The sequence below is a fragment of the Wolbachia endosymbiont of Aedes albopictus genome (assembly GCF_024804185.1).
GTDB classification, from domain to species: Bacteria; Pseudomonadota; Alphaproteobacteria; order Rickettsiales; family Anaplasmataceae; genus Wolbachia; species Wolbachia pipientis_B.
The window spans coordinates 576,714-692,056 of record NZ_CP101657.1 but is presented as its reverse complement, the minus strand read 5'-3'; the positions used below and the strand labels follow the sequence as shown (position 1 = coordinate 692,056).

At 35.9% G+C, this 115,343-nt stretch carries 114 protein-coding genes, 2 tRNA genes, 1 rRNA gene and 7 pseudogenes (2 of these 124 cut by a window edge); 65 read left to right on the top strand and 59 right to left on the bottom strand.

Translation table 11 applies throughout. The features are described 5' to 3' along the window. Positions 1–583: ribosomal RNA gene (locus NHG98_RS03565) — 16S ribosomal RNA — on the bottom strand (it extends 921 nt beyond the left edge of the window). Positions 584–736: 153 nt separating this feature from the next. On the opposite strand from NHG98_RS03565, the gene NHG98_RS03560 reads away from it, so the two are divergent. Continuing rightward, entirely contained in the window at positions 737–1,351 is a 615-nt protein-coding gene (locus NHG98_RS03560) for a hypothetical protein (RefSeq protein WP_096676707.1), read from the top strand. Positions 1,352–1,951: 600 nt separating this feature from the next. Here NHG98_RS03560 and NHG98_RS03555 read toward each other — a convergent pair. Then, entirely contained in the window at positions 1,952–2,080 is a 129-nt protein-coding gene (locus NHG98_RS03555; protein ID WP_259245282.1) for a hypothetical protein, read from the bottom strand. 83 nt (positions 2,081–2,163) lie between these two features. Between NHG98_RS03555 and NHG98_RS03550 the strand changes: the two genes are divergently transcribed. The 11 genes and pseudogenes from NHG98_RS03550 to dapA all read left to right on the top strand — a co-directional run bounded on the left by NHG98_RS03550 (position 2,164) and on the right by dapA (position 11,823). Further along, positions 2,164–2,901, top strand: a complete 738-nt coding sequence (locus tag NHG98_RS03550; protein ID WP_259245281.1) for a WD_0702 family putative metalloprotease — start codon at positions 2,164–2,166, stop codon at positions 2,899–2,901. A gap of 191 nt (positions 2,902–3,092) precedes the next feature. Beyond that, positions 3,093–3,383, top strand: a complete 291-nt coding sequence (locus NHG98_RS03545) for a GIY-YIG nuclease family protein (protein ID WP_259245280.1) — start codon at positions 3,093–3,095, stop codon at positions 3,381–3,383. A gap of 234 nt (positions 3,384–3,617) precedes the next feature. Then, positions 3,618–4,625, top strand: a complete 1,008-nt coding sequence (tsaD, locus tag NHG98_RS03540; protein WP_096641542.1) for a tRNA (adenosine(37)-N6)-threonylcarbamoyltransferase complex transferase subunit TsaD — start codon at positions 3,618–3,620, stop codon at positions 4,623–4,625. Between the two features lie 111 nt (positions 4,626–4,736). Next, positions 4,737–5,051: a GIY-YIG nuclease family protein gene (locus tag NHG98_RS03535; RefSeq protein WP_096641543.1), complete on the top strand. Its 315-nt coding sequence runs from the start codon at positions 4,737–4,739 to the stop codon at positions 5,049–5,051. Positions 5,052–5,326: 275 nt separating this feature from the next. Continuing rightward, a complete protein-coding gene (locus NHG98_RS03530; protein ID WP_259245279.1) occupies positions 5,327–7,072 on the top strand; it encodes a type I secretion system permease/ATPase in 1,746 nt (581 codons plus the stop codon). A gap of 223 nt (positions 7,073–7,295) precedes the next feature. Then, positions 7,296–8,733 (top strand): annotated as a pseudogene (locus tag NHG98_RS06410) (hypothetical protein). Between the two features lie 219 nt (positions 8,734–8,952). Further along, positions 8,953–9,345 carry a hypothetical protein gene (locus NHG98_RS03515; RefSeq protein WP_259245276.1) on the top strand — a complete coding sequence of 131 codons (393 nt, stop codon included), beginning with the start codon at positions 8,953–8,955 and terminating at the stop codon, positions 9,343–9,345. Between the two features lie 4 nt (positions 9,346–9,349). Further along, entirely contained in the window at positions 9,350–10,165 is an 816-nt protein-coding gene (locus NHG98_RS03510; protein WP_096616005.1) for a hypothetical protein, read from the top strand. 101 nt (positions 10,166–10,266) lie between these two features. After that, positions 10,267–10,340: transfer RNA gene (locus NHG98_RS03505), tRNA-Arg, on the top strand. A gap of 67 nt (positions 10,341–10,407) precedes the next feature. Next, positions 10,408–10,881 (top strand): single-stranded DNA-binding protein, encoded by a 474-nt coding sequence (gene ssb, locus NHG98_RS03500; protein WP_096616007.1) that lies wholly within the window; start codon positions 10,408–10,410, stop codon positions 10,879–10,881. Positions 10,882–10,890: 9 nt separating this feature from the next. Then, positions 10,891–11,823 (top strand): 4-hydroxy-tetrahydrodipicolinate synthase, encoded by a 933-nt coding sequence (gene dapA / locus NHG98_RS03495; protein WP_096616009.1) that lies wholly within the window; start codon positions 10,891–10,893, stop codon positions 11,821–11,823. Positions 11,824–11,861: 38 nt separating this feature from the next. Here dapA and ligA read toward each other — a convergent pair whose 3' ends face one another. Continuing rightward, complete coding sequence (ligA, locus tag NHG98_RS03490; protein ID WP_096676720.1) at positions 11,862–13,859, bottom strand: NAD-dependent DNA ligase LigA; 1,998 nt, start codon at positions 13,857–13,859, stop codon at positions 11,862–11,864. A gap of 4 nt (positions 13,860–13,863) precedes the next feature. After that, positions 13,864–14,010 carry a hypothetical protein gene (locus NHG98_RS03485; RefSeq protein WP_259245275.1) on the bottom strand — a complete coding sequence of 49 codons (147 nt, stop codon included), beginning with the start codon at positions 14,008–14,010 and terminating at the stop codon, positions 13,864–13,866. 78 nt (positions 14,011–14,088) lie between these two features. Between NHG98_RS03485 and gltX the strand changes: the two genes are divergently transcribed. Both gltX and NHG98_RS03475 read left to right on the top strand, forming a co-directional pair. After that, complete coding sequence (gltX, locus tag NHG98_RS03480; RefSeq protein WP_259245274.1) at positions 14,089–15,411, top strand: glutamate--tRNA ligase; 1,323 nt, start codon at positions 14,089–14,091, stop codon at positions 15,409–15,411. Between the two features lie 163 nt (positions 15,412–15,574). Further along, complete coding sequence (locus tag NHG98_RS03475; protein WP_259245273.1) at positions 15,575–16,453, top strand: Rpn family recombination-promoting nuclease/putative transposase; 879 nt, start codon at positions 15,575–15,577, stop codon at positions 16,451–16,453. Here the strand turns inward: NHG98_RS03475 and NHG98_RS03470 are convergent. The 4 genes from NHG98_RS03470 to NHG98_RS03455 are packed head-to-tail and all read right to left on the bottom strand — an operon-like array spanning position 16,446 to position 18,481. After that, positions 16,446–16,841: a cytochrome c-type biogenesis protein gene (locus NHG98_RS03470; RefSeq protein WP_096617999.1), complete on the bottom strand. Its 396-nt coding sequence runs from the start codon at positions 16,839–16,841 to the stop codon at positions 16,446–16,448. The two genes, NHG98_RS03475 and NHG98_RS03470, sit on opposite strands and share 8 nt — an antisense overlap. Further along, the gene (locus NHG98_RS03465; protein WP_096617997.1) at positions 16,825–17,865 is read right to left on the bottom strand and encodes a hypothetical protein; all 1,041 of its coding nucleotides are present in this window, start codon (positions 17,863–17,865) and stop codon (positions 16,825–16,827) included. The genes NHG98_RS03470 and NHG98_RS03465 overlap by 17 nt, the downstream gene beginning before the upstream one ends. A 2-nt stretch (positions 17,866–17,867) precedes the next feature. Then, complete coding sequence (locus tag NHG98_RS03460) at positions 17,868–18,227, bottom strand: ferredoxin family 2Fe-2S iron-sulfur cluster binding protein (protein ID WP_064125547.1); 360 nt, start codon at positions 18,225–18,227, stop codon at positions 17,868–17,870. A gap of 38 nt (positions 18,228–18,265) precedes the next feature. Beyond that, positions 18,266–18,481, bottom strand: coding sequence for a hypothetical protein (locus NHG98_RS03455; protein ID WP_259245272.1), 216 nt, complete (start codon positions 18,479–18,481; stop codon positions 18,266–18,268). Between the two features lie 426 nt (positions 18,482–18,907). Here NHG98_RS03455 and NHG98_RS03450 point away from each other — a divergent pair, with 426 nt between their 5' ends. The 3 genes and pseudogenes from NHG98_RS03450 (at position 18,908) to NHG98_RS03435 (ending at position 22,487) form a co-directional block, all read left to right on the top strand. Further along, the gene (locus NHG98_RS03450; protein ID WP_096617092.1) at positions 18,908–20,461 is read left to right on the top strand and encodes a Mur ligase family protein; all 1,554 of its coding nucleotides are present in this window, start codon (positions 18,908–18,910) and stop codon (positions 20,459–20,461) included. Positions 20,462–20,467: 6 nt separating this feature from the next. Further along, positions 20,468–21,058: a COQ9 family protein gene (locus NHG98_RS03445; RefSeq protein WP_096617094.1), complete on the top strand. Its 591-nt coding sequence runs from the start codon at positions 20,468–20,470 to the stop codon at positions 21,056–21,058. Positions 21,059–21,147: 89 nt separating this feature from the next. Beyond that, positions 21,148–22,487 (top strand): annotated as a pseudogene (locus NHG98_RS03435) (alpha/beta hydrolase family protein). On the opposite strand, the gene rsmD reads toward NHG98_RS03435, so the two are convergent. From rsmD to NHG98_RS03395, 8 genes are all read right to left on the bottom strand, one after another. Next, complete coding sequence (gene rsmD / locus NHG98_RS03430) at positions 22,484–23,032, bottom strand: 16S rRNA (guanine(966)-N(2))-methyltransferase RsmD (RefSeq protein ID WP_096617098.1); 549 nt, start codon at positions 23,030–23,032, stop codon at positions 22,484–22,486. The pseudogene NHG98_RS03435 and the gene rsmD overlap by 4 nt on opposite strands. A gap of 106 nt (positions 23,033–23,138) precedes the next feature. After that, positions 23,139–23,810, bottom strand: a complete 672-nt coding sequence (locus tag NHG98_RS03425; protein WP_410543653.1) for a WD_0853 family protein — start codon at positions 23,808–23,810, stop codon at positions 23,139–23,141. After that, complete coding sequence (locus NHG98_RS03420) at positions 23,764–27,042, bottom strand: TrbL/VirB6 family protein (RefSeq protein ID WP_096617100.1); 3,279 nt, start codon at positions 27,040–27,042, stop codon at positions 23,764–23,766. Before NHG98_RS03420 ends, NHG98_RS03425 begins: the two co-directional genes overlap by 47 nt. A gap of 90 nt (positions 27,043–27,132) precedes the next feature. Beyond that, positions 27,133–30,084 carry a TrbL/VirB6 family protein gene (locus tag NHG98_RS03415; protein WP_096617102.1) on the bottom strand — a complete coding sequence of 984 codons (2,952 nt, stop codon included), beginning with the start codon at positions 30,082–30,084 and terminating at the stop codon, positions 27,133–27,135. Beyond that, positions 30,081–32,465 carry a TrbL/VirB6 family protein gene (locus tag NHG98_RS03410; RefSeq protein WP_096617104.1) on the bottom strand — a complete coding sequence of 795 codons (2,385 nt, stop codon included), beginning with the start codon at positions 32,463–32,465 and terminating at the stop codon, positions 30,081–30,083. Before NHG98_RS03410 ends, NHG98_RS03415 begins: the two co-directional genes overlap by 4 nt. Positions 32,466–32,498: 33 nt before the next feature. Further along, entirely contained in the window at positions 32,499–34,976 is a 2,478-nt protein-coding gene (locus NHG98_RS03405; RefSeq protein WP_096617106.1) for a TrbL/VirB6 family protein, read from the bottom strand. Further along, the gene (locus NHG98_RS03400) at positions 34,969–37,374 is read right to left on the bottom strand and encodes a VirB4 family type IV secretion/conjugal transfer ATPase (protein ID WP_096617108.1); all 2,406 of its coding nucleotides are present in this window, start codon (positions 37,372–37,374) and stop codon (positions 34,969–34,971) included. Before NHG98_RS03400 ends, NHG98_RS03405 begins: the two co-directional genes overlap by 8 nt. Positions 37,375–37,383: 9 nt before the next feature. Continuing rightward, positions 37,384–37,680, bottom strand: coding sequence for a type IV secretion system protein VirB3 (locus NHG98_RS03395; protein ID WP_007548615.1), 297 nt, complete (start codon positions 37,678–37,680; stop codon positions 37,384–37,386). A 107-nt stretch (positions 37,681–37,787) separates the two neighbouring features. On the opposite strand from NHG98_RS03395, the gene lysS reads away from it, so the two are divergent. Continuing rightward, the gene (lysS, locus tag NHG98_RS03390; RefSeq protein ID WP_096617110.1) at positions 37,788–39,452 is read left to right on the top strand and encodes a lysine--tRNA ligase; all 1,665 of its coding nucleotides are present in this window, start codon (positions 37,788–37,790) and stop codon (positions 39,450–39,452) included. A 33-nt stretch (positions 39,453–39,485) separates the two neighbouring features. Here the strand turns inward: lysS and NHG98_RS03385 are convergent, their stop codons facing one another. Then, on the bottom strand, positions 39,486–40,082 hold the full coding sequence (locus tag NHG98_RS03385; RefSeq protein ID WP_096617112.1) for an RDD family protein: 597 nt from the start codon (positions 40,080–40,082) through the stop codon (positions 39,486–39,488). A 22-nt stretch (positions 40,083–40,104) separates the two neighbouring features. Then, positions 40,105–40,187, bottom strand: a tRNA-Leu gene (locus tag NHG98_RS03380). A 114-nt stretch (positions 40,188–40,301) separates the two neighbouring features. Here NHG98_RS03380 and NHG98_RS03375 point away from each other — a divergent pair. The 5 genes from NHG98_RS03375 (at position 40,302) to NHG98_RS03355 (ending at position 43,070) form a co-directional block, all read left to right on the top strand. Further along, a complete protein-coding gene (locus NHG98_RS03375; RefSeq protein ID WP_096617114.1) occupies positions 40,302–41,753 on the top strand; it encodes a replicative DNA helicase in 1,452 nt (483 codons plus the stop codon). 121 nt (positions 41,754–41,874) lie between these two features. Beyond that, on the top strand, positions 41,875–42,105 hold the full coding sequence (locus NHG98_RS03370; protein WP_096617116.1) for a hypothetical protein: 231 nt from the start codon (positions 41,875–41,877) through the stop codon (positions 42,103–42,105). 60 nt (positions 42,106–42,165) lie between these two features. Beyond that, on the top strand, positions 42,166–42,690 hold the full coding sequence (locus tag NHG98_RS03365) for a hypothetical protein (RefSeq protein ID WP_096617118.1): 525 nt from the start codon (positions 42,166–42,168) through the stop codon (positions 42,688–42,690). Then, on the top strand, positions 42,671–42,856 hold the full coding sequence (locus NHG98_RS03360; protein ID WP_259245270.1) for a hypothetical protein: 186 nt from the start codon (positions 42,671–42,673) through the stop codon (positions 42,854–42,856). The genes NHG98_RS03365 and NHG98_RS03360 overlap by 20 nt, the downstream gene beginning before the upstream one ends. Positions 42,857–42,914: 58 nt before the next feature. Next, positions 42,915–43,070, top strand: coding sequence for a hypothetical protein (locus tag NHG98_RS03355; RefSeq protein WP_259245269.1), 156 nt, complete (start codon positions 42,915–42,917; stop codon positions 43,068–43,070). On the opposite strand, the gene metG is transcribed toward NHG98_RS03355, so the two are convergent. From metG to NHG98_RS03335, 4 genes are all read right to left on the bottom strand, one after another. Beyond that, positions 43,044–44,636, bottom strand: a complete 1,593-nt coding sequence (gene metG, locus NHG98_RS03350; RefSeq protein WP_096617120.1) for a methionine--tRNA ligase — start codon at positions 44,634–44,636, stop codon at positions 43,044–43,046. The two genes, NHG98_RS03355 and metG, sit on opposite strands and share 27 nt — an antisense overlap. Positions 44,637–45,093: 457 nt before the next feature. After that, entirely contained in the window at positions 45,094–45,222 is a 129-nt protein-coding gene (locus NHG98_RS03345; RefSeq protein ID WP_259245268.1) for a hypothetical protein, read from the bottom strand. A gap of 120 nt (positions 45,223–45,342) precedes the next feature. Beyond that, complete coding sequence (locus tag NHG98_RS03340; RefSeq protein WP_096617925.1) at positions 45,343–45,801, bottom strand: transposase; 459 nt, start codon at positions 45,799–45,801, stop codon at positions 45,343–45,345. A 75-nt stretch (positions 45,802–45,876) separates the two neighbouring features. Further along, positions 45,877–46,767 (bottom strand): IS4 family transposase, encoded by an 891-nt coding sequence (locus NHG98_RS03335; protein WP_096617923.1) that lies wholly within the window; start codon positions 46,765–46,767, stop codon positions 45,877–45,879. 178 nt (positions 46,768–46,945) lie between these two features. Here NHG98_RS03335 and NHG98_RS03330 point away from each other — a divergent pair. From NHG98_RS03330 to NHG98_RS03320, 3 genes and pseudogenes are all read left to right on the top strand, one after another. Continuing rightward, a pseudogene (locus NHG98_RS03330) lies at positions 46,946–48,075 on the top strand (IS4 family transposase); the annotation flags it as partial. Between the two features lie 25 nt (positions 48,076–48,100). Next, positions 48,101–48,991 carry an IS4 family transposase gene (locus NHG98_RS03325; RefSeq protein ID WP_096617923.1) on the top strand — a complete coding sequence of 297 codons (891 nt, stop codon included), beginning with the start codon at positions 48,101–48,103 and terminating at the stop codon, positions 48,989–48,991. A gap of 75 nt (positions 48,992–49,066) precedes the next feature. Then, positions 49,067–49,525 carry a transposase gene (locus NHG98_RS03320; protein ID WP_096617925.1) on the top strand — a complete coding sequence of 153 codons (459 nt, stop codon included), beginning with the start codon at positions 49,067–49,069 and terminating at the stop codon, positions 49,523–49,525. Here NHG98_RS03320 and NHG98_RS03315 read toward each other — a convergent pair. Next, on the bottom strand, positions 49,451–50,368 hold the full coding sequence (locus tag NHG98_RS03315; protein WP_259245267.1) for a hypothetical protein: 918 nt from the start codon (positions 50,366–50,368) through the stop codon (positions 49,451–49,453). The two genes, NHG98_RS03320 and NHG98_RS03315, sit on opposite strands and share 75 nt — an antisense overlap. Positions 50,369–50,448: 80 nt before the next feature. After that, positions 50,449–51,852 (bottom strand): NAD(P)H-dependent flavin oxidoreductase, encoded by a 1,404-nt coding sequence (locus NHG98_RS03310; protein ID WP_096617129.1) that lies wholly within the window; start codon positions 51,850–51,852, stop codon positions 50,449–50,451. 166 nt (positions 51,853–52,018) lie between these two features. On the opposite strand from NHG98_RS03310, the gene coaE reads away from it, so the two are divergent. Beyond that, positions 52,019–52,606: a dephospho-CoA kinase gene (coaE, locus tag NHG98_RS03305; protein WP_096617125.1), complete on the top strand. Its 588-nt coding sequence runs from the start codon at positions 52,019–52,021 to the stop codon at positions 52,604–52,606. Positions 52,607–52,686: 80 nt separating this feature from the next. Here coaE and NHG98_RS06465 read toward each other — a convergent pair whose 3' ends face one another. The 8 genes and pseudogenes from NHG98_RS06465 to NHG98_RS03265 all read right to left on the bottom strand — a co-directional run bounded on the left by NHG98_RS06465 (position 52,687) and on the right by NHG98_RS03265 (position 58,500). Further along, a complete protein-coding gene (locus NHG98_RS06465; protein WP_410543652.1) occupies positions 52,687–52,893 on the bottom strand; it encodes a hypothetical protein in 207 nt (68 codons plus the stop codon). Positions 52,894–53,205: 312 nt separating this feature from the next. Then, entirely contained in the window at positions 53,206–54,882 is a 1,677-nt protein-coding gene (locus NHG98_RS03295; RefSeq protein ID WP_259245266.1) for a recombinase family protein, read from the bottom strand. Further along, positions 54,797–55,021, bottom strand: a complete 225-nt coding sequence (locus tag NHG98_RS03290) for a hypothetical protein (protein ID WP_096618011.1) — start codon at positions 55,019–55,021, stop codon at positions 54,797–54,799. Before NHG98_RS03290 ends, NHG98_RS03295 begins: the two co-directional genes overlap by 86 nt. Positions 55,022–55,184: 163 nt before the next feature. After that, on the bottom strand, positions 55,185–55,748 hold the full coding sequence (locus NHG98_RS03285; RefSeq protein ID WP_259245265.1) for an ankyrin repeat domain-containing protein: 564 nt from the start codon (positions 55,746–55,748) through the stop codon (positions 55,185–55,187). A gap of 186 nt (positions 55,749–55,934) precedes the next feature. Further along, positions 55,935–57,095 (bottom strand): phage tail protein, encoded by a 1,161-nt coding sequence (locus tag NHG98_RS03280; RefSeq protein ID WP_096617983.1) that lies wholly within the window; start codon positions 57,093–57,095, stop codon positions 55,935–55,937. After that, positions 57,095–57,850, bottom strand: coding sequence for a baseplate assembly protein (locus NHG98_RS03275; RefSeq protein WP_096617985.1), 756 nt, complete (start codon positions 57,848–57,850; stop codon positions 57,095–57,097). The genes NHG98_RS03280 and NHG98_RS03275 overlap by 1 nt, the downstream gene beginning before the upstream one ends. A 26-nt stretch (positions 57,851–57,876) precedes the next feature. Further along, a pseudogene (locus NHG98_RS03270) lies at positions 57,877–58,278 on the bottom strand (patatin-like phospholipase family protein); the annotation flags it as partial. A gap of 27 nt (positions 58,279–58,305) precedes the next feature. Next, complete coding sequence (locus tag NHG98_RS03265; protein ID WP_259245264.1) at positions 58,306–58,500, bottom strand: hypothetical protein; 195 nt, start codon at positions 58,498–58,500, stop codon at positions 58,306–58,308. 11 nt (positions 58,501–58,511) lie between these two features. Here NHG98_RS03265 and NHG98_RS03260 point away from each other — a divergent pair. Both NHG98_RS03260 and NHG98_RS03255 read left to right on the top strand, forming a co-directional pair. Continuing rightward, positions 58,512–58,739: pseudogene (locus NHG98_RS03260) on the top strand (head decoration protein); the annotation flags it as partial. Positions 58,740–58,798: 59 nt separating this feature from the next. Beyond that, positions 58,799–59,158: pseudogene (locus NHG98_RS03255) on the top strand (major capsid protein); the annotation flags it as partial. Between the two features lie 137 nt (positions 59,159–59,295). Here the strand turns inward: NHG98_RS03255 and NHG98_RS03250 are convergent. The 17 genes from NHG98_RS03250 to NHG98_RS03170 all read right to left on the bottom strand — a co-directional run bounded on the left by NHG98_RS03250 (position 59,296) and on the right by NHG98_RS03170 (position 72,941). Next, entirely contained in the window at positions 59,296–60,363 is a 1,068-nt protein-coding gene (locus NHG98_RS03250) for an ankyrin repeat domain-containing protein (protein WP_259245263.1), read from the bottom strand. A gap of 53 nt (positions 60,364–60,416) precedes the next feature. Beyond that, positions 60,417–61,172, bottom strand: a complete 756-nt coding sequence (locus NHG98_RS03245) for a phage late control D family protein (RefSeq protein WP_259245262.1) — start codon at positions 61,170–61,172, stop codon at positions 60,417–60,419. Positions 61,173–61,198: 26 nt separating this feature from the next. After that, a complete protein-coding gene (locus NHG98_RS03240) occupies positions 61,199–61,369 on the bottom strand; it encodes a hypothetical protein (protein ID WP_259245261.1) in 171 nt (56 codons plus the stop codon). Then, positions 61,369–61,545 (bottom strand): tail protein X, encoded by a 177-nt coding sequence (locus tag NHG98_RS03235; RefSeq protein ID WP_096617484.1) that lies wholly within the window; start codon positions 61,543–61,545, stop codon positions 61,369–61,371. Before NHG98_RS03235 ends, NHG98_RS03240 begins: the two co-directional genes overlap by 1 nt. A gap of 26 nt (positions 61,546–61,571) precedes the next feature. Beyond that, entirely contained in the window at positions 61,572–61,910 is a 339-nt protein-coding gene (locus tag NHG98_RS03230; RefSeq protein WP_096617474.1) for a phage tail protein, read from the bottom strand. Then, positions 61,911–64,298 carry a phage tail tape measure protein gene (locus NHG98_RS03225; protein WP_096617472.1) on the bottom strand — a complete coding sequence of 796 codons (2,388 nt, stop codon included), beginning with the start codon at positions 64,296–64,298 and terminating at the stop codon, positions 61,911–61,913. It abuts the gene before it with no gap. Between the two features lie 109 nt (positions 64,299–64,407). Then, positions 64,408–64,665 (bottom strand): phage tail assembly protein, encoded by a 258-nt coding sequence (locus NHG98_RS03220; RefSeq protein ID WP_096617470.1) that lies wholly within the window; start codon positions 64,663–64,665, stop codon positions 64,408–64,410. Between the two features lie 143 nt (positions 64,666–64,808). Then, on the bottom strand, positions 64,809–65,039 hold the full coding sequence (locus tag NHG98_RS03215) for a type II toxin-antitoxin system RelE family toxin (protein WP_369010942.1): 231 nt from the start codon (positions 65,037–65,039) through the stop codon (positions 64,809–64,811). A gap of 63 nt (positions 65,040–65,102) precedes the next feature. After that, complete coding sequence (locus tag NHG98_RS03210; RefSeq protein ID WP_096617466.1) at positions 65,103–65,324, bottom strand: hypothetical protein; 222 nt, start codon at positions 65,322–65,324, stop codon at positions 65,103–65,105. Between the two features lie 77 nt (positions 65,325–65,401). Then, complete coding sequence (locus NHG98_RS03205) at positions 65,402–65,908, bottom strand: phage major tail tube protein (protein WP_096617464.1); 507 nt, start codon at positions 65,906–65,908, stop codon at positions 65,402–65,404. A 30-nt stretch (positions 65,909–65,938) separates the two neighbouring features. Further along, positions 65,939–67,114, bottom strand: a complete 1,176-nt coding sequence (locus NHG98_RS03200; protein WP_096617463.1) for a phage tail sheath subtilisin-like domain-containing protein — start codon at positions 67,112–67,114, stop codon at positions 65,939–65,941. Positions 67,115–67,161: 47 nt separating this feature from the next. After that, positions 67,162–67,731: a hypothetical protein gene (locus NHG98_RS03195; RefSeq protein WP_096617482.1), complete on the bottom strand. Its 570-nt coding sequence runs from the start codon at positions 67,729–67,731 to the stop codon at positions 67,162–67,164. Between the two features lie 19 nt (positions 67,732–67,750). Further along, positions 67,751–68,971 (bottom strand): hypothetical protein, encoded by a 1,221-nt coding sequence (locus NHG98_RS03190; protein ID WP_259245260.1) that lies wholly within the window; start codon positions 68,969–68,971, stop codon positions 67,751–67,753. Beyond that, complete coding sequence (locus NHG98_RS03185; protein ID WP_096617461.1) at positions 68,968–69,159, bottom strand: hypothetical protein; 192 nt, start codon at positions 69,157–69,159, stop codon at positions 68,968–68,970. Before NHG98_RS03185 ends, NHG98_RS03190 begins: the two co-directional genes overlap by 4 nt. 2 nt (positions 69,160–69,161) lie before the next feature. Beyond that, positions 69,162–70,343 (bottom strand): hypothetical protein, encoded by a 1,182-nt coding sequence (locus tag NHG98_RS03180; protein WP_096617459.1) that lies wholly within the window; start codon positions 70,341–70,343, stop codon positions 69,162–69,164. A 10-nt stretch (positions 70,344–70,353) separates the two neighbouring features. Continuing rightward, complete coding sequence (locus NHG98_RS03175) at positions 70,354–72,258, bottom strand: DUF4815 domain-containing protein (protein WP_096617457.1); 1,905 nt, start codon at positions 72,256–72,258, stop codon at positions 70,354–70,356. A gap of 14 nt (positions 72,259–72,272) precedes the next feature. Further along, positions 72,273–72,941, bottom strand: a complete 669-nt coding sequence (locus NHG98_RS03170; protein WP_096617455.1) for a hypothetical protein — start codon at positions 72,939–72,941, stop codon at positions 72,273–72,275. A gap of 309 nt (positions 72,942–73,250) precedes the next feature. Here NHG98_RS03170 and NHG98_RS03165 point away from each other — a divergent pair, with 309 nt between their 5' ends. Together NHG98_RS03165 and NHG98_RS03160 are read left to right on the top strand one after the other, a co-directional pair. Continuing rightward, complete coding sequence (locus tag NHG98_RS03165) at positions 73,251–74,462, top strand: hypothetical protein (protein ID WP_259245259.1); 1,212 nt, start codon at positions 73,251–73,253, stop codon at positions 74,460–74,462. Then, positions 74,407–75,516: a hypothetical protein gene (locus NHG98_RS03160; RefSeq protein ID WP_096617451.1), complete on the top strand. Its 1,110-nt coding sequence runs from the start codon at positions 74,407–74,409 to the stop codon at positions 75,514–75,516. The genes NHG98_RS03165 and NHG98_RS03160 overlap by 56 nt, the downstream gene beginning before the upstream one ends. An 80-nt stretch (positions 75,517–75,596) precedes the next feature. Here NHG98_RS03160 and NHG98_RS03155 read toward each other — a convergent pair whose 3' ends face one another. From NHG98_RS03155 to NHG98_RS03135, 5 genes are read right to left on the bottom strand one after another with little or no spacing between them, the layout of a single operon-like run. Beyond that, the gene (locus NHG98_RS03155; protein ID WP_096617449.1) at positions 75,597–77,180 is read right to left on the bottom strand and encodes an AAA family ATPase; all 1,584 of its coding nucleotides are present in this window, start codon (positions 77,178–77,180) and stop codon (positions 75,597–75,599) included. A 47-nt stretch (positions 77,181–77,227) separates the two neighbouring features. Next, positions 77,228–77,743, bottom strand: coding sequence for a hypothetical protein (locus NHG98_RS03150; RefSeq protein WP_096617480.1), 516 nt, complete (start codon positions 77,741–77,743; stop codon positions 77,228–77,230). A 38-nt stretch (positions 77,744–77,781) separates the two neighbouring features. Further along, positions 77,782–78,579, bottom strand: a complete 798-nt coding sequence (locus tag NHG98_RS03145) for an AAA family ATPase (protein ID WP_096617447.1) — start codon at positions 78,577–78,579, stop codon at positions 77,782–77,784. 16 nt (positions 78,580–78,595) lie between these two features. Continuing rightward, a complete protein-coding gene (locus NHG98_RS03140) occupies positions 78,596–79,414 on the bottom strand; it encodes an ATP-binding protein (protein ID WP_096617445.1) in 819 nt (272 codons plus the stop codon). A 37-nt stretch (positions 79,415–79,451) separates the two neighbouring features. Further along, entirely contained in the window at positions 79,452–79,985 is a 534-nt protein-coding gene (locus NHG98_RS03135) for a sigma-70 family RNA polymerase sigma factor (RefSeq protein WP_096617443.1), read from the bottom strand. A 223-nt stretch (positions 79,986–80,208) separates the two neighbouring features. Between NHG98_RS03135 and NHG98_RS03130 the strand changes: the two genes are divergently transcribed. The 23 genes from NHG98_RS03130 (at position 80,209) to NHG98_RS03020 (ending at position 100,794) form a co-directional block, all read left to right on the top strand. Next, positions 80,209–82,329, top strand: a complete 2,121-nt coding sequence (locus NHG98_RS03130) for an AAA family ATPase (protein WP_096617441.1) — start codon at positions 80,209–80,211, stop codon at positions 82,327–82,329. A gap of 1,421 nt (positions 82,330–83,750) precedes the next feature. Then, positions 83,751–84,212 carry a crossover junction endodeoxyribonuclease RuvC gene (locus NHG98_RS03125; protein WP_096617439.1) on the top strand — a complete coding sequence of 154 codons (462 nt, stop codon included), beginning with the start codon at positions 83,751–83,753 and terminating at the stop codon, positions 84,210–84,212. Positions 84,213–84,328: 116 nt separating this feature from the next. Next, positions 84,329–85,561, top strand: a complete 1,233-nt coding sequence (locus NHG98_RS03120) for a DNA modification methylase (protein ID WP_096617437.1) — start codon at positions 84,329–84,331, stop codon at positions 85,559–85,561. Positions 85,562–85,596: 35 nt separating this feature from the next. Then, positions 85,597–86,076 carry a hypothetical protein gene (locus NHG98_RS03115; protein ID WP_096617435.1) on the top strand — a complete coding sequence of 160 codons (480 nt, stop codon included), beginning with the start codon at positions 85,597–85,599 and terminating at the stop codon, positions 86,074–86,076. A 164-nt stretch (positions 86,077–86,240) separates the two neighbouring features. Then, positions 86,241–88,079 carry a phage terminase large subunit family protein gene (locus NHG98_RS03110; RefSeq protein WP_096617433.1) on the top strand — a complete coding sequence of 613 codons (1,839 nt, stop codon included), beginning with the start codon at positions 86,241–86,243 and terminating at the stop codon, positions 88,077–88,079. Further along, entirely contained in the window at positions 88,079–88,297 is a 219-nt protein-coding gene (locus tag NHG98_RS03105; protein WP_096617431.1) for a gpW family head-tail joining protein, read from the top strand. Before NHG98_RS03110 ends, NHG98_RS03105 begins: the two co-directional genes overlap by 1 nt. Before the next feature lie 26 nt (positions 88,298–88,323). Next, positions 88,324–89,355, top strand: a complete 1,032-nt coding sequence (locus tag NHG98_RS03100; protein WP_096617478.1) for a PDDEXK nuclease domain-containing protein — start codon at positions 88,324–88,326, stop codon at positions 89,353–89,355. Continuing rightward, positions 89,355–90,770: a phage portal protein gene (locus NHG98_RS03095; RefSeq protein ID WP_096617429.1), complete on the top strand. Its 1,416-nt coding sequence runs from the start codon at positions 89,355–89,357 to the stop codon at positions 90,768–90,770. Before NHG98_RS03100 ends, NHG98_RS03095 begins: the two co-directional genes overlap by 1 nt. Next, complete coding sequence (locus NHG98_RS03090; protein WP_096617427.1) at positions 90,767–91,843, top strand: S49 family peptidase; 1,077 nt, start codon at positions 90,767–90,769, stop codon at positions 91,841–91,843. Before NHG98_RS03095 ends, NHG98_RS03090 begins: the two co-directional genes overlap by 4 nt. 133 nt (positions 91,844–91,976) lie before the next feature. Next, on the top strand, positions 91,977–92,345 hold the full coding sequence (locus NHG98_RS03085) for a head decoration protein (protein ID WP_259245258.1): 369 nt from the start codon (positions 91,977–91,979) through the stop codon (positions 92,343–92,345). A 59-nt stretch (positions 92,346–92,404) separates the two neighbouring features. Beyond that, complete coding sequence (locus tag NHG98_RS03080) at positions 92,405–93,409, top strand: major capsid protein (RefSeq protein ID WP_259245257.1); 1,005 nt, start codon at positions 92,405–92,407, stop codon at positions 93,407–93,409. 77 nt (positions 93,410–93,486) lie between these two features. Next, complete coding sequence (locus NHG98_RS03075) at positions 93,487–93,795, top strand: head-tail joining protein (RefSeq protein WP_096676785.1); 309 nt, start codon at positions 93,487–93,489, stop codon at positions 93,793–93,795. Continuing rightward, a complete protein-coding gene (locus tag NHG98_RS03070) occupies positions 93,786–94,286 on the top strand; it encodes a phage tail protein (RefSeq protein WP_096617973.1) in 501 nt (166 codons plus the stop codon). The genes NHG98_RS03075 and NHG98_RS03070 overlap by 10 nt, the downstream gene beginning before the upstream one ends. Beyond that, complete coding sequence (locus NHG98_RS03065; RefSeq protein WP_096617975.1) at positions 94,286–94,756, top strand: hypothetical protein; 471 nt, start codon at positions 94,286–94,288, stop codon at positions 94,754–94,756. The genes NHG98_RS03070 and NHG98_RS03065 overlap by 1 nt, the downstream gene beginning before the upstream one ends. After that, positions 94,743–95,207, top strand: a complete 465-nt coding sequence (locus tag NHG98_RS03060) for a phage baseplate assembly protein V (protein WP_096617977.1) — start codon at positions 94,743–94,745, stop codon at positions 95,205–95,207. Before NHG98_RS03065 ends, NHG98_RS03060 begins: the two co-directional genes overlap by 14 nt. A gap of 5 nt (positions 95,208–95,212) precedes the next feature. Further along, positions 95,213–95,467 carry a PAAR domain-containing protein gene (locus NHG98_RS03055; protein ID WP_096617979.1) on the top strand — a complete coding sequence of 85 codons (255 nt, stop codon included), beginning with the start codon at positions 95,213–95,215 and terminating at the stop codon, positions 95,465–95,467. A 2-nt stretch (positions 95,468–95,469) separates the two neighbouring features. Next, complete coding sequence (locus NHG98_RS03050; RefSeq protein ID WP_096617981.1) at positions 95,470–95,805, top strand: GPW/gp25 family protein; 336 nt, start codon at positions 95,470–95,472, stop codon at positions 95,803–95,805. A gap of 2 nt (positions 95,806–95,807) precedes the next feature. After that, entirely contained in the window at positions 95,808–96,617 is an 810-nt protein-coding gene (locus tag NHG98_RS03045; protein ID WP_259245565.1) for a baseplate assembly protein, read from the top strand. Further along, on the top strand, positions 96,617–97,777 hold the full coding sequence (locus NHG98_RS03040; RefSeq protein WP_096617983.1) for a phage tail protein: 1,161 nt from the start codon (positions 96,617–96,619) through the stop codon (positions 97,775–97,777). Before NHG98_RS03045 ends, NHG98_RS03040 begins: the two co-directional genes overlap by 1 nt. A 186-nt stretch (positions 97,778–97,963) precedes the next feature. Then, complete coding sequence (locus tag NHG98_RS03035) at positions 97,964–98,746, top strand: ankyrin repeat domain-containing protein (RefSeq protein ID WP_259245562.1); 783 nt, start codon at positions 97,964–97,966, stop codon at positions 98,744–98,746. Between the two features lie 185 nt (positions 98,747–98,931). Next, on the top strand, positions 98,932–99,150 hold the full coding sequence (locus NHG98_RS03030; protein ID WP_096641409.1) for a hypothetical protein: 219 nt from the start codon (positions 98,932–98,934) through the stop codon (positions 99,148–99,150). Beyond that, a complete protein-coding gene (locus NHG98_RS03025; protein WP_096641410.1) occupies positions 99,065–100,222 on the top strand; it encodes a recombinase family protein in 1,158 nt (385 codons plus the stop codon). The genes NHG98_RS03030 and NHG98_RS03025 overlap by 86 nt, the downstream gene beginning before the upstream one ends. After that, positions 100,219–100,794 carry a hypothetical protein gene (locus tag NHG98_RS03020; RefSeq protein ID WP_259245558.1) on the top strand — a complete coding sequence of 192 codons (576 nt, stop codon included), beginning with the start codon at positions 100,219–100,221 and terminating at the stop codon, positions 100,792–100,794. The genes NHG98_RS03025 and NHG98_RS03020 overlap by 4 nt, the downstream gene beginning before the upstream one ends. On the opposite strand, the gene ubiG is transcribed toward NHG98_RS03020, so the two are convergent. Beyond that, on the bottom strand, positions 100,741–101,910 hold the full coding sequence (gene ubiG / locus NHG98_RS03015; RefSeq protein ID WP_096641411.1) for a bifunctional 2-polyprenyl-6-hydroxyphenol methylase/3-demethylubiquinol 3-O-methyltransferase UbiG: 1,170 nt from the start codon (positions 101,908–101,910) through the stop codon (positions 100,741–100,743). The genes NHG98_RS03020 and ubiG overlap by 54 nt on opposite strands. A gap of 175 nt (positions 101,911–102,085) precedes the next feature. Here ubiG and dnaG point away from each other — a divergent pair, with 175 nt between their 5' ends. Both dnaG and NHG98_RS03005 read left to right on the top strand, forming a co-directional pair. Further along, entirely contained in the window at positions 102,086–103,834 is a 1,749-nt protein-coding gene (dnaG, locus tag NHG98_RS03010) for a DNA primase (protein ID WP_096641412.1), read from the top strand. A gap of 399 nt (positions 103,835–104,233) precedes the next feature. Beyond that, positions 104,234–105,316 (top strand): efflux RND transporter periplasmic adaptor subunit, encoded by a 1,083-nt coding sequence (locus NHG98_RS03005; RefSeq protein WP_096641413.1) that lies wholly within the window; start codon positions 104,234–104,236, stop codon positions 105,314–105,316. Between the two features lie 64 nt (positions 105,317–105,380). Here NHG98_RS03005 and grxD read toward each other — a convergent pair whose 3' ends face one another. The 3 genes from grxD to NHG98_RS02990 form a co-directional block, all read right to left on the bottom strand. Continuing rightward, positions 105,381–105,704, bottom strand: coding sequence for a Grx4 family monothiol glutaredoxin (gene grxD, locus NHG98_RS03000; protein ID WP_096641414.1), 324 nt, complete (start codon positions 105,702–105,704; stop codon positions 105,381–105,383). A 15-nt stretch (positions 105,705–105,719) separates the two neighbouring features. After that, on the bottom strand, positions 105,720–105,938 hold the full coding sequence (locus tag NHG98_RS02995; protein WP_096641415.1) for a BolA/IbaG family iron-sulfur metabolism protein: 219 nt from the start codon (positions 105,936–105,938) through the stop codon (positions 105,720–105,722). A gap of 78 nt (positions 105,939–106,016) precedes the next feature. Continuing rightward, the gene (locus tag NHG98_RS02990) at positions 106,017–107,339 is read right to left on the bottom strand and encodes a malic enzyme-like NAD(P)-binding protein (RefSeq protein WP_096641416.1); all 1,323 of its coding nucleotides are present in this window, start codon (positions 107,337–107,339) and stop codon (positions 106,017–106,019) included. 126 nt (positions 107,340–107,465) lie between these two features. On the opposite strand from NHG98_RS02990, the gene pgsA reads away from it, so the two are divergent. From pgsA to NHG98_RS02960, 6 genes are all read left to right on the top strand, one after another. Then, entirely contained in the window at positions 107,466–108,008 is a 543-nt protein-coding gene (pgsA, locus tag NHG98_RS02985; protein ID WP_096641417.1) for a CDP-diacylglycerol--glycerol-3-phosphate 3-phosphatidyltransferase, read from the top strand. A 108-nt stretch (positions 108,009–108,116) separates the two neighbouring features. After that, positions 108,117–109,151 carry a hypothetical protein gene (locus NHG98_RS02980; protein ID WP_259245556.1) on the top strand — a complete coding sequence of 345 codons (1,035 nt, stop codon included), beginning with the start codon at positions 108,117–108,119 and terminating at the stop codon, positions 109,149–109,151. A gap of 62 nt (positions 109,152–109,213) precedes the next feature. Then, positions 109,214–109,900, top strand: a complete 687-nt coding sequence (locus tag NHG98_RS02975) for an outer membrane protein assembly factor BamD (RefSeq protein ID WP_096641418.1) — start codon at positions 109,214–109,216, stop codon at positions 109,898–109,900. Between the two features lie 80 nt (positions 109,901–109,980). Then, positions 109,981–110,721 carry a YebC/PmpR family DNA-binding transcriptional regulator gene (locus tag NHG98_RS02970; protein WP_096641419.1) on the top strand — a complete coding sequence of 247 codons (741 nt, stop codon included), beginning with the start codon at positions 109,981–109,983 and terminating at the stop codon, positions 110,719–110,721. Positions 110,722–110,724: 3 nt separating this feature from the next. Then, a complete protein-coding gene (locus NHG98_RS02965; RefSeq protein ID WP_096641422.1) occupies positions 110,725–111,837 on the top strand; it encodes a peptidoglycan DD-metalloendopeptidase family protein in 1,113 nt (370 codons plus the stop codon). 7 nt (positions 111,838–111,844) lie between these two features. Beyond that, complete coding sequence (locus tag NHG98_RS02960) at positions 111,845–112,690, top strand: SPFH domain-containing protein (RefSeq protein ID WP_096641421.1); 846 nt, start codon at positions 111,845–111,847, stop codon at positions 112,688–112,690. Positions 112,691–112,812: 122 nt separating this feature from the next. On the opposite strand, the gene NHG98_RS02955 is transcribed toward NHG98_RS02960, so the two are convergent. Then, the gene (locus NHG98_RS02955; protein ID WP_259245555.1) at positions 112,813–112,980 is read right to left on the bottom strand and encodes a hypothetical protein; all 168 of its coding nucleotides are present in this window, start codon (positions 112,978–112,980) and stop codon (positions 112,813–112,815) included. 245 nt (positions 112,981–113,225) lie between these two features. Here NHG98_RS02955 and NHG98_RS02950 point away from each other — a divergent pair. The 3 genes and pseudogenes from NHG98_RS02950 to ltrA form a co-directional block, all read left to right on the top strand. Beyond that, positions 113,226–114,022, top strand: a pseudogene (locus NHG98_RS02950) (IS5 family transposase). Further along, positions 114,019–114,798 carry a hypothetical protein gene (locus tag NHG98_RS02945; protein WP_096617945.1) on the top strand — a complete coding sequence of 260 codons (780 nt, stop codon included), beginning with the start codon at positions 114,019–114,021 and terminating at the stop codon, positions 114,796–114,798. Before NHG98_RS02950 ends, NHG98_RS02945 begins: the two are co-directional and overlap by 4 nt. Before the next feature lie 455 nt (positions 114,799–115,253). Continuing rightward, a protein-coding gene (ltrA, locus tag NHG98_RS02940) for a group II intron reverse transcriptase/maturase (protein ID WP_096617943.1) crosses the window boundary here: on the top strand, positions 115,254–115,343 show its start. The gene runs 1,254 nt beyond the window's last position; only the first 90 of its 1,344 coding nucleotides appear in the window; its start codon is at positions 115,254–115,256; its stop codon lies off the right edge, out of view.

Genomic DNA, 115,343 nt, shown 5'->3' with positions numbered 1-115,343 from the left:
TTAAGCCTCGGGATTTCACTTTTAACTTACTAACCAGCCTACGCGCCCTTTACGCCCAATAATTCCGAATAACGCTAGCCCTCTCCGTATTACCGCGGCTGCTGGCACGGAGTTAGCCAGGACTTCTTCTGTGAGTACCGTCATTATCTTCCTCACTAAAAGAGCTTTACAACCCAAAGGCCTTCTTCACTCATGCGGCATGGCTGGATCAGGCTTTCGCCCATTGTCCAATATTCCCCACTGCTGCCTCCCGTAGGAGTCTGGACCGTATCTCAGTTCCAGTGTGGCTGATCATCCTCTCAGATCAGCTATAGATCATTGCCTTGGTAGGCTATTACTCCACCAACTAGCTAATCTAATATAGGCTCATCTAATAGCAATAAATTTTTCCCCCGTAGGGCGTATACGGTATTAGTTGCCGTTTCCAACAATTATTCCGTACTACTAGGTAGATTCCTATACATTACTCACCCGTCTGCCACTAAGTTATACCATAGCAAGCTACAATATAACTCCGTTCGACTTGCATGTGTTAGGCCTGCCGCCAGCGTTCATTCTGAGCCAGGATCAAACTCTCAAATTTAGACTTCAACCTATAAAAGGTTGAGGGTACATCGGATAAATACGACAAAAAATAATTTAGCTTAATACTGCTGTCTTTATTTCTACTTTAGAAATATTTTAATCTCCAACTATTCAAACAACTTTGAGAATATTATTATGTGATATAATCACTATGTCAATATGTTTTTGCAAATCAAAAGCATTAATGTATAAATATATAACTATTTGGAATATTACCATGAAAAAATACATCTTTCTGCTTGCACTCGCACCAATGTTAGTTGGCATCACATTATATTTATTGCGCAACATTGATAATACAAAACAATCTATAACTGCAGGTGACAAATTTTACGAAGTATTATTCTTAAAAAAAGATAGTAAGCTGCTGCTAGAAGAAATAGATTCAAATTGGGGGTATTTAGCAAATTTTGAACACGCATTCAATCATATCTCAGATTCAATGCCAACAGACACAGCATCTATTTATAATGATTTGGCAGATGATAAAGATGCTCCTGATATTTTGCGTGAGTTAGCACAATACTTAGAAGTAATGAGCTTACTTCACTCTAACGGTGAAAAAATAAATAAAGATAAAATTGATAATTTAGAATCAAGTGCAGTGTATCCTTATTCAAGCCAAGAAGCTATCGCTGTAGTAAAGATACATAATAACGACATTAAAGGTGCAACTGAAATATTGCGTTCCCTATTAAATGATAGAAAATGCCCTATTCTAATCAAAGCTAATGCACAAGAACTACTTAGGATATATGGAAGTTAACTCATTAGACTTTTTGTATAGTTTTTGGCAACAACCGTGAGAAACGAAAAAACTTACTTGACAAACTCTACCAGCCCCCTTATTATGACAATAAGGGTATTTATGACTCAAAACTTGTTTTTGATCTGCGCAGGTTCAACAACAAAAATTCAGTAAAAAACTCAGAGTATTTATTGGCAGATTACATAAAATTATAGCGGCTGCATGTCTTTTTTATTTTTTCTACATTCAGCCAAATCGCGCTTATTTTAAGCGTTAGCACATTATTACAGCGCCACTTACAGTAATATAGAGTCAAAACTCGCACCACGGGGCTTCTTTTGCCTTTTTTTTTCGTTTGGTAAATTTCTTAAACATTTATAGTTAAACGACAACCGTCATCCCGCAGCGGGATCTCTTGTTAGCGGATGAGATACCGCGAATGAATTGCGGTATGACGGTCTGCTGCTTGTTAGCGGCTAAGAGATACTGCAGCGGAATGACGGTTCGTGGTGGTATGAAGGTTAAGCAATTCGTCATCCCGCTACGTGTTAGCGGCTAAGAGATACCGCGGTGGTATGACGGTTAAGTAGGGTGTCATTCCAGTCTGGAATCTAGTTCTTATTGTACATTTACTTGGTAAGTTTCCTGGATCCCAGTGTCTGGGCACTGGGATGACATCATAGAGGCGCTGGCCTGACAATCGTCATCCCGCTGCTTGCTAGCGTTATGACGGTTATCAGTAAACATGAATTACTTTAGCCATGCAATCAGGCTCCCTAAAAACACTTTATAGCTCTTGAGTATAAAAAAAATTCCTTTAATAATAAGGTATGCTAATCAGGAATTTAATAAAACAAGCGACTAAAGTAGGAAGCAGTGAAAATGTAATACGATATATTGAGTATCTCTATCAATTTGAGAAGTTTAGAAACACATTAAACCTCACTTTATCACTAATAAAGCAAAACAGGCTCTCATTTGAAATATACCAAGAGGGATTAGTGGATATGGAAGAGGGGATGTGTAAGACAATTCAATCTTCCAGTGTAAATAGATATGTTATTGTACTGAGGAAGTCAAACCCATACATTATAGTACACGAACTTTCACATATGGTTGAAAATGAACTGAACTTAAGTTTGGAACAGGAATTTCTCCATAAAGTTTATCAAGATGTCGAGCAGAACCTAAAGCAAGCAAATATTCTTGTGCAGAAAATTATCGGCCAAGTTATATTTAAGGAGATACAGGCTTATCAAACTGCAAAATCACGTGCATCTGAATTATTTGCACGCTATTTTGAGCTATTTGCTTGGGCACAAGAGGTTTATCCTAAGGATAAAGAATACTTAATTCGCACTCAAGATTTAAACAAAGTGTTCCTTGCTACTGATCAATGGAAAAAGAGCTGCCTGGATCCACAAATGATGGATAGAATAGATAAGGAAATCAAGGAATACAGCAATAAAACCACCACTAAAGACGTAACCAAAGTGCAAAGCAATTGGACTAATAAATTTTCTCCTGGGGGCAAAAAAATTAGCTCCATATTTGGAGATGATGATTAGCTTATAGTGCAGGTTTTCCTACGTCATACCGCAATTCATTCCACAGCTGTACGAACGTCTAGTTTAGTGATAAAATGTATATAACTATTGATGTCATTCGAGCATTTACATTTGTTACATCAGCACTCACATTTGTCATCTCAGTCTCCTCTTCCTGTCATCCCAGTGCGTGACACTGGGATCTAAATTTTATGAAAAACTATTATATTTATATACTTGCAAGTAGACACAATAAGGCTCTATATGTAAGTGTTACGTCGAATTTAATTAAACGAATTTGGGAGCATAAGAACAAGGTTATTCCCGGTTTTACGTCGAAATATAATGTACAAAAATTAGTTTATTTTGAAGAATTTCAAGACGTAGATTCGGCTCTTAATAGAGAAAAACTTCTAAAAAGTTGGAGAAGGGAATGGAAAATCAATTTAGTTGCAAGAAAAAACCCAAATTGGTGTGATTTATATTACGAAATTACTAAGTGAGATCCCAGTGTCACGCACCGGGATGACGAGAGAGGAGACCTGGAATAACAAGAAAGTGCTCCATCTCAATGGCGCAATGTTCATACGATTGTAGATTCATTTGCGATATCTCATCAGCTAACAAGCAGCGGAATGACGGTTGTCGGTAAATCTTTTAGCTGTAGAAGTTAACTGCAAAGTTAACTTCTACAGCGTTTCAAGATATAGTTTTTATAATAAAGTGTTCGAATATACATGAAAACCATTTTAGCTGTTGAAACAAGCTGCGACGAAACTGCAGTAGCGATTGTAAATAGTGAAAAGCAGGTCCTTGCTCACGAGATTCTTTCTCAAACAGAACACAAAAAACGCGGTGGGGTGATCCCTGAAATAGCTTCACGTGCTCATATGAAGCATTTAAGTGGTCTAATAAAAAGCGCCGTGGAAAAATCTAACCTTAACTTTTGTGACCTCAATGCAATTGCAGCAACATCAGGACCAGGACTCATAGGTGGACTAATAGTTGGTACAATGATGGCTAAAGCAATTGCGCATGTAGCACAAAAACCGTTCATTGCAGTGAATCACTTAGAAGCGCATGCATTGGTTATTAGGTTGCTGCATGAGGTAACATTTCCATTTTTAGTCCTACTAATATCAGGTGGTCACTGTCAATTTTTAATTGCACAAGATGTAGGTAAATATATTAAACTTGGAGAAACACTTGATGATTCGTTAGGGGAAGCATTTGATAAAGTTGCTAAGATGCTGGGTTTAAGCTATCCCGGAGGGCCATTAATTGAAAAGTTAGCTAAAAAAGGCAATGGTGCAAGATTTAAATTGCCAAGGGCAATGATAAAACGTTCTGGATGTAACTTTTCGTTTTCTGGAATCAAGACAGCAGTAAAAAACTTAGTGCAGAAACTCGAAATGAGCGAACAAGATGTGTGTGATATGTGTGCTTCGTTTCAAGAGTGTATTAGTGACATACTGCTGGACAGGGTTAGTAATGCGATTATTATGGCCAAATCTTTAAATATCAAAATCAATGACTTTGTGATTACCGGCGGAGTTGCAGCAAATAATTTCTTGAGAGAGAAATTGAAAAAACACATAAACTTAAATATATTTTTTCCCCCTAATAACCTATGTACAGATAATGCAGTAATGGTTGGATGGGCAGGAATTGAAAGGTTACAGAAGAATTATATAGATCCACTTAATTTTGCACCAAGGCCAAAGTGGGAGTTGGAAAGTTATTAAAAACTCTTAATTCGTATCCGTTCAGGATAGCGGCAAGACCATAGAGTAAAAGTGAGTTTACAACAAATGGTGTCATCCCAGTGCTTGACACTGGGATCCAGGTTACTATATATGAAAAGTTATTATGTTTATATACTTGCAAGTGAACGAAATGGAACCCTGTATATAGGTATAACATCAAATTTAATTAAACGAATTTGGGAGCATAAAAGCAAAGCCATTTCCGGTTTCACGTCAAAGTACAATGTTAGTAAATTAGTCTACTTTGAGGAGTTTCAAGACATAAATTTAGCAATTAGTAAAGAAAAGCTTCTAAAAAGCTGGCAGAGAAAATCGAAAATAAACTTAATTGAAAAAACAAATCAAGAATGGAAAGATTTATATGATGAAATCGTATCTGGATTCCAGTGTCAAGCACTGGAATGACACCATTTATTGTGCAAATTGCCTTTGCACAACAAATGTTCGTACAGCTGTGTGTCACGCACTTTGCTTTAATATTTGCACATTAGCCACTCCCCTGAACAGATACCTCAATTTTGAATTAGGCAATGAAGGAAATATTAACTATACTTCTTTGTTTATATTTCCTATTCACATATATTAATATTTTACTTACTTAAAGCAGGCTAACTACCGTTATTAATATTTTTGTAATAAAAATTGTATATGGTGCATATAATCAAATTAAGAGGAAGATTGTGGAAATTACGCCATCAATAAAAAAAGAATTGAAGCAAAGTACTCTATATATTTGTCTAGAAAAATGCAAAAGTGCATTTTGGTTCATCTTTTGGTTTAGTGCGGGAATCAATTTATTAATGTTATTCCTACCACTTTATACCTCTCAAGTGCTTGATCGGGTGATATCAAGCGAAAGTGTGTCAACACTAACTATGCTGACAATTATCACTTTATCTGCATTTGCATGTTCTGCAATGCTTGAAACTTGTCGATATTTAGCCATGGCAAAAATAGGTGATTGGATCGATAAAACTGCAACACCAGATCTGATAGTAAGGTCAATTAGATTAACATCAGTGCAGAGCTCAACTTCAAGTGGTGAAGCAATACGAGATCTCGGGGTAATAAAAAATTTCATTACAGGAAATGGTATATTCTCACTGTTTGATACTCCATGGTCGTTAATTTACCTTGTTGTGATTTTCATGATACACACCTCCACGGGGTTTATAGCTATTGCTGGAATTATTATATTAGTCTCTATGGCAATATGGAATGAACTTGCCACTAAACGAATATTACAAGAAACCAACGAAGAAACTATACGGAATATCAATGCTATAGATGTTGCAACAAGAAATGCAGAAGTAGTTGAAGCTATGGGCATGTCAGAATTCATAGTCTCTGATTGGTGTAAACGAAATGATCAGAATCGAGCAATGCAAATTAAAGCACAAAATCGCTCTAATGTAATTACTGGAATCACTAAATTTTTGCGCTCAACTCTGCAAATATCAGTGATTGGAACAGGTGCATTACTTGCAATTACAGCTCATAAAACTGCTGGTAGCATTATCGCTGCTTCAATTTTAATGGGTAGAGTATTAGCACCATTTGACGCTGCGGTTCATACTTGGAAGTTTTTAAATCAGACTAGAATGTCATATGGAAGGCTACAAAGACTTATATTAACATCGCCAAAAAGGGAGCAAACAATGGCTCTACCAGAACCTGAAGGAAAATTGGAATTTGATAGAGTATTTTTTACTCCTTATGGAAGCAATAAGCCAACAGTAAAAGGAATATCATTTATTATAGAACCAGGGGACGTAGTAGGTGTGATTGGTGCAAGTGCTTCTGGTAAATCCACTATCGCAAAATTAACTGTTGGTGTATGGAAGCCAATATCTGGTGTAGTCAGACTAGATGGCGCTGATGTATATACTTGGAATCGAGAAAATTTTGGTAATTATGTTGGCTACTTACCTCAAGATATTGAGTTATTTAACACTAGTATCAAAGCTAATATTGCTCGCATGAGACCAGATCCAAATCCTGAAGAAATAATCAAAGCAGCAAAAATTGCAGGAATACATGAACTAATACTAAGCTTACCAAATGGATATGATACAACAATAGGAGGTCTTGGAGGAGTAACCCTCTCTGGCGGCCAAAAACAGCTTCTTGGACTTGCCAGAGCTTTTTATGGTCACACAAAACTTTTAGTACTTGATGAACCAAACGCTAACTTAGATAGCAATGGAGAGGCATGCTTAATTAATGCAATTGGCATTGCAAGAAAGCAAAATACTACTACTGTTATCATCACTCACAAGCTACCGTTATTGTCCGTAGTTGATAAGGTGATCCTCATGTCAGATGGTGTTATTTACGCTATGGGCCCAAAAGATGAGATTTTGAGCAAATTAGTTGCTCCATCATCAAGTACCACAGAAGATGAGCGCTCTTCAGCAAATGGTTAGTTCTAAATTCTGTATCCGAAATAACAACTGTTCCAGTATAACGCACATCTTTCTAATTAATTTAATCTATTACTTAAATAACTTAATATTAGTAGTGATTTTATAAAAAAACTATAATATAAATAATGCTGTTGCGAAAATTTGTAACAATATTTCCCTCTAACGTTTAATGAATTTCAATAAATTGCCTTTTTAATTCTAGATAAGTATACGTTTTGTTAATATGTTGAGTTCAAAATCCAAAAGTAAGTTTATGCTTTCTATTGGAGAAGAAGGCATAATGTTACTATATTTTAAAAATAACACTTTAAATAAAAGGTATTTTGTTAAGGGCAAAAACGATAAAGCAGTTTCCGATTTAATTTCATGTCTTTCGTCAGACAAAAAAGCACCTTTATACCTAGTACTTAATCATGCAGATCAAAATTACTCGCTACAGTTTATTACAAGGGCAAACAAGATTAGTGCCTATCTATCAGCAAAAACAAAGATGGAGCATTTTTCTCGTAATAATGACATAGGTTCAGTTTTTTTGGTTGAGAAGCCAAACAAATTCAATCAAAACTGGTGCTATCTTCTTGTTTCATCAAAAGCAAAGCATTTAGTAGAATATTGGTTGAATGTGTTTATTGAGATAGGCTCTAACTTTAAGGGAATATTAATGTTTCCTATAGAAATAAGTAATATAACAAAAAAGATTCTACATAAAGATCCTAATAATTGGAAAATTATAGTTGCTGCAACTAAAACGGGAGGCTATAGACAAGTGGTTCTTAAAGAGAATAAAATGATATTTACGCGTTTAGTACCATTTACTAATGATAATTTACCAGGAATTATTGCTGGTGGAATATATCAGGAAGTGCAAGATACTATTTGATCCTTAACTAAGTTCGGGTTTGAAAAAATAACCCTATCGACCTTTGCATCATAGTGTCAGAAGATATTAAAGCTAGTTTATCAGTCATAAATTTTTCAGAGAACAGTGTGAACATATTAACTCCATATGAGTTAGGCAAACTATTAGGAGCAGAACTAGCTATAAGTGAAAAAGATAACTTTTGTGATACCATAATTTTGTTTCATAGCTTTAAGAATAAATTAGCAGCTATTTTTAATACAAAGGAAACTAAAGAATTTTATCTATTCAATTATCTTTATTTAAACTCTCCTCAAATTTTTCTATACTTCGCTTTGGTTTTAGTTGTAATTAACGCCCTTTGTTTGCTAAATTTGTATTCAAACTTCAGTGTCGCTAATAATTTATCCGCAAAGCAGAGCACCTTAAATAACCAATTAACAAAACTTAGCCAAAGCTATAATGTAAAAAAATAGATGAAATTTATGATTTTATTAATATCAATAATATTTTATCAAAAATAGAATACTCTCCTCTTACACAAGTTAAGTATGTAGAAAAGTTAAAAGTACCAGGTATAGAGCTTCGATCATTTGAATGGAATTATAATGAGGCAAAAAGTTATATTACCACAACTTTAAGGTTTAATTTTCGATCCGGTACAAATATTTCCTATCAATACGAGAAACTACGAAAAAATTTAAACGATAATTTTCGTACCTATGACATTAATATTTCTGACTTACCTGCTGCTAAAGGGCAAAATCTATCTATTGATGTTGAAATAGGAGAGGCAATGTAGATTAATGACTATCTCTCAATTAAAAAGAAAAGCTACAATTCAGTTTATATCGTATTTATTATTATCTGTTGGATTAATAGGGTTATTAACATATGTTGTTATCTATAACGAAAAAGTTTATAATAAAAACCAAATTGCGATTGATAAAATACATTCTATTAATTTACAGATTACTGGAATTCAAAAAAAGGAAGTTGTTCTAAATAAAAACCTAGATTTATGGAAAAAATTTCCTCTTCAAATTTACACAGTAGCAGATACATTGCAAATTTAAATTTTGAGCTTAGCAAGTTATATAAAAAGTACTATATATTAGAACCTGAAATATCAATTTCTATACCCGAAGAAGTTGAGCTTCACAACAAAAGTGAACGCACAAAAGTAATAAAAAGTGAAGTGGTCCTAAATTTAAGTTCAATCAGCGATAAGCATATTTTTTTATTTCTACAGTCTATTCCAAATCTGCCCGGTTATGTTATGATCAAATCTCTTATTTTAAACAAGCAGAGAAATATTGATGCTGCAACTATGAAACAAATTTTGAATGGTAATATGATAGAGATAGTGAGAGTTAATATAGTCTTTGATTGGTATACTATATTAAGTAGATAAGGTGATGAACATAAAGCTGTTTTTTATTTTTACGCTACTCATTTCCAATGTTAATGCATATTGCAGTTGTGAAGGTATCATAGAAAGCATAGCAATTTGTAAGGAGTATTCTTGCCGACAATATATTGGCAATGAAGATTTTATTGAGCATAAAATATTAGGATTAAATAGTGGAAATTTATGCGTATATATAGAAAAACAAGGTGATGATGAAATGGTTTGTCATCATTCTCAGTATGGAATGATGATAGAAAAAAGATATTTTGAAAGTATTCTTAAAGTTGGCAATCAAGAAATCGATGATTTTATTGATATAGCAAATTTGCGTGCAAAAGAGTGTTTCTTTATTAATAATCAAAAACTAAGCTATACAGATCGGGACGATATAATAAGAGAAGCAGTGGAAAGTGACTTTGACGTTTTGTCACAATATAGTAACGTAAAAAGCATTTTTTTTGATGAAGAGCCAGTTAATAGAATAGTCAATGAAATGGAAAAGTTCAATTTAAGGTCTTCAAGAGCTGCAAAAGAGGAGGTGTCAGATAATTTCGACTGTAAGGTAGTAAGTTTAGACTCAATTTTATATCTTTCTCCCGATACATGGAAAATATGGGTAAATGGAAAGCTGTTTATAAATACTAAGGACTTAAAGGTGCACTCAGTCACTGAAAATTGTGTGACTTTTGTATGGGCCGTAGATCAAAAAGCAATAAAAAAGCATGCGAATGATTCTCAAAATGTATATCTTGGACAGGGGAGTGTTATGTTTACGCTTTATCCAAAACAAAAATTTGACTTGGATAGCTTATCTATTAAATAATTTAGTACATAGCCAAAGTGACTTAGGTTTACCGACAACCGTCATCCCGCTGCTCGTTAGCGGGATCTCAACATAGGTACCGCGGGTGGGTAGCTATATATGCGCTTGTAGCTCAGTTGGATAGAGCGTTGCCCTCCGGAGGCAAAGGCCGTGGGTTCGAATCCCTCCAAGCGCACTTTTAATTAAATTTGACAATAGTACTTTCACATAAGATAATAAAGGGATTTATTTAGAGCATAATTATGTCTGGTGGTACCATAAACAAAGTCATATTAGTTGGTAATTTAGGAAAAGATCCTGAAATTAGGACTACACAAAATGGAAAAGAGATGGCAAGTTTTTCAATAGCCACGTCTGAAAGTTGGACTGACAAACTTTCCGGTATGCGCTCTGAAAAGACAGAATGGCATAATATTGTAATTTTTAGTGAAGGATTAGTAAAAATCGTCAAAGATTTTGCACGCAAAGGCAGTAAAGTTTATGTTGAAGGTTCTTTGAGAACTAGAAAATGGACTGACCAAAACGGTAGTGAAAGATACACAACAGAGGTGGTTCTATATAATTTTAATAGCGCTCTTACTCTCTTGGATTCGCGACCAAACTCCGATTACAAGCCAAGTGAATACAAGCAAAATGAAACAGAACAAAAAAATAAGCACGAAAGTTTTGACAACGATATAAAGGATGAACTAATCGACGATGAAATACCATTTTAACAATTTAAATTGAAATCTACATTTTTATGGACTGCTTGTGTTACTCCCTTTAATTACAATGGGGATAGCATAGATTATAGCAGTTTGCAGCGTTTACTTACAATACAAGCTGAAGCTGAAAATGGTGTAGTGTTGCTAGGTAGCACAGGTGAAAGCCTATCGCTTACTGATTCTGAAAAGCGTACATTAGTTGAATTTGTATGTAAGCTAAAATTAAGTACGAAAATTATAATTGGTGTACCATGGGTGAGTCTATATCAGACTCTTGAATGGCTTGATTTTTGCAGGGGTATGCCTATTCACGGCTATCTAATGACAACTCCAATTTATGCAAAGCCTGGAATCATGGGGCAGACTTTATGGTTTGAAAAGCTACTTGAAAAAGCACATGTGCCGGCTATGTTTTACAATATTCCATCGAGAGCAGGAGTGAGTCTTCACGCCGAAACTGTACGCAACTTATCCAGCCACGAAAAATTTTGGGCTATCAAAGATTCAAGTGGCACCATTGATACTTTAGCTCAGTATAAGAAAGTTGCTCCAAATATTGAGGTCTTTTGCGGAGATGATAATATGATATCTGATATGGCCGCTTATGGTGCGGCTGGTCTGGTTTCCGTTGCTTCCAATGTTTGGCCACATGTAGCACATGAATATGCTAAGCAATGCCTACTGTCATTCCAGCACGTAACTAGAAAAAAAACAACTCCTCAAATAACAGGAAATGACATGAAAAGTTCAACAGATATCTGGCAACAAGCTTGCAAAGCTCTATTTATTGCCAGCAATCCAATACCTACTAAAGCACTCCTACATGATATTGGGCTCATAGAACACAAAACTGTCCGCCTACCACTCAGCACAGAAGACTTGCCATCTATTGAAAAATTGAGGCAAGCCAATAAAATGATTCTTGGATGGAAAGAATTGGCTACTCTCTAAATAGTCTTGCAACTTTGATTTAATATACAATCCAAGTGTCATTTGAACACCCCCAAACTTATCACTTTATGCCACTGCTCTTCATCTAAAATTTCTACACCTAATTCCACTGCCTTTTTATATTTGGATCCTGGTTTTTCTCCTGCAATTAGGTAGTCAGTTTTAGCAGAAAGATGTGAGCTGACCTTTGCTCCTAGAGTTTTGGCTCTTACTTTTGCCTCTCCTCTACTCATAACAAGTAGCTTACCAGTAAACACTATAATTTTATTATTTAAAACAGAGTCACTAGAGTTGGAGCTCACAGGAAGAATTTGAAGACAAGCAGTAAGATCATTTAACATTTTGATGTTATGTTCCTTAGAAAAAAATGATTCCAAAGATTCAGCCCCTTTTTTTCCTATGCCGTCTATACCTACTAGCTCAGTATTATCTGATGACAGTTCAATCATCGAATTATACCAATTATAATAAGAAACATAGTAATCTGCAAGCAATTCTGCTGCAACTTGGCCAATAAATCTAATACCTAAAGAAAATATAAACCTATCTAGAGTTATTACCCTTCTGCTTTGTATAGAATTTAACAAATTAGCTATAGATTTCTCGCCCCAGCCAGACTGTTCTTCCAGATTAAATTCATCCAATTTTTCTTCTAAAGTAAAAATATCATGGATTTGTTTTATCAGACCAAGGTCGTAAAAAAACTCTATCTGCTTATCACCAAGGCCAACAATGTCAAATGCATCTTTCGATACAAAATGCTTTAGTTTTTCTATTATTTGAGCTTTACAGGCAAATTCCTCAGGACATCTTACTGCCGCTTCTCCCTCAACCTGACGTACTTTGCTACCACATTCAGGGCATACTCCAGGAAACACAAATTCAGGTGTATTTGGAAGACGAGAATCCCTGTTCACTTCAATGATCTGGGGAATTACATCTCCTGCCCTTTTGATTGTTACAATATCTCCCTCTCTTATGTCTTTACGTTTTATCTCATCTTGGTTATGCAGACTTGCTCTACTAACTAGCACCCCACCAATATTGACTGGCACTAAATTTGCAACTGGAGTTAAAATCCCTGTTCTGCCCACCTGTATAAATATCTTATTTAACTTTGTTTTTGCATAAACCGCAGAGAACTTGTATGCAAGTGCTGAGCGCGGTGCTTTGTGAGTATTCCCTAGACGATTTTGTAGTACCAAATCATTTACTTTATAGACTATTCCATCAATATCATAATCCAAGTTATAGCGACAACTATAGACCTCGTTATAGAACTTCAGCATTTCATCCAAACTACTCGTTAAGGACTGATGCTCATTTACGCAAAAACCAAGTGCCTCAAGCTTATTTAGTATTTCACTTTGACTTTTCTCTGCTCCACCAATTAAAGAATAAGCAAAATATCTAAGTGGTCTACTTGCTGTAATGTTTGCATCCAATTGCTTTAGAGAACCAGCAGCTGCATTTCGAGGATTGGCAAATTCATTGTTTTCATTTAACTTTAAAAAGTCGCTGTTACTGATGTATATTTCACCTCTTACTTCTAGTCTTCCTTGCCCACCTTGCAAAAACTTAGGAAAGCCTTTTATTGTTGCAACATTGTGAGTGACATCTTCCCCTAAAAACCCGTCACCTCGAGTTGCAGCTTTAACAAATCTCCCATCCTCATAAATTGCAGAAAACGACAACCCATCAATTTTTGGTTCACATAATATCTCTATTTTGTCCTCAATTAAAAACCTCTTTATTTTAGACAAAAATTTCTCTACACCTTGTTCATCATAAGCATTCTCAAGAGAAAGCATAGGTTCTTGATGTTCCACCTTAGAAAACCTCTCATCAGGTGGAGCACCAACACTATCTTGTGTTGCATAAATTTCTGGAAATTGTGCCTCTATTTCAGCTAACTTTTTCTTCAGTTCATCATATTCAGCATCACTTATTTCTGGCTTATTTTTTTGGTGATACAAAACATTATGATAATTTATTTGATCTTGCAGTTTTTCTCTCATCTTTTCTAAGTTAGTCATGATATCAATATAATGCTACATTAGCATTTGTCGTCAAGTTGTGAATTTTCTTGAATTTATCATATGGTCTTAATCCATCAAATATCAAAGGTACCACAATGCTATAGCCATACTTATTCTTCTCTTGCTCAAATGTATTAGCAGATCTCACTTGCTTTAGCCGTACATTTATATAAAATTAAAATAAATTAGAGTAAATAAGTTATTATTTTACAATATTGCTATTTAAATGCTAACAAGATTCGCTCCAAGCCCAACTGGCTACCTCCACGTAGGAAACGTACGAACTGCCTTGGTTTGTTGGATGTACACACGTAATCAAAATGGAAAATTTTTACTCCGTTTTGATGATACTGACCTTCAGCGTTCAGATGTCAAATATATAAATAATATCATAGAAGACCTAAAATGGATTGGTATCGATTGGGATGCAAGTTTTAAGCAATCAGAGCGCTTTGAGCGCTATAACGAGGTGTTCTTGCAGTTAATAAAAGAAGGGCATATTTATGCATGCTATGAAACAAGAGAAGAGTTAGAAATTAAACGAAAGTTGCAATTAAAACAAGGATTTCCTCCTATTTATGACAGAAGTGCATTGCTTCTAACTGAGCAAGAGAAAATCCATTATGAGCAAGAAGGACGAAAGCCACATTTTAGATTTAAGTTAGATAGAAATGAAGTTGTTAAATGGAATGATGAAGTTAAAGGTGAAATAAATATTGCAACCAGTAGCGTCAGTGACCCTGTGGTAAAAAGAGAAGATGGGATTTACACATACATGCTACCTTCTGTTATTGATGACGTTGACTTTAATGTAACCCATGTTGTACGTGGGGAAGATCATGTAACTAATACCGCAGTGCAAATCCAAATGATTAAAGCATTAAAAGCGAAAATTCCTATATTTGCTCACCTTTCTCTACTACATTTTGATGATAGCAAAATATCGAAACGGAAAGGCGGGCTGGATATCAAGTCCATAAGAGAAGATGAGACTGAACCAATGGCGCTAGTTAGTTATTTAGTGAAGCTCGGAACATCCAATCCAATTGAAGCTTGCACCTGTATGCAATCTTTGATTGACTCATTTGACATTAAAAAATTTAGCTCAGCATCTGTACAATTCAGCTTGAGTGAAGTATACAAGCTAAATAGCAAAGTGCTGCAACAAATGCCATTTGAAATGGTGCAAGACCGTTTAAATCAAATTGGAGTGGACTCCTCAGAGTTTTGGTATTTTATAAGGAACAATATAGAAAAGTTTTCTGAGGTGGCCAAGTGGTGGAAAATATGCAAATCTGATATAGAGCCTGTGATTTTTGATAAGGAGCTTATAAAAATTGCGTTCAATGCATTGCCTCAAGGCGATTGTAACGAAAATACATTATCAGGGTGGGTAAAAGCTATTCGACAGACAGTGGATATAAAGGCAAAAGACTTATTTATGCAGTTGCGTTCAGCTTTAACAGGAACAGAAACAGGCCCAGAACTTGCTAAATTATTAATTTTTATCGGCAAAGAAAATATCATTGCAAGGTTAAAAGAAAAGTGAAAATCAAAAAATTATATAGTAACCAGACTGCATTCTGTGAAAAACACGATCTTTCATTTGAGCTTTCTTCAATTTAAAGTAAATATAGAAACTAGCTATCTTCAAAAATATAGTTGAATAATTGTTAATAGTAGTGTATAATTATTAATATTTTCCAAGCATTATGGCTCTTTCAAAATTTCTCGATCCTCGCAATGATTTGTGTTTCAAAAAAATCTTTGGAACGGAAAAAAATAAGAATATCCTTATTCACTTTTTGAACGATATTTTAGGATTTGCTGAGGCAAGTGCAATACAAGAAGTAGAATTCTTAAGTACTATCATGGATCCCGAAATTGCCTCTGATAAACAAAGTATTGTTGATGTTCTCTGCAAGGATTCTATTGGTAATAGGTTTGTGATTGAGATGCAACTGGCTCGTGATAAAGGTTTTGAGAAACGCGCTCAACTATATGCTGCTAAGGCTTACTCAAGACAATTAGATAAATCTGGCAACTACATTGATTTAAAGAAAGTCTTCTTTATTGCTATTTCCAATTGTAACTTACTTCCTGAAGAAGTTGGTTATATCTCTACTCATAATATACGTGATATAAAAACCAACGGCCATTACTTAAAAGATTTTCAATTTGTCTTTATTGAGTTACCTAAATTTACAAAAAGCAAAGTAGAACAGCTAGAAAGCATAGTAGATCGTTGGTTATTTCTCTTTAAATATGCTGAAGAAACGACAGATGAAGATCTAAAGAAAATTGCAGAAAAGGCACCAATAATAAAGCTAGCATATGATGAGTTAGATAAGTTTCGTTGGAACGAAAAAGATTTAGTAGCTTACGAAGAAAGAATAATGGATCTACGCAAAGAAGAAGCCATTCTTGAATACAGACTTGATCTTGCTGAAGAGAAAGGTATAGAAAAAGGAAAAATTGAAGTCGCAAAAGCAATGCTGGCTAATAATGTTGATGTCAACACTATTGTCAAGTGTACAGGCCTTTCTATTAGTGAGATTAAAGAATTAAGTGTGAACGGTTACATTACATAAAAGGTTTAAATATGCTGGACATACTGATATACTTTCGTATTAAAAAACACCCAATAAGCAGAGTTGTAAGTGGAATAAACCACAAGATGTAAGTGCTAGGTGGGGTAGTTATAATTGAATTGCCGTAAGAATTTTTTAACTCTGAGATTATCTCTTCATCTGTGTATCCATCATTGATTTTTTTACGAATTGCTTCTCGCATATCATACGCGATCTGAGATCCAGATTCAGACAATGATTCGCCAGAACATATTGGACACCTTATTATTTCAAATAAACTGGTTGCTCGTTTTTCCATGCTTTTATCTCTGAGTTTATTATCCAGAGTAAAAGCGTTTACGCTTGAGTGAAATATCAATATGAAAAGTAAACTAACTACTGCTCTCATCCTTGGTTAATTGGGTTATTTTACTGAGTTGGTTCATAAAATCAGTGATGGATAACTTTCCAATAAAGCTTGACCCTACATCATCATCGTACTTTATTGAAAATTGAACGCTGTCATCAGTTGTTTTTTCTGATAAGAAAGAAATTAATTTTTCAAACGCATCTGAAGTTTTTGAGTCACCAATCATAAACGAGATTAATTCTTTATAATTTGATATAGCCAAGTTGATTTTGTCTTTAAATGAAGACGTAACCAAATTATAATTTTGCACTCCACCATCTGCAGCAAGAGAAAAATTATTACTTTGAATTAAAAATTTCTCTATGTTGAAATTAACTCTGGAAGCTGAGATGTGGTTTACAAATTCGTAATCAAATTTAGTGTCGATACTAAGGTAATTTTCAGGATTTGCAGTATTTTTATACCGATAAGTATAAAAATCAAATCCTAGTTTAGTATTTCCACTTGGTTCTTTATCGAGGTGAAATTGAATGTAATTACTTTTATCATTCACTTCAGTTATAACACTTTGCTGATTTTCTGAAACATCACATTTTAATCCATAATCTTCGTAACGAAGTGTATCTATATAGTCTATTACGGTACTATTTCTATTGAATCGCAATGAAGATGGTAAATCATTTAGTCTAACAACAAAGTGGCTGCTATCGTTTGTGTGGCATTTTATATTCTTTTTCTCATCACCATGAACAACAATATTGACTTCATTGCTTGGTATGTAGATATATACTGATTTATCAAACAATCTATTTTTTATCAATAAAGCATCAGATGAGATGGTTAATTGCTCATTGGAAAATTTTGGGTTTGTCACACGGAAAATTAGGTTAAAAGGAAGTCCACTGAAGTCATGTGAAATATCAAACTTTTCGTCGTTAATGTATAGTATTGTTTCAGCTAAAAGATTTTTTACCTTACATGCAGAAAAATACCAAAAACCACTATACGCTACAGGAATAAACAAAAGTAAAGAGATGATAATATAGATAAAAATCTTACGCATAGCTAATTATTCCCCTGTTTATCCAATGATATATTTCTTGTACCCCTTGGTATGGTTACACACAAACCGTCGATATCTTTTGTGATTTTTATTTGGCATCCAAGTCTTGATGTCTCTGTTAAACCGAAGGCTAGATCTAACATATCGTTTTCCTCATCAGATATGGGGTTATGTGTTTCTACAGCATCATAAAATTCTGGATCAACAATCACGTGGCATGTAGAGCAAGCAAGAGAACCTTCACATGCACCTTCAAGCAGATCTGGATCGCTTCTGTGGGCTAAATTAAGCAGAGTTTCTCCCTCTGCAGCTTCATAGCTTTTCTTACTCCCATCAGGTAAAACAAAAGTAACAGATGGCATATTATTCCTATTAAAATCCTTACTAATTTCTCTATATACTACAGGTAATAACTAATATTTGCAAACTCTTTGCAATTCCAGTGCCTATTTCTTGTTATCCAAGTACCTCCTTTAGCATAGATCCCGCTAACAAGCAGCGGGATGACGAATTGCTTAACCGTCATACCGCCGCAAACCGTCATTCCACCGCGAACCGTTATACCATCACGAACCGTCATACCGCGATTCATTCGCGGTATCTCATCCGCTAACACGCAGCGGGATACTTGACCTTTACAGGGATGACGGTTGTCGTTTAGCTATAAATGTTTAAGAAATTTACCAAACGAAAAAAAAGGCAAAAGAAGCCCCGTGGTGCGAGTTTTGACTCTATATTACTGTAAGTGGCGCTGTAATAATGTGCTGACGCTTAGTTTAAGCGCGATTTGGCTGAATGTAGAAAAAATAAAAAAGACATGCAGCCGCTATAATTTTATGTAATCCGCCAATAAATACCCTGAGTTTTTTACTGAATTTTGTCATTGAGCCTGTAGGTCAAAAACAAGTTTTGAGTCATAAATACCCTTAATACTACAATAAGGGGGCTGGCGGAGCTTGTCAAGTAAGTTTTTCGTTTCTACTTAATGACAGTTGTTACCTATGCAAGAAGTCTGTTGTAGTTTGTATGATATCTTTATAAAATGGTTCGCATAAGTTATCTAGCAGTGCAACTAAACAAATACAAAAATCAAAACGTCGCGGTTTTTGGTCTTGGTAAAACTGGTTTATCCGCCATTAACGCTCTAATAAAGAGTGGTGCAAGAATATATGCATGGGATGATCATGAAGAGCAAATAGCAAATACAAAAATGATGTATAAAAAATGTAATTTTATTCATCCCAAGGAATACAATTGGCATGAGATCAGTGCATTGGTTTTAAGCCCTGGAGTGCCAACAGAGCCACATTGGATAGTAAAACTTGCAAGGAGATTTGATTGCAAAATAAAATCAGACATTGAGCTATTTCTTGAAGCTAAAACTACGAACCAGAAGGTAATAGGCATCACAGGAACAAATGGTAAATCAACCACTACATCACTAATAGGGCACATATTAAAATCTGCAGGGAAAAAAGTAGCTATTGGTGGAAATTTAGGCGTTCCTGTTTTGGATCTAGAAAGAGATGCAGAAATTTATGTAATTGAATTTTCCTCTTTTCAATTGGAGTTGATGAATGAAATTAACGTGGACATTTCAGCACTGCTCAATATTACACCAGATCACATAGATAGGCATGGAAGTATGGAGAACTACATAGCAACTAAATTAAAACTGATAAGCGGTAGTGAGGTTGCCGTAATAGGATGTGACAATGAGATTACTGCTGACATATTCAACAAATTCACTGGAAACAAAATTCCAATCTCGGTAACATATTCCCCGATGTCATTCCAGCGCGTGACGCTGGAATCCGGAAAAGAAAAACCATTGCCAACTACTCAGATGACAGAGGGTGGTGCAAGAGATCTAATATCATTGGCAGGTAACGATTTGCTTGATTATAGTGAACAGATTACTGGTATAGATCGAAATTATCTGGATCCCAGTGTCAGCTACTCGGATGACAAAAGGGGCACTGGGATTCAGAAGATCTCGTTAAAACTAGAGAATCATAGCTTATCAGTAAGCGACGTGAAAATAAACCTAATATCCAATGCAGAAAACATAGCAGCCGCATATGCCGTATGTAAGCTACTTGGAGTAGATAGCAACACTATTATCAATGGAATCAAGTCCTTTTCAGGCCTGAGGCATAGGAATGAACTGCTTGGCAAAATAAGAAATGTGTTTTTCGTGAACGATAGCAAAGCAACTAATGCAAAGTCGAGCGAAAAGGCGATCTTATCTTATGAAAACATAAATTGGATCGTTGGTGGAAGAAGCAAAAAAGGTGGAATAGAATCATTAAGCAAGCATTTCACGAGAATTAGAAAAGCTTTTCTTATTGGAGAATCAACCGAAGCTTTTGCAAATGTTATGGAGAACAAAGTAGATTATGTTAAATGTTGCAATCTAGAAGATGCATTCAGATTGGCTTTTGAAGAGGCCTTAAATAGCAAAGAAGAAGTAACTATATTACTTTCCCCCGCGTGTGCTTCTTTTGATCAATGGAAAAATTTCGAGGAACGTGGTGAAGCATTTTGTAGAATGTTTGAAAATCTCAGGTACAATCACACATGCTGTTTAGTATAATGTTGCGTGGAACAAAAGTTAATAATAGATAAGCTAATTAGAGTTATTCCATTTGAAGGGATAAGCGATGAAACCCTATTAAAGGTGTGCACTGACCTTAATCTAGCTAATAGCTTTTGCAAATTTCAGAATGGAATATATAGCGCTTTGGAGCACATAGCAGAGGACTTAAATAGCTTAATGGAAGCTGAGCTAAGAAATTCCAATTTAGAAGATATGAAAGTGCGAGAGCGAGTAAAGTTAGCTATTCAAATACGCCTTTCAAACTACGCTAAGCTACCGAATTATAGAGAACTTTTAAAAAATGTTTTATCATTCTCCGTATCACCAAAAAATACATATTTTTCTAGTAAACTTTTATACAGAACTATTAGCGCGATTTGGTATGGCATTCATGATCAATCAACAGATTTTAACTACTATACAAAAAGAGCAATATTAGCTGTAGTGTACTTAAGTACGATACTTTTTTTTATCAATGATTATTCAGAAGATTTTGCGGATACTTTATCGTTTCTTGATAAACGTATCAACAATGTCATGACATTTCAAAAATTCAAAATTCGCTTAAAAGGAATCATAGGAAATTTCTTATAAGCTTTTCATCATACTGGTTATTCATATTTATATTCTCTTGGTTTTTTTGATCTTTATGTTAAAATAGCTTAATATTTATTAACAATAAAATGAAAGTTATTTATCGTACCAATGGTAATATAAAACCAAAAGAAAATACGAAACATATAATAAACTTTTTTGGAGTACTTGGGTGTATTAAGGTTAATGCACTTGGTAAAGGTGCACCTAATGGGCAAGAAAGTAAGTTAGTTAAGCATTATTTTGACTATCCCTATTTCTCTAGAATTGTTAATCCAGAATTCTTTCAAAAAGAATTAAATGCCGAAGAAAAAAAATTCAATAGGAGAATAGTATCACTATGGTTATGTTTTGCTATATTGTCCACTGCTTCTATTGTATCGTTATGCTTGGCATACCAGAATCAAAAAAGGTACTTACAGGGTTAGCTTTTGCATCAGTAGTTCTATCAATTTTGGCTACCATATGTCTTATCGTATTTTGCCTATGGATGCTTTTTGACTTTGTTAAGAAAAGGTTCGTTGTACATAGAATCAAAAGCTTTTTGGAAAATGAAGTCAGCCCTGAGTGGATAAAGCGTTATAAAAAAGAACTTGTAGGTGACGATAAGGAAATGGATGCAGAAGCTCAAGATCAAGAGTTAGGAGAAAATAAAGATATAGAAGATATTGTAGAGTTCTTCTTGGAAAGAAAGAAAATTGTAGCGCTATATGAATTTCTAACAAACGGTGAAAAATTGGTTCAAGCTGGAATGGCAATGGTAAACATGGTACTTGTAAAAGGTGTGCATCCGAACGATATAATTTTGGATACGAACTCTCTTGGAGGAGGAATTGCAGCAGAAGTTTTAAAAAGGGTTGAAAAGCAAGGGATTTATTTAACGCTAATTCATAGTAACTCTTATAGCTCACTTAAAGATGCAACTAATAACTTTCCTCATGGGATAGGGAATTCTTTCATGAGACGGCTTCCTGCAAAATTCTTGAATTTTTGGTTTAGTCGTTGCGGATTGGAATTTAATTCACGAGAGATTATAGAGAATACAAAATGTCCTGTATTGATTGTTGGTAGAAAAGGTGATACTGTAATTCCACAGGAAGCACAACTCGTTGGTAAGCTTCCAGATTCATCCACATCTGAACGGTTTAGATGGAATATAGTACTTGAACACGATCCTCGAAACACGGAGTGTAAGAACAAAAATATTCATGCTGATCACAAAGAACATTTAGTTTATCATGAAGATAACGGTAGTATAAAAAAGTATGAAGAAAAAGAAAATAAATTTATTGAAGAAGCACGTGAATATTTAATAGACTATGAATTTAATAAAAATTTTGATCTAGAGAAGTACAGAAAAAGTGGTTTCTTTGGAAAATTGACGGAAATAGAACTCAAACCCATCAATGAAAGGTATATGCAAGTTTAAGTTAATAGAGAAAGAAAAATTATTCTTGCTATACCGTAGGTACGTTCCAAGATTATACTGAAGTTTTTATTGCACTCAAAACCTTCATTTTTTCTAGTCTCTAGAATTATCAATGCATCATTACTTAACCAGCCTGAGTGAGCTAATCCATCTAAAGTTGACTCAACCAGATTGCTATTGTAAGGCGGGTCTATAAAAACTATGTCGCATTTTGAAATAGGTTGTGGCAATTTGTTAGCACTGCAACAAATTAGCGTGACATTGTCCGTAATTCCAAAATCTTCTGCTGTTTTTTTAGGCAGTTGCAAATTGTAATAATCTGAATCCACCATGAATGCATGCTTAGCGCCGCGAGAAAGCGCTTCAAATGAAAAAGAGCCACTTCCGCAGAATAAATCAAGTACATTCAAGTTATAAATAGGTTTTCTTGAGGAAAGTATACTAAATATTGCTTCTCGGACAACACTCATAGTTGGTCGTGCAGCTAAATGCTTACCTGTGGCTATTTTTCTTCCGCGATATTTTCCCGCAATAATACGCAGCATACTAAATAACCTCCAAAGTAACTAATTGTTTAATATTATATGATCAATGTCAATATGGCTTTAGCAGTTTAATAGGGAAAAGTTATCAGAATCGCTTGCGAGAAAATTAATTGTTTTTCTTTGATTTATCTGCTGCATTCATTTCTTGACCAATCTCATCTTGTAAATCACCATAATCATTTTTTTCATCGTGATTCATCCTTTCAATTCTGCTTTCTAACTCTAACTTAATTATAGTATTGATTCTATCTATATCATCAAGGAAATCTTTACATTCTTCATCACTATATTCTTTACCAGATGATTTTTTTTCAATAAATAGACTTTTAAACTTTGCGAGATCAGAATTCTGATCGGTATTCAGTACAACATTTCTCTCTATAAAGCTAAGATCCGATAGTAATAAGCTAACCTCTAATAAATCTTCACTTTTCACGTTTTCGAGGTCTTCAAGGCTTTCTAAAATACTAAACACCTTAAGTTCTTCTTGCGCAATTTCTTTATCTTCCTTATCAAATTCGGATAACAACTCATGATTATCTATAAATTTCTCACTCAAAGCTTTATTCAATTTAACGAAGTCGATGTCGTTATCTGGCAATGTATTATCTAATAATAGATCCACTCTTGCTCTGCGCGCATTCAAGATGTCATCATAGTCATTTAACTTTATATTGCCATTATCGTCTTGTTGCAATTTATAGTAACCAAGACCTTCGAAATTTTTTTTATCATTCTTCATTCTTGCCCTCATCTCCTCTTCTTTTTCTTGGCTCATTCGGTACACCTCTTTTTATTGATTCATTTGGTTGGCTCTCGCCTTGTTTTGGATCTGGCACACTTGATTGATTGTTACTACCCTCATCCTTATATCTCTCTGGTTCTCTCTTACGCCCAATGGTATAATCATGAAGTCTTTCAAGGAATTCCCGCCTATATTCTTTCGCCCTATAGAGTAGGTTATGATCATAGCCATGCTTCCCTACGGAATCAAGGCCATGCTTCCAAGTAAACTTCATAGCATCTTCTATCGTATAGCCCAAGTGTGATCCCACGTATCCTTTATAATATTCCAAATATCTGTTAATCCTTCTATGTGCAATATCTTCTTTATCAACTCCAAATGCCCTGTAAATTTTTTCTTCAAGCTTATCAACATCATTTTTAGGCGAAGTTAGAAATTTTGTTGCTTCAATAGTGGCACTTACAAATTTACGTGGCACATTAATAGCATGTTTCAGCACACCTCCCACTCCTGGTATCCTGCCCACTAGATTAGCTGCACCTCCAGCTAACCTGTCTGGTAAATGAGTAGCCCAACTGCCAGCAGACTCTAGTTTTCCACCAGCAAAATCTTGCCACTTCTGCTTTAATCCTTCTGCTACACCAGCTAAAGGTGATGCATGATACATGCTAGATATGCTGTAAACGCTGTATCCACCACCTGCAATACTTGAGCCCATTTGTTGTACGAGCTCGCGCAGGGAGAACATTAAAAATGAAAGCAAGAATAATACAAAGATTTCCCCTGCATTGATTAAATAACCTCTCTGTATGTCGTGCACCCTTTGGTAATCGCTATTATCTTGATAATTTTTGCAATTCTCACAATCTTTACATTTCTGGCAGTAGTCACTATTGGGATCCTTATATAAATCATGAAGTTTCAGTACTCTACAGCCCCGTCGTTCTAATACTTTCTGCACTAAAGACTTTATCTCTCTTTTCAGATCTGGTCCTATGATACCTTTTCTATAATCATTTATCGTCTTTCGATAATTGTTGCATTCGGTTCCATCTTGTGTAGATTGACAGTAGTGCTTTGTTATTTCACTATCCATACTACCCATCTTTTTGTCTATATTGTTGATTAACAATAGGATATCAGCCTTTTCTGACACATGGGATAAACTATTTGTTAAACGCACTAAATCTTTCGCACTACAGCTATTATCTACTACCATATCACTCTCTGCTATATAATGGTCTGCTGGATTATTTTTAGTGCCAGGAATTGGATTAAAGAAAGGGTAATCTATATAACGAAAACCTTTTTCAATGTAATCCGGTGGAAGAGGGATATATCCAGCGCCTCCAGTAAACTTTATTGTACCACCTTCTCTGCTTATCTTTTCTATGCCTTCTATGCTTTTATCTATGTTAAGTGGAGAAGCTTCTCCGATAGTGTAAGGTACAAAAATTTGCCCTGGAGTCCAACCAAAGTACTGCTTATCAATGATACAAAAACCACCAAACACCCATTTTGGAGCACACAACCTTACCTCAAACCATTTATTGTAGCATACAGTAAAACCTAATTGCCTATAAAAGGTGTTCATTATAATTGCAGCCAGCAATGACAGCAGAGTAAATATCATGATCGATTGCAAGCAAAAACTAATACAGAATTTTATCCACCCATCAAACAGACTTTTCAGCGGTGAAAATAAAATAGAGATCAGGAACAGTGGCATGATAGCTATAAGAAAAGCTATACCCATAAAGCCAGAGAGAAATATTATGTAAGCATATAAACATAGCAGAAGATATAAAACAATTCCTATGAAAATTGCTGGTATCATAAGGAGGCTTGCCCACATTTGGTAATGTAAAAACGCTGCAAACTTTTTCCAAACAGAATAAGCAAAAAACTTATTGAACATGTCCTCCATAAAGCTAAACAACTTAGCTTCATCTCCTTGAGCAATACTTCCGTTGTTCATGTTGGGAGCAAAATTAGTAATTATGCTTATCAATTGTTCAAGGCCTTTGATGAATAAAACGAGAAAATGATCATAGAAAAATCTAAAACTTCCAGGAGATATAAGCACTATTACTAGAGTGATTTTCATCATTCTGATGAGCATATCATGCTTAGTTTCTCGTATCATGCCAAAAAGATAAAGAAGCGATGAAATCATTACAAATAGAACAAGCAAGGAAAGAACAAAATTGTGAAAGCTCGTACTTTTTTCAGCTATGTTTTGAAACATAGCTTGTGCAGCTGCAGGGTCGTTACTGTCAAAATGTTTTTCACAATTCTTGTTGATTAATAACACACATTTTAGGTAGTGATAAATATAATCAAAAAATCCGGAATTACTTGGCTGCTGCACTCCACCCAAAAAATCAAAAGAGTAGCCACCTACATTATCTAAGTAATATCTATCTAATATTTTTACATATATTTTCCATCCTTTTTCTAACTTCACCGTATTACAATTTCTGTCTTTTAATCTAGTGCTATTTCTGTCTAAAGTAAAAAGACCGCTTCCATCTTCTGCCACGGAGTTGTAACCTAGATGCACAGTGAGAGATTCAGGATTACGCATAGATTTCAGGTTTTCATTAGGATCTGATTCAATGGTTTTTTTACCATTCTTATCTGTAGAAGTTCTTCTGAATAAAAGATAAGCACCATGACCATTGGTAAACCAACATGGAGCACCACGTGATACTGTATTTGCGCTATCATCTTCATTAATGCACTTGCAATTTACAGTGCAACTTGCATTAGGCTTACTTGAAAATTTTTGTATGCTAGGTTTGTAATCATTACAAACTAAGTGAAAGTCAGGTAGACTATTATCACCTGACTTGCCTTCAAATTTAGTTGCATATTTTAACTGCTCCAAGCTTTGTAAGGTATAACTGCCTTTTTTAGATTCCTTCTTGTTATTATTACTCCAAGATGTCCATGCACCATTAACTCGCACTATTAAGCTATCTCCATTGGTTTCTAATCCAGTATCTTTCCACTTCACCACCTGGTTATGGTGGAAACCATAATTAATTTCTCCAGTTTCAGGATCAACAACTTCTCCATCTTCTGGAATAAAAGCACCGTGGTCGCTTGAAAAATGAGCGCTTACTGCAATAGGTTTAGGACCGAAATAGTCAGCAGATATGCACCTTGGAAAAGGCATATCGTTCTTACTACAACCTATGATCAGCACGTAAGCTGCAAGAAGTAATACCCTAAACCAACATTTGCCTAAGCGTGATTGCATATCTAAACTTTTTCCAAATATAGAAATAAATTTCTAAAACTTTACTTAAAATATCTTTTTAATTAGTTACTCCATAACATCATTCATATCTTACCCCTCTTCATTTCCTTCCTTGTTTTTAGCTTTATCACTAGGATCACTTCTTATTGTTTCATCAGGATTTTTTTGCTGACCTGATTGTTTTGGTGCTTCAGGTTGAGAGCTCCCCCTCTCCTTTTTATCAGGACCTTCTTGCTTACCTGATTGTTCTGGTATTTTAGATTTAGGGCTCATGGAATTATCCTTCACGTCAACTTCCGTCCGATCTTTACCCACTTGTTGCCTAATGTTCTGTATAATACCTTGGGTCTTATCATCAAGGCCAACGGTGGACAGCATAGCTTGCGATGCGCTCTTAGCAACTTGACCAACACTGCCAGCAACTCCCCAACCAGAACCGAATATTACTTGTGCCATAGCTTCTGATACATCAACGAAAGCTTCCATTGCTTTGGCAATAATGAAGTATATTAGTGCCTGGACTAGATCTATAGGTAATGCTGCAAAGTGCCCGCCAGTTCTTTCTCCGGTACTGAGTGCAACATCAACGCTAGTGCTAGGGCCATATCCAAGAGGTAGTATTGATTTCATGAGACAGAAATCATATGATAAGAAATTGATACTAATTAAACATTGATAGCATGCAGAAAAATTCGTGAGATTGTATAAAACTGAATACATCAATTGGTTTAAGAGGGACAGGGATGAAAATATAATGACTGGTTGTACTGCAACATGAGCCAGTGTTTTTATCCAGTTATCAAACAAGGACTTAGTCTGTTGAAATAAAATAAACACGATAAACAAAGGTGTTAACAACAATAAAAACGCTACTAAAACAGTAGATATTACATATTTCAATGTAGCGCTAATAATGCATTTTAAGAACATAAAAGTAGCGTAGAGTATTACCAAAAAAGCAATAAAACCAAAAGGACCAGAGAGCATTAATGATAAAAACTTCAGCCATGTTTCTCCTGTGAATAATACTCCTGCTGTTAAGTCTAAGAATGCAAATTTTCTCCCCCCTTCCCCTATATAGCCAGAAAAGCTATCAACTAAATAAGTACTACCATCTACAAAAAGTCTGGATAAAGTTGTACCAAAGAGTTCCCAGCTTCTATCGCTAAAGGCAAAAGCTATAAATGCTATCTTGAACATTCTTACAATGAAATCAAATTTACTTAGCTGTATTGTTCCAAGCATATAGCCAACAACAGTAAATATCACGTATAGAGTAAGCAAAGCTCTTACTCCTTGAAGAAGACCTCTTGCATATCCTTTGTATGAATCTTTAACGCTGTCCCCAATTACTTCTTCTTTTATAAATTTAAATATCCCATTTACATTCGATGAAATAAAATCATTAATTTTTCTTTTAACAAATAAAGTTACACTATACTTATTGTTTTCGTAATATTTGCTTTTGTCCGTAATGTCATCTTTCTCTACGTTGCTTACATCAATACCAAAATATATCTTCTTAGATTCTTTATCTGTTAAATGACTTCCTTTTATTATATAATAGTTCACATTATCCTCTGTTTTTTTATCCAAGTTCTCTACTTTTTTGAAATCATTAGTCTCTGGTGCAGATGGATCCTCTGGCAGGTTATCACCCAAGTACATATACAATTTTTTACCACTATCAAAGTTACATGACCTAGTTACTTTAACATGGTACCCGCCCCTATTACGGTAATAATAGCCATGGTCTGCAATAGCAAGCATCACACTGCTATCGGGAGTTACCTTGTCATTTACTGGATAATCCTCATTCAACTTCAAAGAAAAATCCTCAAAATTATCACTAATTTGTGAACACACATTACCCTGTCTTGCACCTATTTCATTATCTGGAAAACATTGAATACCTTTAGCAGTATCTTGATCATCAAGATCACCAATTTTTGCAACAAGAGCCTCAGCCCAAGAGTTATCATCTTCAGTAAAACTACCTGCTTTGACATTTTCTTCCACTTTCTCCAAATAAGAATACATATCACATGTATTCCCTTTATCATACTTCTTATACCTTATAGAAGAAACACAGTTTTGTTTTCCTGCTTGACCTGAACCATAGTTCCATATACCCTCTTTGTTGTAACATATATTTTGATAGTAACAGTTAAGCTCATAAGAGCTGTACTTTTTTCTCTCATTAGGACTACAGTTTTTTCCATCACATAACTCGTTCAATCCTATTTTAGCGCGGCGTAAATCGAGTAGCGAACCATTGATCCATGGACTTTCGTTTTTAACATAATCTTTATTAAAATGCACCTTATTATCGTATGGAGTGTAGCCGTTACCAACTAACACTCTCCTTTTTTCCATGTTTTCTTTGCTAAGCTGCGGAAATTCTACTGTAGTCCTTTTACTATTATCTCCACAATAAAACGTTCCTCCATTGAGCATGTCTTCTATCGTAGCTTTTTTATCTCCTGTTTCAGTGCTATAACAATTGTTATCAAAGCTGGTACCTTTTCCTCCTGGATTGTTATAATCAATTTTCATATCTCTGGAAACTAAGCTAAAGCTTAACTTGTCGCCAGGATTTACTTTAATTCCAGTGTCTACATAACGTCTCTTACTATAATAGGATTGATCATTTCCGAACCTTTTGCCTTTACACACTTCTTGTTCGTCAAGACCGAAATTGTCAGCTAACTTGTCATTATTAATGTCTCTAGCTCCCTCGTAATCTGGTTCTGAGTCATCCACACAAAACACAGCTGGCACAAGTACTTTCCTTGGATTTTTGTCTTCTTTAAAAGGGCAAAAATTTACTGATCCATCGAGGGTGAATTTGATTTCTTCATCCTTGCTAATTATCTGACCAGAATCAACCCAATGAATTTTAACTCCTTCATTTGCTTTATGAACTGGAACATCCACATTAACGCTGATATTTCTGCTCTGTAACCCAGGCTCAACACAATCCATTGTGCAACCAGTGACTGCGAGGCATAGTATCAATAATAGTAATCTTTTACTTATCATTGTGGGCCTCCTGTAGGTATTTTAGGCCCTTGAGGTCCTTGAGCCCTTTGCGGTATTTGAGGTCTTGATGCACCTGACTGTTGAGAAGAACCCCCTCCTCCATGTCTTCTTTGAACGCTTTGTTCATCTAACCCTACTATTCCCAGCAAGCTTTGTTGATATTGTTTTCCAGGTTCGCTTGCCACATAAACACCAAACAACGAGTCAGATATTTTCGAAGAAGCTTCAACTAAAGCTTCCATAGCGTGTCCCAAAATAACAAAAGCCATCATAGCGGTAATATTAGGTGTATATTTGGAAGCATAACCATAGAAGATACAAGGGTTAAAAATCTTTAGGTTAATACTAAGTATACACGTAGAGCAGACTTCAAAATCAAATACTGAATATATGATATAATCCATAACCTGACTTATCAGTGATATAAAAATTAAAAGCACTACTGGATGAATCGCAAATCTTGCTAAATTTTTAACCCAGTTGTGGAACATCTGCCTAGTATGCACAAATAAAAGACAAATAATAAAAATAGGTGTTAAAGAAAGCAATAACGCAACTATTGCTATAGATGTAATAAAAGAAAATAAGGCATTAAAAATAGATAAGCTCACTGTGATTAAACCCCAAAACACCAAGCAAAAAGATACAATGCCCAAAGGGCCAGAAAATATAAGAGATACTATTAACAATACTGAATGCAATGACAGAAATCTATTTAACGGCAAATCAAGAAACTCAAAAACATTTGAAGTAGTGCCTCTGAAATTTGCTATTTCTATTAACTGTTTTGGGGTGTTAATAAAAATAGAAAATGCATTGTTATAAAAAAAATTCCAACTGTTGTCCTGCAGAAGCTGGGTAATAACTCCTATCTTTACGCATATAATTAGAAACTCATATATAGAAATATGAGTTAATCCAAAAAAGTAGTAAAGGGTATATAAGATTATGTATAATACTAACAGCGATATTATCGTAGATCTAATGGTGTTTGTTCTGCTTGATTTTATAAAACTTTCGTAAAGCGACTTTACAGGACTAGTATCAGAGTGAATCGCGTTGGGGTCTTTATAGCTGGAACCAAAAAATGCAGTTTTTACTTTTTCGTCAAAAAAATTATAGATTGCACTAAAAGTTCTTGTAGGTGGCTCTTTAGTTGTGAGGTTAATGCTAAACTGACCTTCATTTTTGTAATCGCAGCCATGGTCTCTTATTCCGTAATATATGGTGCCTGTTTTGTCTTTTAACTTTTCTTTTAAGCTTTCCATGTATTGAACGTCATGAACTTTGCTAATATCCACAGGTATATCTCCCTGGGTTTCATCAGGGTTATGCTCAGGGAATTTATCAGAAACGCTTATATATAAACTATTTTCTAGACTGTGGTTCTTTATTACTCTTATATTGAAACCACCCTTGCCAGTACCATCACCTAACGTAAAAATTAATTCTGAGTTTATTGCATGGCTCCTTCTTATCTGATGATCACAGTTAGTACATATGCCACCTCCTAGAATGTGTTCAAAATTCTCATCATCCATGTAAGCACGTAATAGTGTAATGTCAGTTTTTATCTGTTTTTCTTTTAGTATTTTACTAATAGCTTTAACATCAGACCGGGATATCTCACCTTCTACACTATTGTATTCAATATATGCGCAACCTTTGTTTCCGCCGCCGGAAGGAAATTTACATATACGTCCACAGAGTAAATTCAAAATGCACGTATCTATCTTACTTGCACTGCTCTCTGAAAGCTTGCTGCAATCTATATTTTTTCCTTGTTTTATAGAGTTAATAATATTTTCAATTTCCTTTTTTCTTTCATCTTGATCTAACTTCGAAAACCAGTACTCTCTTCCACTCAACCATTGCGCATCACCTATTATATATTTATTAGGACATATCCCATCCTTGCCACCTTGGCATTTCTCTTGATTTAAAACATGTGCAAAATGTTCCGTTTCTTGCTCGCTACACTTTTCGTCGATTTTCAAATACCTGATTTTTGTCTCACTCTCTTTATCTTTACACACTTTACTTCCAATCACACTAAAGCTTATCGAATCACCGGCTTCAAGTGCAAATGGTAATGTAACATCATTTCTCCCAGGCCCAATTGCAAAATCTGCATACTGCTTAGGGCAAAAATTAACCTTACTAGACACTATGTCAATCTCTGTTACTCTTATTCTATCTGAGATATTAACACCGGAATCAACCCACTTCTGCTCTGTTGACACTATATCTAGTTTTTCACGCAAACCTGATAAATTTTCTGGCTTAATACAGTGATCCTCCCCGCATCCAGACAGTAAAAAAAGCACCACAAAACTTATGCATAGCTTACCCAAGTTTTGGTTACTTAAACGTTTAAGCATCTGTTACTTACCTTAACTAGCATCACCGCCACCTTAGTTAATCTTTTCGCTGGAACCTTTACCACTATTTCCACCTCCTCCACCAGTACCTCTTGCCTTCTTGACAGCCGCAGCAGCCGCTTGACCAACAGCACCAGTAGCAGTTTTGGCAACAGATAAAGCTTTGCTCACCATTTGTCCAGGTGTATGACCTGAGCCAAGTGCTGCTCTATGGTTACCAGCAAGTTCAGCAGCCATGTTAGGCAGAATGTTTAAAAAGTGGTAAAAGAGGAATAACACTAGACACAATTTTAATAATTCTCCGATGAGAGAGCTGCCAAACTCCATGTATGTAAAGTCGAATAGACCAAGTATGCTGCTCTTTTTAAAGCTATAGTTTTGCATCATACATGCTAGAGTAGTTTCATTGTTATTACATTCTCCATCTTTCAATTTAAACCATTGTTTTTTGCTACCACCCGAGGCTTTTATTTTATCCTCATATTTCTTGTCCGACTCAAAGTTCAAATTTTTAAAATAAATTTTATCACATGCTATGAACATAAAGGACAAAAACGCAAAAAGGATAACCGGATATAAGCTATAGGTGATTAATTCTCTTACCCAGCCATCAAAATATCCTTTAGTGTGTTGGAATAAAACCATAGGAATAAACAAAGGTGATAAAATGATGATTACACTTAAAGCAACTAGAGATAAAATAAACACATAGCACAGCCACAAAATAACCATCATCATCAGAATGGCCATAAATATACAAACAAGAGCTACTAAAATTTGTCCACCAGCGAAAATAATACCGATTATCGAACCTGCAACTAACAAGACAGGGGCAGCACCAAGCAAGACTGCTAACGTTGCAACACCTCCAGTACCAATTTTGCCACCAATCCCTTCTAAAGGTGCTCCTAAATAGAATAGAATCCTACAATCAAGCCTATCCCAAGGAGCAAGGTAGCTATAATTTCTTGTACTATATTTATAATCATTAGCTTCATAATTACATATTCCTTTGCTTTCAGATGAAGCTTTCAGCACTATTTCTGACAAACCATTTGAGAGACAAGTTAATTCTCCATAGTAATGAGACATGGTACTGCCTGTTGTAAAGTAAATCACTAAAGCGAATTTAATAATCAACATGTACATTTCTTGCGGACTACGCACTCCACCAGACATGGCTTTTATAGAGAACAGTACCAAAGCCAAAACTAGGACAGCAGTTACGGTGTTTTTTAGCTTTTTCTGTGCTACAGATAAGAAACTGCCCTTGCTATGTCCATTTTTATCGTTAAGTGGACTGCCACTTGAATCAATACCTGCAACTAAATTATCTAACGATTCCTTAATGCATTGCACTATCATAGAAGTGATGGGAAGAGGAGCTAATGATTTACTCCCTGCCTGATTGTAGCAAGCTTCAGAGACATACGAGCTAAAACAGCCTTTATTGTTGTAACCTACAAAAATTTTTCCTTCTTTTTCTTTATTTCTGATAGTAGTTTTATAGTTATCATCATTACCAATAGAAATTTCTTCCTTTCCTGTACCATCCTTGTTTTTGAATATCATCACAGATTCTTCACACATAGGAGCAAGCGGGTCAGGTGGTAATTCCGTGCACCCCATATCAACCTCTTGCGGCCAAGGGGTCATTTCGATACCAAGCATTCTCACACTTGCCAGCTCCACACACAACCTGCCCATTTTTCTCACTGCTTTGAATGTAGCTCCATGTATGGTTTCGCTTTGCCCAGCTTTAAGAACTTCACATTTCAGCTCACCATCAACTTTTGGCGACCATGACCCATCTACGTATCCAGTGTCCTTCTCTCTAACATCAAAGTCTATATCACTAAAAAGATTACCAAACGTTAAGGGGTTTCGATGACATACTTCTACATATTCACTGTATTGCACTCCATTTTTGGGCCAAAAATAATTCCTATATTCGTTATTCATAGTATCTGAGTTGTTAGAGTCTAAAATCTCTTTTTCTGTTTGTCTTCCATCTTTTCCTGATTTTCCTTGTAATGCAGAAAAATATTCGTCTTCTTTTTGATAATTTTTATCTGTGTGGACACTATAACCTGTATCTTTTAATTCAAAGTTTTTATATTTTCCATCATGGTCACGTGCAACTGGGTGTCTAACAAAACTATGCTCACAAACAACAAGTCCTCCTATCGCCTTCCAAACCCCAACAATTGCAGCTATCATTCCAACAATAACAAAAGCAGTAAATAAACCAGCAGAAGAGACGATCAAAATAACGCCAGTCCATACTGCACCAATAGCAATTGCTATCCCAGCGATTGCTGCACCTGTCTTAAACGCTCCACAGTCAGGATTAGAGGCACGACTGAAACTGCCAGTAGAATTAAATCTGCTAACAAATTCTGTCTTGTCAGTACCACTTACTCCATCTGCAAGCACTGGATATGAGAGTAAAAAGTCTATATTTAGTAAAAATATCGCAATTAATAGCAATGACAGCTTAGTCTTAAACATTTTTTACCTTCTGATAAAATATAGGCAACCATACTTTTGGGTTGTCCCCAACTTCATTTAATATATCGTGTAACAATAGAACACTTTCTGCACGTCCGGATAATACGTTGATTATATCATCCAGGTCTTTTAAGTCTATTCTAGCTACCACAGCATTAACTCCTTGTTTCACCAAAAAGAATCTAGTGCTTGGATCTGTATGCTTAATTAATATATATTCACGTTCAGTTAACATAAAAACATCCCGATAGACACTAGTAGCTTTCAGATTTGGTAAAAAAATCTGTGTCGCTGTTTGTTGTACAAGCGTATCGCTAATAGCACTTTTACTTGCATCCTCAACACTCTGAGTAGCAAAAATCACAAAAGCATTTAGTTTTCTCAGTACCTTCAACCAGTCTTTTATCTTGGGTGCAAAAACTGGATTATCTATTAATGCCCATGCCTCATCAAGAACGATAATAGATGGAGTGCCATCAAGAGATATACTAATCCTATGAAATAAATAAATCAATACTGGTCCAAGGGCAACAGGATCTTTAAGCAAGCTAGCCATCTCAAAACCAAATACTCTTGCTCGTGAAAAATCTAGCAAATCTTCTTTATTGTCAAATATTGCAGCATGAGAACCATTATCATGCCACATAGATATTGCTCCAGCTAGAGTATCAGGACCTGCAAGCCCTAAAAACGGTACAAGGTTTCTCAAGAACCTGTCTTCTTTTCTTAATTTAAAATTTCCTTCAATTGCATCATTAATTCGTGCAATATCTTCTGAAGTAAATTTATCATTATATACCGAAATTAAAGACTTTATCCACTCCATTAAAAATGTTCTATTATCAGATGTGTCATCAAGTTGCAAAGGATTAAAATTTGTTTTAGTTCTTGGTTCTATTACAGTATAGATACCACCAAGTGCTCTTAAGAAAATCTCTGCACCGCGATCTTTGTCAAAAAAGAATACCCTTGGAGAAAACTTCATCGCTTGGGCACACAAGAAATTCATTAAAACAGTTTTACCAGCACCAGTTGGGCCAATTATCATAGTGTGTCCAACATCCCTTATATGAAAGTTGAAAAAAAATGGAGTACCAGATGTCGTGTCAAAAACTGTAACAGCATCTCCCCAGTGGTTATTGAATTTATTGCCAGTAGGATAATTATGTTGAGATGCAAATCCAGCCAAATTAAGACTACTTATTGTAGCTTTTCTCACTATATAATCGAAATTACCAGGAATTTGCGCCCAAAATGCTGGTTCAAGGTTAACTCTCTCACGGACAGGATAAACACCGCAATTAGAAAGCTCTGATTCTACCAACGACAAAGCGTTATCCAATGATTTAGGACTTTTTTCTATACATAAAATAGTCAGGTGATGTTGACCAAAGGCAATCTTACCACTCATTGCGTCATCAAGCGCTTGAGAAATTTCTGCTATTTGAGAAATAGCTTTATCTGCAGACTGTATCATTCGATTTTGCTGTATCTGCATTTTTCCAATCGCCATTTGCCTATTTATAAATTGAAAAGATTGCGTAATTATAAACTCGTAAGGAAGTTGTAAAAACGAATCAAGCATTCCTGCAGAAGTATGATTTCCATATTCTTTGATACTAATTATTCCAGCATATTTACTCCCATTATGAGTCACAACCTGTATCATCTTACGGCCAAAGAATAACCTATGTACTGGTAAGTATCTTGATATTTCAGTTCTTAGCGGAAAAAGCGTATTTGTAACGAAGCCACAGTTTACAATTCTAGATAGAAACTCCATTATTTCACAGAACAAGCCATCTGGAGTTTCTTTTACTCCAAGGATTTTAGGCGAATAATTCCTAAGGCTTGTCACTACACGATTTGTCGTTTCTTCTAAATCTTCATACGTGGCACGCATATCACTTTCCCAAGCATGTTTTGAAGTTACATGTCCGAATTTTTTTAGTAGATATGACAAAAATTCTACTCCTTTTGTGTCCGCTCTACGGATAATCGTAATGTATAGGTCATTAATAAATGATTGCCTTGTTGCGTGTTTTTCTCTCCATTTTAGATTTACGTGATTAGCGAAAAAATTCGGCAAACCTTGACTTGCAAATTCATCAGAAAAAATATTTTTTTTACGTCTGATAGTATGAAAATACAAACTAAATGCAGGAGATGAAATGCTTCTGAGCATCTGATTCCTGATATTATTTTGTATTACTAAATCCTCGTCATCGGCGGTTTCAAATGCAAAGCCACTTAATTTGATAACCTTAACCAACCAATTTTCTTTTGTCATCAAGGTTGTGCTATTCCAATAGCAAGAATAAGGAATAAATTCAGCAGCGTGAACTTCCCTGTTCAGAGTAGATTTACTCTTTGATTGAATAGCCCTAAACCTCAGCATCACACAACATTAAGCAATATCATAAGAATTGGCTCCATGATAAAAACGATTTAAACATTTCGAGCACTTTCCTAGTTTTACCATAAATAATTCAATAAACAACGGTTCTTTTGCAGAAGCTATATAGCCAAGTCCATGTATACCTGGTAACATTAAGAGAATCACTCTCAAATCATTTGAATTAATGAAAATTAGCATGCAAATCAGGACGTTTAATATTGCAAACATATAACTCACACCAAAGAGCATTGCAGGTCTTGTAAGACCTTTAAATAATTGATCTGTTTGTATACTACCTGTGGACATATCTTTAACCTTCTAATAATAGCTCTAACACTATACTATATCATTATATTAAAAATCCATTGAAACTACTAGCACTTTAAGTTAAGATACATTATTTAACCCAGATAATGATAAGTTGGCCATTTCAAGAAGCAGAAAAAATATTGCAAGAGTTTCCTAATAAAAAAGAAATAATATTTGAAACTGGTTATGGACCCTCTGGTTTACCCCACATAGGAACCTTTGGAGAGGTTTTCCGCACTACAGTTGTTGTAAATGCATTAAAAAAAATAGCTCCTGGTATAAAAACCAAAATCATTGCAGTTTCAGATGATATGGATGGTTTGCGAAAAATACCAGATAATGTGCCAAATCAAGAGATGCTAAGGGAGCACTTAAATAAACCATTGACTATGATACCCGATCCATTTGGCACTCATGAGAGTTATGGTCATCACATGAATTTGTTGTTGTGTAAATTTCTTGATTTGTTTGAATTTGAGTACGAATTTAGGAGTGCAACAGAGTGTTATAAATCTGGCGTTTACGATGAAAAACTTTTACTCCTGCTGAAAAATTATGATAAAGTGATGGACGTAATGCTTCCATCATTTCGGGAAGAAAGGCAGCAGACTTACAGTCCATTCTTGCCGATATGTCCAAAAACTTCCCAAGTTTTACAAGTTCCAGTAATTGAAACAAATACAGATAAAGGAACAATCACGTATGAAGACCCAAACGGGGAAAAAATAGAAGTTTCAGTGACAAAAGGAAAATGTAAACTGCAATGGAAACCTGATTGGGGAATGAGGTGGGCCGCATTTGGAGTAAATTATGAAGCTCACGGAAAAGATTTAACTCCATCTGCTGTGCTTTCAAGTCAAATATGTGAAATACTTGGAGAAAAGCCACCACTTCTGTTTTGCTACGAGCTTTTCCTTGATAAAGAAGGAAAGAAAATATCAAAATCAAGAGGAAATGGCATTTCAATTGAAGAGTGGTTAACTTACGCACCAACAGAGAGCTTAGCATTGTACATTTTTCAGAGCCCTAAAAAAGCTAAACGTTTATATTTTGATGTGATACCAAAATCAACTGATGAGTATCTAGAGTTTGTTAAGCATTATAATGAGAACAACGGGGAAAACACAAATAGTAAATTTCATACAGAACCTGGTTATGATGAGAAATTTTTAGGGGAAGCGCAGGTGAGCACCGCAGAATACTCGAATGTATTTGAGGAGCGCAAGCAAGCTTTAACGACAAAATTGCCATCAGAAGCAAACCCTGCCTGGCATATCCACCAGGGCAATGTTCCTAATATAGAAACTTCAGGCATAAATTTCTCACTACTTTTAAACCTAGCAGCGGCTTGTAATGCTGAAAACAAAGAGATCATATGGGGTTTTATATCCTCTTATGCACCAAGCGTCACACCAGAAAATAATAAAATGCTTGATAGACTTTCAGACTTTGCAGTAAAGTATTACCACGATTTTATCAAACCAACAAAATCATATAAAACTCCAAATGCAAAAGAGAGAGAAGCATTACTAGATTTGAAGGACACTTTACATTCTCTATCTACAACTGTTACTGCTGAAGAAATTCAATCTCAGGTATTTTCTATTGGAAAAAAATATGATTATACCAACTTACGTGACTGGTTTCAGCTATTATATGAAATGTTACTTGGCCAAAAAACCGGTCCAAGAATGGGATCTTTCATAAAGCTTTATGGAATAGATAATACGATTTCTCTCATAGAAAGCGCTACTAAATGTATACTTTAGAGTTTACCTTCTTTCATTTGAGCTCTTTAGTTTTTAGTTCTGCCTTCTAAGGCTTTTACTCGTGACAACCACTGTGCCTGCGATCTTGTCGTGCCAAGTTTGACAGCGTTTGTTGAAATTTGACCATAAAAAGCCCAAGAATAATGGTGCAGCTGACAATATAAAGGGAAAAAATCTCTTTGTTGCTTGTTTTAGGGTCATCTTTTCGAAAGTTTGTGCATCCACAACTCTAAGACCAAGTAATAGTTTTCCAGGTGTGGCAGCAAACCTTACCCACATATATGTTACATAGCAAAAGAGCATAATGCATTGTACTATTTGATTTAGGATTTGTAATTTTATAAGTCTACTCTGCGTTGTCTTTTCTTCTGCAGACAGTAGCGCTTGCATTTGGTATTTTGCAGCAATTTGACTTAATATTTTGCTATCCTCTGAGTTCATAAAGAGCTGATTTAAGGCTTGGCTGCAAAACTGCAAGAACAAAACGATAATAATCAAATCAAGCAATACTGATATATAGCGCCTAAGTCCTGTTACATAACATATCCCATTTTCATCTTTCTTTACCTTTTGAATAACATTTATAGAAGAAAAAATAGAAAATAAACGATTAAAAAATTTATGTAACATATATGCTTTCCAATATTTAATGTGCCCCTGGCCGGACTTGAACCAGCATGCTTTTGCAAGCAACAGATTTTGAGTCTGCCGTGTCTACCATTCCACCACAGGGGCATTAAGTTTTAATGCTATAGGCAACACGGAATTAGTCAAATTTTTTTGCCTTTACATCTTTCAAATGAGGACTAAATATTCTACAATAATCAACAGTTACTCTCAAAACTTAAAATGAATGAATTAGCTAGTCTCCTCAGTTCAAGAAGTGTAGATAAGGAAATATGTAAATTACCGCATAATTTAGAAGCCGAGCAAATGCTTATTGGCGCAATGATTCGTGATAATAGAATCTGTGATGCAGTTGAAGATACAATTACGGCAGAGAATTTCTATGATCCATTACATCAGAGTATCTTTACGCAAATATCCAAAACCAGGAAACACGGTATAGTTGCCAATGAACTAAGCCTCAAAATGTTTTTTGAGAACGACCAAGCGTTTACCGAGTGTGGTGGGATAGAGTACTTAGCAAAGCTTGCAGCAAAGGCAAGTATTGCACTTGATATCTATAGTTTGACTAGAATAATCCGTGATACTTACTTAAGGAGATGCTTAATTAAGCTCGGGCAAGAAATAGTTGGTGATAGCTACAACTACGATATTGAAAATCCTGCACAGGCGCAAATTGAACAAGCAATGACAAAATTGTTCAACTTAGCAGTAAAAAAACAAGGTGAGAAAACATATATAAAACTTGCAAGTTCAATTAAAGACGTAGTTGAGAAGATCAGCACACTGAAAAATAATCCAGAAGCGCTGGGCGTTACAACCGGACTTCAAGATCTAAATCAGCTTCTTGGTGGCCTACAAAAATCTGATTTATTAATTTTAGCTGCAAGGCCTTCTATGGGTAAAACAGCACTTGCGCTAAACATCGCACTTAATGCTTGTAAGATGTTGCAAAAAAGAGCAGATAAACAACACTATGTAGCGTTTTTCTCACTTGAAATGTCAGCAGAACAATTAACCGCAAGGCTGATCACTATAGATTCAGGGATTAGTTATTATAAGGCATTAACCGGGAGAATTAGTGATTTTGAATTGCATGAATTTATCAATGCTAGTACAGAATTATCTGAACTGCCTTTCATCATAGATGACACTCCTGCACTATCAATTAGTGCCCTTCGCACCAGAATACGCTTGTTGTATCAATTATATAATGTAGAAGTGGTATTCATTGATTATTTGCAGCTAATCAGAGGAACAACAAAAAGAAGTAATGAAAATAGAGTACAAGAAATCTCGGAAGTGACGCAGGGTTTGAAAGCAATTGCAAAAGAGCTGAATATTCCCATTGTTGCACTATCTCAGCTCTCTCGTTCTGTTGAGCAGAGGGATGATAAAAAACCACAACTTTCTGATTTACGTGATTCAGGAAGCATAGAGCAAGACGCAGATATAGTGATGTTCCTCTATAGAGAAGAATACTATGAATTAAGAAAGCAGCCAAATGAAGGAAACAATAAACATCGGGAATGGCAAGAGAAAATGGAAAAAATTAGAAACATTGCAGAGCTCATTATTGCAAAGCAGAGAAATGGGCCGATTGGCAGTGTAAAGCTATATTTTGACTCTAACAGAGGTGCATTTAAAGATTACACGGAAAGGCATAGTTTGTAGCTTGGCAGCAATCTTCTTGTTCCCAAGTTTGTTGATTGTTTTTTTATGTAAAGGTAGCTTGACAGTTTCTTAAAAATCCTTTTATAATGGTATTATATTTTATAATACATGAGGAATAATCATGATAAGTAAAGGCAATGTACCCTATTATATGGCTGGAACTCTGGCTACTTTCACTTTATTAGCATCTGGAGTGTTTGCTGCAGCTCCTTATGTTGGTTTCTTAGCTCCAGTTGCAGCATTAAGTACTGGCCTACCATTTATTATTGGTTGTGCTGTACTCTCTGCTGTAGCCATTGCACTTTCAGCTGTAGCAATTAGCAAAAACAATACTAATACTATTTCTCAATAAGGAAAGTTTGAAAGTTGTGTAGCTCAAAGGAAGCGGGAAGTAGAAAATGCAAGGGCAGGGTTGAAGGCTAAGGGTTTACCTTCTAACATTAGTGCACTTCTGTATAAAAATGTTGAGGCTTCTAGCCCAGAAAATCAGCCAGCTAAAGAAGGAAATGGTCAAAGCGGGGGTGCACGGGTTCGGCAAAACAAGTTTAAGATAGTAGCAGGGGTAGCATGTTTAGTATATATTGCTGCAAATGTTGTACTTGATGTTGCTAGCAACTCGTCTAGTGCAGTAGGCAATTCTGTTGATAGCACAGAAAATGGTGGATTTTGTGTTGCTGACAACTTGTTTAGTGTAGTAGGCAATTCTGTTACTTGCCCTAATCCTACTATGCAACGTCCTTATAACAATGTTGAGGTTTCTAGCCCAGAAAATCAGCCAGCTAAAGAAGGAAATGGTCAAAGCTGGGGTGCATGGGTTCAGCAAAGCAGTCCTGATATAGCAGGAGGAGTAGTAGCAGTAGGAGCAATAGTAGGAACAATAGTAGTAACAATAATAGATTTAGCACATCATGGTATAAATGCTGGACGTAATTTCTAGTAACTCGTCTAGTGCAGTAGGCAATCCTGTTGATAGCACAGAAGATGGTACCTCATCCTTATCTTTACTATTCACAACTCTAGTAAGCATTGTCTTTATGACTTGTGGGCTTAATAGGATTTTCGTAGGACCTGGAAGAGATTATAGAGGGAGATATTATCCCTAATCTGTTTTCTGAAGAAGGTAATAGTGCTGAGAGTAATAAAACTGTTGGATCTAATCAAATGAATATACCAGCAAAAGAGGCTACATGTCTTGATAGTACATCTTTCCCTAGAGTAGATAATGGTATAAACACATTAAAACAACCAGATACTTCTGTTGAGTTGAAAAAACTAACAGAAGCTCACCCTTCAGTCTATAGTGCTGCTAAGCATTAACTTTTGAAAAACCGGTGTAGGGTTAGGCAATGTTATGCCTGAACTTACGCACACGTCGCACAGAGATTTTAAATCTCGTTGTTCTTTTGGAATTTGCAATTGATCAAGTATCATTTCCGCTGACTTGGGAACAATTGGCTGCAATAAAATGCCTATTATTCTTATATATTCCAGTAATTTGTAGATTACTAAATTCATGCGTTCTCTATCAGTTTTGCTTAATATCCAGGGTGCACTTTTGTCTATATAAGCATTGGCTTCAGAAGAGATGTTGATAATTAGAAGTATAATCTGGTTAAACTCATACTTTGATAGGTGATTCATCACCTGATCGAGTATAGCTTTGCAACCTGGAAGACTTTCTTCATCTTTAAGTAGGCTTTGATCGATTGTTGGTACAATTCCAGAACATTGCTTGTGTAAAAATGAAATTGTTCTTTGTACTAAATTGCCTATATTGTTTGCAAGTTCTGAGTTTATGAGGCTGATCATGTTTTTCTTACTAAAGTTGCCATCCTGGCCAAAACTTGCTTCCCGAAGGAGAAAATAGCGTAGTTGATCAACACCAAACTCTTGAGCGAGGCCAATTGGATCTATGACATTACCAAGGGACTTGGATATTTTTTCTCCTTCGTTTAGCCACCAACCATGAACTGCAATTTGTTTTGACAGTGGCAAATCTGCTGAAAGGAGAATCGCTGGCCAATATACAGCATGAAAGCGCAATATGTCTTTACCGATTACATGAACGTTGAAAGAGCTGTCAGCTAGGTTTGCAGTGCTTGACACTGGAATCTGCGTTTTGGATTCTGCCCAAAATCTTTTATATTCCTCACCCTCAGTACTAGGGAAACCTATTGATGTAAGATAATTGGTTAATGCATCTATCCAAACATAGATTACGTGTTTGTCATTACCTGGTACTTTTATTCCCCAGTTAAAACTAGTGCGAGAGATTGAGAGGTCAATGAGCCCTGATCTTACAAACGATACCACTTCATTTTTTCTGCTCTCAGGAAAGATAAAATTTGGTTGACCTTCATATAGCTCAAGTAATTTGTCTTGCCAGTTTGATAAGCGAAAAAAGTAGCTCTCTTCTTTTATCCACTGAACTTCTGCGCCTGTTGGTGCTTTGCCATCTATCAGCTCTGATTCCTGATAAAATGCTTCATCACGAACTGAATACCAACCCGAATAGGAACCCAAATATATTTGTCCTCTCTCTTCAAGTCTATTCCATAAAGCTATAACTGCTTTTTTGTGACGTTCCTCCGTAGTGCGAATAAAATCGTCATACTCAAAATTCATGAACTTAGCCAATTCTTTAAATGAAACGCTCACTTCATCTGTAAATTCTTTTGGCTGCATTTCCTTTGCTTTAGCTGCTTTTTCTATTTTTTGTCCATGTTCATCTGTGCCGGTGGTAAATTTGACATTTTTTCCAGCTAGTTTCATAAATCTAGCTGTAACATCACAGATGAGAGAAGTATATGCGTGACCAATATGCGGCTTATCGTTTACGTAATATATTGGCGTGGTGATGTAAAAGTTCTCGAATTGTTCCATTATGCAGTGCTTAAAGCTTTATCGTATCTGTGCTAGTAATAAAAATCAATATGTAGTACACTATGTATAACTATACAAACGTTTGTTTTAGAAAGCAATCCGTACAGCAGATGGTGTCATCCAAGTAGCTGATAACATAGAAACGAAAAAACTTGCTTGACAAACTCTGCCAGCCCCCTTATTGTAGTATTAAGGGTATTTGTGACTCAAAACTTGTTTTTGACCTGCAGGCTCAGTGACAAAATTCAGTAAAAAACTCAGAGTATTTATTGGCGGATTACATGAAATTATAGCGGCTGCGTGTCTTTTTTATTTTTTCTACATTCAGCCAAATCGCGCTTATTTTAAGCGTTAGCACATTATTACAGCGCCACTTACAGTAATATAGAGTCAAAACTCGCTACTCGGGGCTTCTTTTGCCTTTTTTTTTATTTGGTAAATTTCTTAATGTTTGTAACTAAACGACAAACGTCATCCCGCAGCGGGATCTCTTGTTAGCGGATGAGATACCGCGAATGAATCGCGGTATGACGGTTCGCGGTTGCATGAAGGTTCGCGGCGGAATGAAGGTTAAGTAGGGTGTCATTCCAGTCTGGAATCTAGTTTTTATTGTACATTTACTTGATGTAGAGTTAAGTTTCCTGGATCCAAGTAGTCAAGCTACTCGGATGACAAAGAAATAGGCACTGGGATGAAACCCTTACTTTTACCCACAATTTTGAGAGGTCATTATGTGAAGCATAACTATGCTCTCCTTAAGGTTTTCATAGCCCCGCCATAGAGTCATAGACCCTGGTAAATTATCACTTTTTCTATTCATAAATCCACCCAATTTTCCTAACCAAATAATAGCTTGTTTTATGTTTGGAGGTTCTTCGGGTAATGTTGCTACCCAATACTCACGCATGTAAAGGACCTTCCACTCTTCGTTGCTTAAAATTTTAGTACAAATTTCCATGGGATTTGATAAAGCCACTTTTGTCAAATATAAAATTTTAAACGCGATTATACTTTTTATAGCAATTAACTTCTGTAATCTTTCTTTTGTAGCTAAGCGAGAGCTTTCTATCTTACATCCTGATTTTAAAATCCTAAAATACTCTTCAATTTTCCATCTTAGCTTATACCAATTTATCTTTTCTATGGCATCTAAAGTATGGTACATTAGTTAGTAGAGTCCAGTCGACAGCTTCCAATCCATCAGGAGCTTTTGCACTTACCACATATACAGGGACTTATTTTATGTATTGTATCTTTTGACCCATAAATGGAAGAAGATCTGATAGGCTTTCATATACTTAACTTCAATATTAGCTTTCCTTGATCTCTGGTTTCCACCTTTAGTAACTTCTAGAGAAATTTTCTTTTTTACTGGCAGTTGAGTGATGCGTGTTTGCAAATCTGTTTTTCCGACTTCAGTACAGATAAATCTTCTATTAGCTCGATTGCGGATTACATAAAAACTACCTAACGTCTCAGCCACCCATAAAAATTTGAAGATGTCTGCTTCCCTATCACCAAGGGTAACAAGTTGTACATTTGGAGGAAGGTTGTTTATAGTTTCTTTGAGAGCTGTTATCCACTTATAACTTTCTTTTTCTTCTATGGAGGTACGGTATTTTCTGTTTGCTTTTTCTTGTGCCGTTTCTTCTTCCCTAATAGAACGCGCCCAACATTGTTGGGAAGATAGACCTAAAGGTAATCCTTCTTTGCTGACTATTAAGGCACTATGCAACAGTAAACCCATTTTATGCTTTGTATAAGCTTTAGAAATACTCCCTAGTCTCTTGGTCTTTATATGAGAGTCAAAATCCAAATAACTTGTATCTTGAACTGAAAAGACCAACTGGTTTCCTTTTATTCTTTCCTTAGTTTCTTTACAATGGGAAGAATAAATTTCCTTATCTTCAAGCTTTTCATTGCTAAATAATCTATATGCACCCTTAGCTTCTTTCCATCCACTACAGCTTTGATTAATTGAACCAGATGCCTTACCCTCTATGCAATAACTTGTTTTTATAAGTCTTTTTTTAAGCCTTATATCTCCCAAATTAATGTGTTTTAACTCTCTTTCCAGCCATTTATCCCCTAAGCCATCTGTATATTGCACGCTTGTACTTGTTTCTATCATTTTGATCCTAAATTATTTAGCTTACTCACTTTTTACATTTGTGGGTAAAAGTAAGGATTCCACTACTTTTTCATCCAATAATTTTGATCTTAATGCCATTTATACCTCGCTATTACACTTAGTTTAGTATGGCTTTTTTTCCATTATTGTCTATCTGTTTGTTGTGCAGTGAGAATTGGTATTAGCTATCCAGGACACGAGTTATATTTCATATAAAAATCATAAAAAGACCGAAGGATTAGGGATTATAGCAGCAAGATTAACATCTAAAACAACTAATTTTAAAACCCATGATGCATACAACGTTTGCAGTTACAACAGAAGGACTACCTATAGGATTATTGGATCAAAAAATTAGTACTAGACCTTCCTTAGCTGAAGATCTAAAGGAGTTGAAAAGAAGAAGCCATAACACTGCTCTTCCCATAGAAGAGAAAGAAAGCATACGGTGGATAGCATCACTTAAAGACTCTACTAAACATCCTGGATTAAAGGATGTTAAGGTAGTTACCGTTTGTGATAGAGAAGCAGATATTTATGATTTATTTGAAGTTGCTTCCACTAATCAATCTCTTTTTGTAGTAAGAGGAAATCAAAACAGAACAGTAAACAAGAAGTCGACTTATTCTGAAAAAGGTGGTGAAAGGTTGTGGGATTTGATGAATCGCATGTCTTGTCAAGGAGAAATTCAAGTCTGCTCGGGATAACAAACCTCAAAGAACAACAGTTTTAGAAGTAAAGTTTAGTAACTTTGTGATGAATGCGTCAAAAAACAACGCTAGACGTAAAACCCAAAAACTTCCTAATTTAAATTTAAATGCTGTCTATGTTATAGAAAAATATCCCCCATTTGGCGAAGAGCCTGTGAATTGGGTTTTATTGACAAATATAAACATCAATAATTTTGAAGAAGCAGTAGAAAAAATACAATGGTATTGCTTAAGATGGAGAATAGAGGTTTTTCATAAAATTTTGAAATCCGGTCTTAAAGTTGAAGAATGTAGGCTCCAAACAGCAGATAGATTGATCCGCTTTCTTACAATTATGAGTATAATTGCATGGAGAATATTTTTTATCACATTGGTAGCTAGAACAAATCCGAATCTTTCTTGCACTGTCATACTGACTGATGACGAATGGAAGGTTTTATATACCAAAATGCTTAAGACAAAAAACTATCCTGAGACTCCACCACCTATAAGAGAAATTGTGAGGTGGGTGGCCAAGTTAGGAGGGTTTTTAGCTCGCAAAAATGACTTAGAACCAGGCCCTATAGCTCTTACTTTTACCCACAAATGTAAAAAGTGAGTAAGCTAAATAATTTAGGATCAAAATGATAGAAACAAGTACAAGCGTGCAATATACAGATGGCTTAGGGGATAAATGGCTGGAAAGAGAGTTAAAACACATTAATTTGGGAGATATAAGGCTTAAAAAAAGACTTATAAAAACAAGTTATTGCATAGAGGGTAAGGCATCTGGTTCAATTAATCAAAGCTGTAGTGGATGGAAAGAAGCTAAGGGTGCATATAGATTATTTAGCAATGAAAAGCTTGAAGATAAGGAAATTTATTCTTCCCATTGTAAAGAAACTAAGGAAAGAATAAAAGGAAACCAGTTGGTCTTTTCAGTTCAAGATACAAGTTATTTGGATTTTGACTCTCATATAAAGACCAAGAGACTAGGGAGTATTTCTAAAGCTTATACAAAGCATAAAATGGGTTTACTGTTGCATAGTGCCTTAATAGTCAGCAAAGAAGGATTACCTTTAGGTCTATCTTCCCAACAATGTTGGGCGCGTTCTATTAGGGAAGAAGAAACGGCACAAGAAAAAGCAAACAGAAAATACCGTACCTCCATAGAAGAAAAAGAAAGTTATAAGTGGATAACAGCTCTCAAAGAAACTATAAACAACCTTCCTCCAAATGTACAACTTGTTACCCTTGGTGATAGGGAAGCAGACATCTTCAAATTTTTATGGGTGGCTGAGACGTTAGGTAGTTTTTATGTAATCCGCAATCGAGCTAATAGAAGATTTATCTGTACTGAAGTCGGAAAAACAGATTTGCAAACACGCATCACTCAACTGCCAGTAAAAAAGAAAATTTCTCTAGAAGTTACTAAAGGTGGAAACCAGAGATCAAGGAAAGCTAATATTGAAGTTAAGTATATGAAAGCCTATCAGATCTTCTTCCATTTATGGGTCAAAAGATACAATACATAAAATAAGTCCCTGTATATGTGGTAAGTGCAAAAGCTCCTGATGGATTGGAAGCTGTCGACTGGACTCTACTAACTAATGTACCATACTTTAGATGCCATAGAAAAGATAAATTGGTATAAGCTAAGATGGAAAATTGAAGAGTATTTTAGGATTTTAAAATCAGGATGTAAGATAGAAAGCTCTCGCTTAGCTACAAAAGAAAGATTACAGAAGTTAATTGCTATAAAAAGTATAATCGCGTTTAAAATTTTATATTTGACAAAAGTGGCTTTATCAAATCCCATGGAAATTTGTACTAAAATTTTAAGCAACGAAGAGTGGAAGGTCCTTTACATGCGTGAGTATTGGGTAGCAACATTACCCGAAGAACCTCCAAACATAAAACAAGCTATTATTTGGTTAGGAAAATTGGGTGGATTTATGAATAGAAAAAGTGATAATTTACCAGGGTCTATGACTCTATGGCGGGGCTATGAAAACCTTAAGGAGAGCATAGTTATGCTTCACATAATGACCTCTCAAAATTGTGGGTAAAAGTAAGGGTTCGATGTCATGATAAGAAGGAGCAGTTGGAGAGTAAGAAGGTGGTGAATCATAATCTCCACAACCACGCCCTTGTCCAAGATAGCTACCTACTGCTTCTTCAGCTTTCTTAATATTTTCTGACTCTTTCTCATGCTTCATATGAAAAGCTAAACCACCGGCAAAACATACAAGAGAATTAACGCCAAGGATAACTAAACCCCACACTGGTAACACTGGATAAACAGCACAAGCTACCAAAGCCGCTAAAGAAACAGTGCCAACCGCAAATTCTATATTCCTAAGCATCTTAAGCTTATTATCAAGATAATCTATTTTTTCTTCTTTTCTAGCCGCTTTTCTGCTGCTGTTATACCAAAAACACATACCAGCATGGAAAGCAACACACACAACTGCAGCTACCATACCTAAGGCTAATAGCTTTCTACTGTCCTCTGAGTCTTTTTTCTTATCTTCTCTGCTTTGATGGCTAACACTACTGAAACCAGGGTTATTTATAACTGTAGTATGACCACCAAACAGGCTGCGAAGTAGTAAATAATCCCAAAAATCTAAACCTCTATCATTGTGTACATGTACGTGTGTAACCTGAGGGCCTGTAGGTTGCCTGTTATTCCCTGCGTTATATTGATTATTTCTGCTTTCTGTATTGTATCTATTAGTTGAGTTTAGACGTGTAAATTCTTCATACGCATTTTTAAAATTCTCCTCACTCCAATTTGTGGTGTTTTGCGTATTACGAAATTGTAAAAATTCTTTAACATTACTGTTATTACCAGATTTTTTTATATAGGCTAACGCATACCTTTTTAAAACACTATCACTTGCTACCATAAATACCCTCTTAAGTTAAGATTAAATTAATAAATACTTATTATAATAAAGTAACGTCTTCTTGTCAAATCAACCATAACTTAATATCCGGTTAATATTCTTTCCACCAGTTCTTTCACTGTCGGCACGTAGCCATCCCCATAAAATAGATCTTGTTTAAACTTGTATACATTGTGACCGGAAAACATGAGTTCGTTTTCAATATCGCCCTCATGTATAATATTTTGCAGTGTTTTTTGTATACAAAAACTTCGTGGATCTGGCTTTCGTCCCGTTGAATGGTTGCCGTGATCCTTCCAATTGCTAAACAAACAATGACTTAAGCATCCCATACAATTGATTTGATCTTGTCTTATCTCTGCAAATTTGCCTGGCGTCACAAAAATAACAGTTGTATCTGGAGTTTTCATTGCTTCTGTATACCCTGCTTTAGTCCATGTATTTGCCAGCTCTTTGTCTTTTGAAGTAAGGTAGATCTTCCTACCTCTGCTACCCATTGCAAATTCACTACTAAATTCTTCGCTGGCATTTTCTGAAAACTTTATTTTACGTGAATTCCGTTCCTGCAACTCACGTATGAAGTTATTTTTTACTGCAGATGAGTAAAACCCTGTTGGACTAAATTTATTTAAAAATACATCACCTTCTTCTAAAGTGAGTAGCTTCTTTTTCCACTCTGCAGAAATTGGGCTTTCTTTCGTCAAAAGTGGACGAGTGCCAAACTGAAAAGCTATAGGGCCAATTTGCAGATTGTCAAACCAATGTTCCCTATCTTTCAAATGCCACACTCCTCCTGCCATAACAATTGGTGTTTCTGAAAGACCAATCTCGTTCATGAAAGATCTAAGCTCTGCAACTCTTTCAAATGGAGCCTGTGGTAGCTCTGGGTCTTCACTGTTACTGAGTCCATTGTGCCCTCCAGCAAGCCATGGATCTTCATACACTACTCCACCAAGCAAATAGGAAGATATTCTTTGGTAAGCACGCTTCCATAATGCTTTAAAAGCACGCACCGATGAGACAATAGGGTAATAATAAACCTGATATTTAGCTGCAATTTCTCCAAGCCTATAAGGCATACCAGCACCGCAGGTAATACCATGAACTAAGCCTTTTGCTTTTTCTAATATGCCATGAAGCACGCGTTCTGCTGCTCCCATCTCCCAAAGCACATTCATATGTATTCTTCCATGACCCTTTGATATTTCATTAGCTATTTTTGCCTGACTGATTCCAGCTTTAATACTATACTCAATCAATTCACTGTGTTTTTCATTTCTTGTTTTGCCTTTGTAAATCAGCGGCACTAACTCACCATTATCATCAATAAGCTTAGCATTTGCACCAGAAAACGTACCCACAGCATCTGCTGCAGCAAATGCTCCACTTGACCTTCCATCACTGATTGCGATGCCTTTGCCGCCCTCGATGATTGGCCACACTTCCTTTCCTGAAATTACTATCTTTTTTATCTTATTTTTCAAAACTTCCTCGCAATCTTTCACTCTATTTTACTTAATTACTAAAAAAATAATAGCTGTTTATTTTTTCTTATATCATCAGAGCCTCTGCATAGCCAAATTTGGATTTTGAGTAGACACAGCAGCTACTGTAATATAGTTTCGAAAGAAGTCTAATGTATTTTGCTATATGATCATAGGTCTAACAGGCGGAATTGGGGTAGGAAAGAGCTTTGTAGCTAGTTGCTTTCAAGAGTTTGGTGCTGCTGTGTTTGATGCTGATTCTGTTGTACACCAACTTTATAGAGTGGATAAAAGCATAATAAGTCATGCAGAAAAAATTTTTCCTGGAGTGGTAGTAAATGGTGAAATAGGTAGAACAGTACTGTCTAAATATTTCTTAGCCTACGATGAAAATTGGAAACAATTTCAATCTTTGGTTCACTCTGCTGTGCTGCGTGAATTAGAATTTTTTATTGCCAAGAAAAAAAAGATCGATAGAAAGCTTTTAGTTTTAGATGTGCCACTTCTATTAGAAACAAAATTTCATTCATACTGTGACCTTATTATTTTTATCTATGCAGATAGCGTTGTGCAAGCTCAAAGACTTAACGAACGCAACATAGATAAAGAAAAGCTAAATTTAATCTTCAATGTTCAGTTATCTATTGAGGAGAAAAGGAAGATGAGTGACTTTATTATCGACACCAGTGTAAGCAAAGAGTATGTTTTTTCTCAAGTAAAAGATATAGTGGATTCATTAAACCTAAATACGTAGCTCTACGTCATACCGCCGTAGTATCTCTTGGCCGCTAACAAGTAGCGGGATGACGGTTGTCAGGGTAGTACCTTCTTCTGTCATCCCAGCAGCCTCCCTCCCCTGTCATCCCAGTGCTTGACACTGGGATCTAGCTTTTTGGTAATTTTATCAAAAATGTTTGCTCGTTTACAATCAATTTTCCTGGATCCCAGTGTCTGGGCACTGGGATGACAAAAAAAGGAGCACTGGGATGACACCTGTAGCCCTACGTCATACCGCGATTCATTCGCGGTATCTCTTAACATAGATCCCGCTGCGGGATGACGGTTGTCGGTGAACCTAAGTTACTTTAGCTGTAAACATTAAGAAACTTACCAAACGAAAAAAAAGGCAAAAGAAACCCTGGTCATTGTCTATTTTCAGTATTTGGCGTTTTTTAAATCTTAAACACTGCAATTTAGCTGCTTTTAAACGCAACTCACCTTAGTTTAAATGTTTAAGAAATTTACTAAGCAGAAAAAAAGGCAAAAGAAACCCCGTGTTAGCTAGTTGTCACTCTCTAATCCTGCAAATTGGCGTACTATACTGTCTTAAACGACTTATAAGCGCGTTTCAGCTTATATAGGTAAAAACCTAGAAATGTTGTGAAGACATAAGGTGCACATAGTGCAAAAAATTAAAAATAAGACGCCAACTACGTTGTTTTCGACTCGCGACATAATGTTGAACATTTTTTTTTGCATTTCCAGAGCAAGTTCTTGAAACCTAAACATTATATGTACATCATCATGATCAATTCTAATGCATCTAACTAATGCTATGATTATACCAAGTTTAGCTGCCCAATCTGCTTGATCAAGTTCTGATTCAACCCCAGAGGCAAAAACCTTTATACCTCCTATGGTAAAATCTATTTCCCTCTGTAGCTCCTTTTCATCAACTGCTACTTCCTTCTGGTCTCTAATTGCTTTTAACTTTTTCTCCATTTCCTCAGCTTCTAGATCATACTCTTCCTGAGTCATGTGCCCTCGAATATAGACATGATCTAGTCTTTTGATACCTTGTTCTAATTTACTTATTTTTTTTTCAACTTCATCATTTACCTGCTTATTTTTGTGTGCTAAAAGCCTAAGTTGATGCTCTTTTGCAACTATTTCTGGGTCTTTTAATACCCTCTTCATTTCTTCCCATATAATCATTTCCATTATTTCCATGCGTATTGATTTGCTGCTACATACCCTCGTCCCACCGAAACGATTGGCATCTGTACCTGTACAACGATAGTAGCTCCTTCCTTTCTTAGCATTCTTTGCTACATAGTAGGTATATTTGCAACACTGACATACCATTAGTCCTTGTAGTAGGTGCTTTCTTCCACCTTGTTGTGCCCTTGCTCTCTCTCTATTTTCATTAAGTTGTTTTTGTACTATATCAAATAATTCATCTTCTATTATCCTTGGTATTGGTATTTTTATCCAATTCTCTTCTTCAGTACGATAAACTGAATACTTTCTTTTTCGTACTTTCCACCTTGCCCTCACTTCTTTTCTTATTGGGCCTACTTTTGTCTTACCAAATGCTGCTTCTCCCATGTATGCTGTATTCCTCAATATTCTATGAATTGTACATACGTTCCACATTCTCTTGCCCTCTGGGGAATCAATGCACCTCTCTTTCAGTCGTCGTACGGTTTCTTTTATACTTGTTCTTTCTAGACCTACCCACTCAAACAGGTCTCGCACTATTTTTGCCTTCTCTTCATTTATTTCAACTTTTGTCTTTTCTCTGTCTACATGCTTCACAAGATCATAACCAAAAGGCTTTTTACTTATTACACTTACACAACCTTTTCTTGCCCTATGGAGTTTCCCCCTACGACTTCTTTCTATTATCTTTGTACCTTCATATTCTGACACTAATCCTTGTATTCCTAGCAACAATTTAGACTCTGGATTATTCTCAGTCTTATGATTTAAGAATATTACTTCTATCCCTGCTTTCTCAAACTCATCAAGCAATACCATTTGGTGGGCGGATTTCCTTGATAATCGGTCAGGTGAATGAATATAAATTTTATCAATTTCATCTTCTGCTACTTTATCACGTAACGCATCTAAACCTTTACGCTCTAAATTCCACCCACTAAAGCCATTATCCTTAAATTCATACTCATCTAACAACTCATGTTTGTCTTCAGCAATTCTGCTCTTAAGCTCTGCTATTTGGCTCTCTATTGTATTGTTCTTCTCTTGTTTCTTCGATGAAACTCTTGCATACAACGCTACTGTTGTCATTTTTTTCTACCTCCTTTTTATCTAAAAATTCCTTTTTCTTTCTTTCCACCAGTCGTTTTAGTAGTATTCCGTAAGCATCCGATAAGCACTTATCTGATAACTTACTTTGCTCATAATGACGGTGAATAGTAAATCGCATAGTTTCTCTCCTGTAAATGTCTTCATACTTCAGGAGCCTTACTACTCCCTATTTCCATAAATCCATTTATCAGCTATTCTTGCGAAATAGCGCTATCTTTCATCAATTAAGCTCTCTTCCAAATAATTGTCCCTCAACGATTTTCTCTCTTTCCTTCCTTTTCTCAATCAGCTTCCATAACCTTCTGCTTCGCCACTAACTCTCTTATTATCTCCTTAGTCTTTGCCATATATGCCAGATCTATTGGTGTATATCCTTCATGATCTCGAGCATTTACATCACCTCCCGCTTCTAATATTGCTCTCACGTTTCCTATTTCCCTCATAAATACCGCACTATGCAATGGCGTTCTTCCTATATAGTTCCCAGTATTAACATTTGACCCTGCTTTTATTAACTCCCTTACTGTCTTTTCACAACTCATTAAGCTCGCACTATGTAACGCCGTATATCCTCCATCGTCCATAGCATTTACATTTGCTCCTCCTTCTATCAGTACTTTTACATTTTCTACCTTTCCATAGAATGCTGCTAGGTGTAATGGTCTGTCTCCATTATTATTTTCTATATTTATTTCTGCTCCTTTTTCTATTAGTAGCTTTATTGCTTTTTCATCTGAAAGGTATGCTGCTAAATGCAACACAGTGTTACCATCTTTTCCTCTCTCATCTATTTTTCTAAATGAATTCTCCTTTAATTTTTCCAGTCTTTTATTTAAATTGAACATTTTAGTTACCCCACTATAAAAACATACGCCAATTTGGCTCATTCTAGCGTAAAGTAAACTTCTTATGTTTACCCACTACTATTCTAGTTATGCCTGTTTTGATATCAAAAAGCAACTTCTTTTTTTCAAAAAACACACATTTTTACTGAATGTTAATGTAGTATATGAAGATATAAATATAAGTGTTTAGCATATTAAACATATAGCTTGTGTCTCCTTCCAACTTCTGTTTAAATGACGATGTTCGTGCCACGTTAGTACACCTCTGTACAACACTAAAATGTAATTTTCCGGTTCATGTATTGAATCCTTTTGCTCTGAATTTAAACCGCTTTCAAAATGAACATAGTGCTTTGCTAAACCAAATCTTATAACTTTCTGGTTGGTAAAATCTTCTACCTTGTAGTGGTGAGTAACGCTGAATCTTTCTAAAATTGGCTTGTATTTTAAATTCCACACTTGTTCAGATAGCTTATCACTTCCTAGTAAAAACCTTTTTCCCCTCTCTTCTATACTACTTACTGGAAAACATGCGTTTATTTCCCCTAAACTCCAACTGTCCGACAATACTATCTGCGCTTTCGCAAACTTTATTGCCGGTAATAAGCTCTGTGGTAGCGGATATAACGTTTTTAAATTATTCCACTGATGACTTCTTTCATAAATACCGTTATAATTCTTTGTGTGAGGCTCGGTTTCTCCAAGTATTGCTACATCTAGCCGGTATATATCATTGCTTAAAGCTCGTTCATAATGATCGCGTAGATAGTTTTCTACAATCCTAATAACTGGACCATGAGACCTGAAAAAATTTACTCTCCCAAATGATAACACCGGTCCATCTTCTTCTATTTTTACACCTGAGTAATCCGATAACAAATTTCCAAAAAAACTTTCATCTAAAATGAACCTACCAATGTTGTAGTGATCGTTAAAAATCCTCATTAGCCGTGATCTTGCTGGCAATGATAGTTTTGCTAGTTCTACTACTGCATCAACGAAGAAGTCGTTCGGAACATCTTTTATCCCTATCTGTAATTCAAAGAAATGTTCACCTGGTGGCTCTTCAATAATTGTAATATCTTCTATATTTGCCCATTTTAATGCTATTTTCAGCGATGCTGGTGTTCCTTTTAGTCTTTGAAATTTTATTCCTTCTTTAATTGATTTCTTCTTATCCTTCACCCATGATAGAATTTCTTCTAGGCCATATTCTTCGATTAACCAAGGTAGGATTTCTTCTTTTAAGCCGAATTTAAATCCCTTAATGCAACTTGTATCAACTTTGTAATCAACTGCATCTACTATCGCTTGCTCTTGTTTCGTAGAATTTGGTGGTAATAGCATCAGTTTTGCCTCACTAATTCGATTCTCAAATTTTCCAATTTAGCACACTCATTTCCTGCTACAACAACATCTTCCTTTGGCTCTAACAGCTCTACGTTACTCACCCCATCTACAAAAAGATTCGCTATAATCCATGATCTTGTAATACTCCATCCGAGTCTTTTGCTTGCTTCAAACTTTTCGATAAATTGCTTTTTAATTTCTTCCTCTGATGTTATAGAACTTATGCTAATTCTGCTGTGGATATCTATTTCAATAATATTGCAACCAACTACTGTTATCGTATCTGTTAATACCCTTATATCATCCCTGGTGACTTGCTTTTTTACAATATCCAGTAGTTCTTCAGATGCTATGCCATTTGTGGATAACTCCGTGGATAAAATCGAGATCTCTACACTTCCTGGCACTTTTGATTCAACCAGCGCATCCTTTACTCTTCTATCTGCTGAGAGTGCATGAGATCGATAATGTTCTTTACTCCCTCCAGTACTCCAGCCAACTATCTTTGCTTTAATTCTTTTTCTGAAACGTTCATCATCTTCCCCTTTTTCCCTTTCTACACCATAAAATTCAGCTAAATTATCAAGATCATTTCCCCTTGCAAACTTAAGTAAATTACTTTTTACTGCTTCATTTATTCTTTGTCTCAGCAAAAGTTCTCTCCATGCTGCTACTTCTAAAATCTTTATCGCTGGGTCACTTTCTACTAATGCTGTAAAACTTGCGTCACGCTTCACCAACTCTTCTTTCATTCTCGAGAATATTTCTTCGAAGTTCAGTGGTTCGATAATATTTGGCTTGTAATCAACACCTTACTTAAAGTGTTTTTAAGAATATCCTCACCAAAATACTTATCCAGTACTGATTCAATGTTTTCATATGGGTATTGTGCACAGTTAAACCACGATAGTATTGATTGCCTAAAAAATGAAGACTTGAAAATATATGCTCCGTACTCTTGGTAAAGCTCAACTAAATCATTAGCTGAATATTGGGGATTTCCCTGTTCATCTTTTTTACATAATCCAGCAACAACAATTCCGCCTGTTGAAGTACCAGCCATTAGATCAAAGATTTGAGAAATAGGCTTCCTTGTTCTCTTTTCTATTTCTGCTAATATTATCGCTGGTATGATGCCTCTTATGCCTCCGCCGTCAACGGACAAGATATATCTAGTCATTGTGAAATGAAAATTTAGATAAAGATGTTAAGATTTAATTTTCCCGCTTAAAACTTGTAATTTAAACTCATCAAGTTCCTCAGAAAGATTTTTTATTCTCTCCTCAAGCCGGTATACCGTAACAGTTAATCCGTTGTTCTGCTCTATAAATTTATCATGAATGTGAACCCGTAAATCTAGCTTGGCGAGCCACCATATCGCCGCTACCGTCTGTATTAACATCGTTACTATTACTGCTAAAGGTTATTAATCCAACAGCGACAGATAGAACGCAAACAGCGATAGGTGTAATAACAAGTGATGTAAACGCAACGGAAACCACCAAAGCAGTAATCATTACACGTATAGCAATGCTAGCAGATCATGCAGTGGTGTGGCCAGCAAATATCACTGAGGAGCAAAAAGCTGCAGCAATAAAGCAACTTGAAGCACGTGGCATCATCATTCGTAAGGGAGTTTAAAACTGCTCAACTGAAGAGCAAAACCAACTTAAAACATACAGCATTAAAGGGCGAAAAATATGCAAAATCCATTTACAAATCCGGCATTTAGTATGACAGCATTAACAAATGCAATGAACATATTGCCGATAAATCATGGTCGCGTCGAAAATTTAAATTTATTTCCAAGTAGATCGGTAAGATTCCGACATATTACGATAGAAGAGCAAAACGGTGTTTTGAGCCTATTACCAACACAAACGCCAGGAGCACCAGCAACAGTGGGAAAACGTGGAAAACGAAAAGTAAGAACATTTACGATACCACATATTTCCCATGATGACGTAGTGTTGCCTGAGGAAGTACAAGGAATAAGAGCATTTGGGTCAGATTTGGAATCTTTTGGTTTTGCATATATAATGATTGAAATGTTAATTTTAAAAGAATTCCCAATAGGTTTAATACGTAATGTATTTGCTTAATCTACATTTGGTGTTTAGCTGCTAAGCTTAAAATTTCATTGTTTTATTAATGGATGAAGCAGAAAGATAACTTTGTAATATCCTTTGTGTGGCTATTATTGATATCTATCACTCAAAAGTAATCTTACTATTTTTTCATGTCCATTATCAGCAGCTATGTGAAAAGGTGTACTACCGTAATCATTTTCAAGATTAGCCTCTGCCCCATACTCTAAAAGTAACTTTACTATTTCTATATGTCCACCAGAAGCAGCAACGTGTAAAGCTGTATTACCATCACTATTAGAAAAATAAACGTCTGCTCCATCCCTTAACAACAGCTTTGCCACTTCTATATGTCCACGCAAAACAGCCAAATGCAAAGGTATAACTGAATTATTGTATGCAAAATTAACTTTTGCTCCATTCTCTAAAAGTAGTTTTACTATTTCTGTACGTTCATCATTAACAGCCGTAAATAAAGGTGTAACTCCATTGCGATCTACAAAATTTACATCTGCTCCATTACTTAAAAGGAATTTTATCATCTCTGTGTCTTGCTGAAACATAGCTAAGTATAAAGGTGTAACAAGTCCCTCATTATTTGTAAAATTAACACCCGCCCCATTATTTAAAAGTAGTTTTGCTATTTCTATATTTCCTTCTAAAACAGATGCGTGTAATGGTGTCATTCCTTTGTTATGTCGAAGGTTAACATTTGCACCATTATTTAAAAGCAGTTCTACCATTTCTGGGGATCCACTTATAATCGCTAAAAGTAAAGGGGCAGCTTCGCGTCCTTTTTTAGTATGTGATATTAAGTTAACGTTTGCTCCATTATTCAAAAGTAACTTAACTGTTTCTATATGTCCGTGCGTGGCAGCTATGAGTAATGGGGTCCTTCCATTATTATCTACATAATTAGCACTTACTCCATTATCCAAAAGTAACCTTATCACTTCTGTATGTCCCTTGAAAACAGCTTCATTTAAAGGTGTGTTTCCCTTGTTATTTTGAACACTGAGATCTACACCTTTTTCAAGTAACGTCTTTACTTCTTTCAAGTTATTATTCTCTATAGCTAAAAATAGTAATTCCTCCCTCGATTTTGTATTAATTATAAAAAGTAACAATATAAAACATCCGGCAACAGTAATGTTAATATATTTTATAATTTTTCTCATAAGACATTTTACAATGTTTCTAATAAAAAATATGCTCTATAAAGTTAAAGAATTTATGAAAGGTACACTGCTTCTATCATAGTTTGGTACCCTCTATTATCTAGAATGTGCTCTGCCCTTTCTATTACCCATTCGCCATCTATTTCCTGACAAAACCCCAACAAATTTATTTTAGCTTCTGCAAACAACTCTGGATTGCCTGGTATTGTCACGTTTAATTTTGCTTCACCGCGTTTTAATCGTCTGAGCTTAGCACTTGCTGCACTGATCGCTGATTCTGCAGTAGAATAAAGCTTATGTATCGGATAACTTGGTTCTTCATTGCCTACTTTTTCTTCTATGGTTTCTCCTCTTTCATAGCTGTACCATTTTGCTATAACTGATCCATATTTACTACGTACATTAAAATTTACTTTCCAATTTATCACATCTTTTGGTGTCAGTAACGTTGTGCCTAAAACCTTCCCTGTTGCTGATTTTCCTCCTCCTTTGGGAATAAAAATTATATGGCCTCCTATAGGTTTTACCGTTGCTTCATGCTCATCTCCTATCCTTCTCAAAAAATTTATGTCACTTTCATCTGTTTGAGTGATGTGTGATATAAATATATCTTCAAATTTTTGTGCTATTTTCACCTCATATCCGTGCTTTTCTGCTATCTTTCTTACTAAGTCACCTAAAGTAATTTCTTTCCATTCTTTTGATGTTTTTTCTTTCAGCGATCCTTTGAAATTTGCTGCACAGCACTTGACTCTTAAGATTTGTGGTGGACTTTGTATTGTGATTTCACTTGCGATATAAACACCCATAGATAATAGCCCGCTCTCTTTATATCCTAGAAAACTTTCAACTCACCCTTGAGCTCATTACTTCCATACTCAAGACATATTTCAGCTTCATCACTCGTTGTCCCTGATTCATCAGTAATATGCAGAGATATTAAGCTACTCCTTAAGGCCTCTGTAATAGAGTTATTTTCTGCTATTATGTTAAAATCTGGCTTCATTAATCTAAAATTTTTACAACAGACTTCTGTGATATCTTTTGAATCTCAGGCAACTTAATTTTCAATCCTGCTGGTAGAAAGCTCCCATACTCTGGAAGTCCAGGATTTTTTTCCAAGACCACTTCCACTGCCCCACTACTGTAACCATAATGCCTCCAACAAATATAATCCAGCATTTCTTTATCCTTGGTAAAGTAGTAAATCACTTGTTGTAGCTTTTTAACTTTAATTGAAACTCTACCTTTCTTGGTAATCCACAAGGGAAATATAATGTTTGTTTTTCTTCTACATTAGTAACGACAAAATTTCCTAACACCTTTCCTAAAGCATCGACTAAAACATTTGGCTCACGCATATTCCTTAGTTGTTCTAAACTGCCATTTTGAAGATGCGGATAAATCACTCCTGTTAAATCAATATTCTCAATACCTGAGCCGATATTCTGCAGTGATGTTTTCTCGATACATTCAATTGTATGCCACCTCTGCTCTTTACTGTACCTGAGGCTCACTGGATCAAATTTAAATTTTCCAAGTAACACTTAATACATCTCCTCCACTGTGTCAAAAAGAGCCCCTCTTGCTTGTTCTCTAAACCTTTCTATTACTGCATCAGCAATGCTACGAGTGTCTTGGTTAGGCTCTGCTTTAACAATTATATTAAACGTTTGATTAAATGTCTGGTTATGTGTTTTTGACTCTTTCTTTTCAAATCTGTTTTTTTCAAATATTTCATTAACTTGATTACCTTCTATAGATTTTTTCTCCTCAATAAAGCTCTTGTTTCTCTCAGACATTTCTTTAATCGCACTATTATTTGACAGATTACTAGAAATGCTACTTTTAAGGGGAGTATGTATTTCAGCAACAATACTTTTTCTTTTTTCAAATTCTTTCAGTGGGCTATTTTCGGCAACCTTTCCAAATATGCCACCAACAGTATTTCCCATCCATGAAAACATTTCTCCAATGGGTTTTATTATCGATTTTATGTATTCCCAGATGCTAGAGAAAAAGTTCTTTACCTTTTGCCAGTTAGTTATAATAAGTGTTGCACCAGTTGCAATTGCAGCAATAACTGCTCCTATAGGATTACTTATCATTGCTGCTGTTAAGATCCTAAATCCTTCTACTACTGCAGAAAGAGCTAATGATAGCAGAGGAAAAGCTTTTATTGCTAAGCTCAGAGTCGTAACTTTTAAAACACTCAGTCCAGTAATTACTGCTGGAATAGCGTATGTCGATAGAACAGAAAATGTTGCTATTGCTTTTGCTGCTAAACTCCAAACTGTTCCCATGAAAAGACTAAGTATATAACCACCACCTACTAATAGAACTTTAAGACTTATTAGCGCTGCTATAGTACCCATGATTACTTTAGTTACAGTGGGATATTCTTCTGCAAATGAAGCTATATTTTCACTTGCCCATTTTAACTTCTCAGCTATAGGTTTTAAAACAGGCAACATCACTGAACCTAAATTCATACCAACTTCTGCTATTGAATTTTTCAGCAATCGCAATTGGTTAGCTGTTGTACTCACACGGCCATTAAATTCTTCCTGCAATGAATTTGCACGTTTCCCTTCATCAGATAATAAATCCAGCACCTTTTCATATGCTTTTGAGTTTTCAAGTAGTAGTGCTATATCATCTTCGGTTCCCTGTCCAAAGAGTTTTAACAGAATATCAGCCCGATCATGTTTATCTATTTTTTTTAAAATTTCAAAAAAATCCAGTAGTGCTTTGTGAGGGTTTTCCTTGATACTCTCTTCAAGCTCTTCTATATCTATCCCAATTTCTTCTAGTGTTTCTCTAAATTCATCTCCTTGCTTCCCTGCCGTTTGAAGTTTTACCAGCACACCATTTATCATTTCTGCCGCTTTCTTTGGTTGTTTTCCTAACATAACGAAAGCATTTACTAAGCCAGCTATCTGCTCAATCTCCAAACCAAATTGTCTTGCCGCACCACTGGCTATATTTATTCCTGCCATTAAATCTTTTGGTTCAACAGAAGTATTGCTTGCAAGGTGATTTACTAAGTCTCCAAAGTTTCTTAGATCTTTTAGGCTCATTTTATAAATGTTATAAAAACTACTAACATCACTTCCTATTTGTTCTACACTCATACCAAAATTTACTGCCATTTTTGATACTATTTCTGTAAATTCTAAAAGATCTTTTTTTTCTTTAATACCAAGTCGAGCACCACTTGTAGTTATTTGTGCTAACTCTGCAGCAGATAGTGGTATTGTACGGGATAGCCCTTTTAACATTTTACCAAGTTCTATAAATTCTCTATCATTATCTTCCTTGTCATCAGAAAGTTTTATCACTGCCTTAATATCAGCTATAGCATTTTCAAAATCAATTACAACTTTAACCGGAGCTGCAAGTGTTAATGCAAGTCCAGCCGTTTCCAACATTTGCGATTTAAAGTACGCTTTTTTTCCCAAAAACATGTCCCGTTTTTTGATGGCGGAGTTTAACTTACTATATTGACTTCTCAGCCTGTTTGCAGAAGCACCTAGTTTATCTTGATCTCTTATCAAAGATTGAATGTTTTTTCCACTTTTCTTAAATTCTTCACTGAGCGCATGTAAAGTGTCTCTCTTCTGTAAGTACGCTGTTTTGGCCTTTATTGCCGATTCCTTAGCCTTATCAAACTGAGCCTTTAAATCTTTACTTGGCTTTGCTGTTGTTTTCATTTGCTTAGCCAAGGACGTTACTTGCACTTCTAAGCCTTTCCAGGATCTCTTGGCAACTAATGTGTTACGACTTAATTCTCTAAATTTTGATACCGATTTCATCGATGTATCAAGTTGCCTTATTGTACCTCCAAGGCGAGAAAGTTGAGCACTACTTCCTGCCATTGCGCTATTAAAGCTACCATCTAGTATGGCACCTATTTTTACTGATAATGTTGACATTTAAATTCTCCTGCTGCTTTTACCCACAAAATAAATTCGTTTATTTCTATTTCAAGTACCTGCTCAATCCCGCCACCTATGACAGAGCTGAGCATTAGTACATTTAGCCTTAAGTCCTTTGTGTAACCGATGGAAAAAAATCCTTCAACGCTTCCTGTATTTTCATGTAGTCTGCAAAATATAACTCCCAAATTGTTTCTTTTGTCACAGATGCAAGGTTTGCTATTAATCCAACTTCTTTTTCAAAATCACTACCACCAGTACGTTCCATCGCAAGGCAATCCCTCACTTTGACTGGTCTAAAAGTTAATTCCGAAACCTCAATTCCTTCCACTGTTATTGGGTTATCAAGTTTTACTGTTTTCATGTTTCTCCTTAAAAATTAATTAAATAAAAGTCTGTATCGGCTTTTACATAACTAATTTCTTTATTGTGATTATGGTCCTATAGCTTTGTGTTTTATTGGAATGGCAACACCCTTTTTCTAAGTTTTTTCAATAAAAAATATATTTAAAGTTTTGATCGTAGATTTAACAATCCTGTCTGCTTGTAAACGTTATCTCTATGTCCTATTGTGATGATAAGTACTTTGCGTTTTGAAGTATTCACATGATAGATAAGACGATATTTATCGAAACTTAACCTTCTAAACCCTAGTAATTTACCACGTAACGGTTTACCAGCTTTGTTGGGGTTAATCTTAAGCTCCTTTTCTATAGCTTCTTCAATGTTAAATTTTATTTCTTCCGGTAAAGCTGGAAAGTCTTTAATGTACCTCTTTGAAAGCTCAATTTTGTAGATACTCTACCCCCGTTTGAAGTCCTCATAATCGATTGTTTCTGCACCTGGAGCAGTACATTCCTTAACAATGTCAGCAACTGCAATTTCATCTATCTCACACTCGATTCCTTCTACAACTAACCTTTTTGCTAGTTCTTGAACGGATTCTTTGGTGATTTCAGCTAACTTAATAAGATTATGTGAAATTTTTGGATCAAAAGTTATACTAATTCTTGAATCTGCCATATGTTTTACCAAAATATACCACAATAATTATACAACATTTCTCTAAATTTTTCAATAAAAAAAATATGTAAACTATATCAGATTCCTAAAATCGTTTGTAACAAAGCCATCTGATCAACACCATTTATCTTTCGAATCATATTCTCAGCATCGATTTCGATAAGTTCTCTAGCACCGATAGTAAGTTTATAATAATGCGCAGCTAAGGAACACTTTAGGGTTGCTTTTTCAGCAGGTTTCCAGCTACCAAAATCAAATTCTCTGAATATGCCCCTAAGGTTGATAATTACTCCTTCAATATCATTACTTCCACTGCCTTGTAATCCGCCTCTTAGCGTCAGAGATACTGAATTCCCATTTATTAAACCAAAAAGTCTAAATAGCTCTGTATCATATTCAGAAAAAGTAAAATCAGCTTCAAGCTTCTCCATTCCCATGTCAACGCTTATAGGAATATCCATACCACCAGCTCGGTATTCTTCGGTTTTTATGGTAAGTTTTGGCAAGGTTACTTCATCTATTTTTCCTGCATAACCCCTACCATCTACGAATACGTTAAAATTCTTTAAGATTTTTGGCAGCATTTTTCTCCTCGTTTATTTGTTGAATTTTGTTTAGAAGCCTTTTAAAGTATTTGCTAAATGAGATCTAAAAGTAACGTGTTCGGCTGGATAAGATGTATTAAATTCAAAGTCAAAATACACTTTCCCGCTTGCAATGTTTGCTGGGGTGTTGAGCTCTGGAGTTTCATAACATCTTCCACTGGTAATTGCCCCCTGTGCTTTCAAATGCGCAAGATAAGAATTCACCCCCTCAATCACATCATCTATATAAGTTTTGGTAATGTTTCGATCAACTGCCCATAAATGAGCTCGCAGTAGACTATCATTGATTAGATCTGCAGTACGCCTTACTGACAAAAAAGCCCATCCTTCATCGTTTGAACATGTTCTATTTCCCCATAGTCTGTAGCCATTTTGGTGGATTATCGTTGTTACTTCATTTTCATTTAAGTAGTTTGCTCTACAACTTGTATCACCTAAGGTAAAATCAATAGCCCTACTTGTCCCAACAATACCATTTATCTCTTTATTTGAAGGTGATTGCCAGAATCCTTGTTCACTATCTACTTTGGCTATTAAACCGGCTACAAATGGGCTTGGCGGTTTTTCCTCCCCTTCAAAAACTTTAACCCATGGATCAACTACGTAAACTCTGCTACTGCCTACACTTTTTCTCCATTTTATTGCTTCTTCATCATTGGTATTTGGACCATCTGCTACTATTATGCTTCTCAGCTTTTCTGCTATAGGAATTAATGCTGCAACCACTGGATTTCCAGCATCTCCAGATAATTGATGAGTAAACTGAGGTGCAATTAGTATTCTTGGCGCAACATGTACTATGCTTTCACTGCTTAAGAACGCTTGAATTCCCTGATATTCTCCAGTTTCTTCGTTAACTCCACCAATTATATTTTGAATAGTTTCACTTTCTTTAAGCTTTGGATCGCTGTTTTCACTTTCTTCAACTCGAATAACTACTACTGTTGCACCAACCTGGGAAAATATTCCATCTATTGCAGAAGGCAAAGTTCCTTTCTTTCCCAGTTTTGCTGCTTCCTTTAAACTTCCTGCTATTAATACTGGTTTATTTAGTGGAAATTTTTGCTCGTCAGCATCAGGTGCAGTACCAATTACGCCAATTACCGATGATTTAGCTGTGCGTACTGTTCTTGCACCAGAGGTAACCTCTATAACATTTACCCCGTGTAAAAACTGTTCTGTCATATAATTGATTAAAGAATTTTATTAAAGATCTGCTATGTTAATAGCTATTATAAATTTGCTAAAGAATTCTTCACCTGTTCTTTAAAGTTATTAAGAAAACTCTGTAATTCTTCTCTATCCTTGATTTCCTTAATTTTCTTCTTGGCTAAATCTTCAAGTTCTTCGCATTTGATTATTGCTTTTACTGCTTTTTTGGCTTTTTCCTGAATTAATTCAGCCATTTGGACTGTTGAAATTTCCCGGACTTTTGCCAATGGCTCTATAATTTCTGCATCTTTTTCATCTATCGATTCTGGTGCTGCTAAAATGTTCGCTGCGGCTTTTGCTTGTATTTCATACGATTTAGACTTCTGATGAGAAGCTCCTGCGTATTGGTGAGTATAGTTATCATAATAAGCACGAAGACTAGAAAGTGCAGAAAGTTTCGCATTTTCCAGTAATTCCAGCTCAATATCTTCTTGATTCCTCTCAACAATTTTCCCTCCTTCTGTTAAACAATAACTCTTTTGCCAATCAAAATTTTCTGGCGCTTCATACCATTTTTCACCTCCTGGCTTATTTTCAAGCACTGTTGTTTCAACTTGTTTGTTGTTCTCAAATCGTATGTAAATTGGCATAATTTTTTCCATAAGTTTTTTATATAGCTGTGTAGACGTCAAAAGTAACTTCACCTACTGATCCATTTGTTCCACTAACCTGAACACCTCGTAAAGCAATTCCAGAACTGACACTTGTTTCACCGCTGTGCCTAGCAATATAAGCAAGCCTATTTCCTGTAAGCAAAGAATTTACACTAAAATCTGTATCTCCATCATCCTGGCAGGAAACTGGAACATAAATTGTAGCACTACCTCTGCCACTTTCCCTAGTGCTTGTTGCACCATCTCCCACTTTTATTCCAGTTTGTTTTCTAAATAGCGATGATGAAGCTTCTAGAGTACTTACTACTGTTGAACGGTAGTTTTGAATATTATTCTCAATCGTGCTACATGCTACTTCTGACTGAATAATAATGTGCAATGCTGCGCCTGAGTTCGCTAACATGCTACCCAAGTTCACCAATACATTAATAGCTGTTGTGTTAGCTATAATACTTAATGCAACGTTACTTTTTATTAATGCCTGTATTGCTAGTGAACTCCCAACTAATTTATCTAATGTTGAAGAGTGGCCTGTTATATTCAGCACGGCATTTGCATTACTTAGCATTTTATTAAACTTTCTTTGATTATCAGTGTTACTCAGCCAAGTTTCTAGATTATTGTCGTTTATGGTTTTTAATAATATTTCCGGGTCACTAATAATTTCAAAAGTATTTTTTAATTGTTCATCTCGAGTTTTTATCTCATCTATCAGAGATGCTTTTAATTGTTCATCTCGAGTTTCTATTTCTCCTATAATTGATGAGCCAGTTGGTACATTGTTTATGGATTCAAAATTGCTTACCAAACCCTTTAAATTATTTAACTGATCTGCTCCAGTACTATTAATTGCCGCAATATTGGTATTTTTTCGAGTATCAAGTAGCGATATATGTGAATCTGATGACTCTTTTAAGGCATCTAAGGAATTAGTCCTAAGCGTATTGATTTCGTTGACAGATTCTGTCTTTGTTGCAGTTATCTCTGATATTGAATTTGTCTTGTTGGTGTTTATATCATTCAAGTGCGATCTTGCGCTACTTAGAAGTTCTTTTAACTTTCCATCTGTCATCTGCACAATTTCAGACACTGCACTCTTATCTACTATTGACTCCAATGCTTTAGCAAGATATGCCAATTGATCAGGTGTGCTACCTGCTGCTAAATCTTTAATCCTTTGGTTTAAAGCATCTATTACTTCTTTAGTAATGCTCATTTATTGCCCCAAAAATTCAAAAAAGTTTCAAAATTCAGTCGTTCAAATGCTTTTTTAAGATTGTTATCTCCCTTACTCATATCCTCATCTATTCTTTCTATGGCTCTGCGTATACGTACTACATCTTCTACTGCAATGTTTTCTGGATGCGGCAAAGGATATCCTCGTTTGGTTTGATGGTTTGACATTTCTATGTTACAATCACTCTTAAATTTTTCACTCTTGGACGATAGACAACCGTTCCACTCAAAACTAATTTTATCCTTGTTTCATTGGCATTAAAATTTGATAGCACGTGAGTCCTCTCTACCCAATTTTCTCCGATTGGTTTTCCTGCTGTTAAATCTACTAATTGCCATTCCACGCTTTTCTGCACATATGCTTTAACGTCTGCAGTACCAGGTATTAATGCATCATACGTTATGGTAATTTTAGTGTTAGCTCCTGCGGTAATGCTCCTGGTTACATAATCTCCGGACTCTGAAAGATTACCCAGAACTAGCTGTAACCCAGGATATAGCACTGGACTTTTTTCTTTTGACCCTTTTAAATTTGCCTTTACTGTTAGCTCTCCAGATAGTCTTTCACGCAGCGCAAGCGGCAAGTTATCAGACAAAAAGTTTTCTTTTCCTTCTTCATCTGTTAAGATAAATTCTACATTCGTATCAAAGCCTACTTTTTCCACATTCGTCAAAACAATTAAATCTGAAGTATTGTTTGCTGTAACTTTGCCCAGATCAACAACGTGAGAATTTTCGCTAAATTTTGCAGCTAGTAATCGAAACGTTAAATCTAAATTTTGATGTGGAGTCCAAGTACTTGCATTGCTTGATGAAAGTAATACTCCTACTTGATATGGTTGACTGGTTACCCATCTACTGTTTACTGCATCATATTTGCCAAGTTCTGCTACTTTGACCGCATTTTCCCCGTCATCGGTAAGTAAAACTATTGCATATTCCTGCCCTCCATGGCAAAATACTGGTGACCAAGTTATACGTGTTGCTGTGCCATCAGTATTGATCTTAGTTGGCTCGATGGAATTTTCAGCAATGACTGTTTGCGAGGGCACTCCAACTGTTGTTTCCCTAATCTGCACAACAACACGTCTTTTGCCGCTATTTGTAAACCATAACTCTACACCTCCTATATGCCTACTCTCATCCAAGGTAAATGTCTGTGCTAAAGGATCAACACGTTTGCTGGAAAAAACTCTTCTTCTTTCCTCTATGGTAATAGTTTTTTTACCAGTATACGTTGCTTCTCCATAACTTCCTTTATCCCCGTAAAACTGTACTAATTTAGTACCTGCTGGAATATTTGCCGGTACTTTCACTTTTCCCTTTAATTTTCCCTGGTTGTTAGCTTCCACTTTCTTTCCTCTATGCTATAGGTGTAATAGAAATGCCATCAAATTTTACTTCCTTAAGCCTTTCACCCCGCTCAAAACCTTCAATCTCAAAATCTTGTACTGCTTCTCTCATAAATTCAGCTTCATGCGTACTACTTGACAGAAGCTCTGTTGTTTCTCTAGTATTAAATTCTCTTGTCACTGAACTTGACCAATTGGTCTTTATCTCGGTCCAGTGATCGGTGTTTTTGTTCATGGTAACTTTTGCCGGTATTGGATCAAATGCCTGATATGGATTGATCTTTTCACTTTTAGTCTGTAAAAGCTGCTCCAATACTGGCTCAAGTTCATACGGCAAAAGATACGGTTTTTTCTCCTTTTCGACGTCAGCAACTTCTACATCTATCGGCAAAGTTAGTTCTCTGTTTACAATTGCTGCAGTCTGAGTAATACCTTGATCGCGCATATCATCATCAAAGAATGGATCAACAAATACTCCTTTTTTTGCTGTCGGATCCCTTGAATTTGCATCATTACGTAGACGTTCCTCTGCAACTAGCGCATAAAGATCGCTTATTCCCCTTTTCATTGCTTCGAGCTCATTCATCGGTACAGCATGGATAGCATTATTCATTACTTTCACCTTTTCCCCGGTTTTCCACGTTTGGTGAATGTAGCAGAGTAAAAGTTGTCCGCTAGGTGCTTTTGGCATTGATGGTTTCCAAGGATGGGCAATTCCCTTTATTCTTCTTACTACTCCTTTTGCATCTATGGTAATTAAATCAAAGCGGGGCATTTTCCAGGTGTAATCAATCAAAACCAAGCTATTGTCAACTGCTCCCCTTACTTTACATCCTTGTTCATTTATATCTTCAGGGCTCACCTGAGTACGACAGCGATAAGTTATCAGGTAACTGCTTCCAGGTGCAGGTTCTTTCCCTGCCAATGACCAATCAATATTTCCTGCGTTTAGTTTGTAATCTGTACTGTTTTCATAAATTACATCACCTTGTTTTATTTGAATAATCTCAAGTACCGCAGAGTCAGATATCGGATCAATAGCTCCAGCATGAGTAACGGTAATGGTTTTTTGAACAGTTATATCTATCCTTTTTATCTCACTAACCGGAAAATCATGAACTTTAAGTTCCATTACTCTTTGGTTATTTGGCTGAAAGGTGTGAAATTCTGATTCAACTGATTTTATATCTGGATCTTCATCAAAAGAAACACGAATACTGTGAGGTAGCTCAATCTCATAGCCGTCAACATGAGCTTTTCTCTCATTAATCACAAATATTTTTTTTCCTCCTTCGCCCTCTTCCTTTTGCAGAAACATTACTTCTAGGCCATTTACAACATAGGAACCATTTGCCTCCTTGTCATAACGAGCAAGAGCTGTGGTTACTATGTTTGCTTGTGGTGGCGGTGAGTGTTGAATTAGAACACCGTTTTCAATGTTATAAATTGGATAAAATTCTCCATCAGTGGAAAAACGTGGAGAAACACCTTCGAGCTTCCAAATGGTGGAAACTTTAAGCCTTGCAGCTCCTACTTCTTGATAATTACGCGTACCAACTGCAGGATCACGAAGATTTTCATCCTCAAGTTCTGTGATGGTAGATTCTACATAATAAACACCTATACGCACTGTGGTATTTAGTGGAATAGTAAATTCTTCCTTTTCGACGCTTCTAACTGCTCCACGAAGATAGATTTTTCCAGCTTCAAGCGTGACTTTTTCCCCATCTATAATACAATCAGCTCCAGTTATGATATCACCATCGCGGAATATCGCATCACCTATGCCTTTGAGCTTCAAAAGAGCATAATCTTGAATCTCATTTAATTCTGCTGACTGCAAACCTCTTCCTGCAAGGAACAAGCTTTTTTCGTATTCTTTGTCAGAGCGATTGTAATAGTTATTCAAAGTCATTCTTTTCCCCCTCTTCAGAATGTAACGACAAAGGCAAAAGTTTCACGGGTTGCTGCGGTTCTGATAAGTGGTACCGTGTGTTCTAAAACTAACAAAATTCCCGGGTCTTCTATATCTTGTAGTTCAAAATATCTCTGTCCAGGCGGTAATTCTTTTTTCACTTTTGTACCAACCATAACCCCTAGTTCCCGTATTACTTGATTTGCTGCATCCGTGAAATCGAAAGTAAATTTAAGGTACAAGTTATTGGTTGGTACATTAGAGGGTTTAAACCTTCCGGAGGGAGTAACAAGCTCTCCATTCTCATCACCCACGCAGAAGAGAACCTCATCAACAACACGACGTCCAACTTCCTTGAGTAATGTTGTAGAAGTAATGGACTCTGGTGGTATATCTTGAGTGTACTCTATAGTCACTGCATCATCAACTGGAATAGCGCTATTTTCCGTACGTTTAATTGCACCAGCAACTATATAATCAATACTTGACTGATAAGTTGTTTGCCCGGTAAAAACTTTTACATCTTTTATAGTATGGTGATCTAGGGTATCAGGGGTGAAAAAATTTTCTGCTCTGTGGCTACTCTCCCAATTTGAATTACCACTGCCCCAAGCAAGATGTATCGGCTGCTCTTTTATACTTGCTGCTATTGCTGCTCTTCCTGTTTGGGTGAGGATTGACATTATTTCTCTCTCTGTAGTTTGTCTTTGTTATTGGGAATGGCTCAAACCTGGAACTATAGGCAAAAAGCACTCTTTTTCCATTACCTATGAGATTGGTATAAGATGAAAGCTTCTTTAACGCATGCCTATTACTTAATATATACATCTTTCATAGTTGTATGTTTAAGTAAAAGAAAAATATTTTATCGATATTTCGCTTAAATTTCTGTTGATTAATTTTTTACTTATGTAAAATATAGCTCATTATATTATACATACTGTATGGTTGGTCTTTATCCCAGCAGAGATTTCTGGGAAAGCAGTTTAGAAATGCCTGTAGATCATTGGCTACTCAGCTTTCAAAATGAGGAAATGCGTAAAAATTGGCTTTATTCCCTCTCAGGTAGACAACTGAATGTTATCTTTCTTCACTGTTTTAAAGGTCAGCAAAATGAGCAATTATTTAAAGAACACGAGCTTTGGAAGTATGATGATATCTCAGTTCAACAAAAACGTAAAATGCTCATGGACTGTTCAGATTCTTTGTTCAACTATTATCTACTTAGTCATTTTAACCATTCTAAACTTGAATCTGCTGTTGTTGAAGTAGCAAAATCTGCTTTGAATGAAGAGTTGATCACACAGTTTTTATGTAAAAACAATAAACATGATAAAAAATCCTTGATCTTTGTTTTATTTCATAGTGACCCAGAATTAATCAAATGTGTTTACCACTTTGATAAAGTACAAAAGAAAGGATTTTCATCTTTTGCTTTACAGAATTCTCCAAGGCAGATGAAAATTCCATTTAAAAACTTTATATCAAAAGAAGTTATTCACCAATTACTACAAGAATACGATGCTGAAAAAGATGATGGCTTTGAAACTCAACTACAAGGTTTTTTCTACCATCAAAATCGTATATACGTGTTTATACGTCGTGCTAGCAATAAAGACTTACTCTTCAGTTCAAACCGCATTATCCATGGATATAGGCCAGATTGGATTATTCTGGATTTTGCACTACATGGTAATCAAGTAAATCTATGTGCTAAGAATTTTAGTGAAAGCCTAAAAATAGCAAATAGTATCGTAAGTCATTATTTTGAACGCGAATGCTTATTCATCAACATGCAAGACCAGAATTGTACACTTCTTGTTGCAACATTCTTGAAATCTTCCATAGAAGGTACTGATCCTAATATTTGTTTATTTGATGTAAAGTTTCGTTCAACTGAGCTCAAGAAAGATACGTACTTAGTTGTAGTCACCAATCCAGTTAACTCAATTGCTCGGGAATTACAAATGCTAAAACTAACAATCGAGCAAGATAATTCACTTGTTGAATCTATTCGTATTGTATTTCAAGAGAAGAAAGTGACTCTGTTCTTTAAAAGAAACCAGCATTATACTATTATTTATTACTCAGAGCACATACTCAATAAAAACGAGCGTGAAGATTTTAAATCATTAATGAAAGAAACCTATGGACTTACAATTCTCCCAAAAGCAAGCTGTTGCAGATATTCTGAGATCTCATGACTCCTGGATTGATCCTAGTAAAGCTTATTTAGAAACTGCGTTGTGGTTGTCTGGCTTTGGTTTTATTAAATTAAAAGAGGTTGATTTTGTTATTTGCTCTCGCGAAGAAGATCATCTAGATTGGCCTCACGTATTTTACCCAGATTGTAATAATGAAATTCCTATTAGTCCAGATTTTGATGAAGAGTGTGATGACATGCTTTGTGAAGATTGTTGTCGTTACATTTTACCAAATACTCATCAGAAACAACGATTTCACCTACTATCGACCAATCTTAACTTAGAAAAAATTGCAAATTGGTTTGAGGATTTATTAAACGACTCAAAATTAATCTGGCAAAAAGCAGCAGAAGGAGTTTACCACGTAAGTAGCCAAGGTAGCATCGTAAGCCTAATTATTCTCGACCTTTGCACTGATGCAGTACATTTCACCATAGATAAACTTAGAATTCAGCCCACTACCCTTATTACCGTAAGAGAAAATGTACCAAACTTGCCACTTGTTTTGCCTATCGTAAAAATGTCTGATCTTCTTTGTGAACATAAAACTTTACATGAAATAATTCTTGAAGCAGCTATACCAGAGTTAATTGCTAATGTTTCTACGCAAATCTTTCCCATTATTTCACTAAAGGAAGTTAAACCTAAATTACCAAAAAAGGTGCTACAACTAAAGTTTTCGCATGGTGTGGTTTACATCAATGACATCGAAGTAGTAAATAAACGAGCTACATTGTGCATTAGTATTTTTCGCGTTTTATTCAAACAATTTCTTGATGACTTTAAAAATGATCTACCGTTAGAGCAACATATACCACTGAGCATTGAAAAAATAGCAGACCGTTTAATTTTTCATTCAGAAATTACAGATTTAGAACAACAAATAAGATATCCACTGAATAAAATGCAAAGGGCAATAAAAGAAAATTTAGCCAACCAGTTAGGATTGAGCATCAAACGTGACGATATTATTCAAACTATTGGCTGGCCAGAATTAACTTGTAAAGAGTACGGTTATCGTCTCAATCCTTTTACTCTTGCATTGAAAAAGTAAATTTTCTACTTCTTTAGGACCTCTTGTTCACTTATTTCTTTTTCTAGATCAGCAAAAGGCTCTGTGTCGCTTCTTGCCTTTTACCAACAAACGTCAACTTTCTTTTTAAAAGTATCTACTCCTAAAATAGCATTTATTTGACCAACCTGTGGATACCAGCACCCATCAATCTTACTGATAAATTTTGTTGGTAAAGACTGGCCATTTTTTGATTCAAACATCAACTGACGAATATTTTCTTCTTCTATTGGCTTTAACATGAGTATACCGGAAGTATAAACATTTCTTAAACTGCTTGCACCACTTAAACTTTGGAAAGGATTTTCTTTAGGAAGCTTTTTATTAACATTGTGGGTTAAAATAACACCTGCATTTGGATTAATTGCAGAACGTACCCTTTCGACTTTTTCTTGCAAAAACGCGTACATAACATCATTGTCATTTTCATTTCTATAGTTAAAGACATTGCGTAAAGAGTCAATAACAATAACATCTACCTCTGCTGGGTTGAAAAATTGTTTCACGGTATTATAAACTTTACTCTCGTCAAGTAGTAAATTAGCATCAGACGTAATAGCAAAGTTATTTTCAACTAAATTCAAAAGTTTGTTGTCAATCTTAAGTTGTTGTAGTCTTTCACGCATATAATGGTAGCCAACATCAGTCTGTAGATAAAAGATTTTTAGAGGTTTTGCTGGTACCATATCAAAAAATGGAATACCTGCTGACATATTAGCAAGCCAAGAAATCAAAAAATCAGTTTTTCCCACTTTAGGAGTACCACCAAGTACTAATAATCCACCTGGTATTAAGATTCTTGGGGAAATTATATCTTTTGTTATTGGTGACTTATCGTTTAAATACTGCTTTACAGAAAAAGCTGAGATGTTTTCTTTAACTACTGGATTGGCTGATATTAACAGCTGGTTTATATCTATTTCTTCTACAATAGCATCAAGAGCACTCCATCCACTCTTTTTACCTTCTGGAATGTTTAGAATAGAGCACTTTAGGTTACTCAGCTTATTAGCTATTTTTTCAGCATACTGCTTACCTACTTCATTATTGTCTGGCCAAATGATGATCTGCTTTCCATTAAGAGGTGAAAAGTCTGTCTGATCAATTGAGTCAAACATCACTGTTGTTGCTGTGATACCATGATTTGTTAATTTTTCAGCACATTTTTCGCCTTTTACTATAACTACTCTGTCTGATTTTATGATTTCAGGAATGTTGAAAAGTGGCTTTGAATCACTACTGCGCGTTTTAGTATTCCAAGCATAATAACTGTTATCATTATAAAGATAGACATAAATAATGTCTTTGCCGTTTTCATCACGGTAAATGAATCTTTCAGCATTGAGCCATTTTGATATTAAGCCAATAACGTCAAAAAGTTTAGTTTTACCAGTAACAAATGCCCAAAGACTGATGATATCTCCACTTTTACCGGTAACTAGGCTAGACCAATTTCCTGCCTTCATGTCGACTACGATTTGGTCCTTTTGTAGATCAGCAATACAAAACTTCTTTTTATAAAATTTCCCATTAGGAAAAAAATGAGCAATGCATGCTTTAATGTTATGAAGTAGCAGTGATCTAATTCCTAAAACATCTTCAGGATCTTTCCACAAAAAGTTTTCTGTAATACTCCAAAAATCCATATATCCCCCATATTTATTTTTTTACTATTTTTTTACTTTTCAATTTTTTAATTCCAATTAACTGTTGCCTTCATAAAACTCGCGTAACTACCATATTCTGGAGTAATCACTGAGATGATCTTATTTTTTTCACCATATCCACTAGTTTCCGTGCCAATCTTAACTAAACATTCCAGGCCATTTAGTTCTGAAATGGATTTAATTTTACGGGCAAGATTTGCTTCTTCTCGATCATCATGAGGATAGATATTGCGAGCTGACTCCAAAATACTCCTAATCATCGAACGACCCATTTCTCCCCAGACATCTTCTCCATTTTCGTTGAGTTTACTCCCTTGAATACCAAAGATTTGATAGATCTTACGTTTTGAGTATGGTCCTTCTACCACAGTAAATTCGAGATTCAAGTAAATGCTGCCAGTATTTTTACTTTTCGTCAGTAAGCCATTTGGTTCATGACCTCCAGGACAAATTTTCACTAATACTTTTGCTATAGTACCAGCAGGTATTAAGCTACTTCTTGATTTTGCAGTATTAAAATCAGTTAAGAAATCTTCTAACATATAACTCTCCATTTTTAAATTAGCTAAAAGTCTATAAATTAAAACCTTAGCTGCTCCACAAGTTGCCAACTACCATTTATCTTATCGACAACCTTACTTGGCACACGTTCACCATTACGTAACTCAAATACTATTTGGCGGACAGTGCTTCCTTCATCTTGACTGAACATCACCATTCCAGTAGTGTAGAAACCCCTTAAAGACCCAGCACCGCTTAAACCCTGAAATGGATCTTCTTCCAGCATTTTCTTAGATAATTTTTTCGTATGATGGGTCAACACTATACCAGCATCTGGATTGATAACATTACGTAGCTTTTCGAGTGTTTTTTGTAAAAAGAACAGCATAGCACTATTATCATTTTCATTTCCATACTCACTGCTAAAGATGTTCCGCAATGGATCTATGGCTAAAATATCAGGTTTAAAGCGTTCTTTCACAATTTCTCTGATTTCACTTATTTCGTCATGGCTAAATGAGAGTTGTACTTTAGGAGTAATAATGAGATTACTTGCAGCTATAGCCAAAAGTTCTTTGTCGAATTTTAACTGTTGCAAACGCTCTTTCATGTAGTCATACTCAATCTCGGTCTGCATGTAAAAGATCTTCAGAGGTCTACTTGGAGTCATACCAAGAAACGAAACCCCTGCTGCCATGTGAATCAACCAGGAAATAAGAAAATCACTTTTGCCAATTTTAGGTGGGCCACCAAATACCAATAAACCCCTTTGCGTCAGGATTCTTGGTGAGATGATATCTTCCGGTATGGGTGATTGATCATCCAAGTATTCCTTCACGCTGAAAAAGGGGATTTTTTGAGTAATGGTTTGTAGCATATATAACCTCTAAAAGTTAACTTTGATTAGTAGCAGTAGCTTTTGCTTTAATTTTCGTGAGTAATTTTCCCAAATGCGGTTCTTCAACCATATTGAGGCATCCACTTCGATCTTTAGCCGGATATCCCCAAGAATTGATAGTATGGCAAACAAATGAACGTACCTCTGTGCCATCATCTTTCTTGATTCCAACCATGCTAATTACTTCATCAACAATTCCAGGGAGTTCACTGGCAGTTTTAGCCCCTTCACATTGAGGAAGCCAGGTTGGACGATTGAAATCATCAAGATACTGACCTAAAGTGCCAACTATGATGATGTCTTTATCCCGAATATGTTGAAACTGATTGAGCCAAGCCATCATCTCCTGAGCAAGTGTGCCGTAAGCAGCTCTCATGTCCTGTTTCCCTGATTTCTCAGAAAAAGCTTCAGGTTGCATCTTTGCCCAAAGTAGACATAAACGTGATGCAACGGTTATACTGTCGATAAAGATAGAGCGGTATTTAGAAATCTCCAAAAGAAGATCTTTGTACTTACCAGATACATGCTCATAGTGTCTTTGACTATATGCTTGATCAGATTTTAATGCAGGGTTTGGACCATCAATAAGGCAAGCTACATCCCGTGCTTCATTCCAGATACGAATACTGATAGAATCCCCTTTCCACTTCTGAACGGCTAAAAGTCCTGCTTCAAAATCAAGACAAAGTGTTGTTGACTCATCAAGAGTTTTAAGTAGACTGGTTTTGCCGATTCCATAAGGTCCAAAGATTACTATCTTCACACCTGTTACCATTTTTACTCTTTCTTCGCTGTTTATTATTTTTAAAGTCATATATCATGTCCCTCCTATAAGAGTTATACTAGAACTGTCACTTGTTGTTTGATTTGCTAAAAAAAATTTTTATGTGTCGTCTTATTCGTTGCAAAGTGTTATAGACTGTTGTGCGTGGTATTCCGTTTATTTCAGCTATTTCTGGAACACTGAAAATTTCCAGTTGTCTGCATAGTACTTGCCATTCTCGGGGTAGTGTTGAGATAACGTCGTTCACATCAATACGAGTTGTTATTTCAGTGATAAAACGACATCTATCATCGACCACTTCATGTAGCTCATCAGAATCAACATAGAATATACCTTGTCTGCCACCGCGTTTTTTGCAGAGTTGCTTATTGATTAAATTAATAGCTCGACACTTAATAAGTTGACATACAAAGGTAGAAAAAGAGCTTCTACTTTCGTCATATTTCTCAATAGCAGGCCAAATCATACAGAAAAGTTCTTGCTCAATATCTTCAAGACTTTCATGAACAAAGCACTTTAAGTTCTTTATACATTTTGCGTAATGTCTAACGTATTTAACAATTATGGGATCAATTCCCGAGTAAGAATTCTTTGATTTCATAACTTTTCTTGAATAATTAACTTCTTCAAGAATGGTTGTTTTCGGAAACTAATTGTAATTGCGGAGCAAAATTAAATAATTGCGATGCGATTTTTAACCCATTGATATTCTATCACTTTTTTTTGAGAATAATTGCGGTAGCATTTTAAATAATGACGATAGCCAAACAACAAGCAGCCATTACAGTATAACTCATATAAGAAACGTTTAAGGATTTTGGATTATGAATTTTGGCGTGAAAGCTTTAAGCAGTGAAAGATTAAAAGCAGAACTATTGTTGAACATAAGATCGTGTCTTTCGTATTTACTACCTAATGGCACTTTTTGCAGAAATGAGTTTCAAGTAGGCGATGTCTGGGGTAATAAAGGAAAAAGTTTAAGAGTAGAATTAAGTGGCAGTAAAGCCGGATTGTGGAATGACTTTGCGACAGGAGATGGTGGTGACATTATCGACCTTTGGGCGGCTGTGCATAGAAAAAACGCCAAAACAGAGTTTTCTGAAGTAATGGCTTCTATAAGTGAATGGCTTGGCAAACAACACACTAGAGAAAAAAAGAGTATCAAAGATCTAGAACAGTACATGACTTGTAGCTGGAATTATTACGATGAGAACAACCAAGTTATTGTTATAGTTTACCGATATGATCCACCTGAAGGAAAGAAAGAATATCGTCCTTTTGATGTTAAAGAACTGAGATTTAAAGAGCCAGATGTAAGGCCACTCTATAACATTCCAGGAATTTTAAAGTCTGATAAAGTTGTTCTGGTTGAAGGGGAAAAATGTGCTGAAGCGCTTATAGAACAAGGTATCACAGCTACAACAGCAATGTTCGGGTCGAATGCATCTCCTGATAAAACAGATTGGACACCGCTTAAAGGTAAACATATTGTCATTTGGCCAGATAATGATGAAGCAGGCAAACGATATGCTGAAAATGCTGCCAAAAAGCTGTCAGATCTTGGTGTTGCATCACTTACCACTCTTAAGATTCCACAAAATAAACCAAAAGGTTGGGATGCTGCAGATGGTGTGTTAGAAGGAATAAATGTTGAAGAGTTTTTGGCTTCAACCCCATGTATAAATTTACCTGCTACTAGTACTCCAACTACTGATATTCTAAAGACGAAGAGATTTGTTTCATTTCCTGCAAGACAATATTTGAGTGACAAATCACCAATGCCAGAGGATATAATCGCACCAAGAATTTTAACTCCAAGTGGACTTTTAGTTTTTGCTGGTGCACCTAAGGTAGGAAAAAGTGACTTTCTTATTTCTTGGCTTTTCCATATGGCATCTGGAGTTTCATTTCTTGATATGGTGCCTAAAAGGCCTTTAAGAATCTTCTATCTTCAGACTGAAATTGGTTACCATTATATGCGTGAACGAGTACAACAACTAAAACTTAGTGAGGAATTGATAGAGTTTGCTGCAGATAATTTGGTAATTACGCCACAAGTAAAGATGCTTTTAAACGACGATAGTATGGATGAGGTTGTTGCTGAAATAGAAAGGTCATTTGGTTCAAACACAGTTGATGTTATTGCTATTGATCCACTGCGTAATATTTTTGATGCTGGTGATAATGGTAGTGAAAATGATAATAATGCAATGCTCTTTTTCTTACAAGAGAGAGTTGAAAAGCTAAGGACATTAGTCAATCCAGATGCAGGAGTTATTCTAGTGCATCACACGAAAAAGATACAAAAGAAATCATTAGAAGAAGATCCATTTCAGAGTTTTAGCGGTGCAAGCAGCTTAAGGGGATTTTATACTACAGGAATAATTATGCACAGACCAGATGAACAACAAAGTAAACGCCAGCTAATCTTTGAGTTACGTAATGGCCATGCTATTGCATCAAAATACATTGATAAGATTAACAACAACTGGTACGTAGTTGATTATGAATCGCAAAGACTTGTGAATAAAGATTATGGCCAAAAGTTAGATGCAGAACGTTCGCGTAGGTATGATACTATTCTACAATTAATTTATGACAAAGCACGGAAGGGACGTCTATATACAATAAATTCGTTCTGTCAGGCATTTGAGAATAAAGCAGGTCTTGGTAGTCAGCATTCGATTCGTGAACGTATTGATACTTTAGCTACAAAAGGCTATGTAAAATTTAATAGAGAAGGTAAAAATGGAGCAAGAACTAGATATGGGGTGCTTTGTGTTGCAGGCATGGAAAAGAAAAGTACGGTATTTGATCATCAACTGAATAAAGAAGTGACAATTTATGAAAGGATTTTACCAACTGACTATAAATCACTGGAGAATGGTAGCATCTTACCAGTTGAAAATCCGAATACTTGGGTTAATCATAGCATCTGCAATTAATAAAGTTTTCATAGAAACTATGAGTTACTTCAGTCTTCGGATTTGCTCAGTCTGTCTTCAGAATTTGCTTAGTCTATGCAGACTGAATTTAGTGAAGGAAAAGAAATGCGAGATTTTCAATAATTTAGAGGGATTGTCGAATTTTACAGCCGCAGACTGAATAATAGGGAAAAAAGCCAGGATTATAGAGGGTTTTGTCCGATTTTCAGTTTCCAAAATAACTCCTATTATTATAAATAATAATATTAAGTAGTATGAATTAACACATACTACCTTTAGCTTTTAGCTTACTACAAAATCTCAATAGACAAAAATATGAAAAACCTACTATCGCTTTTGGACAGCCTGAAAAAAAGATGAAAGATAAATGCTTACAAAAGACAAAATGGATAGCGTTTTAAGAAGATTCTACAACTTCAGGGTACAATTATACTACCAAGGCCTAAGTTGCTCATGTAGGGTACTCGATTACGAGACATTTCTAAATTATTTTTTACCTCAAACTTTTATTTATTACAAAAAACCCTACAGTTAGTTTATCGTGTTTTTTTGTTGGTTGCAAAGAAAATTTTTCAAACCTAAAGAACAAATGGTTAGCAGACTTTTTGAAACGTTATTTTTGCAATAGCTAACTTATGTTACTTTCACCATAAGGATGGTCTTTAAAACGCTTTAGGAGGTCCTTACAACACTACTTGTAATTTAGATATATAAAATTCGTCTTTTTAAAATTAACGCGCGTAGACCCCTTAAAAACTCGAATAAAAGGCATTCCAAACAATTCTATTGTTACAAAACAAACTTACATGTAAGTTTAACGTCATTTTTATTCATTGTAAAGAAAAAATTTGTATGAAGGTCTTATTTAGAAAACTCACTTTGCAATAGCTTTACTTCTACCATAAGTTTAACAGGCTTCAGAAGGCTCTTACTCTCATCTTTTTTTTATGCTGATAAAACTCAAATAAACGCTGGTCTACTGAGTTTGGTCAGGTCTCCGTGGAATACTCAATAGCCTCTTGGTATCTGATAGCAAAAGAAAGAAGTGTAATCTGAGGTGGGCTTTTGGTGAATTGAGAAGTTAAGTTATTTTCAATTCTTTCAAACGACTTATTGTTTTTTCAAATCTAGCTCATATCAACTTTTTGGAAGAAATGACTTAAGATCAACTAAAACAAAAAAATTTTAGTGCAAATCAAATTTCTGACCTCATTTCTAGTATATATCTGTTAAGAGGTGGTTGAAAGAGCTACTATAACGTAGACAACCTCGACCCACATACTTCTTAGGGGTAGCACATGATTCTTGGATTTCCGTTGTTGGCCAATAAAAAAACTATAAACCGCTTTTTGATAGTACATTTTGACAGAACCAAACGATATTTAGGAATTAGTGCTACTTATAGTTTTAAATAATAGCAAATGCTAACACTCGACCTCGGCAAACAAACAGGCTGGGCTATTTTCACCGATGGAGTAATTCAAAGTGATAGTGAAAACTTTCATGGTAGCCGTTTCAGTGGAGGTGGCATGCATTTTTTGAGTTTTCGCAATTGGCTTAATTCCTTGGAGCATAAGTTCACTGCGGTTTATTTTGAAGAAGTAAGAAGACATCTTGGAACTGATGCTGCGCATTGTTATGGTGGTTTCTTTGCCGTTTTAGCTGCTTGGTGTGAGGGGGAAAAAATTCCTTACAAAGGTGTACCTGTGAAGACGATAAAACGTTTTATTACGGGCAAGGGTAATGCCAGCAAAAGTGAAGTTATTGAAGCTGTAAAGGGAAAAGGGTTTATTCCTCAAGATGATAATGAAGCCGATGCTTTGGCATTGATGTTTTGCGTTAATAATTTAGGTAAAGATTTTAATATGCTAGATAACACATAGGAAGTGGGTCCTTTCCGCCAGGCTGGCTGATTTGGGCGGGAAACCCCAGGCTCTCTCTAGCGTCAGACGTATTTTGATTATTAACTTTTTAACAAGAATCTCCACCTAGTAATTATATGAATTTAGCAATACACCACTATCCTATTGAAAATCTTGTCGAATATGAGCGTAACCCTCGTAAGAATGACGATGTAGTAAACAGAATGTGCGCTTCAATTCGGGAGTTTGGTTTTCGTATTCCGATAGTTGCAAAAAGCGATGGCACTGTAGTTGATGGTCATTTAAGACTTAAAGCAGCAAGAAAACTGGGTATGGAAAGTATTCCAGTGGTGCTAAGTGATAATTTAAGTGAAGCACAAACCAAGGCTTTTCGGTTACTAGCCAATCAATCAGCGAACTGGGCAAAGTGGGACGATGATCTTTTGAAGGTAGAAATTCAAGAATTAGAAGACTTACAGTTTGATCTTAAAATGACCGGATTTGAGCTGGAAAAAGTTCAACGTTTTCTCGACAACATTGATGGAAAAGAAGAAGTAGAAAGAGGAGAAAAAGAGGGGGTGGAATTGGTCGATAAAAAGTCAGTAGTGTCGAAACCAGGTGATCTATGGATTTTAGGTGGTCATCGAATCTACTGTGGTGATAGTTGTCTAGTTGAATCATTTAAAGCGGTATTAGACGATAAAATGGCAGATATTACCGTGTGTGACCCTCCGTATAACGTTGATTATGGTAGTAGTCAAGAGAGAGAAGACAAAAAAATACTAAACGATGATCAAGGTGAAAAATACGAACTTTTTCTGTATGACATTTGTTCCCACGTTTTAGCAAACACCAAAGGGGCAATTTACATCTGTGCATCATCATCTGAGCTTTCGACCTTGCAAAAAGTATTTGAAGAAGCAGGTGGTCGTTGGTCGACATTCATCATTTGGGCAAAGAATCATTTTACACTGGGGAGATCTGATTATCAAAGACAATACGAAACAATACTCTACGGTTGGAAAAACGGCAATAAACGTGAGTGGCATGGTGGTAGAAATCAAAGTGATCTCTGGTTTTATGATAAGCCAATACACAATACACTACACCCAACGATGAAGCCAGTAGAGCTAATGGAGAGAGCGATAGTAAACAGCAGTAGACCAGGAGACATAGTTCTTGATCCATTTAGCGGGTCTGGGAGTACGTTGATTGCATGTGAGAGGACAGGAAGAATCTGCAGAACAATAGAGCTAGATCCCAGGTTTGTAGATGTAACGATAAAACGTTGGCAGGTGTATACGGGGAGAGATGCTATTCTCGCTGATACTGGAAAGACTTTTGCACAAATTCAAGAATCAAGACAGTAAGGGGCGAAATAAGGAAAAAAAGAGGGGAAAGAAAGTTGGAAGAAGGGAAAATCACGCAGACGGAATGGGCAAGAGAGATAGGGGTTTCGAAGCAATATGTCTGTTATTTAGTAAAGAAAGGAATAGTTAAGCTGGAGGATGGTTTGATTGACCGAGAACAAGCAAATGAAGCGGTAGCAGCAATTAGAGATCCAAGTCAACCGCTAAGAAGAAAAAGCGGAGAAAGAGGAAACACCAGTGAGCTCTCTACCATGCTGCTAAAAACCCGGATAAAAAATGAAATGGAGCGTGGTAAACTGCTTGAGGCAAAGGCAAAAGCTGAAATTGGTGAACTTATCTCAGTAGAAGAAGTAAAGACAGAAGCATTTAATGTTGCAAGAGTGGTAAGAAATAATCTCCTCAATATCCCAGACAGAGTATCAGCATTACTGGCATCGATTAATGACACAGAAAAGATCCATGAGACATTAACTGAAGAAATCAGAACTGCGTTGGAGGAGTTAGTATTTCAATGATATTTAAAATTATTAAGGAATCGTTTTATCGCCTTAGTGAGCCTAATTCACATATTAGTTGCAATAATGATTTTAAGTAAAGCATCAGCAGATACTTATTGCAGGCAAAAAGTGCCTTTTGCTTTAAGTGGCATAGAAGTGCAACAATTGCAGCGAATAGCATTATGATATATAGCAGTAGCTTTTATACAGGGTTAAAGCCAGATCCACCACTTAAAGTATCAGAGTGGGCAGATAAGAATCGTAAACTTTCAACGATAGCATCATCAGAACCAGGAAAATGGAGGACAGAAAGAACCCCGTACCTGAGAGAAATAATGGATTCGCTTTCTCCGTCCTCACCAGTTGAAAAAGTGGTATTCATGAAAGGAGCACAGATTGGCGGAACAGAAGCTGGAAATAATTGGATAGGGTATGTAATCGACCAAACACCAGGTCCTATGCTGGTAGTACAGCCAACAGTAGAAATGGGCAAGCGCTGGTCAAAGGGAAGATTTGCACCACTTATTGAAAGCACACCATGTTTAAAAGATAAAGTAAAAGACCCAAGATCAAGAGATTCAGGTAATACAGTACAAAGCAAAGAGTTTCCGGGAGGAATTGTAGTAATAACTGGAGCAAATAGCAGTGTGGGTCTGAGATCTATGCCAGTGAAGTATTTGTTTTTAGATGAAATTGATGCATATCCAGGAGATTCAGGAGGAGAAGGAGATCCAGTTCTTCTCAGTATCGCGCGAACTAATACATCTACGCGGAGAAAAATATTCTTGGTTTCAACACCAACTGTTCATGGAATCAGCAGAATAGAGAAGGAATTTGAGAGCTCAGACAAACGATACTTTTTTGTACCTTGTCCACATTGTAATTACTATCAGGTGCTGAAATGGGCACAGATAAAGTGGGAAGAAAAGAACCCAGCAACAGCGCACTATGTGTGTATAGAATGCAGCGGCAAAATAGAAAACCATCAGAAAACAGAGATGCTAGCTAGAGGTAAATGGAGAGCTACAGTGGAAGGGGGTGCAAAAGAAGCAAAAGAAGGGGCAAAAAAAGGATTCCATCTTTCAAGCTTGTATAGCCCAGTAGGCTGGTATAGTTGGAAACAAGCAGTAGAAGATTATCTGCATAGCAAAGAAAATGAGCAATTATTAAAGGTCTGGATCAACACCACGCTGGGAGAAACCTGGGTAGATAAAGGAGAAGTACCAGACTGGAAGCAACTATTTGAGCGTCGAGAAAATTTTCCGATAGGCATGGTGCCAAAAGGTGGAAAAACAGTGTTGACGGCAGGAGTTGATGTGCAAAAAGATCGGTTAGAGGGAGAGATTGTAGCCTGGGGAAGAAACCGAGAAAGTTGGTCAATAGACTACCAGGTATTTGAAGGTGATATAGGAAGTGGAGAAGTATGGGGAAAACTGTCAGAGCTTTTGAATCATCATTTTATTGGAAGAGATGGCCTTGAATATATGATAAGCATGATGGCGGTTGATGCTGGGTATGCAACGCAAGAGGTTTATAACTGGGTAAGAGGTCACCAAGGATCAGGGAGAGTAATAGCGGTAAAGGGAGCAAACAAAGCGCTAGTGCCGCTTAACAGCCCAAGTAGAGTGGATGTGACAGTTGGTGGTAAGAAGTTACGCAGAGGAATGAAGCTGTGGCCAGTTGGGGTATCGATATTAAAGTCAGAGCTTTTTCAATTACTTAATGTTTTAACAGAAGGGGCGCCGGGGTATTGTCATTTTCCAGAGTATCCACCTGAGTACTTTAAACAATCAACAGCAGAGCAATTAATCACCAAGGTAGTAAAAGGGTATACCAAACAAGAGTGGCAAAAGATAAGAGACCGAAATGAAGTATTAGATTGCCGAATTTATGCCAGAGCAGCGTCTATTGCCCTGGGAATTGATCGTTGGTCAGAGAGTAAATGGGAGAGTTTAGTAGGAGAAAAAGCTAAAAAGTCAAAGAGAGTGAGAAGAAGTCAATGGTTAAGTGAGAAAAGTTGATGTACAACCAAGAATATTTAACTCAAGTAGAAGAAGCGATAAGGAAGCTACAGAGCGGGGAAAGAGTAGCATCGATTGCATATGGTGACCATGTGGTTAGGTATGGAGAAGTGCAGATAAAAGATCTATTGGATTTAAGACAACGAATTAAAGCTGAATTGAAAGTCGCAGGTGTGAAGAGAAAGATTGTTATTTCAACGAATAAAGGGATCATATAATGATAAAAATCGTTGAAAGGAACACCATGACAAAAATTGTAGGAAAAGAATATACAGAATTTTTAGAGCAGTTGAAAGAACAGATTGCTACTAGTCGTTATAAAGCAGCACTAGTAGTAAATAGCAAGCTTATTGTGCTTTACCACCATATTGGTACAGAGATCTTAAAGCGTCAAAAAGAACATGGCTGGGGTGCTAAAATCATAGATCAGCTAAGTAAAGATTTAAGAAGTGCATTTCCAGAAATGAAAGGTTTTAGTCCTAGAAATTTGAAGTATATGCGTAAGTTTGCTGAGGAGTATTCTGATATTGAATTTGTGCAGGAACCTCTTGCACAATTGACTTGGTACCACAATGTTACTCTTTTAGAAAAGATAGAGAGTCGAGAAACAAGGTTGTTTTATATAAAAGAAGCAATTGAACATGGATGGTCAAGAAACATCATGGTAATGCAGATTGAACTTGGGTTGCATAAGCTTCAGGGAAAGGCTATCACTAATTTCAAAGAGAAGCTACCTTCACCTCAATCAGATTTAGCACATTACACACTAAAAGATCCATATATTTTCGATTTTTTAAGTATAGGGAAGGATGCTCATGAAAGAGAAGTAGAAAAAGGGCTTGTAGGACATGTAGAGAAGTTTTTGCTAGAGCTTGGTGAAGGCTTTGCCTTTGTCGGTAGACAATTTCATTTAGATGTTGGCGATGACGATTTCTACATAGATTTATTGTTTTATCACTTGAAGCTACGTTGTTTTGTGGTGATTGAATTGAAAGATAAAAAATTTAAACCTGAATATGCAGGAAAAATGAATTTTTATCTTTCAGCCGTTGATGATTTACTGAAGCACGAGAATGATCAACCATCCATAGGATTAATTTTATGTAAATCTAAAAATGATGTACTAGCAAAATACACTCTAAAGGATATGACCAAACCGATAGGTCTTGCAGAATATCGAATTACTGAAAACCTACCAGAAAAGATAAAAACAGCGCTACCAACAATAGAAGAATTAGAAGCTGAATTATTGAAAATTTCAGATAAAGAAAAGTAATGCTACTAAAATCATTCAAACAATTATTCCGAAAACCAGCAAAAAGTTCAGCATGGGATGCAGCAGGTTCAGGAAGAAGATTATTGCACTTTCAACCAGAGACAGGAAGTATAAATAGCTTACTCTCGCATAGTCTTGAAACTTTACGAAGTCGATCACGTGATATGGTAAGAAAGAACTCCTATGCAGCAAACATAATCGATACGATAGTAAGTAACTCTGTTGGGACAGGAATAAAGCCGCAGTCAAAGGCGAAAGATGGAGAGTTTCGGAAAAAAGTGCAAGAGTTATGGCTGAGATGGACAGATGAAGCAGACAGTAGCGGAGTGAGTGATTTTTATGGGTTACAAGCTCTAGTATGCAGAAGTATGATAGAAGGAGGGGAATGTTTTGTACGGCTGAGAACGAGAAAACGAGAAGATGGACTTTGTGTGCCGTTGCAACTGCAAGTGTTAGAATCAGAGCATTTAGATAATAAAAGCAATCAGACGCTCGGCAATGGTAATGTAATTCGCAATGGTATTGAATTTAACCGACTTGGGCAGAGGGAAGCGTATTACCTTTTTCGAGAACATCCAGGTGAAGGCTCATTTGGCGAATCAGTGAGAGTGCCAGCAAACGATGTTTTACATATTTATAAACCACTTAGACCTGGACAAATAAGAGGAATACCGTGGCTTTCTACAGTACTACTCAAACTCTACGAACTTGATCAATATGACGATGCGGAATTAGTGAGAAAGAAGACAGCAGCGATGTTTGCAGGGTTTATTACGAGACTTGATCCTGAAGCAAATATCATGGGAGAAGGAGAGAGTAATGAACAAGGGGTAGCACTATCTGGTCTTGAACCTGGAACTATGCAACTTTTAGACCCTGGAGAGGATATAAAATTTTCAGAGCCATCTGATGTTGGAGGAAGTTACGAAGCATTCATGAAACAGCAGCTCAGGGCAATAGCAGTAGGTATGGGGATAACGTATGAGCAGCTAACAGGGGATTTAACGGGTGTCAATTATTCATCAATCCGAGCCTGGTTAATAGAGTTTCGGCGGAGGTGCGGAATGTTACAGCATAACATAATGGTATTTCAGTTTTGCCGTCCAGTATGGGATAGGTGGTTAGAATTAGCCCTACTCTCAGAAGAACTCGATATAGGAGAAGAATGGACAAAAAAAGGGGCAAAAGAGGTAAAATGGATAGCGCAAGGGTTTGATTGGGTAGACCCGCTGAAAGATCAGCAAGCACAGCAAATGGCGGTAAGAAATGGGTTTAAAAGTAGGTCAGAAGTAGTTTCAGAGCTAGGTTATGATATTGAAGAAATAGACCAAGAAATTGCTGAAGATCAAAGGCGTGCTAATGACCTAGGTTTAAGCTTTGATACCGACATAAATTCTAACGCTGAGGTAATATGAAACAACAAGCAATGTGGTTAAATAAAGCTGTAATGGTAGAACCAAGGAGTTTTGAACTATTATCATTACATGCGGCAAAACATCCGACGTTTAAAAATATAAAACATGCAGTAAAAAATAGTGAAAGTGGAATAAAAGTAATACCAATACATGGAATCTTGACGAAAAAGTCAGAAGCTTTTGATGATGTGTTGGGGATGACATCGTATGAGAAGGTACGTGAAAAGATAGAGGAAGCTTTAATAGATGAAGAAGTAGAAACAATAATTTTGGACATAGACAGCCCAAGAGGAGAAGTAAACAGTTTATTCGACCTTTCTGACTTTATTTACGAAGCAAGAACAAAAAAGAGGATTGTGGCGATAGCAAATGATGATGCTTACTCTGCTGCGTACGCTATAGCTTCTAGCGCTGAAAAGGTGTATGTAAGCAGAACATCTGGGGTAGGAAGCATAGGAGTAATAGCAAGTCACATTGATCAAAGTGGATTCGATGAAAAGCAAGGTATTAAGTACACAACTGTTTTTGCTGGAAGTCGAAAAAACGATTTAAATCCACATGAGGCAATAACATCAGAAAGTGTGGAAAGCTTACAAGAGGAAGTAGACCGCCTATATGAAATGCTTTCCCGTCTCATAGCAAGAAACAGAAATTTGTCCACGGAAAGAATCAAATCAACGGAAGCAGGGCTATATTTTGGTGAGAGAGCAATAGAGATAGGACTTGCGGATGGAATCACAACGTTTTCTGAATTTATAGATAATTATAGGAGTAATATGACTAAAACTGAGATACAAGCAATAGATATAGATGATCTAATTGAACAAGGAAGATGTTTAGGGTATGAGAGCTGCTGCAAGGAAGTATTAGAGGTAATACGATTATGTAATTTATCAAAGATGCCAGAGAAGATAGGAGAATTTATCGAGCAGGATGTAAATGCAAAGCAAGCCCAAGAGATATTAATGTCGATACTGGCGGAGAGAACGAAGAAGACAGAGATTTTGAGTACAATACCACAAAGTTCAGCAGAAGACTTGATGATGCAGGTAGCAAAAAGTCGGAGCATTTGATACGCGGTCTAACATACGCCGCGGTAAATAAGCGTTCAAAATGCGCCACAATTATAGAGCAACATATCTTTTACCGCGGCGAATAGCGACTTTAAACACAGCGGAATAAACAAAGGAAAAAAAGGGGAGAAATATGACAAGCATAAGTGAAGGAAATAATTTAGGTGACCTTCTGAAATATGAAGCATCAAATCTTTATTCAAGGGAGCAAATAATGGTAGCAAAGGGGCAAAACCTTAAGCTTGGCATGGTTGTTGGTTGTGATAAAGATGACGTAATTAAGGTTATTAATCCAACAGCGACAGATAGAACGCAAACAGCGATAGGTGTAATAACAAGTGATGTAAACGCAACGGAAACCACCAAAGCAGTAATCATTACACGTATAGCAATGCTAGCAGATCATGCAGTGGTGTGGCCAGCAAATATCACTGAGGAGCAAAAAGCTGCAGCAATAAAGCAACTTGAAGCACGTGGCATCATCATTCGTAAGGGAGTTTAAAACTGCTCAACTGAAGAGCAAAACCAACTTAAAACATACAGCATTAAAGGGCGAAAAATATGCAAAATCCATTTACAAATCCGGCATTTAGTATGACAGCATTAACAAATGCAATGAACATATTGCCGATAAATCATGGTCGCGTCGAAAATTTAAATTTATTTCCAAGTAGATCGGTAAGATTCCGACATATTACGATAGAAGAGCAAAACGGTGTTTTGAGCCTATTACCAACACAAACGCCAGGAGCACCAGCAACAGTGGGAAAACGTGGAAAACGAAAAGTAAGAACATTTACGATACCACATATTTCCCATGATGACGTAGTGTTGCCTGAGGAAGTACAAGGAATAAGAGCATTTGGGTCAAATAATGAACTTAAGGCGCTGGCAGATGTAATAACGGATCATTTGCAGATGATGAGAAACAAACACGCGATAACGTTAGAGCATTTGCGAATGGGAGCGCTGAAAGGGATTATTCTGGACGCAGATGGCAGTGAATTATTAAATCTGTACAACGAATTTGAAATAACACCAAAAGTAGTAAATTTTGCGCTAGGAACAGCAACCACCGATGTCAAGCGTAAGTGTCTGGAGGTATTGAGGCACATAGAAGATAATCTAAGTGGTGAATATATGACCGGAATTCATGCTTTAGTAAGTCCTGAGTTTTTCGATGCTTTAACTTCCCACGCTAAAGTAAAAGAAGCATACGAGAGATGGCAAGAAGGAGCAGCATTAAGGAATGACATGAGATCAGGATTTACGTTCTGTGGAATAACATTTGAGGAGTATAGAGGGCAAGCAACCGACCCTGAAGGAATTGTGAGAAGGTTTATAGAAAAAGACACAGGACACTGTTTTCCACTTGGTACAGCAAGCACATTTACTACTTACTTTGCGCCAGCGGACTTTAATGAGACGGTAAATACACTAGGGCAACCGTTATATGCAAAACAAGAGCCAAGAAGATTTGATAGAGGGACCGATTTACATACGCAGTCAAATTCTTTACCAATGTGCCATCGTCCAGAAACATTAATCAAAGTCGTTGCAGCATAGGTAGAGCAACTACAAAAGTGGTGAGGCATTCTACCAGTATGCCCCTTCTTAGCGTGCATAGTGCATAAAGGTAAAATATGCAAGGAAAAATAGAAAGATTATTTGCAGATTGTTTTGCACATCTAGGGCAGCAAGCGTTGTATGAGTCAAAGGATAAGTCATACATGGTACAGATATTAAAGCAACAGCCAGATAAATTATATGGAATTGGTGAAGGACAATTTGTAGGGGAGATGTTGATTTTGGAGGTGAGTGTCTTTGATATATTGCAGCCAGTAGTAGGAGATACTTTTTCCATAGGTAGTTGTAGATACAGAGTACATTCACCGCCACTCAGAGATAACTCTGGAATGATCTGGAAAATTCAAGCAGTGGGATGCGTATAAACATAGAAATCACCAATAGCATAATGCAAAGTATAGATGCTGAAAGGAAAAAAGTGGAAAAAGCGACGGTGAGGGCATTAAACAAAACAGCACTATGGGTAAGATCGCAAACTGTCAAACAAGTAAGCGAAGAAAAACAAATACCAAAAAAAGCAATGAGAAAAAAGTTAAGTGTGGATAAAGCAAATAGAAAGCGTTTATGGTCAGTAGTGAAGCTCAGTTCGCAGTGGATAGGAGTAGCAAAACTTGGAAGTATAAAACAGACAAAGATGGGAGCAAGGGCAGGAAACCGTATGTATGAAGGAGCATTCATAGCAACGATGAAAAATGGTCACATAGGAATATTCAGGCGAAGGTATACCACGTCTTTACCAATAGATGAAATTAAAGTAAACACGCAAGCTCGGGAAATAATGAAAGAGTTAGCCGAAAATGAAGCAGAGAGAGTATTTGAGAAATATTTTCACCAACAGTTAGAATATATAAAGTAATGTTTTGGAGAGATTTACATCAGAAAATTTGCACAACGCTAAAAGAAGAAATACCAGCGATACAGACATGTGAAGTGTATCCAACAATAAGAAAAGAATTATTGGCGCCAGCGATATTTGTAGAATTGTCAAGTTTAGAACCAGGAAAAGATCCGGGGACAGAGGAGTTTGCGCTGAGAGCAAGATTTGAGGCGAGAGTGGTAGTTGATGGGAGGAATTCCTCGATAGTTGTGAGGTCACTGGCAGCAGAAGTTGCAAGAGTAGTAAATAAGAATACTTGGAACGTGGACAATGTTTCAGCAGGTGAATTTATATCAGCGGAAGTAGACAATTTTAGACCAGAATTAGATGCATATTTAGTGTGGTTAGTAGAATGGGCTCATGAGATGCACGTGGGGAAGTCAGTGTGGTCAGAAGCTGGAATTAAGCCGCATATTATAGAGATAGGTGAAGTACATGTTAGAGCATAATTTTGCCATTGCAGAGCTAAATAGAAGGCTAGCGAACATTATTCGTATAGGTCTAGTTAAAGAAGTAGACTATGAAAAAGCAAGAGTGCGGGTAAAAGTAGGAGAATTTATAACCGATTGGCTTCCATGGGTAACGGCAAGAGCAGGAGAAGATAGAAGTTGGTTTTCCCCAGATATTGATGAGCAGGTGATGGTATTATCGCCATTCGGAGAGTTATCTTTGGGAGTAGTACTTGCTGGAATATATCAACAGAAATATACTGCACCAGAAAGTAAAAAAGAGGTAAGTAGTTTAACGTTTCAAGATGGGACAAAGTTATCGTACGATAAAAATAAACATCACTTAGAAATTTTCGTAGCTGATAAAATTACTTTAAAAGTTGGAAGATCAGAAATAGAAATGACAAAAGATAGTATTAAATTAAAAGCAAGAAGAATAGACTTAAATTGATATATATGAATAAAGCAGTTATTTGCATAGGGGATCATTGTACAGGCATGCCGGTTCATGTCTGTGTGAGCGGGAGTGAAGATGTATTTGTTAATGGTAGAACTGCTTGTCGTAAGGGTGATATCTTGACAATGGGGGAAACACTAACGCAAGGATCAAACAACGTATTTGTGAACGGTATGGGAGTAACGAGAACAGGAGACTTAGTATCGTGTGGTTTTAAAGTGATAAGTGGAAGTAAAAATGTATTTGCGAGCTAAAAATGCGTGGGATGAGCAATAAAACGGGAAAAGAGTTGGAAGGACTAGAGCACCTAAAACAGTCGATAGTTGACATTGTGACCACTCCCGTTGCTAGTAGAGTTATGCGCAGGGAATATGGATCGAGATTATTTGAATTAGTAGATCGACCAATAAATCGTGATTTTACACTAGAAATTTATGCAGCAGTAGCAGAAGCACTGGAAAAATGGGAGAGAAGGTTTAAATTAGAGAAAGTGAAGATAACAGAAGTAAAAGAAGGGAGAGTAACATTGGATTTAGAAGGTGTCTATCTTTCAGAAGGTAAGTTCATAAATATTAATGGAGTAGTTGTTTAAAAATGCAGCAGCCAGAGATAATTGAAAAACTGAGCTATGAAGAAATATTCTCGAGAATGAAAGAAGAGTTGGTGAAGCGTGACGCAAGTTTTACAGCATTAGTAGAAAGTGACCCAGCGATAAAGATTTTAGAAGTAGCAGCATGGAGAGAACTTTTGCTGAGACAAAGAATAAATGAAGCAGTAAAAAGTAATTTACTTAAGTTTGCAAGGGGAAATGATCTTGATAATTTAGCTGAATTTTATGGTGTAGAAAGGGAAAAAGGGGAAGATGATGAACGTTTCAGAAAAAGAATTAAAGCAAAGATAGTTGGCTGGAGTACTGGAGGGAGTAAAGAACATTATCGATCTCATGCACTCTCAGCAGATAGAAGAGTAAAGGATGCGCTGGTTGAATCAAAAGTGCCAGGAAGTGTAGAGATCTCGATTTTATCCACGGAGTTATCCACAAATGGCATAGCATCTGAAGAACTACTGGATATTGTAAAAAAGCAAGTCACCAGGGATGATATAAGGGTATTAACAGATACGATAACAGTAGTTGGTTGCAATATTATTGAAATAGATATCCACAGCAGAATTAGCATAAGTTCTATAACATCAGAGGAAGAAATTAAAAAGCAATTTATCGAAAAGTTTGAAGCAAGCAAAAGACTCGGATGGAGTATTACAAGATCATGGATTATAGCGAATCTTTTTGTAGATGGGGTGAGTAACGTAGAGCTGTTAGAGCCAAAGGAAGATGTTGTTGTAGCAGGAAATGAGTGTGCTAAATTGGAAAATTTGAGAATCGAATTAGTGAGGCAAAACTGATGCTATTACCACCAAATTCTACGAAACAAGAGCAAGCGATAGTAGATGCAGTTGATTACAAAGTTGATACAAGTTGCATTAAGGGATTTAAATTCGGCTTAAAAGAAGAAATCCTACCTTGGTTAATCGAAGAATATGGCCTAGAAGAAATTCTATCATGGGTGAAGGATAAGAAGAAATCAATTAAAGAAGGAATAAAATTTCAAAGACTAAAAGGAACACCAGCATCGCTGAAAATAGCATTAAAATGGGCAAATATAGAAGATATTACAATTATTGAAGAGCCACCAGGTGAACATTTCTTTGAATTACAGATAGGGATAAAAGATGTTCCGAACGACTTCTTCGTTGATGCAGTAGTAGAACTAGCAAAACTATCATTGCCAGCAAGATCACGGCTAATGAGGATTTTTAACGATCACTACAACATTGGTAGGTTCATTTTAGATGAAAGTTTTTTTGGAAATTTGTTATCGGATTACTCAGGTGTAAAAATAGAAGAAGATGGACCGGTGTTATCATTTGGGAGAGTAAATTTTTTCAGGTCTCATGGTCCAGTTATTAGGATTGTAGAAAACTATCTACGCGATCATTATGAACGAGCTTTAAGCAATGATATATACCGGCTAGATGTAGCAATACTTGGAGAAACCGAGCCTCACACAAAGAATTATAACGGTATTTATGAAAGAAGTCATCAGTGGAATAATTTAAAAACGTTATATCCGCTACCACAGAGCTTATTACCGGCAATAAAGTTTGCGAAAGCGCAGATAGTATTGTCGGACAGTTGGAGTTTAGGGGAAATAAACGCATGTTTTCCAGTAAGTAGTATAGAAGAGAGGGGAAAAAGGTTTTTACTAGGAAGTGATAAGCTATCTGAACAAGTGTGGAATTTAAAATACAAGCCAATTTTAGAAAGATTCAGCGTTACTCACCACTACAAGGTAGAAGATTTTACCAACCAGAAAGTTATAAGATTTGGTTTAGCAAAGCACTATGTTCATTTTGAAAGCGGTTTAAATTCAGAGCAAAAGGATTCAATACATGAACCGGAAAATTACATTTTAGTGTTGTACAGAGGTGTACTAACGTGGCACGAACATCGTCATTTAAACAGAAGTTGGAAGGAGACACAAGCTATATGTTTAATATGCTAAACACTTATATTTATATCTTCATATACTACATTAACATTCAGTAAAAATGTGTGTTTTTTGAAAAAAAGAAGTTGCTTTTTGATATCAAAACAGGCATAACTAGAATAGTAGTGGGTAAACATAAGAAGTTTACTTTACGCTAGAATGAGCCAAATTGGCGTATGTTTTTATAGTGGGGTAACTAAAATGTTCAATTTAAATAAAAGACTGGAAAAATTAAAGGAGAATTCATTTAGAAAAATAGATGAGAGAGGAAAAGATGGTAACACTGTGTTGCATTTAGCAGCATACCTTTCAGATGAAAAAGCAATAAAGCTACTAATAGAAAAAGGAGCAGAAATAAATATAGAAAATAATAATGGAGACAGACCATTACACCTAGCAGCATTCTATGGAAAGGTAGAAAATGTAAAAGTACTGATAGAAGGAGGAGCAAATGTAAATGCTATGGACGATGGAGGATATACGGCGTTACATAGTGCGAGCTTAATGAGTTGTGAAAAGACAGTAAGGGAGTTAATAAAAGCAGGGTCAAATGTTAATACTGGGAACTATATAGGAAGAACGCCATTGCATAGTGCGGTATTTATGAGGGAAATAGGAAACGTGAGAGCAATATTAGAAGCGGGAGGTGATGTAAATGCTCGAGATCATGAAGGATATACACCACTACATATAGCATGCAAGACAGGGGCAAAAGGAAGGATAACAAAAGAGATAATAAAAGAGCTAGTGAAAGCTGGAGCCAAAGTAGATCAAGAGTTGGCATTACACCAATGTATTACGCGAGAGTTGCTGGAAAAACTAAAGGAGTTATCGGAGCGGACAGTAGATGCGATATTTAGCCTAGATTTAAAAGAAAAAGGAGAAAGAAGGTTTGAAGAAATAAGGGAAAAGCTAGAGCATTGGTCAATGATGGAAGTGGAAAAAGAGCTAGAAGATATTGATGAGAAGATAAAAGAGCTATAAAAAGAGCTTTCTGTAAGAGAAGGGAGTAAAAGGTTGGCTAGAAGATAATAGGAATAATATGGAAAAGAGGAGCTTGATAGAGAGCTTAATTGATGAAAGATAGTGCTATTTCGCAAGAATAGCTGATAAATGGATTTATGGAAATAGGGAGTGCCTAAACTACAAAAACATTTACAGGAGAAACTATGCGGAAAAGAACGTTAATTGTTAACTGCCTTTATGAGCCTGATCAGTCAGCAGATAAACATTTATCAGAAGCTTACGAACAGTTACTAAAGTATTCAGTAAAAAGAAACAACGAAAAGGAGGTAGAAAAAGATGATAACGGTGGCCTTGTATGCAAGAGTTTCATCAGACCGACAAGTGCGGGATCATACAATAGAGAGCCAAATTGCAGAGCTTAAGCGTAGAATTGCTGTAGATGGATATGAGTTATTGGAAGAATATGTATTCACTGACGATGGTCGTAGAGGGTCAAATTTAGAGCGTGAAGGTTTAAAGAATTTACGTGATAAAATAGCAGAAGGAAAAATTAATAAGATTTATATCTATTCACTAGATCGGTTGTCACGTGATCCTGTAGATCAAAGAGATGTAATAGATGAATTTAAGAGAGCAAGAGTAGAAATAATCTTTTCAAATCATAAGGTTGATGATACACCAGAGTCCGATTTAATGACAGATGTGCAAGGAGCAGTAGGAAGGTTTGAACTGAGACAAATCTTGATACGAAGCATGAGGGGAAAACTGCATGCAGCAAGAGAAGGTTGTGTAAGTGTGATAAGCAATGCACCTTATGGTTATCGATATATAAGAAAGCATGTAAAAGGAGGAGAAAACAAATTTGAAATAAAAGAAGAGGAAGCAAAAGTAGTGAGAGAGGTGTTCATGTGGATTGGAGAGGAAAGGATAAGTATTAGAGAAGCGGTAAAGAGACTAAGAGAAGCTTCTGTTAGAACACAAACAGGGAAAGAGGTGTGGCATCCAAGCACCATCCATAAGATGTTAAAAAATCCAGCATACAAGGGGCAAGCAGCATATGGTAAAACAAAGGCGGGTCCAGTAATGCTAGAAGTCAAACCAAAAAAAAGCAACAGCCGGCGAACTCACTCTATTTACAGTACAGATAAGGAGAATTGGATTTATATACCGGTGCCGAAAATAGTTGACGAGGATTTATTTAATGTAGTACAAGAACAATTGATTGAGAATAAACAGAGAGCAAGAGTGCAGCAAAGAAAAGAGACATATCTATTGCAAAAGCTAGTTGTGTGTAAGTGTTGTGGACGTGCTTACTGCGGAAGACGAAATTACGGCAAAGAAAAAAAGATTGTGAGTACTTATTACACTTGCCTGGGTACAAGAAATTTTTACGGTGATAAGGTATGCACTAACAGATCTATTCGTGGAGAAGTGTTGGAAACAGTTGTGTGGGAAGAAGTAAAAAGTTTGTTAAAAAATCCAGATAGGGTATGAAGGAGTACCAACGTAGAATTTCAGAACATAAGAATGAATTATTAGATGAAAGATTTGCAAGACGTGAGAGTCAATTAAAACAAAGTATTAAAGAACTTATAAATGATTATTATATTCAAGGGAATACAAGTGAGGAAAAATATATAAGCAAGGAAGAATTTAAGCAGGCAATGAAGAAAATGAAGGAACGTTTAAAAGAGATTGAAGGAGAGAAGAAAAAGGTGATTGATCAAAAGGAACTACGGCAGAAAATGAATCTTATTACAAATAGCATAAAGGGCTTTTATTCTAGTGTTAAATCGGAATTGGAACACCTAAATTGGCAAGCTAAACGTAGTCTTATTAGGATATTAGTAAAAGAAGTCAACATTGATCTTGATGAAGTAAATGTAGTATTTAAGATCAGAGAACTCAACAATCCCGCCCAGAATGGACAAAATCAGAAATTGGCAGATTGTCTAAGGTGTCTGGGCACTGGGATGACAAGAAGAGGGCACTGGGATGATATTAGAACCGTCTCAAACTACAATGTTTCCACAAAGTATATAATTAACATCCACACCTTTAGTTAGATTCCACTCACGCTTTATTACGTTGTACTCCATGCCAGCCATGTTTTGCAGCGTTACATTATTTTCTCTTAAGTGATTTGCAATTTCTGACGGCTTGAGAAATTTATTCCAATTGTGTGTGCCTTTTGGAAGCCAGTTTAATATGTACTCTGCACCAATTATTGCAAGGCAGAAGGATTTAATAGTTCTATTTATTGTGGATATAAAGATTAGCCCTTCTGGTTTAAGCAGTTCTACTGCTCTTTTCATAAAGAATTCTAAATTATCTACATGTTCAACTACTTCCATCAACAGAACCACGTCGTACTTCTTGTCATTGCTTAGCTCTTCAATGCTGGTGTGCGTATATTCTATATTAAGCCCTACTTTTTTCGCATGCGATTGTGCTACTTTTATGTTTTCTGCGCATACATCTATTCCTGAAACGTTAATGCCAACGCGTGCCATTGACTCTGATAAAATGCCACCACCGCATCCAACATCAAGCAATGATAATTCTTTCAAATTGCATTTTTTTAACTCTTTTATTTTCTCAATAATGTAAGATACTCTAACAGGATTCATCATGTGCAATGGTTTGAATTTGCCGTTCTCATCCCACCACTGGCCTGCCATTTTAGCGAATTTTGATATTTCATCTTCGTTATAAGTTTTTGTTTTTTTTTTCTTAGAGGTTATATTGCTGAGTTTATCAAGGCGTTTTTTATGTCTGCTTTCTTTTGAAAATTCTGTTTCGAGGAATTGTTTGACTATGTCTTTTGCTAATCCACTCGCAGTAAACCCTGCACCAAGACACAGTACATTTGCGTTGCCATGCTCGCGAGCTAATTTTGCGATCTCAACACTGTTACATAAAGCAGCGTAGATTCCTTCAAAACGATTTGCCACAGTACTCATGCCCAAACCTGTACCACAAATTAATACCCCATAATTTGCTTTTTTGCTTGTTATATCTTCTACAACTTTAACAGCGTAATCTGGGTAATCTACACACTTTTGCTTAGCAGTGCAGCCTTGATCTACCGCTGTGTAACCCAGGGTTTCCAGGTAGGATTTTATTTCTGATTTTAATTCATAACCAGCATGATCTGAGGCAATTGATATTATATCTGACATATAAAAAATTGATCTTGCATAACTTAAGGATATTTATATGGGTAATTTATTTTGATCTTTCTGTCAAGCCGTTTTAATACTCCTGATCTTTCGGGAGTCCTAAAGCTTGAAATAAATTTCGAGTCAGATGTGCATAAATTCTATATAATTTTTATCCTACTACTAATTTAACAAGATGGATCATATAGATATTATAAAATCAAAATTATTATTATCTGACATAGTAGGTAAAAAAGTCAGGCTAATAAAAAGAGGAGATAGTTTTGTTGGGCTCTGTCCATTTCATAACGAAAAAACCCCATCTTTTTCGGTGAGCAATACTAAGGGGTTATATTACTGTTTTGGTTGCTTAGCTAGTGGTGATGCATTTGAATTTATTTCACAAACTGAAGGATTAAGCTTTAAAGAAGCATTGGAAAGATTAGCATCGGTTACAGGTGTTGAACTGCCCAAAAGTCTTAGTATTACAAAAGAGGACAATAAACTATTTTTAGCGCTTGATTTAGCTGCAAATTGGTTTGCACAAAAAAATCAGGGCGTTATAGATTATTTAAAGCAGCGCAGGATTTCACCTGAAATCATAGATAAATTTAGAATAGGTTATGCACCAAGCTCTGGTTTGAAAGAGTATTTAAACTCTTCAGGTATTGAAGACAAAATTTTAATTGATATTGGATTAGTAAACAAAAATTTTCATGATTATTTTTATGACCGGCTGATATTTCCTATACAGAGCATTGCAGGGAGAGTTATTGGTTTTGGCGGACGTGCTCTGAGCTTTGAGCAACAGCCGAAATATTTAAACAGCCCAGAGAGTCAGCTCTTCAAGAAGAGGGAGAATTTATACGGATTAAACTTTGCTTTAAGCGAAATACGTAAAAAACAGCACATACTTGTTGTTGAAGGGTATATGGACGTGATAGCGCTACATCAAGCAGGAATTAGTAATGCAGTTGCTCCACTTGGTACCGCAATTTCTGCAGAACAGATAAAAAACCTGTGGAGATTTGCTAAAGAAATCTCCATCTGTATGGATGGAGATAGTGCTGGACGTCATGCTGCTACCCGAGTTGCGGAACTTGCTCTGCCAATATTAGAGCCTGGATACACGTTAAAGTTTGTGACTTTGCCGAGTAATAAAGATCCATACGATATATGTAACGAACTGGCATACAAGAAAGAAGACGTGTTGACTGCTCTTGACCATTCAACAAAACTGCATTCTGAATATTTATGGCATCACATAGTCAGTAATAGTCTGCAAAGCTACGAAAAACTTGCTCCAGAAAAATATTCAATTCTTGAGCACAGGTTCATGGAATATGTAAATACTATTAGCAACAGCAGTATTAGACGGTATTATAGAGATTATTTTTACAATAAGGCTAGTGAACTAAGAAGTAGCTTCAAAAAACAGATTTTTAATAGTAAAATTAGAGCAACAAAAGGTGAGTATCTTCATAACAAATCTCCAGAGCTAATTGAAGCGGAGCAAAATCAGGCCATAATTTTGCGTATAGCCGTAGAATTTCCTGAAATCTTGAACCGTCCTATATTTTTTGAGCAATTTTCTCATTTTGAATTTACTAATGAGATGAAAAGATTACAACAGCGTGTAATTGATGTAATAAGTAACAAAAGCAAACTTGGTAAAGAGGCTTTGTTACAAGAATTGAAACAGTTTGACGTTATAAAGTATGTATTTGAAAAAACTAGTGTACTAAATAGCCAACTGAACGAGAGCAAATCTGCAGAAATTGTGTGGAATAATATAGTGTTACTAAAAGAATTAAATGCATTACGAAAAGAAAGAACCGAAGCGAGGCTGAGCGGTAATCTTGACTTAGAAGAAAGGTTGATAGAACAAATAGAGCAAATAGAAAGTAATATACAAGAAATGCAAATGGAATTTATTGAAAAGTAGAGCTGTTATAAAAAAATTCATGCCAAATCCCAATAAATATAGAGTTTCAATGAACATAGACCAGGCTGATAAGTTTATAAAGGACACTTTACAAATTGAAATTGATAGTGTTGAACAATTGAGTACCCGTTTAATGGAGCGTTAAAACTCTATTTAAATATATACTAATATACTGAGTTTTGTTACAATATTCTTATTTCCATAATATCATTTGATGGAAATTTTCAGTCTCATGCACAACTTTATTTGCAATTTTACATTTTTATTCGATTAAAAATTGCATTTTTGCAATAAAAAACTTACTTATTGTAGGAAAATCTTGTGTTTGTTCTCATATAAAATTATTTATGGAGTGACAATGGTGCATGTATTATACTTACATTTCTGATTCGAAAATTTATGCAGTTGTTTCTAACAAAATTAGTTAACAAATTCTATTGTTTAAAGATGAGAAATAAAGTAATCATCATTTCCAGTATTGCTTTTATTCTACTGTTTTTTAGCAGCAGTGCATTTTTAAAAAAAGATCAGGCGGTTCATGGTGATAATGCAACTAGTAGCTTTTCAGTAAAAACTCAAGAATGTGCGCCGCAAAACCGCACTATATATTTAAATTTTTCTGGTACGGTAAATCCCTTACATAGAGCTAGCCTTGTCTCAAAAATAAGTGGTAAGATTATTGCTATTTATTTACCTGATGGTGAAAAGGTAAAAAGAGATGATGTAGTGTTAAAGATAGAAGATTATGACAGGATTGAGCAAGCTCAGAAAGCCAAAGCTTTATTAAAGCAGCGTGAAATTGAGTATGATTCCTCTCACAAACTGAATAAAAAAGGCTATGGAGCACAAATACAAGTAGAAGCAGCTTTTACTGCGTTACAAAGTGCAAAAGCTGACCTAAAAAGGCTAGAATTGGATTTAGAAAATACTGCAGTCACATCTCCTATAGATGGTTATATTGATAAAATCAATGCAAACGAAGGGGATTTTGTTAATGCTGGGCAAAAAATAGCTGACGTGGTTAATTTCGATCAAATTCTTGTAGTGTTATACATTTCGGAAAATGAAGTAAATAAAATAGAGCTAGGCAGCACAGCTCAAATTAATTTGCTGGACGGAAAAGAATTGGCAGGTGAAGTAAGTTTTATTAGTAAAATTGCTGAGCCTAAAACTGGGTCTTATAGGGTAGAAGTGAAGGTAACCAATAATAAAATGATATCCTTGCAGGAACTAACTGCCAACGTAAGGCTACCTTCAGGCGAAAGATTTACATATAAAGTTCCTTCTTCAGCCCTGAGCTTAAGTGACGAGGGTGCTCTTGGAATAAAGATTGTTGACGACAATAATTATGTAATATTTGTACCAATAGAAATTGTTGATCATGAGAGCGATGGGGTTTGGATAGTAGCAAATAACGAAGGTAAACCCATAAAGTTAATAGTATTAGGCCACCTATTTGTTAACCCTGGTGATAAGGTTTAAGACATAAGATCCTTTTTCATGGTATACTACGTTATCCAGCGTCTGGGCACTGGTTTCTTGGTACTTATTCCGCAATAATTTTTTTTTCCTTCAATAAATTTTGCAGTTCGCCTTTTTCGTACATCTCGCGAGTGATGTCGCAACCACCGATAAACTCTTCCTTTATATATAATTGTGGAATTGTTGGCCAATCAGAAAACTTTTTTATAGATTCACGTATTTCATCATTCTCCAACACGTTAATATACTTAAACTTCACGTTCAATTTTTTTAGGATTGACACGACGAGTCCAGAGAATCCGCATTGAGGAAAATCAGAAGTGCCTTTCATGTACAACACCACATCATTTTCCGCTATATCTTTTTTTATTTGTTCAAAATTGCTCATAAATTTACCTTATTTTTAAGTATTAGTTTCCAGTTGCAAGGCGTGTATAGACTGACCTTCCAGAGCTTTATATACCATTTTATGCTGTTCTATTTTTGTCTTTCCAAGAAAGCGCTTGGAGGTTATTTTTAAATGATAATGATCATCATCTCCAGCAAGGTCATGAACTTTTATATCAGCGTCGGGGAACGATTGTTTGATGATCCTTTCTAATTCGTGAATTGCAATAGTCATTGATTTGCTTTAAATTACAATACTTTCATTATAAATCTAAAACGACTGGGTGCAATTGAATTATTGATTATATGGTTACTAATATTGTGAAGACAGTAGATTCAGCGTGTTAAGTGCACTAGCAAGGCGAGATTTCAATTGATTTTCATATTTACTCCAATCTTGTATTGCCTTTCTTGCAATACCTGAATCAACTGCGGCTTTTGCAACAGCAGGAGATACTATAGAAATTAATCTTGGGTCAAATGGAGTAGGTATTATATATTCACGTCCATAGCTCATTTTACGACCGCCATAGGCTGCAGATATCTCCTCAGACACTGGCTCACGGGCAAGCTTTGCTATTGCATCTGCAGCTGCAATTTTCATCTCATCATTTATTGTTGTTGCATGTACATCAAGCGCTCCTCTGAATATATAAGGAAATCCCATTACGTTGTTGACTTGATTGTTGTAATCTGACCTGCCAGTTGCGATTATTGCATCTGGCCTCACAGATTTTGCAAACTCAGGCCTTACTTCTGGATCGGGGTTGGCGAGAGCGAAAATAATCGGGTCTTTGCCCATACTCTTTAACATCTCTTCATTTAACACATCTTTTGCAGATAATCCGATGAATACATCAGCGCCTTTTATTGTATCAAGTAGAGAACGTTCGGAAGTATCAATTGCATATTTTTCCTTCCACTCATTCATGTCCTCGTTTCTACCTTTGTATATTACTCCTTGCTTATCACACAGCACTATATTTTTAGCGCCCATGGACTTTAGTATTTCTAAACATGCAATACCGGCTGCTCCAGCACCATTCATAATGATCTTAACGTCCTCTAATTTCTTTCCAACAATATCAAGAGCATTTTTTACACCGGCTGCAACAACCACTGCAGTCCCATGCTGGTCATCATGGAACACTGGAATATCCATCAGTTCATTCAGACGTTTCTCTATTATAAAACAATCGGGAGATCTTATATCCTCTAAATTTATCCCCCCCCAACTTGGCCCAAGGTACCTTACTGCATTGATAAAATCTTCTATATTTTCTGTACCAACTTCTATATCAACTGCATCAATATCAGCAAAACGCTTAAATAAAACAGCTTTGCCTTCCATGACAGGTTTTGCAGCAAGAGGGCCGATATTACCAAGCCCAAGCACTGCAGTGCCATTTGAAATGACAGCAACACAGTTGCTTTTTGTCGTATAATCATAAACAACCTCAGGATTTTTAGCTATTTCAAGGCACGGAGCTGCAACGCCAGGAGAATAAGCAAGTGACAAATCATACTGGGTAGATAAAGGTTTTGTTGGCATGATTGAAATTTTACCAGGGTTACCACCTCTACTGTGATACTTAAGTGCCTCTTGTTTTGTGGTATTATCTAAGTCATCGTTCATTCTTATATTTTAAGCTTGTAATTTTTAAGTATATGGAGTTTTTATAAATGTTCAATTGTAAACTATTAGCTTGTGAACTCTGTTGTACTTCTGTATAAGTTTACCTATTACGTAAGATGACATTACATGCTTAAGAAAAACGTGCCTAATTTGCTTACAATTTCTCGCGCACTTGCAATACCAGCAATAATATTAAGTTTTTATATAGAAAATAAATATGCAGGCCTGATAACAATATCAATCTTTGTGTTTGCGTGCATTACGGATTTTTTTGATGGTTACTTGGCGCGTACGTGGAAAGTCCAATCAAAGTTTGGCAAGCTATTTGATCCAATTGCTGATAAATTAATAGTGGTTTCAACGATAATTATGCTAGTTTATAAGCAGAAGATAAATGATTTTACAATAGTACCATCGATTATCATTATCTGTAGGGAAATATTAGTTCCGGGTTTACGGGAGTTCCTTATAGCTATAAATGTTAGTCTACCTGTAAGCAAAGCTGGAAAAATTAAAACATTTCTACAGATGATTGCTGTAGTAGCGCTAATAATGAACGATTATGATATGATTCAATATATAGGTGTGATTTGTTTATGGGTTGCAGCTATTATAACTATGTGGTCAGGCTATAATTATGTTCTAGCCGGCATCAGACAGATTGACTGAATTTCTTGAGAAACAGTTAATATATAAAAGTGGTTAATACTTTCATAATATTGACTGAATAGTTAAAATCCTGTATAATGTATTAGTTCATAAATCAATAGGGTTTATATGACATATGAAGTGGGTAATAGCAAATTCTACGTAAAGAATCCTATGACAAATGATCCTGTAAAACCAAGTGTTTATGAAGAGAACCCTAAGAAAGAGTCTAAGGAAAGGCTAGAACAAGAGTCATTAACACTAAAAGAAGAAGCGGAAAAAAAGAAGAAACTCGAACAGGAGTTATTAATGCTAAAAGTAGAAGAAGCAGAAAAAAAGAAGAAGCTAGAACAAGAGCTATTAACACTAAAAAAAAGAGAGCTACATAGAAAATATGTATCATTGGCGACAATGATTCCATTTGCATTGTTGATGGCAATTGAACTGGAAAAAACATGTAGCGATCAGGTATTACTCGGCCTTATAAGCAGCGCATTAGGTCATACTATATTACCCTTTACAACTTTATATCTTATTTGCACGCTATATTTAATTTATAATAATAGAAAAATAGCACAAAAAGAACGAGAATTGGAGAATATTGAAAATGGGGAAATAATAGAAAAAGAAAGGGGAGACATTCCTTACACAGTTGATGATTACTTTAACTATGCTGATGCTGCTTTAGTTACATTAGTTATTGTGGCTAGCATAGTAAGTCAAGCGTTAGAGCAAGGAATAATAGGAGATGTAGCTTTTTCACTTTCTAGTCTATTTTACTTTGTAGCAAGCGCCACTTTTTGCTATCGTGAGTACAAAAAAAGTAAAAATTCTGAAGTAGAAAAAGAGCAAGGCTTTGATGAGAAATCTGAAAAAAAGACAAGCAATATGTCTGCAGCTAAGTTAATGCTTGCTGGTTCTTCTATATTATTAATAAGAAGGATAATGTTAATAGCACTATCATCATCTTTACATCCTGCTGTTGGACCTACTTTAGGCTTGGTAGGTATGATCTTTTTAATAGCAGGAAATGTACTGATTGCACGTTCTTATAGTAAGAAGCTAGCAAATATAGAAGTGAGCGGAAAAGGTGTTTCAATAGGTGCTGGTGTGGGTAATATAGGAGATAGCGGCTCAAACACAGAAGGGCCGGCTATTGCCTAGTAAAAATTTATTTATTTAAGTAATATTTAGGTCTATACTTTATTTTGATCGAAAAAAATCTTATGTATAAGACTTTAATCACGTGCTTTATTTTTCTAATTTGCTCCTTTACACAATCGTATGCGAATGATCTTGAAAAAACTGAAACTGAACTATATGAAGAAGCAGTTGAACTTTTTGACCAGAAAAAATATAAACAAGCTATTAGGGCATTTCAAAAGATAGAGGATTTGTACCCTTTCTCTTATTGGGCAAGGAAAGCAAAATTATTATCTGGGGTTTCTCACTATAATATGGGTAACTATAGAAGTGCTGCAAGTGATATGGATGATTATATATATGTTTATTCAAATGGTGAAGATTTACCATATGTATACTACTTAATAGTATTATCTTATTACATGCAAATTAATAAAGTGCAACTTGGACAGCAAACTGCATATAAAACTTTAGAGCTAGCCACTGAGTACATTAATCTCTTTCCAGGTAGCGAATATGTAGACGAGATGAAGGAAAAAGCAAAGCTGATCACAGAGCATATATCAACAAAAGAGTACTCTATCGGTAAATTTTACCTGAGGCGCGGTGAATATTTAGCAGCAATTAAGCGTTTCCAGAATACGGCAAGCTATAAAGATTCTAAATATTTTTCTAAGTCTATTAACTATTTAGTAGCAGCCCATTCAGCTCTTGGCCTTGACTTAGAAGCTGAGCAGTATGAAAGTATGTTATTAGCAGAAAATCTGTAAGATGCCAAGCCAGAGGCTTGAAAATTTGCTTTAGCTTTTTCTATGCTTTGATATATAATTAAGTTTTTGACTATTTGAATATGGCTGGTCATTCACAATTTTCAAATATAAAACATCGGAAAGGCGCTCAGGATGCAAAGCGCTCTCAAAAATTTACGAAGCTGATTAGAGAAATAACAGTTGCTGCAAAGCAAGGGCTGCCCGATCCCGAACTCAACCCGCGCCTTCGCTCTGCTATATTTGTTGCACGCAAGGAAAATCTACCAAAAGATAAAATGGAAACAGCAATAAAAAATGCAACCGGTAACGTTGCTGGAGAAAATTATGAGGAAATCCAATATGAAGGTCATGGACCTTCTGGCACTGCACTCATTGTCCATGCCTTGACTAATAACCGCAACCGTACTGCTTCTGAGGTACGTTATATATTTTCTCGCAAGGGTGGAAACTTGGGAGAAACAGGAAGTGTTAGTTACCTTTTCGATCATGTAGGCTTAATCGTCTATAAAGCAGAGGGTGTGAATTTTGATGATTTATTTAATTATGGGATCGAGTTAGAAGTATTGAATGTTGAGGAAAATGACAAAGAAGGATTACATGTTATAACTTGTGAAATAAAAGATTTTGGTAAAGTACGCGATGCCTTTTATGCAAAATTCAGAGAACCAGAACTTGCTCGTCTTTCGTGGCAACCAAAGGATCTAGTTGAAATTAGCGATAAAGAGTTGATTGATAAATTATCTGCATTGGTTGAAGAGCTGGAAGATAATGATGATGTACAGTATGTGGAAGGTAATTTTACTTTTGTTGATGCTGTTTAAATGATGAAGTTGATTATATTTATACTGCTCTTTATCTTACCGTTATATACCGCTGAAACATCAACAGATCTTGCAGTGCTGTTCCAGCATGGGATCAGGAAAAAAGAGCCAATGTCAAACAAACAACTGTACGAACATTGTGATATAAAGGTAATTTCCACCAAGAAAGATGTCATCCCAGTGCTTGACTACTTGGATCCAGAAAATTCAATTACAAATGGACACACCAACTGGATTCCAGCGTCAAGCGCTGGAATGACAGGAGAGGATTTTGAGGTGACAGAAAGTAACCATGATAGAAGATTATTATTCATGTCCAGTACCATAAAATCTTCCTTTTTTGCCACGGGAATTGAGCAAGGGTTGGCGCCAAATACAGTGGTAAAATTGATCAACATATATAAAGATTTTGGTGTTGATTTTAAAAAAGACATTGTGCCGAAGAGTAAATCGGAGGTTCTTTTTGAGAGATCGCTCGGTAATCAGAAGACTAAAGAAAAGATTTTATATGCTTCACTGACAATAAACAAGAAAGCTATTAGTTTATATCATTATAAATCGCAAGACGGGAAAGAAAGGTATTTTAATAAAGAAGGAATAAGCTTAAAAAATGGCGAAATTTTTGCAAATCCTTTAAATGGAGATTATCGCATATCCTCAAAATTTGGCAATAGAAAGCATCCTGTTCGCGGTAAAATTGCTTTTCACAAAGGAGTGGATTATGCAGCTAAGCTTGGCACTCCCATATACGCTGCTGCAGAGGGTGTGGTAGAATATATAGGAAAGAATGGTGGCTATGGAAATTACATCAAAATAAAACACAAAAATGAATATTCAACCTGTTATGCGCATATAAGTAGATTTAGTGGTGATATAAAGTTAGGCTCTAAAGTAAAGCAGGGGCAGGTCATCGCCTATGTTGGTAGCACTGGTGTTGCAACAGGCCCTCATTTACATTACGAAGTTATATATAACGGCAAACACATCGATCCGCTTACGATAGCCCATAAAACTGAAGTAAAATTGCCTGATCATGAATTAAGAGAGTTTAAACTATTTGTAAATAAAATAAATAAAACGATCAACAGAGAGGGTTCAAGTGAAAAAGAAGTTTAAAGACAATATGGATAAGAATACGATAAACGATAGAAATTTAAGTCAACTCCGGTTTTTTCCTGTACTAATAGCGCTAGGATTAATTTTATTGCTGCTTTTTTTGGCATATGACAGCACAATTGCGCTTGGAGTTGCTGCTGTTTCAATTTTGACTTTTCTTCAAGGATTTTTTATTAATGACCCTAATGAAGCAAGAGTGATAGAGTTTTTTGGTCATTATATTGGAACCTATTTTAAGTCTGGAATATGTATAACGCTTCCCTTTTCAAGCAAATATATAGTTTCCCTAAAATTTCAGAATATTAACACAGAAAAAATAAAAGTGAATGATGCAAATGGAAGTCCAATAGAGATTTCTGCAGTAATTGTTTGGAGAGTAAACAGCCCTGCAAAGGCGTATTATAATGTTAACAACTATCACGAATTTGTTTTTGTACAAAGTGACTCAGTAATAAGAGAATTAGCAAGCAATTATCCGTATGATAGCGAAAGCGATGAGGAATCTTTACGTAAAAATTCTGATAAAATTTCAGATGAATTGCGGTCAATGTTACAACAAAGATTAGATATTGCAGGAATTGAGATTACAGAAGCAAGAATATCGCATTTGGCGTATTCGTCCGAGATTGCACAAGCAATGTTAAGGCGTCAACAAGCACATGCTATCACTTCGGCAAGAAGGCATATAGTGCAAAATGCAATAGGAATTGTCGAGGAAGTAATAGCTCATTTTGAAAAAAACAAAAGCTTACAATTAGATGGCAAGCAAAAGGTTCAATTGATAAATAATTTGTTGGTTGCCCTAATCTCTGAGCAAGATGCACAACCGACGATTAGTTTGGATAATAATTAGTATAGAGACCTTAAGTATACTTTTAATTCTTTTTGGTTGATAGGCCAAACTATGCTACTATTATAATTTAGCAAAGAAATTTAAGATTGTCAACATTTTAAGCTTGATATAGCTAATGCAAGTCAGGTTTCCCTCGTCATATCGCCGCGGTATCTCTTAGCCGCTAACACGTAGCGGGATGACGAGGTTATCGTCATACCACCGCGAACCGTCATACCGCCGCGGTATCTCTTAGCTGCTAACACATAGCGGAATGACGAAGTTATCGTCATGCCACCGCGAACCGTCATACCGCCGCGGCGCTAACAAGAGATCCCGCTAACACGTAGCGGGATGACGATTTATCAGCAATCTACGTCATACCGCGATTCATTCGCGGTATCTCTTAGCCGCTAACACGTAGCGGGATGACGGTTGTCGTTTAGCTATAAATGTTTAAGAAATTTACCAAACGAAAAAAAAGGCAAAAGAAGCCCTGGTCATTAGACTTCTTTCAAAATTAGAAGAAGGAGTGTAAGATCAAGTATTTGAAAGCATGAAATATAAGGAAATAGAAAAGTTAGAAGGAGAAAAGTTTCGACGTTTAACAGGGGTAAAAAAAGCAACATTTGAGCGAATGGTAGAAATTATGGATGAGAAAGAAAAAAAGCTAGAAGTGGAAGAAAAAGCAAACTTTGCGTAGAAGACAGGCTACTGATGGCACTAGAATATATAACCGCACATATTTTCATATTGGACAAAGTTATGGCATGAGTGAAAGTAATTGTTTTAAAATAATAAGATGGGTAGAAGACACATTAATAAAATATCCAGATTTTGCATTACCAGGAAAAAAAGAACTATTAAAGAGTGATGTAGAATATGAAGTTTTAGTAATAGACGGAACTGAGACGCCAGTAGAGAGGCCAAAAAAAAGCAAAAGCCCTTCTACTCTGGAAAGAAAAAAAGGCATACTATAAAAACACAAATAGTAACAGAGAAGAAAAGTCATATGCACATCTTTCTCGAATGGCAGAAAACACGATTTTCGGATGTTTAGAGAATCAAAAGTAGCAGCAAACTAAAATCTTAGCTGATGCTGGCTACAGGGGAATGCAGAAGATACACAAAAATGTTGTATTATCGCACAGGAAAAAGAAAAAGAATCCGTTAAGCAAAGAACAAAAAAAAGAGAACAGGACACTTATGAGCCACAGGGCAATACTTGAAAACGTAATTGGCTTATTGAAAAGGTTTAAAATCATTTCCGATAGATATAGAAAGCGACGAAAACGTTTTGGTTTAAGATTTAATTTGATTCCTGCTATCCACAATTTTGAGCTCTTTACATGAATTTTGAAAGAAGTCTATTGATCGAAGATGATGTGGCTATAGTAAGTCAAGCTTCTACAAGTAATGATCAAACAACACCGCAGCAGGAAAGTGTAGTGCTTTCTATAGGTAATAGTACAAGTAGAGCTTTATGTGTTGCAACTTCGGATGCTCAACAGGTTGTTCCTCGTGGAGGGACTGTTAGTACTATTGAGGCATTAAAGAATTTGCCTAACAACAGAACAATTAAAATTTTTCTCCTTAATGGTCAGAGTGTTGCTCAAATTTTTAAAAAGTCTGATCGAGAGGCTGAACTTTCTCTCCCTAATGGTAATACCTATGAACTTGATTTACATTTGATTAATGAAGAAAGTCTAAAAGTGCTATTTAATAAAGAAAATTCAGTTCTAGCTAATGCTATTAATGATTTTTCTACTGTTAAAATACCAGCTTTAGAACAAAAAAGTGGTAAGAATGAACAAGCTCCTATTCAATTAGCTGGACATGTAATACGAGAGGATCCCATACAAGTAGTACAGCCGAAAAGTTTAGTAAATTTAGAAATCCTTAACGAACATCATTCTAATATTACAGCTAATACTAACGATGAAGGTGTTGGCACTACTATAAATGATCAATCAACCTCTATTATCAGTAGCGATGGTAGGAATAAACAAACTCCTATTCTAACAAGCCCCCCCTATAGTTCCAAAGAAATCAGAAGAACTTGCTGCACAAACTGCTGTGTGTCCAGAAAAGGCGAGTATGTTCAGTGGGAGGTAGACCCACCAGGATAAGAGTCGGAGTCCTGTAGCTAGGGTAGCAATATGGAGGGAAACCAAGATATTGAAGCCTACCGACAACGTTATCGTAAGGATAATGGCGAATTATCAAGTTGTAGCGAAAGCGAACACATAGGTGGCCTCGAAAGTGTGTAAAACTAAAGGCTGAGCTCACGGCAGTTGGGTAAAAGCAACATAGATAGCTGAAATACGAATGATACAGCATATCTACTTTAGCGGGGTGGTAGTGATGACATGATAATAAGGGCATACGAGGCAACTGGAGAAGCCCTCCTCATCCCAAGGAGAAATACCTTGGAGTGGTAGGTTCTATAACTGGAAACAGGAAATGAACTGAAGATGAAAGGGTGGCGGGTGGGTGTGTAGTAGTGACGAAGTGAGGTAACGCTCATGGAGCAAAGGCACCCTACTAGTAGGAATCTTTTAACAAAAGGGAGGTAAAGGTAAAAATGATAAAAATGCCAATTAAATTACAAGACCTGAGAAGGAAGATATATACCAAAGCGAAGGCAAAACCGGAATGGCGATTCTGGGGAATC

Excerpts from the sequence above, each read along its gene's own strand:
- NHG98_RS03560 (WP_096676707.1), top strand. The coding sequence starts at position 737 with ATGTCAATATGTTTTTGCAAATCAAAAGCATTAATGTATAAATATATA.
- NHG98_RS03555 (WP_259245282.1), bottom strand. The coding sequence starts at position 2,080 with ATGTTTACTGATAACCGTCATAACGCTAGCAAGCAGCGGGATGACGAT.
- NHG98_RS03550 (WP_259245281.1), top strand. The coding sequence starts at position 2,164 with ATGCTAATCAGGAATTTAATAAAACAAGCGACTAAAGTAGGAAGCAGT.
- NHG98_RS03545 (WP_259245280.1), top strand. The coding sequence starts at position 3,093 with ATGAAAAACTATTATATTTATATACTTGCAAGTAGACACAATAAGGCT.
- tsaD (WP_096641542.1), top strand. The coding sequence starts at position 3,618 with ATGAAAACCATTTTAGCTGTTGAAACAAGCTGCGACGAAACTGCAGTA.
- NHG98_RS03535 (WP_096641543.1), top strand. The coding sequence starts at position 4,737 with ATGAAAAGTTATTATGTTTATATACTTGCAAGTGAACGAAATGGAACC.
- NHG98_RS03515 (WP_259245276.1), top strand. The coding sequence starts at position 8,953 with ATGGAAAAAATTTCCTCTTCAAATTTACACAGTAGCAGATACATTGCA.
- NHG98_RS03510 (WP_096616005.1), top strand. The coding sequence starts at position 9,350 with ATGAACATAAAGCTGTTTTTTATTTTTACGCTACTCATTTCCAATGTT.
- ssb (WP_096616007.1), top strand. The coding sequence starts at position 10,408 with ATGTCTGGTGGTACCATAAACAAAGTCATATTAGTTGGTAATTTAGGA.
- ligA (WP_096676720.1), bottom strand. The coding sequence starts at position 13,859 with ATGACTAACTTAGAAAAGATGAGAGAAAAACTGCAAGATCAAATAAAT.
- gltX (WP_259245274.1), top strand. The coding sequence starts at position 14,089 with ATGCTAACAAGATTCGCTCCAAGCCCAACTGGCTACCTCCACGTAGGA.
- NHG98_RS03475 (WP_259245273.1), top strand. The coding sequence starts at position 15,575 with ATGGCTCTTTCAAAATTTCTCGATCCTCGCAATGATTTGTGTTTCAAA.
- NHG98_RS03470 (WP_096617999.1), bottom strand. The coding sequence starts at position 16,841 with ATGAGAGCAGTAGTTAGTTTACTTTTCATATTGATATTTCACTCAAGC.
- NHG98_RS03465 (WP_096617997.1), bottom strand. The coding sequence starts at position 17,865 with ATGCGTAAGATTTTTATCTATATTATCATCTCTTTACTTTTGTTTATT.
- NHG98_RS03460 (WP_064125547.1), bottom strand. The coding sequence starts at position 18,227 with ATGCCATCTGTTACTTTTGTTTTACCTGATGGGAGTAAGAAAAGCTAT.
- NHG98_RS03450 (WP_096617092.1), top strand. The coding sequence starts at position 18,908 with ATGGTTCGCATAAGTTATCTAGCAGTGCAACTAAACAAATACAAAAAT.
- rsmD (WP_096617098.1), bottom strand. The coding sequence starts at position 23,032 with ATGCTGCGTATTATTGCGGGAAAATATCGCGGAAGAAAAATAGCCACA.
- NHG98_RS03425 (WP_410543653.1), bottom strand. The coding sequence starts at position 23,810 with ATGAGCCAAGAAAAAGAAGAGGAGATGAGGGCAAGAATGAAGAATGAT.
- NHG98_RS03420 (WP_096617100.1), bottom strand. The coding sequence starts at position 27,042 with ATGCAATCACGCTTAGGCAAATGTTGGTTTAGGGTATTACTTCTTGCA.
- NHG98_RS03415 (WP_096617102.1), bottom strand. The coding sequence starts at position 30,084 with ATGATAAGTAAAAGATTACTATTATTGATACTATGCCTCGCAGTCACT.
- NHG98_RS03410 (WP_096617104.1), bottom strand. The coding sequence starts at position 32,465 with ATGCTTAAACGTTTAAGTAACCAAAACTTGGGTAAGCTATGCATAAGT.
- NHG98_RS03405 (WP_096617106.1), bottom strand. The coding sequence starts at position 34,976 with ATGTTTAAGACTAAGCTGTCATTGCTATTAATTGCGATATTTTTACTA.
- NHG98_RS03400 (WP_096617108.1), bottom strand. The coding sequence starts at position 37,374 with ATGCTGAGGTTTAGGGCTATTCAATCAAAGAGTAAATCTACTCTGAAC.
- NHG98_RS03395 (WP_007548615.1), bottom strand. The coding sequence starts at position 37,680 with ATGTCCACAGGTAGTATACAAACAGATCAATTATTTAAAGGTCTTACA.
- lysS (WP_096617110.1), top strand. The coding sequence starts at position 37,788 with ATGATAAGTTGGCCATTTCAAGAAGCAGAAAAAATATTGCAAGAGTTT.
- NHG98_RS03385 (WP_096617112.1), bottom strand. The coding sequence starts at position 40,082 with ATGTTACATAAATTTTTTAATCGTTTATTTTCTATTTTTTCTTCTATA.
- NHG98_RS03375 (WP_096617114.1), top strand. The coding sequence starts at position 40,302 with ATGAATGAATTAGCTAGTCTCCTCAGTTCAAGAAGTGTAGATAAGGAA.
- NHG98_RS03370 (WP_096617116.1), top strand. The coding sequence starts at position 41,875 with ATGATAAGTAAAGGCAATGTACCCTATTATATGGCTGGAACTCTGGCT.
- NHG98_RS03360 (WP_259245270.1), top strand. The coding sequence starts at position 42,671 with ATGCTGGACGTAATTTCTAGTAACTCGTCTAGTGCAGTAGGCAATCCT.
- NHG98_RS03355 (WP_259245269.1), top strand. The coding sequence starts at position 42,915 with ATGAATATACCAGCAAAAGAGGCTACATGTCTTGATAGTACATCTTTC.
- metG (WP_096617120.1), bottom strand. The coding sequence starts at position 44,636 with ATGGAACAATTCGAGAACTTTTACATCACCACGCCAATATATTACGTA.
- NHG98_RS03345 (WP_259245268.1), bottom strand. The coding sequence starts at position 45,222 with ATGACACCCTACTTAACCTTCATTCCGCCGCGAACCTTCATGCAACCG.
- NHG98_RS03340 (WP_096617925.1), bottom strand. The coding sequence starts at position 45,801 with ATGTACCATACTTTAGATGCCATAGAAAAGATAAATTGGTATAAGCTA.
- NHG98_RS03335 (WP_096617923.1), bottom strand. The coding sequence starts at position 46,767 with ATGATAGAAACAAGTACAAGCGTGCAATATACAGATGGCTTAGGGGAT.
- NHG98_RS03325 (WP_096617923.1), top strand. The coding sequence starts at position 48,101 with ATGATAGAAACAAGTACAAGCGTGCAATATACAGATGGCTTAGGGGAT.
- NHG98_RS03320 (WP_096617925.1), top strand. The coding sequence starts at position 49,067 with ATGTACCATACTTTAGATGCCATAGAAAAGATAAATTGGTATAAGCTA.
- NHG98_RS03315 (WP_259245267.1), bottom strand. The coding sequence starts at position 50,368 with ATGGTAGCAAGTGATAGTGTTTTAAAAAGGTATGCGTTAGCCTATATA.
- coaE (WP_096617125.1), top strand. The coding sequence starts at position 52,019 with ATGATCATAGGTCTAACAGGCGGAATTGGGGTAGGAAAGAGCTTTGTA.
- NHG98_RS06465 (WP_410543652.1), bottom strand. The coding sequence starts at position 52,893 with ATGTTAAGAGATACCGCGAATGAATCGCGGTATGACGTAGGGCTACAG.
- NHG98_RS03295 (WP_259245266.1), bottom strand. The coding sequence starts at position 54,882 with ATGACAACAGTAGCGTTGTATGCAAGAGTTTCATCGAAGAAACAAGAG.
- NHG98_RS03290 (WP_096618011.1), bottom strand. The coding sequence starts at position 55,021 with ATGCGATTTACTATTCACCGTCATTATGAGCAAAGTAAGTTATCAGAT.
- NHG98_RS03285 (WP_259245265.1), bottom strand. The coding sequence starts at position 55,748 with ATGTTCAATTTAAATAAAAGACTGGAAAAATTAAAGGAGAATTCATTT.
- NHG98_RS03280 (WP_096617983.1), bottom strand. The coding sequence starts at position 57,095 with ATGCTATTACCACCAAATTCTACGAAACAAGAGCAAGCGATAGTAGAT.
- NHG98_RS03275 (WP_096617985.1), bottom strand. The coding sequence starts at position 57,850 with ATGAAAGAAGAGTTGGTGAAGCGTGACGCAAGTTTTACAGCATTAGTA.
- NHG98_RS03265 (WP_259245264.1), bottom strand. The coding sequence starts at position 58,500 with ATGTTAATACAGACGGTAGCGGCGATATGGTGGCTCGCCAAGCTAGAT.
- NHG98_RS03250 (WP_259245263.1), bottom strand. The coding sequence starts at position 60,363 with ATGAGAAAAATTATAAAATATATTAACATTACTGTTGCCGGATGTTTT.
- NHG98_RS03245 (WP_259245262.1), bottom strand. The coding sequence starts at position 61,172 with ATGGGTGTTTATATCGCAAGTGAAATCACAATACAAAGTCCACCACAA.
- NHG98_RS03240 (WP_259245261.1), bottom strand. The coding sequence starts at position 61,369 with ATGAAGCCAGATTTTAACATAATAGCAGAAAATAACTCTATTACAGAG.
- NHG98_RS03235 (WP_096617484.1), bottom strand. The coding sequence starts at position 61,545 with ATGCTGGATTATATTTGTTGGAGGCATTATGGTTACAGTAGTGGGGCA.
- NHG98_RS03225 (WP_096617472.1), bottom strand. The coding sequence starts at position 64,298 with ATGTCAACATTATCAGTAAAAATAGGTGCCATACTAGATGGTAGCTTT.
- NHG98_RS03220 (WP_096617470.1), bottom strand. The coding sequence starts at position 64,665 with ATGAAAACAGTAAAACTTGATAACCCAATAACAGTGGAAGGAATTGAG.
- NHG98_RS03210 (WP_096617466.1), bottom strand. The coding sequence starts at position 65,324 with ATGGCAGATTCAAGAATTAGTATAACTTTTGATCCAAAAATTTCACAT.
- NHG98_RS03205 (WP_096617464.1), bottom strand. The coding sequence starts at position 65,908 with ATGCTGCCAAAAATCTTAAAGAATTTTAACGTATTCGTAGATGGTAGG.
- NHG98_RS03200 (WP_096617463.1), bottom strand. The coding sequence starts at position 67,114 with ATGACAGAACAGTTTTTACACGGGGTAAATGTTATAGAGGTTACCTCT.
- NHG98_RS03195 (WP_096617482.1), bottom strand. The coding sequence starts at position 67,731 with ATGCCAATTTACATACGATTTGAGAACAACAAACAAGTTGAAACAACA.
- NHG98_RS03190 (WP_259245260.1), bottom strand. The coding sequence starts at position 68,971 with ATGAGCATTACTAAAGAAGTAATAGATGCTTTAAACCAAAGGATTAAA.
- NHG98_RS03185 (WP_096617461.1), bottom strand. The coding sequence starts at position 69,159 with ATGTCAAACCATCAAACCAAACGAGGATATCCTTTGCCGCATCCAGAA.
- NHG98_RS03175 (WP_096617457.1), bottom strand. The coding sequence starts at position 72,258 with ATGACTTTGAATAACTATTACAATCGCTCTGACAAAGAATACGAAAAA.
- NHG98_RS03170 (WP_096617455.1), bottom strand. The coding sequence starts at position 72,941 with ATGTCAATCCTCACCCAAACAGGAAGAGCAGCAATAGCAGCAAGTATA.
- NHG98_RS03165 (WP_259245259.1), top strand. The coding sequence starts at position 73,251 with ATGCCTGTAGATCATTGGCTACTCAGCTTTCAAAATGAGGAAATGCGT.
- NHG98_RS03160 (WP_096617451.1), top strand. The coding sequence starts at position 74,407 with ATGGACTTACAATTCTCCCAAAAGCAAGCTGTTGCAGATATTCTGAGA.
- NHG98_RS03155 (WP_096617449.1), bottom strand. The coding sequence starts at position 77,180 with ATGGATTTTTGGAGTATTACAGAAAACTTTTTGTGGAAAGATCCTGAA.
- NHG98_RS03150 (WP_096617480.1), bottom strand. The coding sequence starts at position 77,743 with ATGTTAGAAGATTTCTTAACTGATTTTAATACTGCAAAATCAAGAAGT.
- NHG98_RS03145 (WP_096617447.1), bottom strand. The coding sequence starts at position 78,579 with ATGCTACAAACCATTACTCAAAAAATCCCCTTTTTCAGCGTGAAGGAA.
- NHG98_RS03140 (WP_096617445.1), bottom strand. The coding sequence starts at position 79,414 with ATGACTTTAAAAATAATAAACAGCGAAGAAAGAGTAAAAATGGTAACA.
- NHG98_RS03135 (WP_096617443.1), bottom strand. The coding sequence starts at position 79,985 with ATGAAATCAAAGAATTCTTACTCGGGAATTGATCCCATAATTGTTAAA.
- NHG98_RS03130 (WP_096617441.1), top strand. The coding sequence starts at position 80,209 with ATGAATTTTGGCGTGAAAGCTTTAAGCAGTGAAAGATTAAAAGCAGAA.
- NHG98_RS03125 (WP_096617439.1), top strand. The coding sequence starts at position 83,751 with ATGCTAACACTCGACCTCGGCAAACAAACAGGCTGGGCTATTTTCACC.
- NHG98_RS03120 (WP_096617437.1), top strand. The coding sequence starts at position 84,329 with ATGAATTTAGCAATACACCACTATCCTATTGAAAATCTTGTCGAATAT.
- NHG98_RS03110 (WP_096617433.1), top strand. The coding sequence starts at position 86,241 with ATGATATATAGCAGTAGCTTTTATACAGGGTTAAAGCCAGATCCACCA.
- NHG98_RS03105 (WP_096617431.1), top strand. The coding sequence starts at position 88,079 with ATGTACAACCAAGAATATTTAACTCAAGTAGAAGAAGCGATAAGGAAG.
- NHG98_RS03100 (WP_096617478.1), top strand. The coding sequence starts at position 88,324 with ATGACAAAAATTGTAGGAAAAGAATATACAGAATTTTTAGAGCAGTTG.
- NHG98_RS03095 (WP_096617429.1), top strand. The coding sequence starts at position 89,355 with ATGCTACTAAAATCATTCAAACAATTATTCCGAAAACCAGCAAAAAGT.
- NHG98_RS03090 (WP_096617427.1), top strand. The coding sequence starts at position 90,767 with ATGAAACAACAAGCAATGTGGTTAAATAAAGCTGTAATGGTAGAACCA.
- NHG98_RS03085 (WP_259245258.1), top strand. The coding sequence starts at position 91,977 with ATGACAAGCATAAGTGAAGGAAATAATTTAGGTGACCTTCTGAAATAT.
- NHG98_RS03080 (WP_259245257.1), top strand. The coding sequence starts at position 92,405 with ATGCAAAATCCATTTACAAATCCGGCATTTAGTATGACAGCATTAACA.
- NHG98_RS03075 (WP_096676785.1), top strand. The coding sequence starts at position 93,487 with ATGCAAGGAAAAATAGAAAGATTATTTGCAGATTGTTTTGCACATCTA.
- NHG98_RS03070 (WP_096617973.1), top strand. The coding sequence starts at position 93,786 with ATGCGTATAAACATAGAAATCACCAATAGCATAATGCAAAGTATAGAT.
- NHG98_RS03065 (WP_096617975.1), top strand. The coding sequence starts at position 94,286 with ATGTTTTGGAGAGATTTACATCAGAAAATTTGCACAACGCTAAAAGAA.
- NHG98_RS03060 (WP_096617977.1), top strand. The coding sequence starts at position 94,743 with ATGTTAGAGCATAATTTTGCCATTGCAGAGCTAAATAGAAGGCTAGCG.
- NHG98_RS03055 (WP_096617979.1), top strand. The coding sequence starts at position 95,213 with ATGAATAAAGCAGTTATTTGCATAGGGGATCATTGTACAGGCATGCCG.
- NHG98_RS03050 (WP_096617981.1), top strand. The coding sequence starts at position 95,470 with ATGCGTGGGATGAGCAATAAAACGGGAAAAGAGTTGGAAGGACTAGAG.
- NHG98_RS03045 (WP_259245565.1), top strand. The coding sequence starts at position 95,808 with ATGCAGCAGCCAGAGATAATTGAAAAACTGAGCTATGAAGAAATATTC.
- NHG98_RS03040 (WP_096617983.1), top strand. The coding sequence starts at position 96,617 with ATGCTATTACCACCAAATTCTACGAAACAAGAGCAAGCGATAGTAGAT.
- NHG98_RS03035 (WP_259245562.1), top strand. The coding sequence starts at position 97,964 with ATGTTCAATTTAAATAAAAGACTGGAAAAATTAAAGGAGAATTCATTT.
- NHG98_RS03030 (WP_096641409.1), top strand. The coding sequence starts at position 98,932 with ATGCGGAAAAGAACGTTAATTGTTAACTGCCTTTATGAGCCTGATCAG.
- NHG98_RS03025 (WP_096641410.1), top strand. The coding sequence starts at position 99,065 with ATGATAACGGTGGCCTTGTATGCAAGAGTTTCATCAGACCGACAAGTG.
- NHG98_RS03020 (WP_259245558.1), top strand. The coding sequence starts at position 100,219 with ATGAAGGAGTACCAACGTAGAATTTCAGAACATAAGAATGAATTATTA.
- ubiG (WP_096641411.1), bottom strand. The coding sequence starts at position 101,910 with ATGTCAGATATAATATCAATTGCCTCAGATCATGCTGGTTATGAATTA.
- dnaG (WP_096641412.1), top strand. The coding sequence starts at position 102,086 with ATGGATCATATAGATATTATAAAATCAAAATTATTATTATCTGACATA.
- NHG98_RS03005 (WP_096641413.1), top strand. The coding sequence starts at position 104,234 with ATGCAGTTGTTTCTAACAAAATTAGTTAACAAATTCTATTGTTTAAAG.
- grxD (WP_096641414.1), bottom strand. The coding sequence starts at position 105,704 with ATGAGCAATTTTGAACAAATAAAAAAAGATATAGCGGAAAATGATGTG.
- NHG98_RS02995 (WP_096641415.1), bottom strand. The coding sequence starts at position 105,938 with ATGACTATTGCAATTCACGAATTAGAAAGGATCATCAAACAATCGTTC.
- NHG98_RS02990 (WP_096641416.1), bottom strand. The coding sequence starts at position 107,339 with ATGAACGATGACTTAGATAATACCACAAAACAAGAGGCACTTAAGTAT.
- pgsA (WP_096641417.1), top strand. The coding sequence starts at position 107,466 with ATGCTTAAGAAAAACGTGCCTAATTTGCTTACAATTTCTCGCGCACTT.
- NHG98_RS02980 (WP_259245556.1), top strand. The coding sequence starts at position 108,117 with ATGACATATGAAGTGGGTAATAGCAAATTCTACGTAAAGAATCCTATG.
- NHG98_RS02975 (WP_096641418.1), top strand. The coding sequence starts at position 109,214 with ATGTATAAGACTTTAATCACGTGCTTTATTTTTCTAATTTGCTCCTTT.
- NHG98_RS02970 (WP_096641419.1), top strand. The coding sequence starts at position 109,981 with ATGGCTGGTCATTCACAATTTTCAAATATAAAACATCGGAAAGGCGCT.
- NHG98_RS02965 (WP_096641422.1), top strand. The coding sequence starts at position 110,725 with ATGAAGTTGATTATATTTATACTGCTCTTTATCTTACCGTTATATACC.
- NHG98_RS02960 (WP_096641421.1), top strand. The coding sequence starts at position 111,845 with ATGGATAAGAATACGATAAACGATAGAAATTTAAGTCAACTCCGGTTT.
- NHG98_RS02955 (WP_259245555.1), bottom strand. The coding sequence starts at position 112,980 with ATGACGGTTCGCGGTGGCATGACGATAACTTCGTCATTCCGCTATGTG.
- NHG98_RS02945 (WP_096617945.1), top strand. The coding sequence starts at position 114,019 with ATGAATTTTGAAAGAAGTCTATTGATCGAAGATGATGTGGCTATAGTA.